We start from the raw sequence: 115,343 nt of genomic DNA, 5'->3' as shown, positions 1-115,343 counted from the left end.
CGAAGATGCCTTCGGCGCGGCACGCGCGGCCATCAAGGCCCGCTCGGTGCTGACAGCCTTCGCCATCACCATGGTGTTTGGCAGCGTTGTCGCCGTCCTGTGGTTCGGCGCGCGCGACGTGCTGGCGGACAATCTCTCGGCCGGAACCCTCAGCCAGTTCCTGCTTTATTCGGTCTTCGCCGCCGGTAGCCTCGGATCGCTATCGGAGGTCTGGGGCGAGCTCTCGCAGGCAGCCGGTGCCGCCGAGCGGTTGAACGAGCTCTTGACCGAAGTCCCGGAAATCGAGGCGCCCGAAACCCCCGTCGCCATGCCGGCGCCGGCGCTCGGCGCCATCAGCTTCGACGAAGTCTATTTCGCCTATCCCGCGCGCCCTGATTACAAGAGCCTGAACGGCCTGAGCTTTGCGATCAAACCGGGTGAAACCGTCGCCATTGTCGGCCCATCCGGCGCGGGCAAGAGCACCGTCTTTTCGATGCTGCTGCGGTTCTACGATCCGGCAAAGGGTGCCATCACGGTCGATGGCGTCGATATCCGCACCGTGGACCCGAAGGATCTGCGCGACCGCCTGGCGATCGTGCCGCAGGACGTCACCATCTTCGCCTCCTCCGTCCACGACAACATTGCCTTCGGCCTGCCGGGTGCAAGCCGTGAGGCGGTGCGCGCCGCTGCCGTCGCCGCCCAGGCCGACGAATTCATCGGCCGGATGGAGAAGGGCTACGACACGCTTGTCGGCGAGCGTGGCATCACGCTCTCGGGCGGCCAGCGCCAGCGCATCGCCATTGCCCGCGCCATCCTGCGCAACGCGCCGATCCTTTTGCTCGACGAGGCGACCTCGGCGCTCGACGCCGAAAGCGAGACACTGGTGCAGAAGGCACTCGAAGGCTTGCTGCATGAACGCACGACTGTTGTCATCGCCCACCGGCTCGCAACCGTCTTGAAGGCCGACCGCATCCTCGTGATGGAACACGGCCGGATCGTCGAAGAGGGAACCCATGCCTCGCTGATCCGGCAGGACGGGCTCTATGCCAAGCTGGCCCGTTTGCAGTTCAACCACGGCGCCGAGGAGCTGTTCCTGAACCCGGGGAAGTAAGACGACCACTACCATAGTCGCATGCCGGCATGTCCGGCATGCCATTGCAGCTGGAAAGCCGGACCCTATTCTATAGGTGCCGGCTTTTTTCGGCCGCCACGACCGATGTGGATTGTTCAGGGAGGAACCTAATGACATTTTCGAAGTTGACCCGCCGGGCGGCGCTTGCCCTCGGCTTCACCGCACTCACCGTTCTCGGCTCCGGCATCCAGGCGAATGCCCAGGACTTTCCGGATCGCGCAATCACCCTTGTCGTTCCCTTTGCCGCCGGCGGCTCGACCGACGTGGTCGCGCGGATCGTGGCGCAGAAGATGTCGGAGGATCTCGGCCAGCAGGTCATCGTCCAGAATGTCGCCGGCGCCGGTGGCAACCTCGGTGCCGACAATGTCGCGCGCGCCGACCCGGACGGCTATACGATCCTCATGGGCACGGTGGCGACGCACGCCCTCAACCCGCTGATCCTCAAGACCAAGCCCTATGACCCGGAAAAGGACTTCGCTCCGATCTCGCTTCTGGTCGTCGTTCCGAACGTGCTGGTGGTCAATCCGGAGCTGCCGGCCAAGACCGTCGAGGAGCTTCTGGCACTGCTCAAGGCCAAGCCCGATGAATATGCCTACGCTTCTTCCGGCAATGGCACGCCGCTGCACCTCTCCGGCGAGCTCTTCAAGAAGATGGCCGGCGTCAACATGCAGCATATCCCCTACAAGGGCGCCGGACCGGCGCTCAACGACGTCATCGGCAACCAGGTGCCGATCATGTTCGACAACCTGCCGTCCTCCTCCAGCCACATCAAGGCCGGCACCTTGCGGGCGCTTGCGGTAACGACCGCCGAACGCGCGCCATCCTTCCCCGACGTTCCGACGGTCGCGGAGGCAGGCATTCCGGGCTACGAAACCTATACCTGGAACGCGCTGTTTGCACCGGCCAACACGCCCGAGCCGGTTGTCGCCCGCCTGAACGAAGCCGCCAACAAAGCGCTTGCGGACCCGGCCGTGGTCGAGCGGATGAAGGAATTCAGCGCAACCATCGTCGGCTCTACGCCGCAGGAGCTTGCCGCGCATGTGAAGGCCGAGCTCGCAAAATGGACGCCTGTCGTTCGCGACGCCAACATCCAGATGGATTGATCAGAGTTACTTGACCCCATCTGCCGGATCGGCCCCTCATCCGGCTGCCGCCGCCTTCTCCCCGCCTGCGGGGAGAAGGGATATGTGGCACGCGCTCGCCGATCTCGAGCGTCTCCGTCTTAGGCGGGGCCATCAAAACGCTCATGTATTTCGCATTCCCTGGCCGAAACCGCTTCGCACTTTTCCGGGAAGCTCTGGCCATAACAAGCGCTGGGCCGACTGCAGCATGCGTCCCCTCTCCCCGCTTGCGGGGAGAGGGCTAGGGTGAGGGGCCCGACACGCGGACAACGATAGCCGATTCAGCCCGCTTAGACCGCACCCGCATGCCTCCCGGCGACACGGCCGGAATAGATGCAGCCGCCGAGAAACGTGCCTTCCAGCGCGTTGTAGCCATGCATGCCGCCGCCGCCGAAGCCTGCGACTTCACCTGCAGCGTAAAGGCCCGGCACCGGTTCGCCCGACTGCTCCAGCACCTGGCCGGCCAGGTTGGTCTGCAGGCCGCCGAGCGTCTTGCGCGTCAGGATATGCAGCCTGACGGCAATCAGCGGCCCGGCCTTGGGGTCGAGCAGGCGGTGCGGTTTGGCGGTACGCAGCAGCCGGTCACCGCGGTAGGACCGTGCCCCGCGGATCGCCGTCACCTGCGCATCCTTCGAGAAGGGATTGGTGATCTCGCGGTCGCGCGCCTCGATCTGCTCGCGCAGGTGATCGACCGACAGCCGGTTCTCAGCCGTCAGCGCATTCATCGCCGGCACGAGATCGTCGAGCCGATCGCGAACGATGAAATCCTCTCCCCTGTCCATGAAAGCCTGCACCGGTCCGGGCGGGTTCTTGCCCAGCCGCTTGAGCAGGAGAGAGATGCTTTTGCCGGTCAGATCAGGGTTCTGTTCGGAACCGGATAGGGCAAATTCCTTCTTGATGATCGCCCGCGTCAGGATGAACCAGCTGTAGTCATGGCCGCTTTCGCGGATGGCCTGCAAGGTGCCGAGCGTATCGAAGCCGGGCATCGCTGGCGCTGAAAAGCGATTGCCGTCAGCATCGCACCAGAAGGACGACGGACCGGGCAGGATGCGGATGCCGTGATCCGGCCAGATCGGATCGAAATTCTTCAGGCCTTCGGTGTAGTGCCACATGCGATCGGAATTGATGACCGAGCCGCGGGCGCGGCCGGCAATCTCCAGCATGCGGCCATCGACATGATGCGGCACGCCGCAGACCATCGTCGCCGGCGGCTGGCCCAGCCGCTTGCGTGGCCAGTTGCGCCGTACCAGCTCATGGTTGCCGCCGATGCCGCCCGATGTCACGATCACCGCGCCCGCCGAAATCTCGAAATCGCCGGCGACATCACGCGAGCTGCGCTGGCCGCGGCCGACCGGATCGGCCTTGAGCACCGAACCGCGCGCGCCGGTGACCGCCCCATCCGTCGTCACCAGTTCGTCGACGCGGTGGCGGAAGCGAAAACGCACGAGGCCGCGGCTTTCCGCCTCGCGCGTCAGCCGCACGAACGGCTCGATAACAGCCGGGCCGGTGCCCCAGGTGACGTGGAAGCGCGGAACAGAATTGCCATGCCCATGCGCAAGGCCGCCACCGCGCTCGGCCCAGCCGACGACGGGGAACCAGCGCATGCCGAGCGAATGCAGCCAGCTGCGCTTCTCGCCGGCAGCGAAATCGAGATAGGCATCGGCCCACAATCGCGGCCAGTGGTCCTCGGGACGATCGAATTGCGACGAGCCCATCCAGTCCTGGCGGGCGAGCTGGCGACTGTCCTTGATACCCATGCGCCGCTGCTCGGGACTGTCGACGAAAAAGAGACCGCCTAGCGACCAGAAGGCCTGACCGCCGAGGTTCTGCTCCCCCTCCTGATCGAGAACGATCACCTTGCGGCCAAGCGCTGCTGCCTCAGACGCGGCCACAAGACCGGCAAGCCCAGCACCGACGACCAGTACATCGCAATCCATTAACGGCGCCCTCCCCTGCATCCGCCAAGATGCAAGCTTCCCCCTGCATGTTGTGGATGCAAGTGTTACGCGCACGTCAAGGTCAATTCAAGGGCGTCGGACCGAGGGCTATCCTTGAGCCTATTTCTCGGTCAGCTTCAGCTCGATACGACGGTTCTGCGACCGCGCTTCGACGCTCTCGCCCTCGGCGATCGGCTGATACTCGCCGAAACCGGCGGCGACCAGCCTGTCGGCCGGCACGCCCTTGGAGATCAGGAACTTGACGACGGATGTGGCACGGGCGGACGAAAGCTCCCAGTTGTCGGCAAAACGGCCGGTGCCTGAAAGCTGTACATTGTCCGTGTGCCCGTCGACGCGCAGCACCCAGTTGATCTCCGCCGGAATTTCCTTGGCAAGGTCGAGCAGCGCCGAGGCGAGCTTGGCCATTTCAGTCTGGCCCTCAGGATTGAGTTCGTTGCCGCCGGAGGGGAAAAGCACTTCCGACTGGAAGACGAAGCGGTCGCCGACGATGCGGATGTTTTCGCGATCGGACAGGATTTCGCGCAGCCGTCCGAAGAAATCGGAACGATAGCGGTTTAGTTCCTGCACCCGCTGCGCCAGCGCGACATTCAGCCGGCGACCGAGATCGGCGATCTTCGTCTGCGAAGACTGGTCCTTGGCTTCCGACGCCTGCAATGCCTCTTCGATCGCCGCGATCTGGCTGCGCAGCGCCGCGATCTGCTGGTTGAGAAGCTCGATCTGGCTCATGGCACGGGCGCTGGTCTGGCGTTCGGCGTCAAGCTCGGCACCGACACGCCCAAGCTTCTCGTTGGCGGCATCCGTGCTGCCGGCGCCCTGGTCGAGCAAGGCTTTCAGGCGAGAACGCTCGCCTTCCGACTGGGAGAGGGAGGCCTGGAGATTGGCGAGTGAATCCTCCAGATCCTGCTTGCCGCTCTTTTCGAGCGCGAGCAGCTGTGTCAGCTCGTTGATCTGGCTGTTCAGCCGGGTCAGAACCTCGTCCTTGCCGCTGATTTCGCGGCTGAGCAGGAACTGCGCCAGCACGAAGACGCTGAGCAGGAACATGATCGACAGGAGCAGGGTCGACAATGCGTCGACGAAACCGGGCCAATAGTCGATCGTGCGCTGTGAACGGCCTTTTCGGGCAAGCGCCATGGATCATTCCCCTCCGGTATCGTCCGCATGGCTGAGCTTGGCCTGCGATCCGGACTTCTCGCTGTTCACTGAAATGCGCTCGGAGTGGCCGATGCGCGTCGTGAGCTTGTCCAGCGTCTTGCGCATCGCCTTCGCCTCTTCCTGCTGCGCCTCGATCCAGTCGCGCAGCATCTGCTGCTCGCCGCGCATGTTCTTGACCAGACCCTGAATACCTTCAGCCAGGCTCGCCATTGCCGCCGTCGTGCGCTGGTTGGAACCGCCTTCATGGTTGAGGCGGACGAGCTGGTCCGTCAGGCGCTTCAGCTCCTCGACCGGCGCGCCGGTCGACAGGTCGCCGGCAATCGAGAGTTCCGATCCGACATCGGTGACGGAGGAGAGCCAGTTTTCAAGCTCGGTATAGAACCGGTTCTGCGCCCGACCCGCCTGCAGATCGAGAAAGCCGAGGATCAGCGAACCGGAAAGGCCGAAGAGCGACGTCGAGAACGCCGTTCCCATGCCGGTCAGCGGCGCCGACAGGCCGTTCTTGAGAGCGCCCAGCACGTCCTCGGTGCTGCCGGAACCGGCATCCAGTGACTGGATGACGGTGTTGATGGAGCCGATCGTGCCGAGCAGACCCCAGAAGGTGCCGAGCAGGCCGAGGAAGACGAGCAGACCGGTCAGATACCGCGTCGTGTCGCGCGATTCATCCAGCCGTGTTGCAATCGAATCCAGGATCGACCGCAGCGCCGTCGTCGAGATCGCCGTCTGGCGGCCACCGATCAGCGCGCGCATCGGCGACAGCAGGACCGGATCCCGCCCGACCTTGTCGGCGCTGCCGGCGGCGCGGAAAGAATTGAACCAGCGCACCTCTGGACGAAGCCCGAGCACATGGTTGAACGCCAGCAGGATGCCGATCAGCAGCACCCCGAGGATCAGGCCGTTCAGGCCGGGATTGGCGAGGAAGGCATTGTGTGCCTGCCGAAAGAGGATCGCGCCGACGAAACCGACGATGATCAGGAAAATCACCATGGTCCAGAAAAAATGCATGGGGCTCGAAAGCTTATGCGGATTGTAGTCTGCTTCCACCCCTTCCCGACCGTCCCACCCGGACAGATGCAGTTTCGTCATGGGTATACCATTCTCCCGGTTGCATTTGGCGGAACGGTGCCGCGACGCGTCGGAGCCTACTGCATAATTCCTCAAATCGGAATCGATTTAAGAGAAAGTTATGCAGCAAGTTAACGCGCTGCAGCATCCATCGCGCGTCCTGTTTAACGTGTGGCGCTGTAGTGGAGCTTTGCGCCGAATTGAAGGAAAAAACAAAAAGCCTCCGACACATGGAGCGCCGGAGGCTTGGCAAGCAGGAAACGGACGGGCCGTCGATTATTTCGACGGGATCGGACGGTGAACGACGTCGCGCAGCGCCTTGGTGATGTATTCGTTGCCGCAAACGATCGAACCCTCGTTGACCGGCTTGGCGCCGCCATCGATATCCGTCGACCAGCCACCGGCTTCGCGGATCAGAAGCACGCCGGCCGCAATGTCCCAGGCGGCCAGGTCGCGCTCCCAGTAGCCGTCGAAACGGCCGGCTGCAACATAGGCGAGATCGAGTGCCGCCGAGCCCATGCGGCGGATGCCGGCGACTTCGCCCATCACGTGGCGCAGTTCGATCAGGTATTTGCCGTGATTGCCACGACCGAGATGCGGCGTGCCGGTGGCGATCACCGCATCCGACAAGGCCTTGCGCGCAGCGACGCGCAGGCGACGGTCATTGAGGAAAGCGCCGCCGCCACGCTCGGCGGTATACAGTTCGTCGGTTGCCGGGTTGAACACGACAGCGCCGACGATCTCGCCCTGGCGCTCAAGCGCGATCGAGACAGCAAAATGTGGAATGCCGTGCAGAAAATTGGTGGTGCCGTCGAGCGGATCGACGATCCAGCGATGGGCGCCATCGGTGCCGATGATCTCCTCGCCTTCCTCGCCGAGGAAGCCATAGGTCGGACGCGCCTTCAGCAGTTCTTCGCGGATGAGCTTTTCGGCCTTGCGGTCGGCCTGGGACACGTAGTCGCCCGGTCCCTTGAGCGAGACCTGCAGGTTCTGGACTTCACCGAAATCGCGCGCCAGCGACTTGCCGGCCTTGAAGGCGGCCTGAACCATGACATTGAGGAGAGCTGAACGGGCCATCTGGCGATCCTTGTGAAGCGAAGGCCGATCGAGCCTTCTCGATCGGACATTGAACCTGTGTGACGGAACACGGGGATAGCACCTGCCGATCGGGCAAGGCCTGTCATCGAGTTCCATCGTCAAAAAACCGAGTGAAGATCACTCCGCCCGGGACGTGCCGGAAAACCATGGCGCCAGGGGCAAAAACCGGGGCTTCAAGACCACAAAAACCCCGGAAGTTCAAGAGAAATAGCGCCTGGCTCGGCCGAACAGCCGAGATTCAGGCGCCTACAGCGCCGCGCGTCTTATTAGACGCGCAAAGGTCGCTGTAGCACTTTGATTTTTGCTGCATGTTTTTATCCTTAAATCGAATAGGATTTAAGGAAACATGCAGTGGAATCCCGGTCAGCTCGAGCGGAACTTGTTGGCTGCGCTGAGTGCCGCCTTCTGCTGCTGCTCGTTGAGACCGAGGTAGAAGTCTTCCAGCGCATCGTCCTTGAGGCCGGCGCGGCGCGACAGCACATACCACTTCGCCGCCTCGACCGGATTGGGCCGGGTGCCGATGGCGTTGACATAGAGATGGGACAGCCGGTTCTGCGCCACGACATTGCCGCCTTCCGCCGCCCGCTTCATCCAGCCGAAACCGTCCTCCAGGTTGCGATCGCCGGCAATGCCTTCGATCATCCAGATGGCGATGTCGAGCTGCGCCGTGTCGTAACCAGCATGGGCCGCCCGAAGCAGCCATTCCCTGGCCCGCGCCCGCTTGCCTTCGTCAATGCCATCGACGTTGAGATAGATCTGCGACAGCGCATATTGCGCGTCGGCGATCCCCTGCTCGGCCGATTTTTCGTAGTAGGGCATAGCGGCCTTCAGACCCTTCGGTCCGGGGCTGTCGGCCACGAGCGTCTGGCCATAGTTGAACTGGGCCGACCCATTGCCGAGATCGGCCGCCTTCTTCATCAGTTCTTCGGACTTCTTGCGGTCGCGCTTGACGTAGCGCCCTTCCATCAGGATCAGCGCGTATTTGAACATGGCGGCCGGGTCGCCGTTTTCAGCCGCCTGTCCGTACCAGAACGCCGCCTGCTTGGCATTGCGCACCACGCCGAGGCCCTGCTGCAGGATTTCGGCAACAAGCGTTTGCGCGGCAGGATCGCCGAGCTGCGCGCGCGGAAGTGCGAGATCCATCGCCGTCAGATAATAGCCGCGCTGGAAAGCGCCGTAGGCGTCGTCGACCTTGCCGGCGAATGGCTTTTCCGCAGGTAGTGCCGGCAGTTCGGCGCCCATGCGGTCAAAGACATTGACGCCCTGCGAAGGCACCGTGCCATCACCAGCCTTCTTCTTGTCCGCCGGGTCAGCCGGCTTGGCCACAGGCTTGCCCGTGCCTTCTTCAGGCATCGCTGCGCCATTGAAGGGGGTGATGCGGCCGCGCTTTGCAGCGCCACTATCATCGGCGTTGACGCCCAGCTCCTGCACTGGAGCCGGCTTTTCCTGCGCACGCACCGGCGTCGCCACGGCGGCGGTGGCGGCAAGGAGGGCAACGCCCCAACTGAGCTTTGAAGACAGGCGGTTCAACATCGACACGTCTTAAGCTTCAAACCGTGGCGCTTTTTCGTCAAGAAGCGCGTTGACGGCGGCGACCACCGACGGCGCCTGCTCGGGCTCGCCGAAGACGGCCAGGCGAAGCGCCACGAATTCGGCGCCGGTCTCGGCCGCCGCCAATGCGGACTGCGGATCCGTGCCGCCCATGACGATGCAGGGGATCTCGATCATCGAGGCCCACCATTCGGCGAGCGCCAGGTTCTTCGGATGCGCATCCGGCTTGATGTCGCCGTCCGTCTTGCCGAAGAACACGTAGTCCGGACGCACTTCGCCGATTTGAAGCGCGTGATGGCGGTCGGCCGCGTTGCCGCCGCCGACGATAAGCTTCGGCGTGTGCTTCTCGACCGCCTCGCCAAGTGCTTCGGCATTGCCGGAAATATGCAGGCCGTCGGCCCTGGCGCGTCCGGCGACCCGGGAATCGCCCTCGATCAGCGCAGCGGCTCCAGCCTCCTGGATGATCGGCACGAGGCGCTCGGCGTGTTTCTGGAACTCGGCGTCATCGAGGCCATATTGCGGCACGATCACCGAAGCGACGTCGCCGCCCTTCAAGGCGTCGGCAAGCACCTTGGCGCGATCCGCCGGATCAGCGATATCCGGCGCAATCAGCACCAGGCGGCAGCGTTCTATTGTCTTGCTCATGACATCCATTTCTAGCTGTGCCCGCATGTCGACGGAAACCAGCGCTCGATTTCGTTTGGGAAAACCGATAGACGGAGACGTCAAAAGGATCAACCGCCACCGATGCTTCCCGACCTGGACTTCTATCTCGTCGCCATCCCGGCGGTTCTTCTCGTTGGCCTCAGCAAGGGCGGTATGGGCGAGGCCCTTTCGTTGATGGGCGTGCCGATCCTGTCGATGGCCGTCTCGCCGGTTCAGGCGGCCGCGCTGCTCTTACCGATCCTGATCGCGATGGACCTCGTCTCGCTCTGGATGTGGCGCAAGCACGGCGATCGCAAAACCCTGTTCATGCTCCTGCCCGGCGCCATCGCCGGCATTCTCATCGGCTGGGCGACGTCGGCCTATGTCTCGCGCGACTATCTGCGCCTGATCATCGGCCTCATCACCGTGCTGTTCGTCCTGCGTTATGTCTACAATGTCTGGCGCATGCGCAACGGAATAACGATCACGCCCAAGCAGCAACGGGCTGGCCCCGCAACGCTCTGGGGCTCGTTTGCCGGCTATGGCAGCTTTGTCGCCCACGCCGGCGGCCCGCCTTTTCAGATCTACGCCCTGCCGCTTCAGCTCGATCCGCGCGAATACACCGGCACGATCGTGCGCTTCTTCGCCATCCTCAATGCCGTCAAGCTCATCCCCTATTTCGCGCTCGGCCAGCTCGACATGAGCAATCTCAAGATCTCTGCGACACTGTTTCCGCTGGCGATCGTTGCCACCGTCTGCGGCGCCTTCATCGTTCGCCGCATGAAGCCGCAGATCTTCTATCCCTTCATGTATAGCATGGCTTTCATCGCCGGGCTGAAGCTGCTGTGGGACAGCCTCAACAGCCTGCTGGCCGGCGCCTGACTGCATCCAAGCGATCGATCATATTGCAAAGCAAAACGAAAATGCCGCAGCGCACAAATTTCTTGCCGCCCGCGGTGATTTCGCTTAACGTCCGGTCATGACCATTGCGGACCCTTTCGATGCCATCGCGGATCCCAACCGGCGTTACCTGCTGGAGGAACTGCGGCGCGCGCCGAAAACGGTCAACGAACTGGCCGAAGGATTGCCGATCAGCCGGCCCGCGGTATCACAGCACCTGAAGGCCCTGCTCGACTGCAATCTGGTTTCGGTTTCGGCCAACGGTACGCGGCGGATATATGCGATCAACCGCCCTGGCTTCGACAGGCTCAACCTATGGTTGGATCAATTCTGGGCCTGATGACCGGACGGGAGCGTAACCGCGGCCTGACACAAATCGACCGGGTCTCAAACCCGGTCGAGCGATCCGTATCTTCCGTTGAGGGGATTGGTTGTGAACCTTGTTGCGTCGTCTCCGCGGAGAGGACACCTCCCGTTGTTACTGGGAAATACCGTTTATAATCAGTGAGTCGAGGAGCGAAGCCTTTCGATTTCGTCCCTGATGCGCAGCTTCCTTCGCTTGATGTCGCTGATCATTTCGTCCTCGATGGACGGCTGGTTCATTGCTGCATGGAGCTCCTGCTCCAGTGCGCCATGTTTTTTCTCAAGCGTTGCAAGATGAGCCTCAATGGTCATTGGCAGTCCCTTCCTTTTGCTTGCATCCGGCTGGTAAATGCCGGATGTTCCATGGTTGTAACCTTACTACTGTGCCATGCCATTTTTCATTTGTCGAAGGCGAAATGATGACGACGGATAACTTCCCGTTACCGCCCAAGATGTGATAGAGCGGCGCATGAAATTCCGGTTCGAGGAGGACTTCGCAACCGGGCTGATGGGGATCGCTTTGCATGCCGGACCAGGACCAGGCCGAACTCAGATTGACCGCCGCGCGGCTGAGGCAGGAACATGAAGATTATGATGCTGCCATCAACGCCATGATTCAGACCGGCTGCGATGCGCTGAGAATTCAGCGCATGAAGAAGAAGAAGCTGGTCATCAAGGACAAGATCACCAAGCTCGAAGACCAGATCATCCCCGACATCATCGCCTGAAGCGGAACTTTAAAGACGTGCTCGACACCACTACCCCACCCGTCGCCATCATCATGGGAAGCCAGTCCGACTGGGAGACGATGAAGAACGCCGCCGATACGCTCGACGCGCTCGACATTGCCTATGAGGCTCGCATCGTTTCTGCACACCGCACACCTGATCGGCTGGTAAGCTTCGCCAAGGGCGCGCGCGACGAAGGCTTCAAGGTCATCATCGCCGGTGCCGGCGGTGCCGCCCATCTGCCGGGCATGTGCGCCTCGATGACGCCGTTGCCGGTCTTCGGCGTGCCGGTGCAATCGAAGGCACTGTCCGGGCAGGACAGCCTGCTGTCGATCGTCCAGATGCCGGCCGGCATTCCCGTCGGAACGCTGGCGATCGGACGCGCCGGCGCGGTCAACGCGGCACTACTCGCCGCAGCCGTACTGGCGCTCAGCGACAACGACCTTGCCGACCGTCTCGACGACTGGCGCGAGCAGCAGACCGTCGCCGTCGCCGAGTATCCGGTGGACGACGCATGACAACCATTGGCATCATTGGCGGCGGCCAGCTCGGCCGCATGCTGGCCATGTCTGCTGCACGGCTGAACTTCCGCGCCATCATCCTCGAGCCGCAGCCCGACTGTCCGGCAGCGCAGGTGGCAAACGAACAGATCGTTGCCGCCTATGACGATGAACGCGCGCTCGATGCGCTGGCGGCCGCCTGCGACATCGTCACCTACGAATTCGAGAATGTGCCGGTTGCGGCCGCCGAGAGGCTCGCCCGTGCCCGGCCTGTCTTCCCGCCGCCGAAGGCACTGGAAGCCGCCCAGGACCGCCTGGTCGAAAAACGCTTCCTCAACGACAGCGGCATCGTCACCGCCCGCTTCCATGCGGTCGACAGCCAGGCCGATCTTGAGGCGGCACTTGCCGATTTCGGCGGTTCCGGCGTCCTGAAGACCCGCCGCCTCGGCTATGATGGCAAGGGACAACGCGTGTTCCGCTCCGGGCAGGACAGCCCGCAAGGCGCCTTCGCGGCGCTCGGCTCCGTGCCGCTGATCCTCGAAAGCTTCGTGCCGTTCGAGCGCGAAATCTCCATCATCGCTGCCCGCTCGGTAGATGGCGCCGTCGCCTGTTACGATCCGGCGGAGAACGTTCACCGCAACGGCATCCTGCATACATCCACCGTACCCGCGGCCATTGGCCCTGCCACCGCCGAGACCGCGCGCACTGCGGCCAAGGCGATCCTCGATGCGCTCGGCTATGTCGGCGTCATCGGTGTGGAGTTCTTCGTGCTTGCCGACGGTAGCCTCGTCGCCAATGAAATGGCGCCGCGCGTGCATAATTCCGGCCACTGGACGGAGGCGGCCTGCATCGTCTCGCAATTCGAGCAGCACATTCGCGCCGTGGCCGGCCTGCCGCTCGGCAATCCCGTTCGCCACTCCGACTGCGTGATGCAGAACCTGATCGGCGACGACATCGACGATGTGCCGGCCTGGCTTGCCAAGGACAACGTTTTCGTCCATCTCTACGGCAAGACGCAAGCCCGACCGGGCCGCAAGATGGGTCACATCACCCGCTTGACGTGAGCCTCAAAGCCACAGAAATGCGGGGCAAGGCGCCAAAATCCGGTGTCTTGCGGTTGACACAACAGGGGTGACACGGTATTTGCCATCCCACCTTATGGAGCGCGCTGAATGGCGCGCTTTTGATTGTTAGAAATACCGGGCGAATTTTGTTTCCCCGAAACCTGCGGATCAGGAAAATGAAGATCAAGAATTCGCTCAAGTCGCTGAAGACCCGCCATCGCGAAAACCGTCTGGTTCGTCGCAAGGGCCGTATCTACATCATCAATAAGCAGAACCCGCGCTTCAAGGCACGTCAGGGCTGAGGCCCAGACTGGTTTCTGTTTGGCGTCTCGCTTCGGCGATGTCCCAAAATTGATTTTGATCTTATTCCGTGGCGAGCTAACATGCTCGCCATGCGAGTTTTTGTACCCTTGATTCTGGCGTGTTCCGCCCTTCTCGCCGCCTCAGTTGGAGCCGGCACCCTGACTTTCGCCGCAGAGACGGCGCCGGAAACCGAGGCCGCCAGCCTCACCACCCCAAAGCAACGCCTCGACGCCCTGTTCTCCGACCTCAAGAAGGAACGGGACGCCGACAAGGCGCGCGAACTCGCCAACCAGATCCGCCTGGAATGGCAGGATTCCGGCAGCGCGACGGTCAACCTGCTGATGCAGTGGGCCGACAAGTCCATCACCGACAATAAGCCGGCGGCAGCCCTCGATATCCTCGACCAGGTGATCACGCTGGCCCCGAGCTACGTCGAAGGCTGGAACCGCCGCGCGACCCTGCACTACACGATGGGTAACTATCGCAAGTCGATGTCGGACATCAATCATGTCCTGTCGCTCGAGCCTCGGCATTTCGGCGCGCTCGCCGGCATGGCCGCAATCCTCGGCTCCGCCGGCAAGGACGAGCTGGCGCTCAGGGCCTGGGAGCAGTTCCTGGCAATCTATCCAGCCGATCGCAAGGCACAGGAGCAACTGGGCGAGCTGACCGAAAAGCTCGCGGGCAGCAAGACGTAAACCGGACGGATGCCGAAGCAAGCGCAGGCCCCGCGATGACGCCTCCCACGGAACTGGCCGCTATCCGCAACCTTGCCACGGCAGCGCACCTGTTCGTGGAGCCGATCTGGCTGGAATGGAATAGCGCCTGGAACGGCGATGCGCCGGTCACGCCCTCTCAATGGACATGCGGGCGCACAAGTCTGTTTCTGTCGCGTGCCCTGGCGGCTGAAGGTTTCGAGGCTTCATGGGCAAGCGGCACGCCCCGCCTGTCATCTTCCGGGCCGGAATTGGGCGATTTCGGCTTCCTCAGTGACGCCGGCTGGCAAAGCCACGCCTGGGTCGAGTGCGGCAACGTTATCGTCGATATTACGGCCGACCAGTTCGGCGCTCCTCCCGTGCACATCGTCGATCGCTACGATCGCCGCTATAGCAAGGGCGACCGCGACACGGCATTGCCGGAGTTCATTCGGGCCCGTCAGCGCGCGGTGGACGAAATCTGGCCACGATGGCGCTGCAATAGCAGAAAACCATCGACCCTTATCCCTGAGATGTTTGCGTACACTGCAGAGTAAGAGGAGCCGCCGAGACAATGGTTCTAGCCGCCCTGTTCATCGTTGCCCTCACCCTCGCAGGCATCGCCTACAGCCTGCGTAGCGCACGAAACATCAGCGCGCGGTTCCCGAATACGGGCGAGCTGATCGACATCGGCGGCTTCCGCATGAACAGCGTCCACCTGCCGGCGACTTCGGAGGCTGACCTGGTCCCGCTCGTCTTCATCCACGGTGCGAGCGGCAACCTGCTCGATCAGATGCATGCCTTTGCTCCGGCCTTCGAGGGCCGCGCGGAGATGCTTTTCGTCGACCGGCCGGGCCACGGCTACTCCGAGCGCGGCGGGCGGGCGAATGATCGCCCCGATGGCCAGGCGGATGCGATCGCAAAGCTGATGGACATGCGAGGCATGCCTCGGGCGATCATCGTCGGCCACTCCTTCGGCGGGGCGATCGCCGCGAGCTTTGCCCTTCGCCATCCGGAAAGGACGACAGGCCTTATCCTGCTGGCGCCCGCGACCCATCCCTGGCCGGGCGGCATCGACTGGTACTACCGGCTGACGGCACTGCCCTATGTCGGCTGGCTGTTTGCCCATACGCTGGCTGCGCCGATCGGCCTCCGGCGGATCGATAGTGGCACGCGGTCGGTCTTTTCGCCCAATCCGCGACCCGCCGACTACATCGACAAGACGGCGCCGCACCTCGTGCTGCGGCCGCTGGCCTTCCGCAACAACGCCGTCGATGTCGCCAATCTGCACGCCTACGTCACCGAGGTCGCCCCACGATATCAGGAGATCGCCGCACCCACGATCATCGTCAGCGGCGACAGCGACGACATCGTGCTGGCCGATATTCACTCGCGCAGCCTGGCGCGCGACATTGCCGGATCGGAACTGCTGTGGATCGGCAACCTCGGCCACAAGCCCGATTATGTCGTCACCGACGTGGTTGTCGCCGCAGTGGAGAAACTGGTGGGCAAACCCGGCGATCTCCGCGCAGCGGTGAAGCTCGCCGAAGAGAGGCTCACCGACGGCAAGGCGCATTGATAGGAGCGGAAGTTTTATCTCAACCGATCCGAGGCCTGAGCCGTCGACCTTCCCAGCGTCTCGACGAGATAATCGATGAACACGCGAACCTCGGGCGAAAGGTGACGTCGGCTGAGGTAGACGGCATAGAGGTTGAGCGCGCTCATATGCCAGCTTTCCAGCAAGGGGACCAACCGACCGGAGGCGATATCGTCTCCGACGATGAAGTCCGGCTGTACGATGACCCCGCCGCCGGCGAGTGCCAGCGCGCGCAGCAGATCGCCATTGGTGGCATGCACGACCGGATCAATCCGAACCTGCGTCTCGCGCCCCTCGACATCGGAAAACATCCAGCTATCCCCGAGCGAGAGATAGGAATAGCTAAACGTTTCATGGCCGCCGAGATCGGACGGTTGCTGCGGCGTGCCGCTGCGAGCGAGGTAATCTGGCGAAGCACAAACGATCATCCGCACCGGTGCGATTTCACGCGCGATAAGGCTGGCGCTGGGCGCGCGGGCAATGCGCAAGGCGACATCGACACCGGAATGGGCGAGATCGACGAGCATGTCGGTCAAATCGATGTCGAGACGCAAGCCGGACCAGCGCCTCGGCCTCTTGATATCGGCGAGTATCTGCCGGGCACGTTCGTAGAAGAGCTGTCCCGGCTCTGTGAACAGGTCACTGGACCAAGGAAGGCGTGATGGATGAGGAATACCTCTTTTGGGACACTCAGGGCTTCATGAAGCAGATCGGCCTGGCCCAATAGAAAGACAGAGGCCACGGGAGCAGGTTCACTGCTCCCATGGCCTCCTGGCATTCTGAAACGAGCGGCGAGCCTCAGATACCGCTCAGGCCGTCCGAGCCGATATAGGCGATGCGCAGCATGTTGGTGGCGCCGGGGGTGCCGAGCGGCACACCGGCCGAGATGATGACCCGTTCGCCGGGCTTGCCGAAACCCTCATGAGCAACGATGCGGCAGGCACGGTTGACCATGTCGTCGAGATCGGTCGCATCCTCGGTGACGACGCAATGCAGGCCCCAGACGACCGAAAGCCGGCGAGCCGTCTGGACGATCGGCGACAGCGCGATGATCGGAACCTGCGGGCGCTCGCGCGCGGCGCGAAGGCCCGTTGTGCCGGACGAGGTGTAGCAGACGATTGCAGACAACCGCAGCGTCTCGGCGATCTGGTGGGCGGCCAGCGAAATCGCGTCGGCACCGGTCGCCTCGGGCGGCGTGCGCTGCGCGTAGATGATGCTGGAATAGTGCGGGTCGCGCTCGACGCTGCTGGCGATCGACGCCATGGTCGAGACGGCTTCCACCGGATACTCGCCGGAGGCGGATTCAGCCGACAGCATGATGGCGTCGGCGCCTTCGAAGACGGCAGTCGCCACGTCGGAGACTTCAGCGCGCGTCGGCACCGGCGCGGAGATCATCGATTCCAGCATCTGCGTGGCCACGACCACCGGTTTGCCGGCGCGGCGACAGGCGCGCGTCAGCTGCTTCTGCAGGCCAGGCACAGATTCGAGCGGCATTTCGACGCCAAGGTCGCCGCGTGCAACCATCAGCGCGTCGGAGAGCTCGATGATCTCGTCGATGCGCTCGAGCGCCTGCGGCTTCTCGATCTTGGACATCAGACCGACGCGGCCGCGGGCGATCTTGCGAACCTCGGCCAGGTCCTCGGGACGCTGGACGAAGGACAGCGCCACCCAGTCGAACTCTCCGGTTGCCAGAATCGCATCGAGGTCCGAGCGGTCCTTGTCGGTCAGGACGCCGACGGCCAGCAGCGTGTCGGGCAGGCTGACGCCCTTGCGGTCGGAAATCTTCGTGCCGGCAACAACCGTTGTGACGATGCTCTTGCCGTCGGTCTTTTCGGCGCGCAGGTGCAATTTGCCGTCATCGATCAGCAGGCGATGGCCAGGCTTGACCGCTTCGAGGATTTCCGGATGGGGCAGAAACACACGGGTGCTGTCGCCAGGCTCGTCCTTGTTGTCGAGGGTAAAGGTCTGACCGACCTTGAGGTCGACCTTGCCTTCGGCAAACTTGCCGACGCGCAGCTTCGGACCCTGCAGGTCGCCGAGAATGCCGATCGGGCGGCCACAGCGCGCTTCGACCGCGCGGATGCGCTGCACCAGCGTGCGCATCACGTCGTGGCTTGCGTGGCTCATGTTGATACGGAACAGATCAGCCCCCGCCTCGTGCAGCTTCTGGATCATCTGCTCGTCGGCCGACGCCGGTCCGAGCGTGGCGAGGATTTTGACTTTTCTGTTCCGCTTCATCAATTCTGGCTTTCCTGCGTGCCGGGCGTATCGGAGAGCTGAACCATCCAGCTTCCCTGCCGCCCCGTGTCATATTCCTTGAATCCCATCCGCTGGAAGCCGCGGGCAAAGCAGTCCTGCACGCCCGAAACCTTGAATTCGTTTTCGGCGACGCACATGTTGACGTCGCCGGTCCAACGGCCACCCCGGGCCGCGTCTTCAGCGTAGAGATAATAGTATCGCGATTCGAGCTCGCCCTCGATCAGGGTCGCACATGTGGTCGCGGGAACCTGCCACCACCCCTCGGTTACCCAGCCTTCCTTGGCGCGGTAACCGATCGCCACGCCGACCAGATTTTGCGTGCCATTGCAGACGCGAAAATCGGCGCGAGCCTCACCGGCAAATAGAAATGAGCCTGAAATAGCCAGGGAAAACAGGAGGATCCCCCCCAATGTCGACAGCCCCGGCTTCGCTTTGGAAAATGGATATCTGGACACGGTTTCCGATGGAACTCCGTTTTGATTTGCGTGGCCTTTCTTGCGACGACCAGCCCGGAAAGTCAACGTAACTCTAATCGATTACATCGGGCTAATTAGGTGTCGATTGCGCAAAACAGTTGCGTTTTTCTTGTGAATGTCTCCGACGCGTGCAATCAAAAGCATACCCCCCCAAAAGCAGACTGGAACGGCATGCAGCACTATTCGCCCTATGAGATTATCGAAGCCAACCCCACAACCGGCCTCGTACTACTCGCCGACCACGCCATGAACCGCCTGCCGGAAGAATATGGCAGCCTCGGCCTGCCGGCAGCCGCGTTTCAACGTCACATCGCCTATGACATCGGCGTCGAACATCTCGTCCGCCGGCTCTCGGCCGCACTCGACGCACCGGCAGTTCTAGGGTGCTTCTCGCGACTTTTGATCGACCCCAATCGCGGCGAGGACGATCCGACCCTGATCATGAAGATTTCCGACGGCGCGATCATTCCGGGAAACCACCCGATCAGCGAGGAGGAATGGGACAACCGGCTGAACCGTTTCCATCGGCCCTATCACCGCGCAGTCGCCGAGACACTGGAGCGCAGTGCCGTGGCCACGGGCAGCGCCCCGCTGGTCATCTCCATCCATTCCTTTACGCCCGCCTGGAAGGGTGCCGTCCGTCCGTGGCACGCGGCCGTGCTCTGGGACAACGACCCGCGCGCGGTGCTGCCGCTGATCGAAAAGCTCGAAGCATCGGGCGATATCGTCGTCGGCAACAACGAGCCCTATGACGGGGCGCTGCGCGGGGATACGATGTTCCGGCACTGCATGGCACCGGGCATTCCCCATGCCCTGATCGAGGTTCGACAGGATCTGATCGCAGACGAGGCGGGCGTCGCCGCATGGGCCGATCGGCTCGCCCCGATCCTTGCTGATCTCAATACCCGGCCCGACCTGCATCGCTATGAGCAGCACCCGTCGCGCACCGGCGCCTACGACATTTGAGACCAGGAAAGACAAGATCATGACCGAGCTCACCCCGGACCAGCAGACCGCCTTCGAGGCCGCCGCCTTCCGGCGTCTGGTCGCGCACTTGCGCGAGCGCAGCGACGTGCAGAACATCGACCTGATGAACCTTGCCGGCTTCTGCCGCAACTGCCTGTCCAACTGGTATCGGGACGCGGCCAACGAGGCCGGCGTGACACTCGACAAGGAGCAATCCCGCGAGATCGTCTACGGCATGCCCTATGAGGAATGGCGGGCGCTGCATCAGAGGGAAGCCTCGAGCGAGCAGAAAGCCGCCTTCGAAACCAACCGCCCCAAGGAATAAACCTCTGCGCCGGGCCACCGCCACGGAAATGCCAGCGTTGTTGCGCAATGGCCCTTGACCTTGGCCGCCGTTCGCGGCACGTCACGGCACCCAAGAATTTCATTCCCCGCAAAAGGAGAAGACCATGTCAGATGCACACGGCGTCGCACGCGACCAACTCCGCGCTTTCATCGAACGGATCGAGCGCCTGGAAGAAGAAAAGAAGACCATCGCCGACGACATCAAGGACGTCTACGGCGAAGCCAAGTCCACCGGCTTCGATGCCAAGATCCTGCGGAAGGTCATCTCCATTCGCAAGCAGGACGCCGATGAGCGCATGGAACAGGAAGCGATCCTCGACACCTACCTGCAGGCGCTCGGCATGATCCCGGCCGCGGCTGAAGAAGAATAATTTCTCCTGCCATAGACAGCAAAAAGCCCGCCGGTATCACCGGCGGGCTTTTTTTGTGTTGAGTCTTATTTGCTCGAAACTCAGTTGGTGCTGAACTTCTTCACTTCCATGAAGTTGACGGCGTTGCCGCTGAAGCGGGCCGTATCGACCGTTGTTCCGGCCGTGCTGTTGAAGCCCGCAGCATAAACAGTCGTCGGGGCCGTGCGCAGCGTCTTGCTGACGAAGCGCGGTGCCTTCACGGGCTTGGAAAGCGTCGCGACGCGGCCGGCAGAAAGCGCCCATTCGGAGATGATCTTCTGCGTCAGCTTCGGCTCGGTGCGAACCGACGAACGGGTCGCGGCGTCGGCATCATGCTTCTTCGGACGACCACCTTTTGCCGGGGCTTCGGCCTGGGTGTCGAAGGCGCCATCAAAGGCATTGGCGCGGCCATTCGTCGAGGCCTGCGGCGCATAGGCGGCCATTTCGACTGGCTGGGCGACTGGCTCGCGCTCTGCCTGTGTCGGCGCGGCAAGCGCGACGCGTGTCGATGCCTGAGCCGTGGTGTCACGCGGCGGCTCGGCCGAAGCCAGAACCGGGCGCTCTGCAAAGGCAGGCACGGCAACCTTGGCATCCGCGACAGCGGCAAGAGCCGCATCACCCGCCGGGCGCATGGCCGGAACCGGCACGAAGCCAAGCGCCTGCATGTCCGTTGCCAGCGGATCGACCGATGCCACAAGCGTCTCGCCGGCAGCAGCGTTCACGCCACCCCGATCGAGCATCTGCGGGACCGGCACCTTGACCGAGGTCAGATCCGCAAATTCGCTCGGCATTTCCGGCGTCTGCGGCAGGGCGGCAGCAAGCGCGTCCTGGGCCGCGTTCTTCTGCGGCGCGACCAGGGCCACGGCTACGCCGCCATTTTCAGGCGCATCCTTGAAGGCCGGACGAACGGCCGGAACCGGAGCATTGATGTTCTGATCGGCTGTGGTGGTCTCGGCTGTGGTGGTCTCGGCTGCGACCGAACCGGCAACACCCGGAAGTGCTTCCTGGGCGGCAGGAGCCGACGCCGTCTGGACCTTTGCCGGAGCGGCTTCTTCATCGCCGGGGCCGGCCGCGATTGCCGAGGGTTCTTCATCCTCGTCGCCGCCACCGCCAAAGAGCATGGCGAACAGGTTACCGCGGCGCTTGCCGCCCTCGGCATCGCCCGCACCCTTGGCACCACCACCGGCAACTTCGATCGCCGAGGCGCCGACGCGACGCTTGTAGTCGGCAACAGCCTGGTTATAGCCCGGTAGCGGCTTGCCGTCGGACGGAACGTGCATGGTCTTGCCGTCGGGGAAGAGACGGGCCAGTTCGTTGCGGGTCATGCGCGGCCAGGCGCGAACGCCGCCGACATCCATGTGAACGAACGGAGAGCCTGAGGTCGGGTAGTAGCCGACGCCACCGACCTGGAATTTCATGCCGATTTCGCGCACCGTCTTCAGCTTCACGTCGGGAATGTAGAAGTCCATCGCCTTGCCGAGCATGTGCTGGCTCTTCTTGGCAACGCCCTTGGAACGCGAACGCAGCATGCCGTTGGTGGCCGGCGAACGATAGGCCGAAACGACGTGGATATAATCGCGCGAGCCACTCTTGGTGTAGACTTCCCACACGAGGTCGAGCAGGCGCGGATCCATCTTGGTCGGCTCGTTGCGACGCCAGTCGCGCAGGAACCGGTTGATCTGCTGCAGGCCCTTCGGGTCATAGCGGCCGTTGCGCTTGAAGGTGATCTGCGCCTTTTCCTGCGTGTGGATGAAATAGAGCTTCAGCGTACGCGTCTGGCCGGCGGCCTCGACGGGAGGTGCCATGCCAGGCGTAACCAGAGACACCGCAAGGGCGATGGATGTCAGAACCTGCGGCACCTTACGGGTCATCGCCGAGCAGAGTCTGCTAGCTAAGGAGCCGAGAGGCTTCTTAAAACTGAACAAATTTGGCATTCAATCCCCGTCCGACGGACAACCGTGCTTCGCTGTCTCAGATGACTGTCAAATAAGGTGACAGGATGGCATATATGCCACAGTCGTCACCGCCCCTTATAATATAGTGAACACTTCACTAACAAGGTCTAAACGGCGGTGACGGAATCGCACGGCTAGTGAGGCGTGAATGCGTCGATTTTATGCCGCCTCACGCAAGGGATTGTCGGGATCGATGCCGTAATCCTTGAGTTTGCGGTAGAGCGTCGACCGGCCGATACCGAGTTTGCGCGCCACCTGGCTCATCTGGCCCCGATAGAATTTCAGCGCAAAACGAATCAGTTCCTCCTCGACTTCGGCGAGTTTGCGCACGTCTCCGCCCTCATCGACGCTGGCAATTGCGTTCTCCATACGGCCATCATGCGTGGCATCGGCCTCCATCGATTTCGCCGTGCTGGCAAAATCGGGATAGACGCTTACGGCCGGATCGGCAGCGGCGGTGCGCTCGGGGCCGGCATCGCCCCAGGAGAAACCGCTGCGGTCGGAAACGACGTAGCCGGGGATCTGCGTGGCGATCTGCGGGAAGTCCTTGACCGTCAGCTCGTTGCCGTCGGCCAGAACGACCGCACGGAAGATCGCGTTCTCCAGCTGGCGGATGTTGCCCGGCCAGTCATAGGCGGTGAGCAGCGCCATCGCACCGCTCGAAACGGTGAGCGGCGTGCTGAGCCTCTGCTCGGACGCAAACCGGTCGACGAACGAGCGCACCAGGACCGGGACGTCCTCCTTGCGCCGGCGCAGCGCCGGAATGGTGATCGGGAAGACGTTGAGACGATAGTAGAGATCCTCGCGGAACCGGCCTTCGCGCACCTCGTTGATGAGGTCCTTGTTGGTGGCCGAGATCAGTCGCACGTTGACCCGGTGCGGATGGCGCGCGCCGATCGTCTCGATCTCGCCCTGCTGGACCGCACGCAGCAGCTTCACCTGCACTTCGAGCGGCAGGTCGCCGATCTCGTCGAGGAACAGGGTGCCGCCGTCGGCGTCGACGAACTTGCCGCTGTGCTTTTCGGTGGCACCGGTAAAGGCGCCCTTCTCGTGGCCGAAGAGAATGCTCTCGACCAGATTGTGCGGGATGGCGCCACAGTTGACGGTGATGAACGGCTTGCCCGAACGGTCGCTGGCCGACTGGATCGCCCGCGCCACCATTTCCTTGCCGACGCCGGATTCACCCTCGAGCACGATCGGAATGTTAGACTGCGCAGCCCGGCGAGCGAGATCGATCACCCGGATCATCGCCGGGCTGGCCGAAACGACGTCATCGAAACCGACGGCACCGCCGCGCGGGCGGCGCGAGGTTTTGACCTTGCCGTCGCGGCTCGCCATCTTCAGCGCGTTGCCGAGCGCCACCGACAGCCGCTCCGGAGAAACCGGCTTGACCAGGAAGTCGAAGGCACCGGCCTGCATCGCTTGCACGACGGTTTCGATACCGCCCTGCCCCGTCTGCACGATGACGGGCGTATCGACGCCCCGTTCCGCCAGCGCATCGAGAAAGCCGTGGCCGTTCATTTCGGGCATCAGCAGATCGAGAAGGATGACGTTGATGATGCCGCCCTTGCGCTCGAGCAGCTCCAGGCCACTGCGGCCATTGTCGGCGAGATGCGCGACATGACCGAGACGCTCGATCATGTTCGTCAGCAACCGGCGCTGCACCGGATCGTCATCGATGACAAGAATGTGTGATGTCACGGAAGCCTCCTGCTTTGGACACGCGGTACTTTTTGGCCAACGTCATGTGCCAAATCACGTCAGGCATCTGTGCCATAAAGGGCTGAACATCATCTTTTGAGAAATGCTTGCATTTTATCCATTGGCGGCGATAGCAATGGAACCCATATCGCTTGCCTCTTCCTGCCACGAACGAGAGAAATCCGACGATGACCTTCCGCACCTTCGCCCACGAGAAAACCATCGTCCGTGCCGCCACCGGCCCCGCCCAAGGAGCTGTGGCCGAGCTCGGCGATCTGCCCTCCTGGCGGCTGGAGGATCTCTATCCGTCCGCAACCTCTGATGCATTCCGTTCCGACATGAAGAAGGCCGAGGCGGACTCGATTGCGTTTGAGGCCAAGTGGAAAGGCAAGCTTGCCACCGCTGCGACGAAAGCCGGCGACGAAGGCATCGGTGCTGCCGTGAAAGAATTCGAAGCGCTGGAAGACATCATGGGGCGCATCGCGTCCTTTGCCGGCCTGACCTATTTCTCCGACACCTCCAAGCCGGAAAACGGCAAGCTCTACGGCGACGTGCAGTCGAAGCTGACCGATATGTCGGCGCATCTCCTGTTCTTCTCGCTCGAACTCAACCGCATCGACGATGCGGTGATCGACGCAGCGCTTACCAACGACAGCCTGGCGGCGCACTACAAGCCCTGGCTACTCGACCTGCGCAAGGACAAGCCCTACCAGCTTGATGACAAGCTCGAGCAGCTGTTCCTCGAGAAATCGATGACCGGGCCAGCCGCCTTCAACCGCCTGTTCGACGAGACCATGACGTCGCTGACCTTCACCGTCGACGGCGAGACGATGCCGCTCGAAATGGCCCTGAACCTGCTGCAGGATCCCTCGACCGAGGTGCGCAAGAAGGCGGCGATGGCGCTTGCCGAAACCTTCAGGGCCAATATCCGCACCTTCACGCTGATCACCAATACGCTCGCCAAGGACAAGGAAATCTCGGATCGCTGGCGCGGTTTCGAGGATATCGCCGACAGCCGGCACCTCGCCAACCGCGTCGAGCGCGAGGTCGTCGATGCGCTCGCGGAAGCGGTGAAGTCAGCTTATCCGCGCCTTTCGCACCGCTACTATGCCATGAAGGCGAAGTGGCTCGGCATGGAACAGATGGAGTTCTGGGATCGCAACGCGCCGCTGCCGGAAACGCCGAATGCGCTGATCTCGTGGAACCAGGCGAAGGATACGGTGCTTTCGGCCTACCATGCCTTCGCCCCAGAGATGGCCGCAATTGCCCGCCGCTTCTTCGATGACCGCTGGATCGATGCGCCGGTGCGCCCCGGCAAGGCCCCCGGCGCCTTCGCCCACCCGACCGTTCCCTCCGCGCACCCCTACGTGCTCGTCAATTATATGGGCAAGCCGCGCGACGTAATGACGCTTGCCCACGAACTCGGTCACGGCGTGCACCAGGTGCTCGCCGGCGAGCAGGGCGCGCTGATGGCCTCGACGCCGCTGACCCTCGCCGAGACGGCATCGGTGTTCGGCGAAATGCTGACCTTCCGTGCGCTTCTCGACCAGACCAAGGACAAGCGCGAGCGCAAGGCCATGCTCGCCCAGAAGGTCGAGGACATGATCAATACGGTCGTGCGCCAGATCGCCTTCTACGAATTCGAGCGCAAGCTGCACACGGCCCGCAAGGAAGGCGAACTGACCGCCGAGGATATCGGCAATCTGTGGCTTTCGGTGCAGGCGGAAAGCCTCGGGCCGGCGATCCGGATTTCCGAGGGCTACGAGACCTACTGGGCCTATATCCCGCACTTCATCCACTCGCCGTTCTATGTCTATGCCTATGCTTTCGGCGATTGCCTGGTGAACTCGCTCTATGCCGTCTACCAGAACGCCGAAAAGGGCTTCCAGGCAAAGTATTTCGAGCTGCTGAAAGCCGGCGGCACCAAGCACCATTCGGAATTGCTCGCTCCCTTCGGCCTCGATGCCACCGATCCGTCGTTCTGGGCACAGGGTCTGTCGATGATCGAGGGGCTGATCGACGAACTCGAGGCGCTTGATAAGGCGTGATCCGGCGCGGGCCGAGCCCGCGCTCCAGAGACTTTCAAGGAAAAGTGCGAAGCGGCATCGATGAACGAAAACGCACCTTTTGTGCTTTTCCGGGACGACAGCGAAAATCGGACCACGGTTTTCACTGATCCGGAGCGCGTCGTCACGGCGCGGACCAAAGCCGAATTCCGCCGCGGCCTCGCCGAGCTTGAGCGTGCACATGCGGCCGGCAAATGGATTGCCGGCTTCATGGCATATGAGGCGGGCCATATCTTCGAAGAGAAGCTGAGCCCCTTTGCCGAGGAGGGGGGGCGCGAAACGCCGCTGATGTCCTTCGGCATCTTCGACGCACCGAGCGACGACCATCCGCTTGGCGAGCCGCAACGTCGGATGGAGAACGAGCCTTTCCTTGCCGAGCCGCGTGCCGCCTGGGATTTTCCCACCTATCGCGAGCGGTTCGACCGCCTGCATCAGCATCTGCGCCAGGGCGATTGTTATCAGGCGAACCTGACGATGCCGATCCGCGCCCGCTGGACGGGCGATCCGCGCGCCGCCTTCTGGTCACTGATCGAACGGCAACCGGTAAAATACGGCGCGCTCGTCGTGCTGGATGGTCCGATCCTCGTCTCGCGCTCGCCCGAGCTCTTCTTCCGGGTCGACGCTGACCGATGGATTGAGACGCATCCGATGAAGGGCACCGCAAAGCGCGGCGCGTCGGCTGAGGAGGACGCCGAGATCATTGCTGCCATGCGCACTGACGAGAAGACCCAGGCCGAAAACCGCATGATCGTCGACCTCTTGCGCAACGACATCTCGCGCATCACCGAGGTCGGAACGCTCGACGTCCCGAAACTGTTCGACATCGAGACCTATCCGACCGTTCACCAGATGGTCAGCCATGTCAGGGCCAAGCTGCGGCCGGATGTCGGCATCACCGATATTTTCGCCGCACTCTTTCCCTGCGGCTCGATCACCGGCGCGCCGAAGATGCGGGCGATGGAAATCCTGCACGATCTCGAAGACGGTCCGCGCGACGCCTATTGCGGCGCAATCGGCTTTATCGCGCCGAACGGCATCATGCGCTTCAGCGTGGCGATCCGCACCATCTCGCTGTTTGCCAATGGCGAGGCCGTCTTCAATGTCGGCGGCGGCATCGTCTTTGATTCCGGCGCCCAGTCCGAATATGACGAATGCCTGCTCAAGGCGCGGTTTGCCATCGGCGATGCCGAGATCGCCCGATGACGGATTTTTCCCTGATCGAGACCCTGCGCTACGAACCCGATGTTGAATTCGTTCGCTTGAGGTTACATCTCGCCCGGTTGAAACGATCGGCACGAAGATTGGGATTTGCCGGCGCCGAGCGGGCGCAGGCGGAGCTGCAAGCCGCCGTCCAGGGTGCAACAGGCCCGCTACGGGTCCGCCTGACGCTTGACCGCAACGGCACCGTCGCCGTGACCACGGCAACTTTCACGCCCCTTGCAGAAGACACTGTCTGGCGCGTGCGTTTTGCTCAAACGCGGCTCTCTTCCGAAGACAAGCTGGTGCGGGTGAAGACCACCCGGCGCGACATCTACGAGACGGCACGCGCTGAATACCCGGCAACCGAGGTCGACGAAGTTCTTCTCCTCAACGAAAAGGGCGAGGTCTGCGAGGGAACGATCACCTCAATCTTCCTCGACGATGGCAGCGGCACGCTGAAAACGCCGCCGATCGCCTGCGGGCTTCTGGCCGGCGTGCTCCGGACGGAACTCATCTGCCAGCGACGGGCGCGCGTCGCCCGCCTGTCGCTCGACGATCTGGCAAAAGCCGAGCTCTATGTCGGGAATTCGCTACGGGGCCTGATCCGGGCGAAGCTCTGGGTCTGAACCCGGCAAGGTGTACCGCTTTACCCGGTCGCGCCCGTCGCGCTTGGCGAGATAGAGCGCCTCGTCGGCGCGGGCATAAATGTCCTTGACGCCGTCGCCTTCCCGATACTCGGCCAGCCCCACCGAACAGGTGTAGTAGAACTCCGGGATACTCGCGAGCGGCCTGGCGCTGCGCACCTTGTCGAGCAAGCGGTCGAGGATCATGTTGCCTTCGCTGATCGTGGTGTCGGGCAGGATCAGCATGAACTCCTCGCCGCCGATGCGGCCGAAGCAATCGGAGCGGCGCACGAACTCCTGCATCTGGCGGGCGAAGTCGAGCAGAACCTCATCGCCCTGATGGTGGCCGTAGCGATCGTTGATCGCCTTGAAATAGTCGATGTCTATGATGGCGACGCAGCCCCACATATGCGGGTTCTGGGCGCAATTGGCGATGAATTCACCGAGCCGCCCCATGGTATAGCGCCGGTTGGGCACATTGGTGAGTTCATCGACCTGCGAGGCGCGCAGCGCGAAATCGCGATCCTGCCTTAGCGCGCGCTCCTCGACGCGAATGGTAGTGATGTCGACGGCGACGCACAGCATCCACCCCCTGGCATCGACCGTTTCCGTCATCCACAGCCAGCGGCCGTCATGCAGGTCGGTCTCCATCGCCCGAAACGGGATCTTGCCGCGCCGATTGATCGTTGAGGCTATCCAGGCATTGATGTCGCTGGTCGAGAGCACGGTTCCGCGACCGGCGGCATGGTTGCGCCGCATGATTTCCGCCCAGGTCGGCGCCTCGTCGGCCTCGATGAAATAGGCAGCGCGAAAGGCATCATTGGCAAATTGCAGCCGGTCGTGCTGATCGTAGAGCGCCATCAGCACGGGTGTTTGGGCCTGCAGGCCCATCAAGGTCTTTATATGGTCGCCGGTCACGTTCAGTCTGCGACGCCTCCAGGTCGGGGAAGGAAACAACAATCATGGCGCGTAGCGGATGATTGTATCAAAGCTATAGCACGAAGTCCTTGTGACAAGCTTCGGCCCATGCGAAACGAAAGGGAATATGGTTAAATCGCGAGAATGATCCGGTCATCCCGCATGAAACACACGCCCTACGACGGCTCCTCCAAGCCCTTTACGATCGGCCTCACGCAGCTCGATCCCGATCGCTGGATCGAGCCGGACGTCCAGCTGCAGCACTATCTCGACCAGAAAGCCCAGTTGCTCGCACAGTCCCGCGACGTGGTTTTTGCCGCCGACGACCGGACGCAGGACGCGCAGAGCGAACTGCTGCAGATCCTGTCCGACTATCTGCCGACACGGTATCCCGACATCTACTGTCGGCAGGACGAAACAATGATGGTCGGCGGGCGACGGGTGCCCTTGTCCGGCGACGACGCGCTTGTGCTAGCGGGCTCGCTCGTTCAGGACGACCTGGCGATCATGCAGCGCGACGACCGCGGCTGGCGCCTTGGCGCCGCCTACATCGCCTTCCCCTCGTCCTGGTCGCTCGCCGAAAAGTTCGGGCGCACCATGGACGAGATCCACGCCCCGGTCCCCGGCTTCGGAGACGGCACGCGCAACGCCGAACTCATCAGCCGCATGTTCGATAACCTGCCGCCTGGCCGCTTCGTCGAACGCTTCAACTGGGCCGTCAATGTCGACGGCTCCCTGCATCTGCCGAAGCCCAAATCGGAAGGGGTGTCGGCCGGCGCGATCGAGCTGACCGAAGAGCGCACCTTCATCCGCGTCGAGCGCCAGACGTTGCGCAAGTTGCCGCGAAGCGGCGCGATCGTCTTCACAATCCGGATCTATTCCGATCCCCTGGCGCTGTTGCGACAGCGGGCGGATGCGGGAACTTTGGCCCTTTCCTTCATCGAGCAATTGCGCTCTCTCGACCTGCCGCAGGCGGCCTACAAGGGCCTCGTCAGCAAGCGGGACGCTCTCATTTCGGCCCTCATTTCCATCGCCGGTTAAACAATATCGCAGATCAGCGTTGACCCGGCGGCCCTTTATTGTGACAGCAAACTATGCTCTAGGGCCTATCACACGGCGCGAGCCTCATTTTCAGACACTTTCAACACCGTCACTGGGAAAGTTTCCTCAGGAGTAAGACCAAAATGGCAGACACCACCTATCCGGTTTACGGCGAGATCACCGGCCCGATCGTCATGATCGGCTTCGGTTCGATCGGCCGCGGCACCTTGCCGTTGATCGAGCGCCACTTCAAATACGACAAGAACCGGTTGATCGTGGTCGAGCCGCGCGAGGATGCTGCCGACAACGAGATCTTCGAGCGTCATGGCGTCCGCCACGTTCGCGCCCATGTGACGAAGGACAACTATAAGGAGCTGCTGAAGCCGCTCCTGACCGAAGGCGAAGGCCAAGGCTTCTGCGTCAACCTGTCGGTCGATACCGGCTCGCTCGACCTGATCAAGATGTGCCGCAAGCTCGACGTTCTCTACATCGACACCGTCGTCGAACCGTGGCTCGGCTTCTACTTCGATGCCGAAATGGACAACGCCTCGCGCACCAACTATGCCCTGCGCGAAACCATGCGCAAGGAAAAGGAAAAGAACCCGGGCGGCACCACGGCCGTTTCGACCTGCGGCGCCAACCCGGGCATGGTCTCCTGGTTCGTCAAGCAGGGGCTCCTCAACCTCGCCAACGACCTTGGCGTGAAATACGACGAACCGCATCAGGACGACCGCGAAGGCTGGGCGAAGCTGATGAAGAAGGTCGGCGTCAAGGGCGTGCACATCGCCGAGCGCGACACCCAGCTGACCAAGAAGCCGAAGCCGCTCAACGTCTTCTGGAACACCTGGTCGGTCGAAGGCTTCATCTCCGAAGGTCTGCAGCCGGCTGAACTCGGCTGGGGCACCCACGAAAACTGGATGCCGAAGAACGCCAAGAAGCACAAGAAGGGCTGCAAGGCGGCCATCTATCTGGAGCAGCCGGGTGCCAACACCCGCGTGCGCACCTGGTGCCCGACGCCTGGCCCGCAATACGGCTTCCTCGTCACCCACAACGAGTCGATCTCGATCGCCGACTTCTTCACCGTCCGCGACAAGGACGGCGAAGTTACCTATCGCCCGACCTGCCACTACGCCTACCATCCGGCCAATGACGCCGTCCTTTCGCTGCACGAAATGTTCGGCAACGGCGGCAATTCGCAGCCAGTCCATCATGTTCTTGACGAGAAGGAACTCGTTGAAGGCGTCGACGAACTGGGCGTCCTGCTCTACGGCCATGACAAGAATGCCTACTGGTTCGGTTCGCGCCTGTCGCTGGAAGAGACCCGCCGCATCGCCCCCTACCAGAACGCCACCGGCATGCAGGTCACCTCTGCGGTGCTCGCGGGCATGGTCTGGGCGCTCGAAAACCCGAAGGCCGGCATCGTCGAAGCCGACGAGATGGACTACAAGCGCTGCCTCGAAGTGCAGCTGCCCTATCTCGGCCCGGTCGAAGGACACTACACCGACTGGACCCCGCTCGACGGTCGCCCGGGCCTGTTCCCGGAAGACATCGACACCAAGGATCCCTGGCAGTTCAAGAACATCCTCGTTCGCTAAACCGCTGACATTGCGAAGCATCCGGCCCGGGGCATTTCTGCCCCGGGCTTTTTTTGTTCATATGGGAAAAGCCCGGCGCGCCGGCCCGACCACTCTTGCTTTCAACTCTTGATCGCGGCATGGTTCGGCGAAATGAAACGGACGCTCGGCACAAAGCGAGGGAAATCGCCAATGAAGCCATTCGCAATTCTGACCCTTCTCGCGACCGCCGCGACCCTGGCCTCCTGCCAGTCGTCGCCCCGGGAAGCCGGAGGGGCACCGCCCGCTCGCCAGGCAACGGGTGTCGAAGGCTCATGGACGGATCCGAACGGCATCGTTTCGACCTTTGCAGGCGGAACCTTCTCGACCCGCACCACCGACAGCAACCAGCTGCTGGCTTCCGGCAACTACGTGAAGCTCAGCCCGACACTCGTCGAGATCAACATGACCTCGCTGGTGCGCAACACCCAGTCCAAGGTCAATTGCGCGCTGGTCACACAGAGCCAGCTCAATTGCACCACCGATGCCGGCGCCCAGTTCTCGCTGGCGCGACGCGGCTGAGACAAGCTTCGAGCACGGATCAAAGCTCCCGCTAGGGGGCTTTTTTTGTGCATTCGTATGACTTAACCCTACTGCATGTTTCCCTAAATCGAAGCCGATTTAGGGGGAAAAACATGCAGCAATTCAAAGCGCTACAGCGACCTTTGCGCGCCTGAAAAGGCGCGCGGCGCTGTAGTTGCAGATCCGGCAACCGGAGGATGGTTTTAGTGCTTGAAGTCGCCCTGAAGTGATGAAAACATTCGCACCGGCAAAGCCACCCCGGCCGCGGGGACCGGACCCGCTTCGGCGGGTCTGAAAGCGGCCGGCAGACAACAGGCAAAACAGGAGAACATCATGATCAGACACATACGGACCGGCCTGATGACCGCGTCCATTCTTGCCCTCTCCTCGGGCGCAGCCTTCGCCGATTATGAACTGAACATCCTGCACATCAACGATCTCCACTCCCGTATCGAATCGATCAACAAGTTCGATTCGACCTGCTCGGCCGAAGAGGAAGGCAAGAACGAGTGCTTCGGTGGCGTCGCCCGCCTGAAGTCTCTGATCGACCAGAAACGCCAGGATCTGTCCGGCAAGAACGTCTTGCTGTTGAATGCCGGCGACAACTTCCAGGGTTCGCTGTTCTTCACCACCTACAAGGGTCTGGCCGAAGCCGAATTCCTCAACCTGATGAAGTTCGACGCGATGACGGTCGGCAACCATGAATTCGACGAGAGCGAAGATGGCCTTGTCGGCTTCCTCGATAAGATCGAGTTCCCCGTCGTCACCGCCAACGTATTGCCCAGTCACAAGTCGAAGATCGGTGACCGCATCAAGCCGTCGATCGTTCTCGAAGCCGGCGGCCAGAAGATCGGCATCGTCGGCGCCGTCGCCAACGATACGCCCGAACTCTCCTCCCCCGGCCCGGACATCCTGATCGGTGACGACGTCGCCACCACGACTGCCGCGGTTGAAGAGCTGAAGAAGCAGGGCGTCGACAAGATCATCGCGCTCACCCATGTCGGCTACCCGCGTGACCTCGCCGCGATCGCAAAGATCCCCGATGTCGACGTCGTCGTCGGCGGCCACTCCCACAGCCTGCTGTCGAACACCGACGCAAAGGCCGAAGGCCCCTACCCGACGATGGTCGACAACCCCGGTGGCTACAAGGTTCCGGTCGTCCAGGCCGCCTCCTATAGCAAGTACCTCGGCGATCTCGTCGTCACCTTCGACGACAACGGCGTGGTGAAGGCTGCCAAGGGCGATCCGATCCTGGTCGATTCTTCCGTCAAGCCGGATCAGTCCGTTTTGACCCGCGTGGCCGAACTCGCCAAGCCGATCGAGGAGCTGCGCTCCAAGATCATCGGCAAGACCGAGGCCCCGATCGACGGTTCGCGTGACAATTGCCGGGCCAGGGAATGCGAAATGGGCAGCCTCGTTGCCGACGCCATGCTCGACCGCGTCAAGGGCCAGGGCGTGACGATCGCCATCACCAATGGCGGTGGCCTGCGCGCCTCCATCGATGCCGGCGACGTTTCGATGGGCGAAGCCATCACCGTGCTGCCGTTCCAGAACACGGTTGCGACCTTCCAGCTCAAGGGTGACGGCATCCGTGCCGCGCTTGAGAACGGCCTCAGCAAGCTTGAAGAACCCGGCGGCCGTTTCCCGCAGGTGGCCGGCATGAAATATTCCTTCGACAAGTCGAAGGAAGTGGGCAGCCGCGTCGTCTCGGTCGAGGTAAAGGAAGGCGAAGGCTTCGTGCCGCTCGATCCGGCAAAGACCTATTCGATCGTCACCAACAACTACATGCGCAATGGCGGCGACGGCTACGCAATCTTCAAGGACAAGGGTGAGAACGCCTACGACTACGGTCCGGGCCTCGAAACCGTTCTGGCCGACTATCTCGCCGCGCACCAGCCGTTCAAGCCCTACACGGATGGCCGCATCACCGAAGTCGCTGCAGCCGCCGGCGCCACGACTGCCGAACCGGCAACGGCAACGCAGCCTGCAGCCGACGCCGCCGCGAGCGCGACGGCCTCCGGTCCGCAGAAGCATGTCATCGCCAAGGGCGACACGCTTTGGGATCTCGCCAAGGCGTTCTACGGCGATGGTGCGCTCTGGGCAAAGATCTCCGCGGCCAACGGCAAGCCCGCTCCGCGCCACCTGCATGTCGGAACCGAACTGGAGATTCCGGCAAAGTAAGACAATTTGCCTCTCCTTCGAGAGCCGGCGCGGGCTTCCCCGCACCGGCTTTTCTTCTTAGAAGGACGTGACGAAAAGTGCATGCACCTGCTTATACGTGACCACGAGGACCGAGATGACCAACGCGCCCGCCGCGACCGCCCAAAGCGATCACCCGACCGTTAAATCCGGAAAGGTCGGCGTTCTGCTGGTCAATCTCGGCACGCCCGATGGCACCGACTACACCTCGATGCGCCGCTATCTCAAGGAGTTCCTCAGCGATCGCCGCGTCATCGAATGGTCGCGGTTGTTCTGGTATCCGATCCTCTACGGCATCGTGCTCAACACCCGCCCCGGCAAGGTCGGCAAGGCCTATGAAATGATCTGGAACAAGGATCTGAACGAAAGCTACCTGCGCACCTATACCCGCAACCAGGCGACCTTGATGGCGGAAGCCTTCGCCAATCAGCCGCACATCGTCGTCGATTGGGGCATGCGCTACGGCCAGCCGTCGATCGCCTCGCGCATGGAAGCCCTGCAGAAGGCCGGATGCGAACGCATCCTCTTGTTCCCGCTCTATCCGCAATACGCCGCGGCAACGACAGCCACCGTCAACGACAAGGCATTCGAAGCCCTGCTCAAGATGCGCTGGCAGCCGGCGCTGCGCACCGTTCCGCCCTATCATGACGATCCCGTCTATATCGACGCGCTGGCAACTTCGATCACGCGGCATCTGGCGACACTCGACTGGGAGCCGGAAGTGGTGCTCACCTCCTTCCACGGCATCCCGAAGAGTTACTTCGAAAAGGGCGATCCCTACTATTGCCAGTGCCAGAAGACCGCGCGTCTGCTGCGCGAAAAGCTCGGGTGGTCCAAGGACAAGCTGCAGGTAACCTTCCAGTCCCGCTTCGGGCCGGAAGAATGGCTGCAGCCCTATACCGACAAGACGGTCGAGAAGCTGGCGCAGGACGGCGTCAAGCGCATCGCCGTGATCAACCCAGGCTTCGTTTCCGACTGTCTGGAAACGCTCGAGGAGATCGCCGAGCAGGCGGCCGAGAGCTTCCATCACAATGGCGGCGAAAAGTTTGCACATATCCCCTGTCTCAACGACAGTGCCGAGGGCATGATGGTTCTCGAGCATGTCGTGCGCCGGGAGCTAAGCGGCTGGCTTTGAAGCCGAAATCTGCGACGACCGCTTGAAATAGACTGACCGATGCCCACGTCTGGGTTAGAGTGTCACTTCAAACTGGGGTTGTGATCATGGGGGACGTGTCTTTGGGCGGATTTGATATTGCGGTCATCGCATTGGTGGTCTTGGTGATCTTTGTGATCATCACCATGGTCAAGACGGTGCCGCAGGGCTATCGCTATACGGTGGAGCGCTTCGGCCGCTACACCAAGACGATGGAACCGGGTCTCAACATCATCATTCCGTTCATCGACCGGATCGGCGCCAGGATGAACGTGATGGAGCAGGTCCTCGACGTTCCGACCCAGGAAGTCATCACCAAGGACAACGCCAGCGTGTCGGCCGATGCCGTCGCGTTCTACCAGGTGCTCAACGCCGCCCAGGCTGCCTACCAGGTGTCCGATCTTCAAAACGCCATTCTCAACCTGACCATGACCAACATCCGCTCGGTCATGGGGTCGATGGACCTCGACGAACTTTTGTCGAACCGCGACACCATCAACGACAAGCTGTTGCGCGTGGTCGATGACGCCGCCAACCCCTGGGGCATCAAGATCACCCGCGTCGAACTCAAGGACATCGCACCGCCGAAGGATCTCGTCGACGCCATGGCTCGGCAGATGAAGGCCGAGCGCGAGAAGCGCGCCCAGGTGCTGGAAGCGGAAGGGTCGAGAAACGCGCAGATCCTGCGTGCCGAAGGTGCCAAGCAGTCGGCCATCCTGCAGGCCGAAGGCCAGCGCGAGGCCGCCTTCCGCGACGCCGAGGCGCGCGAACGTCTGGCCGAGGCCGAGGCCAAAGCGACACAGATGGTGTCGGCGGCGATCGCTGCCGGTGACGTCCAGGCGATCAACTACTTCGTCGCCCAGAAATACACCGAAGCGCTTGCTGCGATCGGCACTGCCAACAACCAGAAGATCATACTGATGCCTATGGAAGCGTCCGCGCTGATCGGCTCGCTCGGCGGCATTGGCGCAATTGCCAGGGAAGTGTTCGGCGACAACCAGGCGCCAGCCCCCCGGCAGCGCCAATCGACGACACCGCGCACCGGCCCGGCGTCCGATCCGTTTGAACCTCAGGGACAATAGGCGATGGTCCAGCGCATCATCCTTGAACTCGGCCCCTGGAGCTGGTGGGTTCTCGGTCTTGCACTGCTGGCGGCCGAAGTCGTCGCACCCGGCGTTTTCCTCGTCTGGATCGCCATTGCCGCGCTCATCACCGGCGTTCTGTCGCTTTTGCTGTGGGACACTGTCGTCTGGGGCTGGCAGGTTCAGTTCGTCGTCTTCGCGCTTCTGTCCATCGTCGCCGTTCTCCTTGGGCGGCACTTCATCTCCTCGTCTTCCAGGGAGACGGACGAACCGCTGCTCAACCAACGGGCCCAAAGCCTCGTCGGCCGAACCGCCGTGCTTGAAAAGCCGATTGCCGAGGGCCACGGCCGCGTGCGTCTGGACGATACGATCTGGATCGTCGAGGGGCCCGATCTGCCCGCCGGTACGCGCGTTCGCATCGTTGCCAGCCACGGGCGCAACCTGACGGTCGAGAGCGCCTAAAGCGCCGCGACCGTTCAGATGCGCGTGCTGCGCTTTAAGCTCTTGTTTTTGCGCATGTCGTTAACGCGTTTTTGCCGTTTGGAAACGATTGGTTAACCACGCGGCTTTACGATTGCGAAAGGATTGCAATCAGGTTCGCGGACAAACGGCAGATGGTGCCAGACAACACTCGCTCGATCGGAAGAGACGCGCGGCGTTTGACGCTGGTGGCGTTGCTGCTGGCCGGCACCGCGATGGCCGCTCCGCTTTCGGCGCATGCCCAAACGGTGACGAACGCCGCCGTGCCGACGACCCCTGGCATCGTTGCCCCCGGCACAGCAACCGCAGCACCGGCGATCGCCGATCCGCAAACGACGGGCGCCGTCAGCACCGACGATCTGTCTCCGGCCTCGGACGAAGACCTCATCCGTCTCAACCGCCGCGAACCAACGATCGATGGATTGCGGACGCGAATAGAGCCGGAAGACGACCGCGCACCCGGCGTTCGCATCGGCACATTCACGCTGCGGCCGGAAATCGGCGAGACGATCAACCATGAATGGCGCAACAACGGCAACAACAACAAGCAGAACCGCGGTTATCTGGAAACCGGCATCCGCGGCACCCTGACGTCGGATTGGTCCCGCCACGAACTGACGGTTATCGGCGCTGGCGTGTTGCAGAACAACATCTCCGGCGAGGGCGAGGAAGAGCCTCGCGCTGACATCGACGCGGAACTGCGCCTCGATCTCTCAGATGAAACCGTTGCGCGTCTTCGGGCAGGCTACAGCTTCGACCGTGAGGACGCCGACGATCCGAACGCGATCTCGAATGCCAAGACACAATCGGGCGTCAACACCTATCGGCTCGGCGCTGCCATCGAGCGCGACTTCGGCCTCATCCGCGGATCGGTCGGGCTCGAATTCGAACGGCAGACCTATGGCGACGTCGAGCTGGAAAACGGCACGACGATGTCGGTCGAAGACCGAAACCGCAACAACGGAACCCTGACGGCGCGCGTCGGCTATGAAATGTCACCGGCACTGATCCCGTTCATCGAGGCCGCGGTCGGCGGGTCGATCTACGATCTTCGCCAGGACACGCTCGGCTTCGAGCGCTCCTACCAGAGCTACGCGACACGTGGCGGTCTGGAGGTCGACCTTGGCGAGAAGCTCTACGGCGAGATCGCCCTTGGCTACGAGACCTATCGTTTCGAAGATGACCGGCTCAGCGACGTCAGCGGCCTGTCCGTCGACGGCCGCCTCAACTGGTCGCCGCAACGCGGTACGGATGTGCTCTTCGGGCTATCGACCGGTCTCGACCCGTCGACGACAGCGGGCGTTTCCGGATCGATGGACTATGCCTTGACCAACATCATCACCCACGAGATGCGCTCCGATCTGGTTGCACGACTGTCCAACACCCTGATCATCCGCAAATATCCGTCAGACTCCAGTTCCCTCGACGAGACAACCTGGCGCACCGGCGCAGGCCTCACCTGGGATATGAACCGTTACCTCGCACTAATCGGCGATGTCAGCTATGAGCGCACCACGCCCGACGTCGGCGATACGACCGACATCACCCGCGTCGGCGTCGGTCTTGTGCTGCGGCGTTGAGTAAAAGCAGAGAGGCCGCCATGCATAAAGGCCGGGCGGCAATGCGCATTTCCACACAAAGAAAAAGGCCGCGCCCGTGGGGGACGCGGCCTTTTCGTTTCGGTTGAACCGGGATTACTTCAAGCTGCTCAAAAGCGCCTTCAGCGGGCCCTCCACGATCGGGCGGATATCGGCGCGCTCCAGCGCGAAGGCGACGTTGGCGAGGATGAAGCCATCCTTGGCGCCACAGTCGTAGGTCTCGCCGCGGAAATGATAGGCGGCGAACTGCTGGACCTCCGAAAGCTTCAGCATCCCGTCGGTCAACTGGATCTCGTTGCCGGCGCCACGCTCCTGTTTCTCCAGGATCGGGAAGATTTCCGGCTGCAGGATGTAGCGGCCGTTGATGAAGAAGTTCGACGGCGCCGTTCCCGGTGCGGGCTTCTCGACCATCTTGGTGATCTTGAAGCCGTCGCCGACCTTGTCGCCGACACCGACGATCCCGTATTTGTGGGCCTGGTCCGGTGCGCATTCCTCGACTGCTATGACGTTGCCGCCGCTCTGTTCGTAGAGCTCGACCATGCCCTTCAGGCAGCCCTTCTCGCCCTTCATGATCATGTCGGGCAGCAACAGCGCGAAAGGCTCGTTGCCGACCAGCTCGCGGGCGCACCACACGGCATGGCCAAGGCCGAGCGGCGCCTGCTGGCGGGTGAAGCTCGTCGTGCCGGCCTTCGGCAGAATGGTGTCGAGAAGCTCGATCTCGATCTTCTTGTTGCGCTCGCGCAGGGTCTGGTCGAGTTCGACCTGGATATCGAAATAGTCCTCGATCACGGCCTTGCTGCGGCCGGTGACAAAGATCAGGTGCTCGATACCAGCTTCCATCGCCTCGTCGACCACATATTGAATGACCGGCTTGTCCACCACCGTCAGCATTTCCTTCGGCACGGCCTTGGTGGCCGGCAGGAAACGCGTGCCCAGACCAGCGACCGGGAACACGGCTTTGCGGACTTTACGCTTGTCGGTCATCGGTACCTCCTTCATTCGGATTTCAATCCTGAGTGTTGCTGTTAAAATCCTTAAATCAAAATCAATTTAAGGAATCGTGCAGCGCTTTGCAGTGCGGCGGCAATCTCTACGCAACGATGTGAACGCACGCTGAACCGGGACGAAAAAAATGCAGATACGGACGGTACTCGCATTTTCTTCCACGGAAGACGCAATGGCCTTTTCATGGTAAAGGGTTTGTTGACCACGTTTCTGTAGATTCGCCTTAATCCGGCGCTGCATCGACTGCGGCCGGATCCGAGAACAGGAACCGCCGGCGGTCGCCGAACCGCAAGGCTGGCTCCAGACTGCCACCATGCGGAAATGTCCCGGCTATGACGGCTGAGGCTCCGCAGAGAAACGGAACCGACAGCTGATGATCAGAAACCGCAGGACGTTTTTCCGTCATATCGCAGCCGCCTTCGTCCTATCCGCCGTCGCGCTTGGCACCTCCCCCGCGCGCGCCGATGCCGGATTCCAGAATTGGATCAACAACTTCTATGCCACGGCTGCAAAGAGCGGCATCACCCAGGCGACCTATCGCAAGGCCTTTGCCGGCGTGAAGACACCCGACGCCACCGTGATCGAAAAGGCCAATTACCAGCCTGAGTTCAAGCACAAGATCTGGGAATACATCGATTCCCGCGTCAACCCCTACACCAAGCGCGTCGGCCAGGAGATGGCCGCCAAGCACGCCCGCACGCTGAATTCGATCGAAAAGCACTTCGGCGTCGACAAGACGATCCTGCTGGCGATCTGGTCGATGGAATCGAACTACGGCGCCGTTCTCGAAAAGGACGACCGCCTGCACTACGTGCCGCGGGCGCTCGCAACCCTTGCCTATGCCGATCCCAAGCGCGCGAAATTCGCCAAGACCCAGCTGATTGCCGCACTCAAGATCCTGCAGAGCGGCGACATCACCCCGCGCGAACTGACCGGCTCCTGGGCCGGCGCCATGGGACACACGCAATTCATCCCGACCAGCTATCTGCTCTACGCGGTCGACGCTGATGGTAACGGCCATCGTGACATCTGGAATTCGGTGCCCGACGCGCTTGCGACCGCCGCCAACCTTTTGAAGAAGAACGGCTGGCAAGCGGGCGAGACCTGGGGCTACGAAGTCGCACCACCGGCCAACGCCGCGAAATATTCCGGACAGACGAAGACGCTTGCCCAGTGGGCAGCACTCGGTTTCCTCCGCCCGAACGGCAAGGGCTTCCGCAACGGCAATTCGCGGGCCGAACTGAAGCTGCCGAGCGGCGGTAACGGTCCAGGCTTCCTGATGACCAAGAACTTCTTCGTCATCAAGCGCTACAACGCGTCGGACAGTTACGCGCTCGGCGTCGGTCTTCTTGCCGACCAGATCGCCGGTTATGCCGGAATGCAGCAGCGCTGGCCGCGACCGGACGGTTCGCTCGATATCAGCGAGAAGTTCGAATTGCAGAACCGCCTGAAGGAACTGGGTTATTACAGCGGCGAAGTCGACGGCAATTTCGGATCCGGCTCCAAGGCTGCGATCCAGGAGTTCCAATCGAAGAACGGCCTGGCGCCGGACGGCGAGCCGACACAACATCTGCTGCGCGCCCTGCGCAACTGACGCGCACGCCCGAAACGCGACGGCGGCCTTGCGGCCGCCGTCCGTTCGATGGATGATCAGATATGCATGCGAAAACCAAGGCCCGGATGACAGGGGGCGCAATGCCCTGGAGGACGGCGACGATGATCATCGCCGCAGCCGCGATGCTGTTCGTCGGCTTTGCCGCAAGTTATGCGGAAGCCCAGCAGAGGGTGCAGCGACGCAATCTCTTCCAGTTGCTGTTCGGCGGCCTCACGCGCGAACGCCGCGTAATCGACGAGCGGTACGAGTTTCCGCAACAGCCGCGCCCGAGGCGCGCCCGCCAAAGCCAAACCCCGCAACGACAGAAGGCTCCGGGCCAGCAAAAGGCAAAGCCCGCCATTGCCGATGCGGCGCCGGTGCCGCAGCCGGTTGAAAAGGCGCCGGACTCCAAGAAGGTTCTGGTCGTCGGCGACTTCATGGCCGGCAGCCTCGGCGATGGCCTGAAGACCGCATTCGAGATGACGCCCGGCATCACCATCGAGACGCGCGCAAGCGGCTCGTCCGGGCTGGTGCGCGAGGACTATTTCAACTGGCCGGTGACGCTGCCGAGCTATGTGGGCGAGATCAAGCCTTCCGTCATCATCATCAGCCTCGGCGCCAACGATCGTCAGCAGATGCAGATCGGCAGCACCAAGGAAAAGTACCGCACCGATCTTTGGACCGAGGAATACCGCAAACGTGTCCATGCGCTAGCAGAGTTGGCACACAAGGAAAAACTGCCGGTCCTGTGGGTCGGCATGCCGCCGTTCCAGTCCGCCGCGATGACCGCCGACATGGTGACGTTCAACGGCATCTACCGCGAGGAAGTCGAAAAGGTCGGTGGCCAGTTCGTCGACATTTGGGACGGTTTCGTCGACGAAGGCGGCAAGTTCGTGCTGACCGGCTCCGACATCAACGGCCAGCAGGTTCGATTGCGCGGCGCCGACGGGATCAACCTGACCAAAGCCGGTAAACGCAAGCTCGCCTTCTACGTGGAAAAGGACATTCGCCGCCTGCTCGGGGATGCCGCGGCGACCGACAAGGACGTGCCGGGCGCCGATGGGCTGAAGGACCTTGTGGTTACCGCGCCGCTTGCCAACGAGGACATCGTCAAGACGCAGCCGATCGGCCTCACCGATCCGGATCTCGACGGCGCTGCAGCACTGCTCGGCGATGCCGCACCCAACAAGGGCACAGGCAAGAGCCCGCGCGACCGACTGGTCGACAAGGGGGATGTTGCCGCGGCACCTGCCGGCCGTGTCGACGATTTCCGCCTCGCCAAGCCTAGTACGGTCATCAGCAATCCGGTGATCCGGAACTAACACTTTTTCGAGCGGCTGCGTGCGACAACCATCGTCACGGCGATCGCTTCGCCTAGAGCGTTTCCGATTTGGACGGAAGCGCACAGATGCTCTATCTCTTTGTTTTTACGCATTTCCTGACGGAAAGCCGCTTCGCACTTTTCCTGGAAATTCCCTAAAGCAAAAGGGGCCCCACGATGAACCGGCGGAGCCCTTTTTGCACTTGGGAGCAATGATGTCAGCGCGGCAGGATCGACGATCCCATCAGCGCCTCGTCGATCGCGCGGGCCGCCTGGCGGCCTTCGCGGATCGCCCAGACGACGAGCGACTGGCCGCGGCGAACGTCGCCGGCCGTCCAGAACTTGTCGACCGAAGTCTTGTAGTCGCGGTCGTTGGCAACGACGTTGGTCGAGCCACGACGATCGGTGTTGAGCGTCAGCTTGTCGCCGAGATCCTTCAGTACGCTATCGGTGAACGGGCCGCTGAAGCCGATGGCGATGAAGGCGAGATCGGCCTTGATGATGAACTCCGTGCCGGCAATCGGCTTGCGGCGATCGTCCACCTGGCAGCACTTGACGCCGATGAGGTTGCCGTCCTCGTCGCCGACAAACTCCAACGTCGCGACCTGGAACTCGCGGATCGCGCCTTCGGCCTGGCTGGACGAGGTGCGCATCTTGGTCGCCCAGAACGGCCAGACGGCAAGCTTGTCTTCCTTTTCCGGCGGCTGCGGGCGGATGTCGAGCTGGGTGACCTTGACGGCACCCTGGCGGAAGGCCGTGCCGACGCAGTCGGAGGCGGTGTCGCCACCGCCGACGACGACGATGTGCTTGCCGCCGGCAAGGATAGGCGCTGACGGCCAGCCGGTGCTGTCGATGTTCTCACGCCCGACCCGGCGGTTCTGCTGCACGAGATAGGGCATGGCGTCATGCACGCCGGCGAATTCGACACCGGGGATGCCGGCATTGCGCGGCGTTTCGGAGCCGCCGCAATAGAGCACGGCATCGTGGCGATCGATCAGTTGCTCGGCCGGCAGGTCGACGCCGACATTGACGCCGCAATGGAAGGTGACGCCTTCGCCCTTCATCTGCTCGACGCGGCGATCAATGAAGTTCTTCTCCATCTTGAAGTCGGGGATGCCGTAGCGCAGCAGGCCGCCGGGCTTGCTCTCGCGCTCGTAGACGTGAACCTCGTGACCGGCGCGCGCCATCTGCTGGGCGGCGGCCATGCCGGCCGGACCCGAACCAATGACGGCGACCTTCTTGCCGGTCTTGGTAACAGCCGGCTGCGGCACGATGTAACCCATTTCATAGGCCTTGTCGGCGATCGCCTGCTCGACGGTCTTGATCGCGACCGGCGCATCCTCGAGGTTCAGCGTGCACGCTTCCTCGCACGGCGCGGGGCAGACGCGGCCGGTGAATTCCGGGAAGTTGTTGGTCGAATGCAGGTTGCGGATCGCCTCTTCCCAGTTGCCGTTGTAGACCAGATCGTTCCAGTCGGGGATCTGGTTGTGCACCGGACACCCGGTCGGCCCATGGCAGTAGGGGATGCCGCAATCCATGCAGCGTGCCGCCTGCTTCTGCACCTCCGGTTCCGACATCGGAATGGTGAATTCACGGAAATGGCGGATGCGGTCGGACGCCGGCTGGTACTTTGCCACTTGCCGGTCGATCTCGAGAAAACCAGTTACCTTACCCATCGTATCATCCTGATAGCTATGCGTCTGAACAGGCGCTTGAGACAAGCGCGCGTGATGAACCCCCGAACCCTTTTCGGAACCGGGAGCCCTTTTCACCGGGGCCTCTATTCGGCCGCCTCTGCCATTTTCATGCGTTCCATGTCTTCGAGCGCACGACGATATTCGACCGGCATGACCTTGCGGAATTTCGGCCGGTAGTCTGCCCAATGGTCGAGGATCGCCTTTGCCCGGGGCGAGCCCGTGTGGTGCAGGTGGCTGGAGATCAGCTGATAGAGCCGCTCCTCGTCGTGGCGCGTCATATCGCCGGACACGTCGACCATGCCCTTGTGCATGATGTCGCCGCCGTGATGATGCAGCTTCTCGAGCATGTCGTCTTCTTCGGGCACCGGCTGCAGTTCGACCATCGCCATGTTGCAGCGGCGGGCGAAATCGCCTTCCTCGTCCAGCACATAGGCAACACCGCCGGACATGCCGGCCGCGAAGTTGCGGCCCGTCGCGCCGAGAACGACGACGACACCGCCGGTCATGTATTCGCAGCCGTGGTCGCCCACGCCTTCGACGACCGCAATGGCACCGGAATTGCGCACGGCGAAGCGTTCGCCGGCAACACCGTTGAAGTAGCATTCGCCGGAGATCGCGCCGTAAAGCACGGTGTTGCCGACGATGATCGAGTTTTCGGGCACGATTTTGGTGTTTTCAGGCGGCCGGACGATGATACGGCCACCGGAAAGCCCCTTGCCGACATAGTCGTTGCCGTCGCCCACCAGGTCGAAGGTGATGCCGCGCGCCAGGAAGGCGGCGAAGGATTGGCCCGCCGTACCCTTGAGGGTGACGTGGATCGTATCGTCCTTCAGGCCCTTGTGGCCCCAGCGCTTGGCAAGCACACCCGAAAGCATGGCGCCGGCCGACCGGTCGACGTTCTTGATCTTGGCTTCGAAGGCGACGGGCGCCTTGGTTTCCAAGGCGATCTTGGCCTTCTCGATCAGCGTTCGGTCGAGCACGTCGTCGATCGGGTGCTTCTGGCGGCTGGTCCAGTAGGTCTCCGCCTTCGGAGCGTCGACCTTGTGGAAGATCTTCGAGAAATCGAGACCGTTGGCCTTCCAGTGGGCGAGCGCGCCGTCCTTCTCCAAGAGTTCGGAAGCACCGATGATTTCATCGAGCCTGCGCACGCCGAGCGAGGCGAGGATCTCGCGCACTTCCTCTGCAACGAAGAAGAAGTAGTTGATGACGTGCTCGGCCGTGCCCTTGAAGCGCTTGCGCAGCACCGGATCCTGGGTCGCGACACCGACAGGACAGGTGTTGAGGTGGCACTTGCGCATCATGATGCAGCCGGCCGCAATCAGCGGCGCGGTGGCAAAACCGAACTCGTCGGCGCCGAGAAGCGCGCCGATGATCACGTCGCGGCCGGTCTTCAGGCCACCATCGACCTGAAGGGCAACGCGCGACCGAAGGCCGTTCAGCACCAGCGTCTGCTGAGTTTCGGCAAGGCCGATTTCCCAGGGGCTGCCGGCGTGTTTCAACGACGTCAGCGGCGATGCGCCGGTGCCGCCGTCGAAACCGGAAACGGTGATGTGGTCGGCGCGCGCCTTGGCGACACCGGCAGCAACCGTGCCGACGCCCACTTCCGAGACCAGCTTGACCGAAACATCGGCTTCAGGGTTGACGTTCTTCAGGTCGTAGATCAGCTGCGCCAGATCTTCGATCGAGTAGATGTCGTGGTGCGGCGGCGGCGAAATCAGGCCGACGCCCGGCGTCGAATGCCGGGTCTTGGCGACGGTCGCATCCACCTTATGGCCGGGCAGCTGCCCGCCCTCGCCGGGCTTGGCGCCCTGGGCCACCTTGATCTGCAGCATGTCGGCATTAACAAGATACTCGGTGGTCACGCCGAAGCGGCCGGAGGCGATCTGCTTGATCGCCGACCGTTCCGGGTTGGTCGAGCCATCGGGCAGCGGCAGGTAGCGGTCGCTTTCCTCGCCGCCTTCGCCGGTGTTCGACTTGCCGCCGATCCGGTTCATGGCGATTGCCAGCGTCGTATGCGCCTCGCGGCTGATCGAGCCGAAGGACATGGCGCCCGTCGAGAAGCGCTTGACGATGTCGGTGGCCGGCTCGACCTCGTCGACGGAGATCGGCTTGCGGCCGGCAGCCTCCGCACTCTTGACGGTGAACAGGCCACGGATCGTGTTCATCCTGAGCGCCGAGTTGTTCACCATCTCGGCAAATTCGCGATAGCGATCCTCTGCATTGCCGCGCACGGCATGCTGCAGCGAGGCGATCGCATCCGGCGTCCAGGCGTGGCTTTCGCCGCGCATGCGGTAGGCATATTCGCCACCGATATCGAGCGTGTTGGCAAGCACCGGATCGGCACCGAAGGCTGCCTTGTGGCGGGCGACGGTTTCGGCCGCGATCTCTTCAAGGCCGATGCCTTCGATCGTCGTCGCAGTCCCGAAGAAGAACTGGTCGACCAGCTTCGACGACAGGCCGACAGCATCGAAGATCTGCGCGCCGCAATAGGACTGGTAGGTCGAGATGCCCATCTTGGACATCACCTTGAGGATGCCCTTACCCACCGCCTTGATATAGCGGTAGACCACTTCGCTGCCGTCGACTTCCTTGGGGAAATCGCCGCGCTTGTGCATGTCGGTCAGCGTATCGAAGGCAAGATACGGGTTGATCGCTTCGGCGCCGTAGCCGGCGAGCAGGCAGAAGTGATGCACTTCACGCGGTTCGCCGGATTCCAGCACGATGCCGACCGAGGTGCGCAGGCCCTTGCGGATCAGGTGGTGGTGCACGGCGGCCGTTGCCAGCAGCGCCGGGATCGCGACGCGGTCCGGACCGACCTGGCGGTCGGAAAGCACGATGATGTTGTAGCCACCCTTGACCGCCGCTTCCGCACGTTCGCAGAGGCGATCGAGCATTTCCGGCATGCCTTCGGCATCGCGCGAAATGTCGTAGGTGAAGTCGAGCGTCTTGGTGTCGAACCGGTCCTCGGTATGGCCGATCGAGCGGATCTTTTCCAGATCGCCGTTGGTCAGGATCGGCTGGCGCACTTCCAGCCGCTTGGCATGCGCCATGCCGGCATGATCGAGCAGGTTCGGGCGCGGGCCGATGAACGAGACGAGGCTCATCACCAGCTCTTCGCGGATCGGGTCGATCGGCGGGTTGGTGACCTGCGCGAAGTTCTGCTTGAAGTAGGTATAGAGCAGCTTGCGCTTGTCGGACATTGCCGAGATCGGCGTGTCGGTGCCCATCGAGCCGATGGCTTCCTGGCCGGTGGTGGCCATTGGCGACATCAGGATCTTGGTGTCTTCGAGCGTGTAGCCGAAGGCCTGCTGGCGGTCGATCAGGGAAACGTCGCGGCGCAGCGCACGCGGCTCGACCGGCTTCAACTCTTCGAGGATGAGCTGGGTATCGTCGAGCCACTTGCGGTAAGGATGCTTGTCGGCGAGCGAAGACTTCACCTCCTCGTCGGAGATGATGCGACCCTGCTCCATGTCGATGAGCAGCATCTTGCCCGGCTGCAGGCGCCACTTCTTGACGATCTTTTCTTCGTCGACCGGAAGCACGCCGGCTTCAGACGCGAGGATGACGCGATCATCAGATGTGACGATATAGCGGGCCGGACGCAGACCGTTGCGGTCGAGCGTCGCGCCGATCTGGCGGCCGTCGGTGAAGGCCACGGCTGCCGGTCCGTCCCACGGCTCCATCAGCGCTGCGTGGTATTCGTAGAACGCCTTGCGCTCGGGCGACATCAGCTGGTTGCCGGCCCAGGCTTCGGGGATCAGCATCATCACCGCATGCGAAAGCGAGTAACCGCCCTGCACCAGGAATTCGAGCGCGTTGTCGAAACAGGCGGTGTCCGACTGACCCTCGTAGGAGATCGGCCAGAGCTTGGAGATGTCGTCGCCGAAGAGCGGCGAGGACACGGAAGCCTGGCGCGCCGCCATCCAGTTGACGTTGCCGCGCAGCGTGTTGATTTCGCCGTTGTGGGCGACCATGCGATAGGGGTGCGCGAGCTTCCAGGACGGAAACGTGTTGGTCGAGAAGCGCTGGTGAACCAGGGCGACGGCCGACTGGAAGCGCTCGTCCTCCAGGTCCTTGTAGTAGGCGCCGACCTGATAGGCCAGGAACATGCCCTTGTAGACGATCGTCTGCGTCGACAGCGACACGACGTAGAAGCCGAGATCGCCGCCTTCCGCTTCCGCATAGATGCGGTTGGAGATCACCTTGCGCAGCGTGAACAGGCGACGCTCGAATTCGGCGTTGGTCGCGGCATCGCGGCCGGCACCGATGAACACCTGCACATGGTGCGGTTCGGTCGCAGCGATATCAGGAGCCTTGGAAAGCGACGAATTGTCGACCGGCACGTCGCGGAAGCCAAGCACGTGCTGGCCTTCCTCGGCGACCACTTCGCTGATCACGTCCTTGAAATGGGCAATCAGCTTTTCGTCGCGCGGCATGAAGAGGTAGCCGACGCCATATTCGCCGGCCTTCGGCAGGGTAACGCCCTGCTTGGCCATTTCCTCGCGGAAGAAGCGGTCGGGGATCTGCACGAGGATGCCAGCGCCGTCACCCATCAGCGGGTCGGCGCCGACGGCACCGCGGTGCGTCAGGTTTTCGAGCATGAAGAGGCCGTCGCGCACGATCTGGTGCGACTTCTCACCCTTCAGATGCGCGACGAAGCCGACGCCGCAGGCATCGTGTTCGTTGCGCGGATCATAGAGACCCTGTTTTCGCGGCAGGCCGGACGGGAATGTGGGCGTTTTTTCAGCCGTCGCAACAGTGTGTGCGAGGTTGAGCCCAGATTGCTGTGATGGCGTGTGATCCGTCATCGTCTTCCCTCCTGTTGAACCCGGCATGTCCGGGCATACCTGCGCCCGCGCATGGCTTCTCGTCGCACGCATTCACGTGCCGCAAAGCCGGGGCATTCATCGTCTCATGATCCTGATCAGGTCGCAAATAATGCACGGCATCATCAGGCATTGATGTCAGTGACCATCCTGATGGCAGGCGTTAACAACCGGATGAAATCCGGCGGATCCCCCTGCGCCACACGCCGATTGCCGATTTTTTGGGCACTTGCGGCGATTGTTCCGGTCCCTAGACCGAAATAGGACAGCAAGACTGTCCTATTTCATGCGCTCTATGCCAGAAACCGCCCCCCTCCGCAAGGGGCATATGAGCAAATAATAGAAGGGATTTTGCCGAACATTGCCGAAAATTTCCCGGTTTTATAATTTAATTACGACAAACGGACGTTTTCTTCATTTTGGTTTCAAACTGGTATCCTGTTGGCCTCCATAGCAGCGACCGTGATTGATCCGGCCGGCAGGTGGGTTATGGTCGCCCGAACGACGTCGATATGACCGTGAAACAGGACGATATGTGATGATTTTTTCCTCTGACAACTGGGCTGGCGCCCACCCTGCCATCGCCCAGAGCCTCGTGACCCATGCCGACGGCTACGCCTCCGCCTACGGCACCAGTGAGCTCGACCGGAAGGTGGAGAGGAAACTGTCGGAGGTTTTCGAGCGCGATGTCGCAGTCTTCTTCGTCGGCACGGGAACGGCCGCCAATTCGCTGGCGCTCGCCAGCACCAGCCGCGCCGGCGGCGTCGCGTTCTGCCACCGCGAAGCGCACGTGACGGCCGACGAGTGCGGCGCTCCGGAATTCTTCACCCATGGATCGAGGTTGAAGCCCGTCGACGGCAAACATGGCAAGATGGACGCATCGCGCCTTGAGGCGGAAATTCGCCGCTACCCGCTCGACAATGTCCATGGCGGTCAGCCGATGGCGGTCACGCTGACGCAAGCGACCGAAAGCGGCACCGTCTACGCACTCGATGAGATCGAGGCGATTGCCGCGGTCGCCAATGCACACAAGCTGCCGCTGCACATGGACGGCGCCCGCTTTGCCAATGCGCTGGTCAGCCTCGATGCCACACCGGCCGAGATGACCTGGAAGCGTGGCGTCGATCTCGTTTCCTTCGGCGGCACGAAGAACGGCTGCTGGTGCGCCGAGGCCCTTGTCCTCTTTGATCTTTCGAAGGCGCACGAGATGCATTTCCTGCGCAAGCGCTCGGCTCAGTTGTTCTCGAAATCGCGCTTCGTCTCGGCCCAGTTCGACGCCTACCTCGAAGGCGGTCTCTGGCTCGACCTCGCCCGGCATTCCAACGCCATGGCCCGGCGTCTTGCCAACGGCATCGCCGCTTCGCGCAACAGCCGGCTCGGTTGGCCGGTCGAAGCCAACGAGGTCTTCGTCATCCTGAAAAAGGACGTGGCGACGAAACTGCAGGAGCAAGGCGCCGTTTTCTACGACTGGCCTGTTCCGCACGAACTCGCCGGAAGCCTCGCGGCCGACGAGGGCCTCTATCGCCTGGTGACGAGCTTTGCGACCAAGATGGACGACGTCGATCGCTTCGTCGCAGCCTGCTGAGGCGACTGCATAATTCCTTGGATCAGGATAGATCCGAGGAGAAAATTATGCAGCAAATTCAAAGAGCCACAATACCGCGTGCCACGCGCGGTGTTGTGGCTCACGCCTGGCCCTGTAACGTCCTCACCTTCGACAAAATCTCGGTCGAGAGCGCCGCGATCAGCTTCTGGTCGGCGCCCTTGCTGGGAACCAGTACGAACTCGACATCCTCCAGCGGCGGCAAGGTGCCGGTGGGTATTTCCCGCAGGCCCTGCGGCGCCATACTGCGCGGCTGGGCGAGCACGCCCATGCCCGCTTGGGCGGCGGCCGTCAGCCCGCTGAGGCTGCCGCAGGTGCAGACGATCCGCCATGGCAGCCGATGCCGGTCGAGCACCTCGAGCGCCACGCTGCGCGTGATGCTCGGCGGCGGAAAGGCGATCAACGGCAGCACCCTGTCACGCTTCACACGCTCGGGATCACGCGCCAACCAGACCAGCGGCTCGCGATAGACCAGTTCGCCGCGCGGATCGCCCAGCCGCCGCTTTGCCAGCACCAGATCGATCTCGCCACCATCCTGCATATGGTAGAGCACGCCGCTGAGTGCTACCGTCAATTCGAGCTCCACCGACGGATGGGCGCGAACGAAATCTTCGAGCACGCCCGGCAACCGGCTGGTGACGAAATCCTCCGACATGCCCAGCCGTAATCGTCCGCGCAGACTGCTTTCGGCAAACAGCGCCTTGACCTCGTCGTCGATCGCCAGCATCGAACGCGCATGGGCAAGCAGGGCCTGACCATCCGTCGTCAACGAGACCCGGTGCGTGTCGCGGGCAACGAGCTTGCGCCCGAGCGACGCCTCAAGCCTTTGAATATGTTGACTGACCGTCGACTGGCCAAGCGCCAGTCTCTCGGCCGCGAGGGTGAAGCTGCCCATCTGTTCGAGCGCAACGAAGCTGCGCAGTTGCACGAGGTCGAGCATGCATTATCCAATTTCGCGATAACTGTTATTCCTTGCATCCTGCTTCATAATGACATTTCTCGGCAAGACGTTTCTCAATCGAGCCAGTGACAGACATGGGCCGCTATCTTCCCGACACCTTCACCCTGCTCCTGCTTCTCACCGTGCTTCTGGCATCGATGCTGCCGATCCATGGCGAGGCGACGGCCTGGTTCGCCATGGCAACGAAGGTGGCGGTCGGCCTGGTCTTCTTCCTGCATGGCGCAAGATTGTCGCGCGATGTCGTCGTCGCCGGCTTCCTGCATTGGCGGCTGCATCTGGCGATCCTGGCATCGACCTTCGTGCTGTTCCCGCTGATCGGCCTCGTCGTCGGCTTCGTACCGTCATCGGTCCTGCCGCCGGCGCTCTATACCGGCATCCTCTTCCTCTGCGTCCTGCCCTCGACCGTGCAATCGTCGATCGCCTTCACGTCGGTTGCCGGCGGCAATGTCCCGGCAGCAATCTCCTCAGCGTCCGCCTCCAACATCTTCGGCATGTTCCTGACGCCGCTTCTCGTCGGTCTCCTATTTTCCGCCGGCGGCCATGGCGGTGTGTCGCTGGATGCCCTTGAGCAGATCCTGCTGCAGCTGCTGGCACCGTTCATCGCCGGTCAATTGTTGCAGCCGTGGATCGGCGGCTGGATCCGGGCGCGCAAGGGCCTGCTTGCGCCCGTCGACCGCGGTTCGATCCTCATGGTCGTCTATCTGGCCTTCAGCCAGGCCGTCACATCGGGGCTATGGCAGACCTTTTCGCTTGCCGATCTCGGGGTGCTGGTCGCGATCGAGATCGTCATGCTGGCGCTGGTACTCGCCGTCACCATGTTCGGCAGCCGCCTCTTCGGTTTCAACCGCGCCGACGAGATCGCCATTACCTTCTGCGGCTCGAAGAAGAGCCTTGCGAGCGGCATCCCGATGGCAAGCGCCATCTTCGCCGGCCAGAACATCGGTGCGATCGTGCTGCCGGTCATGCTCTTCCACCAGATCCAGCTGATGGCCTGCGCGGTGATTGCCCAGCGTTACGCCGCCCGCAAAGAGCTGGACGCCATCGCCGAACCCGTCCGCCCCTAAAGCAATTCCAGGAAAAGTGTGAAACGGTTTTCCGTCCGGCATTGCGTTATTTCAATGATCTAGAACCTGTCCGGGAAGACGCGAAAACAACGATCCCAAAAAAAGGCGGCGTCCTTTCGGGCGCCGCCTCTTCAAGCTTGGGAGGGAGGGATTAGAGGTTCTGGGCCTCGATCTGCTTCGGCTGCGATGCGACCGACGTAATGTCGATCCGGCGCGGCTTGGCTGCTTCCGGGATCTCGCGGGTGAGGTCGATGTGCAGCAGGCCATTCTTCAGCGAAGCGGACTTGATCTCCACATGGTCGGCAAGCTGGAAGCGACGCTCGAAGGCGCGCTTGGCAATACCGCGATGCAGGAACTGGTTTTCTTCGGCCTTGTCCTCGCTCTTTTCGCCCTTGATTGTCAGCGTATGTTCGCGCGCTTCGATCGACAGTTCGGTTTCGTCGAAGCCGGCAACCGCCATGGTGATGCGGTAGGCGTTTTCGCCGGTGCGCTCGATGTTATAGGGCGGATAGGTCTGAGCCTGGTCAGGCTGGCCGAGGCTGTCGAGCATCGTGAAGAGGCGGTCGAAGCCGACGGTGGAGCGATAGAGGGGGGAAAAATCAACGTGACGCATGGTGTCCTCCTGGGAGCAACTGTTTGCGATGTCTGGTCTGCCACCCCATCCAGGCAGCGGCGCGACCGGTGAACGGACCCGTTATCGGCGTCCGTGAGCAAGAGATGGGAATGCGATTTCGTCAGTTCAAGGCATGCCGCCTCAAGATTCCCAAGAGGTGAATGGCGGATGAATGACAGGTTCGGCCGTGGTTCAGATCAGGGGCGTTACAAAGGCCACACTGGGAGGAAATCTCCTGGGGCTGAAGTGACATGTCCCTTCCCCTTCAGCGGCCGGAAACGGTGATCGTCCGGATTTCACCCACCGTTTCCGGCTTTTTTCTTTGACGGCGCCAAGCCCGCCGCCTATCCCTGATGATACCGATCAACGCGTCTTCAGCCTGGTTTCGTCCGTCATGACCACGATCCTCCGCTCCACACCGGATAATCCGATACCGGACAATCACGTGGCGGGCTTCTTCGATGGAGCCGGTGGCCGCAAGATCCGCTACGCCATCTTCAAGACCAGGACGCCGGTTGCGCGCGGCACCGTGGTGCTGCTGCAGGGCCGCAACGAATCGATCGAGAAATACTTCGAGACCATCGCCGAACTCAACGCCGCCGGCCTCTGGGTCGCAACCTTCGACTGGCGCGGCCAGGCGGGCTCGGAGCGGCTCTTGCCCGAGGCCGGGCGCGGCCATGTCGAGCGCTTCTCCTATTACGAGCGCGATCTGACCACCTTCCTCGAACAGATCGTGCTGCCGGATACCCGGCTGCCGTTTTCGATTGTCGCCCACTCCATGGGCGCGCTGGTCGCGCTGTCGCTCGCGCCCATGCTTTCGAGCCGCATTGATCGCCTGGTGGTGCTTGCCCCCTTTGTCGGCCTCGGTGGCCAGATAATTGGCGAACGCAGCATCGCCAGCATGGCAACGGTGATGCGCTGGGTCGGTCTCGGGCGGCTGCCATTGCATGCCGACAAAGGCAATCGCCCCTTTGAAAACAACGTGCTGACCGCCGACCGCCGGCGCTTTGCGCGCAACCTGGCCTTGACCGAAGCCTATCCGGAATTGCGACTTGGGCCGCCGTCGGCGCGCTGGTTGACCGAAGCGTTTCGTGCAATGCGCCGCGTCGCCCGACGGGAACATCTGACCCGCATCACCCTGCCGACGATCATCCTGGCGCCGACAGCCGACCGGCTGGTGCCGCATGTCGCCGTCGAGTGGCTGGCGCGCAATTTCCGCGCCGCCCACATGATCCCGATCGACGGTGCGCGCCACGAACTGCTGCACGAGGCCGATCGTTATCGCGCCCAGGCCATGGCGGCCATTCTTGCTTTCGTCATTCCCGATAAGGACGACAAGGACGAAGGCGAAGCGGCCTGAGACAATTCAGTCTTTTGAGAAAATTCAGCCTTTGAGAATTTCCAGCGCCTGCGCATGCAGTTCGGCGCTGCCGGCAGCGATGACTTCGCCACCCATTTCCGCCGGGCCGCCCTGCCAGTTGGTGACGATGCCGCCAGCCTGCTCGATCAACGGGATAAGGCCGCCGACGTCATAGGGCTTGAGCCCGCACTCGATGACCAGGTCGACATGACCGGCCGCAAGCAGCGCGAAGGCATAGCAATCACAACCGTAGCGGAACAGCCGCACCTTGTCCTGCAGCGCCTCGAAGCGGGTCTTGTTGTCGCCGGTGTAGAGATGCGGCGAGGTCGTAAACAGCACGGCATCTGAAAGCGCGTCGCAAGTGCGGGTCGACAGCACCTTGTCGCCGTCGGGTCCACGGTAGAGCGCCTGCTTGCCGTCGGCAAAGAAGCGTTCGCCGGTAAATGGCTGATCCATCAGGCCCATCACCGCATCGCCGTTGCGATAAAGACCGATCAGCGTGCCCCAGACCGGCAGGCCGGAGATGAAGGCGCGCGTGCCATCGATCGGATCGATCACCCAGACATATTCGCGATCGAGCCCGACATTGCCATGCTCCTCGCCGAGGATACCGTGACCGGGGAAATTCTCCTCGATCAGAGCGCGGATCGCGGCCTCAGCCGACTGATCGGCCTCGGTCACCGGATCGAAACCGCCCTCGAGCTTGTTGACGACGCTCGTGCCGATGCGAAAGCGCGGCAAGGTTTCCGCCTTGGCGGCATCGGCGAGACGATCGAAAAAGGAGCGGTCGGGCAGCATGTCACTCTCTTTAGGGAAAGAAGCAGGAAGGTCCAATCTGCATAGACGAAATCTGCAGAAAGGCAAACGGCCAAGCGACCGGCTGTCAGCGATCCAAGACGGTGGGCCGTTCCGATCGTTTCAGCGCCGTCGATCCGGTGAAATTCCTTTGCCGCACTGCAAAAGTTTTCACTCTCTCAACTTGACAATTGTGCAGTGCAATATTAGGGTTTTTGTGCAGTCACTTGTGACTGTAAATACCCTCCTTGGGTGTTTCCTCCCTAGACTTAACCGCGCCACCGGCGCGGTTCTTTTTGAGGTCTACTACAGCGCCGCGCGGCTTATTGGACGCGCAAAGGTCGCTGTAGCGCTTTGAATTGCTGCATGTTTTTATCCTTAAATCGAATAGGATTTAAGGAACATGCCATAGGGAACCGACGCTACTCCGCAGCAAGCGGCAGATAGGCGCCATAATCCTCGACATGACGCGCGAGCGACGCGATGAAGCTGGTGAGATCGGCGACCAGCGCGCCGAAACCGGGCTTGCGGACCAGCGTCGTCTCATCGACATAGAGCCCGCGATTGATCTCGATCTGCAGCGCATGCAGGCCGCGGCTCGGTCGGCCGTAATGTTCGGTGATGAAACCGCCGGCATAGGGCTTGTTGCGCGCGACGGTATAGCCGAGCTCAGCCAACAGATCGACGGCCATCCTCGACAGTTCCGCCGCGGCACTGGTGCCGTAACGATCGCCGATGATGAAGTCCGGCCGCTGGGCGCTGCCCGGCAGATGCACATTGCCGGGCATCGAGTGGCAATCGATCAAGACCGACAGGCCGAACTGGACATGCGTGCGGGCGATGAGCTTGCGCAAGGTGGCGTGGTAGGGCTTGTAGATCGTCTCGATGCGCGCCAGCGCGTCTTCGACGGGGAAGCGGCCGCGATAGATTTCCATGTTCTCGGCGACAAGCCGCGGCACGGTTCCAAGGCCGCCTGCCACCCGCATCGAACTGATATTGGCATGCGGCGGCACCGGCCCGTCGAACATGCGCGGGTCGAGTTCGTAAGGCTCGCGGTTGACGTCGAGGAAGGCCCGCGGGAAATGCGCCAGCAGCATCGGCGCGCCGAGGAACGTCGCGTTCTGGAACAGCTCGTCGACATAGTGATCTTCGGAACGACGGATCGCCAGCGCATCGAGGCGGGACTGATCGAGAAAGGCCTGTGGATAAGAGCGGCCGCTATGCGGCGAGTTGAATACGAAGGGAATCCGCTGACTTGCAGGTTCCAGAACCTCAAACAGCTCCCTCTCCGTCATCTCCCCCATCGGAACCCTTTTTACCATGTGCGGTTCTTGCTGTTGCCATCATGTTGCCAGTTGGTCGGCTCTGTGTCCATAGTGCGCCCACTCCGGTTTCTGGGGAGTTGACGCGTCGCGTTCACGAGATATTTACCCCGTTGCGGTTTGGATAGAACGCCGCAATCCATACGCAATGAATAAAGAGAAGCAACGGCCGAGTTCATGACTGTGAAAATCCTTCTTGCCGAAGACGACAACGATATGCGCCGCTTCCTTGTGAAGGCGCTCGAAAAGGCTGGCTACAAGGTCATGTCCTATGACAACGGCGCCAGCGCCTACGACCGCCTTCGCGAAGAGCCCTTCTCGCTTCTCCTGACCGATATCGTCATGCCCGAGATGGACGGCATCGAGCTTGCCCGTCGGGCGACCGAACTCGATCCGGATCTCAAGGTGATGTTTATCACCGGCTTTGCCGCGGTCGCGCTGAACCCGGATTCGAAAGCTCCGAAGGACGCCAAGGTCCTGTCGAAGCCCTTCCACCTTCGCGACCTGGTCGACGAGGTCAACAAGATGCTGGCCGCCTGAGGCCAGACATTTTTTCCACAGCTGCCGCCGCCGTCCGTGACACTTGGACCGGATCGGCGCAGACTTCAGATCGACCGCCGCGATCCACAGGGATCTCCGGCGGTCTTTTTATTTCAGTGACTTACGCGCAAAGCCCGGAAATCCGGACTTCCGGCAAGCCGCCACAGGCGGCAGACGATGACGGAAAACCGCCAGCAAAATTTCAGTCAAAAAACCTTCGAAAACCCTATTGACGCGAGAGCGGGTTCTATGGTCTATGCGCCTCATCGGATGGGCGTGTAGCTCAGCGGGAGAGCACTACGTTGACATCGTAGGGGTCACAGGTTCAATCCCTGTCACGCCCACCATCCAAGTTTCTGATAAAAAGGGCTTTCGGGAAACCGGAAGCCCTTTTTACGTTTTGCTTCCAAGGTTCATCGAACCTGCGGCCGATGACGCCTAAGCGCGATATTGGAGAGGATCAGAACAGCATGGGACGATCCGTGCCGGATCATCGGCACACTGCGGATTGCGCTAAATGGAAAGCGGCATGAATCGCTACTCGTTTACCTTGACGCAAAATCGCAAAGATTGCAGTATTCAATAGGATACAACTTAATTTCAAGCAGCGTTACGTTGTTGCACACACACTACAGCGGCAGGATATACACCAACATTTTCAAATCCTTCCGACGCAGCCACGCGCAAAATCGGCCTCGCCCTTCGTGATCAGGACTATGGGCAGTCTGATCGAAAACAGTGCTCGACAAGACCTTCGGGTCTTGCCTTGCGCCTGTTTCCTTCCATCCGATCCCATGGTCCTGAACAGAGTGGATGAATTTAACAGGCCCTGACCCTTGCCATCGAATTTGTGAAACCAACGGCACGCACAGTTCTCACGGGTTGTCCAACGCCACACGAGGAGACGGTACAATGAACAGATTTTTCGTTTTCGGTCTTGGTCTTTTCTCAATGTCGACTGCACCATCTCTGGTCCAGGCGCAGGAGGAGCCGAGCTTTGATTGTTCAAAGGCCAAGAGCCAGGTCGAAAAAGTTCTTTGCTCCGGCGGAGATTCCGGAATGGGGTGGATCGATCAGACCATGGCCGACCTGTACAAGGCCGTCCGCGCTGCGCCAGGCGCGGATGCCGCCACACTGGAATCGAGCCAGCGCGCCTGGCTTGCAAAGCGAGACCATTGCAAGGGTTCGGACGAGAAGGTGATGAATTGCCTGATCGACAGCTATCGTGGCCGCTATGCCGAACTCAGCTCCGCCTATGACCAAAAACATCTCACAGGCACGTACGGGAACGCGCGCGGCGTGCTCGACAGCGTGTTGTTTCCCGATGGCAACCTCTTGGTCAACATCTCGACCGATGTCGGCGCTCCCTCCTACGACTCCTGCTCGGTAACCTTCCGTGCCCCGCTTGAAGGGGAGGCGGTGCAGCACGTTTTCACGCCTGAGGAAATCGGCGCCGACGGTCAGTGCACGGTCGACTTGAAGATCACAGGTTCCCAGATCGATGTCACTCCCAAGGATTGCCGCGTTTTCTGCGGCAACTCTGCCTCGTTCGACGGCGCCTACAAGAAACAGTAAGGCACGATCGAGAACTTGATCGATAGATGAGAGGAACGGCGATCGTGCTTCGATGAAGCCGATCGTCTGCCTACCTGTGATCTGATCAACCGGCCCACCGTGACGGCATTGCCGTGCAAGCCACCGAGTGACGGCATCGACCGCAGCGGCCGCCACTGCGCGGAATATTCGGGGTAGCTCATGGATCGGCCAGCCTCGCCGCCCTACTTTGCTCTCGCGACCTGAACGCATCCGCCCGGCAGGAGGCACGCGCCATGTCGACGGCAAAGTGCCGAGGATTCGAGAGCCCTACCGCATGTTTCGTTAGACTGTATTCGATCTAAGGATAAAACATACAGCAATTCAAAGTGTTACAGCGACCTTTGCGCGTCTAATAAGACGCGCGGCGCTGAAGTGGGAAGGAAAGGAACGGACAATGCCAGCCATCAAGAACATCGTCCTGGTCCATGGCGCCTGGGGTGACGCCTCGCATTGGCGCCACGTGATACCGCCGCTGCACGCCAAGGGCTACAATGTCGCAGCGGTCCAGAACCCGCTGACGTCACTTGCCGACGACATCGACCGGACATCGAAACTTGTGGCCGCACAGGACGGGCCGACATTGCTGGTCGGCCATTCCTATGGCGGTGCCGTGATCACCGGCGCCGGCCACGCGCCGAACGTTGCCGGCTTGGTCTATATCGCCGCTTTCGCGCCCGACGAAGGTGACAGTCTCGGCAGCATCTTCGCCCGCCGCGACGCCCCTTCCGGTGCCGGCAGTATCCGGCCTGATAAGGATGGTTTCCTCTGGCTCGACCAGGCGACGTTCCGCCAGAGCTTCGGCCAGGATCTCGGCGAGACCGAAGCGCTGGTCATGGCCGTCGCGCAGAAGCCGATTGCAGGACGCTGCTTTGAAGACAAGTCCGGCCCGCCGGCCTGGAAGGTGAAGCCCAGTTGGTATCAGGTGTCGAGCCGCGACAACATGATTCCGCCGGAAACCGAACAGTGGATGGCGGAGCGCATCAAGGCGAAGAAGACGATCACGCTTGACGCGAGCCACGCGTCGCTGGCCTCGCGTGCCCCGGAGGTCGTCGCGCTGATCGAAGAAGCGGTCGCCTCGCTCGCCTGACGTCGGGCGTCGCGCCACCGGCTGCCCCGAACGACATTTTCATTTCGGGGCAGCATCGTCTTCGCGGGACGAACACCGGCGCCGGCCAAACGTGCCGCCGTCTATCGTCCACGGGCGGCGGTCAATGGGCGACGTTCGACGCGGCCGACATCAGCTCCTCTCGGCGAGGCACGCCGAACATGTTGTGTCCGTCAGCCGTGGCCTCGGTAAAGCTCCATCGCACGATGCCATCCCGATCGAGCAGGAACTCGCCGACGAGTTGCCCTTCGCCCGTCGCGATCATGCGTTCGTCGTCATGTGTGATTTCATAGCCGTCCGCCTTGTCGAGAAACGACGAGGCCGCCCAAGGATCCATAGCGGCCGGCAGCTCGCCCGGCATGTCAACCAGCATTGCCATGACGGTTTTCTTGGCAAGTTTGTGAGGCCAATCGTCCTCATCCTCGGTGAACTGAAGATTGGGTAAGCCGAACGCGCGGTGAGAAACCCGTTCCGGATCGGACGCCGCCAGCAGATGTGGCAGCGGATGGTAGCGGAAATAAAGGCGCGCCCGGTCGATCGGCGTGTTGACGACCGTCAGGCTCTCGACACCTTTTTCGCGCAGTGCCTCGTCGAGCTGCGCCATCGCCGCGATCTGGCGTCGGCAGAAGGGGCAGTGCAGACCGCGGAACAGGCCGACCAGCACCGGCTTGCGACCGCGAAAATCGTCGATGGAAATCTGACCGTCCTGGGTGATGGCGTCGAGAACCACGTTCGGTGCCCGGTCACCGGGTTGCAACGGTCCATTGTGCTGTTCAACCATAATCTTTTCTCCTTATGCCGATCGTGGGTCACGGAGATGTGGGGAGCGCGTCTCGCGCGGTGCGCTAAACGCGACCATCGCGTCGAACGCAGAGCCGGTTTGGCGACACAAGCCTACATTTCGGGCGCCCTTTCGCGGCCAATCCTACAGCGCCGCGCGTCTTGTTAGACGCGCAAAGGTCGCTGTAGCACTTTGAATGGCTGCATGTTTTTATCCTTAAATCGAATAGGATCTAAGGAAACATGCAGTAGAACCCGAATCGTCGTGTTTACCTTCGACGGACCTGCCCTGCAGCGCCCCTAGTCGAGGAATGGCAGTATCATCAACGCTTCGGGATCAAGACCGTGCCGTGTGCATATGTCGCGAGCCGAAGCGAAGTGCCTTTCCGCACCATCGAGGTCACCAGCATCAAGGCAGAGCGTCGCCAAGCCATCATAGCACGGAAACAACAGCTGTGCCTCTCGCGTTTCGAAAGCGAGTTCGAGAGCCTCCTCATACAGACGGCGCGCGACATCCGGGCGACCGTGGCACTGATCGATCTGTCCCAGCACCAGCAACGACACCGGCAGATGATCGCGCTGATCGAGCTCGCGGTCGATCGCGATCGCCCGTTCGGCAGCCGGAATGCCGTCGGCAGCACAGCGGTCGGTGAAGGTGCAGTAGGCCACCGCCAGATTGGAAAGCAGCCGCGCCTGGAAGCTGAGGTCGCCGATACGGTGGGCCATGCCGAAGCCGAACTTGCAGACCTCGATGGCCCGCCGTGGCTCGATGATCGTGTAGAGGACGGCAAGATTGGTGTACCCCCGGCAGGCCGCATTGAGCAGGTCGGCAGCCTCCGCGACCGAGACGCTGCGCTCGATCGTTGCGATCGCCTCAGTGCCGCGGTTGAGGCGCGCCAGCGCCACCCCTTTGGTATTGAGGGCTTCCGCCGTCACCCGATCCATTTCGCGCCGAGCGTCCGGTGCTTGCGGCACCAGCGCCCCGACACGCTTCAGGGCATCGTCGGCCCAGACGATAGCGTCGGCATAGTTGCCCATGCGAAAGGCAAGGTGGCCCCGTTCCTGGGAGAGATGGGCGCTTTCGATCGGCGCATCCGCGTCTTCCAGAAGCTGGGCCGCGTTCGCGAATGCCACCAGCGCCTCGTCGCGCCGGGCCGCCTCCCACAGGAGATGTCCGTACTTGCGCTGGATGCGGGCCGCTGAGACCCGGTCGTCAGTGGCATGATAGACGTCGAGCAGGGAAGCGTAGTGCCCAGCAGCCGCGTCGCGCCGCCCGGAAGGGCCGAGCAGATCGGCAACGCGCTCGCGGGCAGCAAGCCATTCGGTCCCCTCCTCGCCAGCGGCCGCCCAGGCGGCCATGGCCTGCTTGTAGAACCGTATGGCATCATCATTCGCATAGATCGCCTGCGCGCGTTCTCCTGCCGCCATGAGATAGCGCGCGCCCTTCGACCTATCCTCCGACTGGCTGAAATGGTGGCCAAGCAACGCCATCTCCTCCAGCCTTGTCGTCTGTGCTCCATAGCGGCGCTCAAGCTGGTCGGCGACAACGGCATGTATCTCCGCACGCCGACGCAGGAGCAGGTTGTTGTAGACCACCTCCTGCAGCAGCGTCTGGGTGAAGCGGTAGGTCTGCGCGCCCTGTAAGCGTCCCTCCCGCGTCTCCTCGATAATTTCGGCATCACACAGATTGTCCAGCGCCGCATCGATCGTGGCTTCATCGCCGGCAACGACACGCAGCAAGTCGACATCAAACCGCGGGCCGATGACTGCCGCATGGTGAAGCAGTCTGCGCGACCGCGGTTGCAGTCGGTCGATCCTGCCCAAAAGCATGGCTTCGATGGTTACGGGAATATCGACGGTGGCCTCGCGCTCGACCACGCGCCAGGCGGCCCCGAAATGCTTCAGCGCATCGACTTCGATCAGGCCACGTACGATTTCCTCGATGAACAGCGGATTTCCGCTGGCGCGCGCCAGTATTCGGCCCGCCAGCCCCCGATGCAGGCCATCGGTACCGAAGAAGGCCGAAAGCAGCCTGCGCCCTTCGGTCTCGGTGAGCGGCGCGAGCCGCAACGCCGTGAGGCTCGTTCGGCCAGGCTTCAGCCGATCGACCGCCGCGTCCGGGCGCTGCGTCGTCAGCATCATCAATGGACTGCCCTCCATCCGGTCGAGGATAAAGGCGATGGCATCGAGGGACGCGGCATCGGCCCAATGCAGATCCTCGATCACCAGCAGCAGCGGCGTTCGCGACAGGCGCCGCTCGAAGATGGCTCGCACGGCCGCAAAGAGCTGGCGACGCATCTGTTCCGGCTCGACATGGCGCAAGGTTTCGTCGTGCGTTCCCATCCCCAGGATGCGAAGGAAAAGCGGCACGAGCTGTTCAAGCTTTTCGGGCGCAAAGCCGATCTCGGCAAGCCCCGCTGTGAGCAACTCTGTCGTCCGCTCCAATGTATCGAAGGTCGAGATGCCATAGGCGCCGCGCAAAACAGATGCCAGAACACCGTAGGAAGGTTCTCCGAGCGGAGAAGAGCTAGCGCGACGAACGACAACGTGCCCGAAGCGCGGATCGACGGCGACCAGCGCAAGAAATGTATCGACGAGGCGCGATTTTCCCATCCCCGCCTCCCCGGACAGACGCACCAGTTGCGCCGCCCCGTTACAGGCGAGTTCCAGGCAATCGAGCAGTCGCTTCATTTCCGCATCGCGCCCGACCAATGGTGAAGTCAGACCCAACGCCTCCAGACCTCGTGCGGCACTAGGAGCGTCAAGAACCTTGATCAGACGGTAAACCTCGATGATGCCGGCCTTGCCGCGCAATGCGGTTGCACCCAGCGCCTCGTAGGCGAAGGCATGCCGGGTCACGCGGTGTGTCACCGGTCCAACGAGAATTTCGCCGGGTCCTGCCATGGACTGCAGGCGCTGCGCGGTGTTCACGGCATCGCCAGTGACCGAATAGGATCTGCTGTCTCCAGCGCCCAGGGCGCCGGCAACCACGGTTCCGGTATTCAAGCCGATATGCAGGCTGACCGGCGCACCGATGCGATCCTGCCAGCGCTCACCGACAAGGCTGCCGCGCGCGATCATGTCGATCGCTGCACGCAGGGCCCGCTCGGCATCATCCTCATGCGCCACCGGGGCGCCAAACAGCGCGAGCAGCGCATCGCCGATGAATTTGTCGACGAAGCCGCCATAGGTTTCGACCGCCGCGGTGAGCTCTGCAAAAAGTTCGTTCTGAAACGTTTGCAGGATCTCCGGATCCATATGTTCGCCAAGGCTGGTAAACCCGCACAGATCGGCAAAAAGAATGGTTGCCGTACGGCGGTCGGCATTTTCGTTGTCGCTCGATACCGTCAGGGATGAGTCCCGCACCGCTCTAGGCTGGGGCATCACGGCAGCCTGCCCGGACGCCAGGACCTTTGCCGCCGTCGGCTTTTCCACCGGCGTCCCACAATTCGGGCAGAAGGCGAAACCTGGCAGACAGTCCGCGCCACAGCCCGGACACAGGCTCTGCTGTTTGGCTCCGCAGCTCGGGCAAAACGAAAAACGCCCCTCGATCTCGCAACCGCACTCACGACAATTCATCAATGGCGAACCTTCGAAGAGGCTCCGTGCTCCGCATGCTATCCAGAGCCGTTTGGACAAAATATGCACAAAACAATGAACCCGCCGGCAAGGCTTTGCAAGCAATCGCTAATTAAGATTTCAAAGACTGACAGGCTACGAACAGGACGCGCCATGGCGCCCTTGGGAGGCATTCTGCATTCCTCTCCGTCGACCAAGCGAGCCCTTGGCCGACGGAAACAAAGACCTCGAAATCAGGGGTGGGCGCGGCGGCGGGACGGCCTGCGCACGCTCGACCTGCCTGCAAAGGTACCGAGATCGATGGCGGCGCCGTCCGGCGCCCGGCAAACCTCTTCGGGGTGGCGATCACTTGCTTCGATGGCGAAGTGGATCGCCGCCGCCTCATTGGTGAAGAGCCCTCCGACCAGTCCCTTGCGGTCGGAGACAACCCACCATCCATGACTATCGCGCCCGACGACGAAACGCGCGCGCGCCAGGAAGCCACGCCGTACCTGCTGCATACTGCCCATGATCGAATGGTCCTCGTTGATGAAGAGTGCGGCTACTCAGCCGACAAACCAGGGGATGACCATCTGGATGGCATAGGCGAGCCCAAGCACGATACCGAGGCGGATGCCGATGCCGAGAAAGGCGTCGCGAACCACACTGTTGGAGGTGGCATAGTTATCGCTGCCCTCCGACCGGCGTCTTTGTTCCGCCTGCGCGGCAAGATGGGGAAAGCGTGACATGGTCTGTCTCCTTTGATGTCGACGCGGCCTCAGCTCGCAAGCGCCAGTGGCAAGCTCGGGCTGGCATGGGAGGCGCTGCGAACCTCGGCCAGCGGTTCGAGCGCTGAACGGATCTCGGCTGCCGTCTCCGGCGACACCGTCGTCAGCGGCAGCCGCACGTCGGGGCTTAAGCCTCGTGCCAGATGCAAGGCGTATTTGATCGGCCCCGGGTTGGTTTCGCGCTCGAGCGCGATAAACAGAGGTTGGAGCCGCTGATGGATGGCGACAGCCGCTTGGGCGTTGCCCGTTGTGATCGCATGATGCAGCGACACCATCAGCCTCGGCACGACATTTGCGGCGACCGAAATCGTGCCATGCCCGCCACAAAGGTTGAACGGCAGCGCCGTCTGGTCGTTGCCCGAGAAGTGGCAGAGCTGCGCCTTGATCGATGGCGACGATGCGAGAAAGCGGCCGACGTCTCCCGTCGCGTCCTTGATGCCGACGACCCCAGGCAGCTGCGCCAATCTCTCGAGCGTGCGCGGCGCAATATCGACGCCGCTGCGTGAGGGCACATTGTAAACGATGACAGGCAGATCGACCGCCCGGACCACTGCCTCGTAGTGGCGATAGATCCCCTCCTGGGAGGGCTTGTTGTAATAGGGTGCAACGATGAGCGCGGCATCGGAGCCGAGCGTCTTGGCCTCCGTGGTCAGTTCGACCGTCGTTTCGGTGCAGTTCGTGCCCGTGCCGGCGATGACAGGGACGTTCTTCTCGGCGACCTCGACGCACCGTTCGATGACCATCCTACGCTCGGCGCGGGAAAGCGTCGCGGATTCGCCCGTCGTTCCGCAGGCGACGATGGCGGAAATGCCGTGGCGGATCTGGCATTCGACGAGCGACATCAGGCCGACGGTATCGACCTTGCCGTCCTTGAATGGCGTGACCAACGCCGTGATCGCCCCTTCGAGGCGAAGCCAATGATCGCTCATGGAAATGTCCTTCAGGTTGGAAGATGGCCGCGGCGAATTCTGTCGCCTTCGATGGAAAGCCGGTGGACGCGGCAGCATTGCAGGAAGGCCGTCAGCAGGGCCGTCGCCAGATCGGCGTGGCGCGCCTTGAATGTCACGCGGCCGGCACCCGCCGGAGCGTAACGAAGCGTACAGGTCCACACGCTGCATTCGTGGCTGAGCGTGCGCAGGCAGAGCTTGGCTTTGGTCGAAGTCGTCAGCTGGATCACGGCATCGACCAGCGCGTCGGCGGCCATGAGCTCGCGGAAGCGGCGCGACGGCCAGTCTTCGGCAACCAGATCAGGCATGTCTTGGACCAGTCGTACGGCCTCCCAGACGTGATGTTCACGTAGGCGGCGCACCGCCGCGATGCGCAGGAGCAGGAGCTTCAAGGCATCCGGCCCGCCGTCGGCGCGATCCGCTCCCTCAAAGGGGCTGATGCCGGGCTGGCGATCCGGCGTATCGGAACGATGGCGAAGGCTGAAATCGTAAAGGGTCATGATGCTCACCCGTTGTCGATGAGTGGAGGCTACCCCTGCCCCGCGTCCGGTTTCGATTGCGACTTGCATCGGCCGGCATAAGATTTTCATAAGGGGATCACGTGGCGGGTGTCCAAGCCGCGGACACGACGCTAGATTGGCGCAAGGGGTCGATATCCGGCCGAAATGCGGGCAGTGTCGCGTCGAAATAATCTGACGCAAAAGATGACGTGCACGCAATTTTGCGCTAGGTAGCCCCTGCACTGGCGGTCGGTGATCGCCACATCAGCCAATGACATTTCGTCCTTGAAGGAAAACGTCCATGCCTGCCTATCGCTCCCGCACCACCACCCACGGCCGCAACATGGCCGGCGCCCGCGGCCTTTGGCGCGCGACGGGCATGAAGGATGGCGACTTCGGCAAGCCGATTATCGCGGTGGTCAACTCCTTCACGCAGTTCGTGCCGGGCCACGTCCACCTCAAGGACCTCGGCCAGCTCGTCGCCCGCGAAATCGAAGCGGCCGGCGGCGTCGCCAAGGAATTCAACACCATCGCCGTCGATGACGGCATCGCCATGGGCCATGACGGCATGCTCTATTCGCTGCCGTCGCGCGAGATCATCGCCGACAGCGTCGAATACATGGTCAACGCCCACTGTGCCGACGCCATGGTCTGCATCTCCAACTGCGACAAGATCACGCCCGGCATGCTGATGGCGGCACTGCGCCTCAACATCCCGGCCGTCTTCGTGTCCGGCGGCCCGATGGAGGCCGGCAAGGTCGTCCTGCACGGCAAGACGCATGCGCTCGACCTGGTCGACGCCATGGTCGCTGCCGCCGACGACAACATCTCCGACGAGGACGTCAAGGTCATCGAGCGCTCGGCCTGCCCGACCTGCGGTTCCTGTTCCGGCATGTTCACCGCCAATTCGATGAACTGTCTGACGGAAGCGCTCGGCCTGTCGTTGCCGGGCAACGGCTCGACGCTCGCAACGCATGCCGACCGCAAGCGCCTGTTCGTCGAGGCTGGCCACCTGATCGTCGACATCGCCCGCCGCCATTACGAGCAGGATGACGACAGTGTGCTGCCGCGCAACGTCGCCTCGAAGCAGGCCTTTGAAAACGCCATGGCGCTCGATATCGCCATGGGTGGCTCGACCAACACCGTTCTGCACATTCTCGCCGCCGCCCATGAAGGCGAGGTCGATTTCACCATGGCCGACATCGACCGGCTGTCGCGCAAGGTTCCCTGCCTGTCCAAGGTGGCTCCGGCCAAGAGCGACGTGCACATGGAAGACGTGCACCGTGCCGGCGGCATCATGTCGATCCTCGGCGAACTAGAAAAAGGCGGGCTGATCAACCGCGATTGCCCGACGGTGCACAGCGAGACCCTCGGCCACGCCATCGACCGCTGGGACATCACGCGCACGACGAGCGAAACCGTGCGCAACTTCTTCCGCGCGGCCCCCGGTGGCATTCCGACCCAGGTCGCCTTCAGCCAGGAAGCCCGCTGGGATGAGCTCGACACCGACCGCGAAAAGGGCGTCATCCGCTCGGTCGAACATCCCTTCTCCAAGGACGGCGGCCTTGCCGTGCTCAAGGGCAACATTGCGCTCGACGGCTGCATCGTGAAGACCGCCGGCGTCGATGAGAGCATCCTGAAGTTCTCCGGTCCGGCACGGGTGTTCGAAAGCCAGGACGCATCGGTCAAGGCCATTCTCGCCAACGAGATCAAGGCCGGCGACGTCGTCGTCATCCGCTACGAAGGTCCGAAGGGCGGCCCGGGCATGCAGGAAATGCTCTATCCGACGAGCTATCTGAAGTCGAAGGGCCTTGGCAAAGCCTGCGCGCTGATCACCGACGGCCGCTTCTCCGGCGGCACCTCGGGCCTTTCGATCGGCCACGTCTCGCCGGAAGCGGCGAACGGCGGCATGATCGGCCTGGTGCGCGAAGGCGACATGATCGACATCGACATCCCCAACCGCACGATCAGCCTGCGCGTCGACGAGGCGGAACTCGCCAGCCGCCGCGCCGAACAGGACGCCAAGGGCTGGAAGCCGACCGAGGTGCGCAAGCGCAAGGTGACGACGGCCCTCAAGGCCTACGCCGCCTTTGCCACCTCCGCAGACCGCGGTGCTGTTCGCGACCTCGGCGATCTCTGAGCCGACGACGGTTAACGAGACGGAAGGCTCCCGCTCGCGGGGGCCTTTTTCATGCGCGTCGCGACCTTGCGACCACACGCGCCGCTACCAGGCTCAGCCGGCCTGTTACGCACACAATTCACCTGCTATTTTAGATTGATCTAATTTTTGTAGGGGTGGACGATGACAAACGCGGCGAACCTGCTCGGCACCTGGAAAATGCTCTCCTGGACCCGCAAGGCGGTGGTATCGGGCGAAATCAGCGATGCCATGGGTCCGGACCCCATCGGCTATCTCTCCTACCAGCCGGATGGCCGCATGACCGCGGTCGTGGTCAAGCGCAATCGACCCGTGCCGAACGGCGCAACCCCCACCGACGAGGAAAAGGTCGCACTGTTCGATTCGATGCTTGCCTATGCCGGCTCCTATACGCTCGAGGACGGCAAGGTCATCCATCATGCCGAGGCGAGCTGGAACCCGGCCTGGGGCGTTTCGGACCTGATCCGGCCGTTCATGCTGGACGGCGACCGGCTAGTGATCCACAGCGCGCCGGGCGTCGACCCAACAACCGGCGAAGAGGTCACCTATCACCTTGAGTTCCGCAAGGTTTGAAGACCGTTCCACCAGGGCCCATCGATGCAGGAGCATTGCATGACGCCCGATGCAGCAGCCTAGAGGTGGCGTGTCTCGGCCGGCGGGTGGAACCAGTTGTTGTTGCGGCCGTCCATGTACTTCACCGGCGCTTCGGCAAGCACGGCGGGATCGAGATCATCGAGCGTTGCAACATTGACGGAATAGTAGGCGCCGCCGATTTCCTCGATATAGCCATGCCCGTAGGCAGCAATGCCGCAGGTCTTGCAGAAGCGGTGATGCACGCTGTCGCTGCCGAACTGGTAGTCGGCGATATCGACTTCTTCGGCCTGCAGCCGGAACGCATCCGGCTTCACGATCGCGCCCCAGTAACGCTTCTTCCAGCAGATCGAGCAGTTGCACTTGCCCGTACCGGCGTCGAGATCGATGTCGGCCTCATAGCGGATCTTTCCGCAATGGCAGCTTCCCCGATAGGTCATTTTCATTGACTATACTCCCAGACCAAAACAGCGCCTTCTCAAGGCGCCAACATGACAACTTACTGTCATTTACCCCTCCCACAATGACAACATATTGTCAATTGCGCTCTACGATGGAATGCTGAAAGTAGAGAAAGCAGACGGACCGAGCACGATACTCAAACGATGCACCGAATTTAGAGACGCCGGATCCCCGAAGGGGCACTGGCCCAGTTGTCGTTGCGTCCGTCCGTATAGACGACGGGAGCCCCCGCCGGCGCCGAAGGGTCGAGGTCGTCAGGGCAGGCAAGATTCCCTTCATACTATCAAAACGCTTGCGACGAGGACGCCTCCATGACAACATGCTGTCATTATTCACCATCGCGCAATGGTAGTCTCTTCCAACATGAATGACCCTGTTCGCACCCCTGCCGGCGACGCCTTCGCCCAGTTCGCCATCTCGGTGCTTCGCCTGGCCGGTCCGTTGACGGCGGCGGGCGACACGCTCGCCAAACCCTCGGGCCAGACCAGTGCGCGTTGGCAGGTGTTGGCGGCTGCAAGCCACGCACCGATGTCAGTTGCCGATGCCGCCCGCGCGCTTGGCCTTGCGCGACAGGGCGTACAGCGCATCGCCGACCTGCTCGAAGAAGAGGGCTTGATCGCCTATGGCGACAATCCGGCACACCAGCGGGCAAAGCTGATGGTACCGACGCCGCGCGGCGAGGAGGTGTTGGATGAAATCAAGGCCAGGCAGGCCGTCTGGGCGAATGCCGTTGGCGCGGAACTCGGAGAGGAGCAGTTGCAGCGAGCAACCGCATTGATCGGTGAAGCCATCGGCCTGCTGCGGGATCGCCAGGCGACGGGCTAGAAGCAGGATCGATCAGGCAAACTGCAGGAGATCGGAGCGCAGACGCTCCGGCCCGCCCTCACCGAGCCTCACGCCCACGATCGCGTGGGTCGCCTTCCAGATCGGGACAGCCCGTGCCAGCAGGCGCTCGCCCTCCGGCGTCAACCGCAGCCGACGCGACCGTCGGTCCTCTTCGTCAGCGAAAATCTCGACGAGCCTGCGCCGCTCCAGCGGCTTCAGCGCTGCCGTCAGCGTCGTGCGATCCATGGCAAGCAGCGACGCTACCGCGCCCATGTTCGGCGGCGCCGGACGATTGAGCGACATCAGCAGGGAAAACTGGCCGTTGGTAATGTCGAGCGGCCGCAAGGCATCGTCGAACTGGCGGGCGATCGCACGGGCCGCGCGCTGGACATGCAGGCACAGGCAGGTGTCCTTCACGAACAATGTGGTCTCGAACGGAATGACCGGTACTTTTGACATGACTGATTAATGTTGATATCAACGTAATTAGTCAAGTGCAACGTTGGAAGGAGGAGCGGGCATGAGACAGGATCATGCAGTCGTATCGTCGCAGGAATGGCTGAAAGCGCGAAAAGCGCTTCTGGATCTGGAAAAAGAACACACCCACCTCAGAGACAAGGTCAACGCGGCACGCCTCGCCTTGCCCTGGGTGAAGATGGAAAAATCCTACGTCTTCGACACGCCTGATGGCCAGAAGGCCCTGGCCGAACTCTTCGACGGGCGCAGCCAGCTCGTCGTCTATCACTTCATGTTCGGCCCGACCTGGGAGGCCGGCTGCCCCGGCTGCTCGTTCCTCGTCGACCATTTCGACGGCATGCTGCCGCACCTCAATCACCACGACGTGACGTTGACCGCCGTCTCCAACGCGCCCCTCTCGAAGCTCGAAGCCTACAAGAAACGCATGGGCTGGCGTTTCCCCTGGGCTTCGGCCGAGGGCAACGGCTTCAACAGCGACTTTCACGTCGCCTTCACGCCGGCCGAACTCGCTCAGGGCAAGGTCGTCTACAACTTCACCGAGACGGAAAGTGCCAACGCACACGAGGAACTGCCCGGCCTCAGCGCCTTTCAGAAGACCGACGACGGCACCGTCTACCACACCTATTCCACCTATGCCCGCGGGCTTGAGGAAATGGTCGGCACGCTGATGCTTCTCGACCGCGCGCCGAAGGGACGAAACGAGGAGGGCACACAGGGTTTCGTGCGCCGCCATGACGAATATGGCGATATGCCCAGACGCAAAGCCGGCTAAGCCTCCCGGCAACTGCGCCCGGAACGGAACCTTTCGGCACCGGGCGCGTTTCTTTTCGCTTGTATCTCTGATCCACTCGTATCTCTGATCGATTTTCACGCGTCCCGGGGAGAGGAAGCTTCGGTGAAGGCAGAACCGGAAGAAGCGCATCGCTGGCTCGAGCAACTGCTCGGCGATTGGCAGGTGCGCACATCCGGCGCGCCGGAAACAGGCACCCCATGGACAGAGCATGTTCGCAGCCTTCAGGGGCTCTGGGCGGTCTGCGAAGGCCAGGGCACGATGCCAGACGGCAGCTTCGGCCAGACCTTGATGACACTTGGCTACAGCCCCGAAACCGGACGCTTCGCTGGAACCTGGGTCGGCTCGATGATGACCCACATGTGGATCTATGACGGCGAACTCGAACCTGACGGGCTGACGCTGTCGCTCTATTGCGATGGCCCGGACTTCGACGCTCCAGGAAGGAAGGCCAGGTATCGCGACGCCATAACCATGGCCAATCCCGGCGCCTGTTGACGGCCCATGTCAGGACGGTTGAGGGGGCCTGGAAGGAACTGATGACGGCGGAGTACAGCCGCCTCTGACGGGGATTTAAAACACATCGCTTGGCCTCGCCGGCCTCGTTCGGCGCCGGCTTCCAACATCGCAACCGGAGGACATAAGATGGCAGGCCATCACGGCAAATTCGTCTGGTACGAACTGATGACGACGGACACCAAGGCGGCAGAAACCTTCTACAAGGACGTCGTGGGGTGGGACGCCCGCGACGCCGGCATGCCCGGCGTCAGCTATACCCTGTTTACGAAAGGTGAGCGGCAAGTCGCGGGCCTGATGACCATGCCCGAAGGCGCGCTCGAGATGAACGTGCCCCCCGCATGGCTCGGCTATATCGGTGTCGAAGATGTCGATGCGGCGGCGGCAACGGTTGCTGCCAAGGGCGGCAAGATCCACCGTGCGCCCGACGACATCCCCGGCATCGGCCGCTTCGCCATCGCCACCGACCCGCATGGCGCGGTTTTCGCCCTGTTTACCGGCATCGGCGACCCGCCGCCCGCCGTTGACCCAATGATGCCGGGCCAGATCGGCTGGCATGAACTGATGTCCGGCGACCTCGACACGGCCTTCCCCTTCTATGCCGAGGTCTTCGGCTGGACCAAGGATCACGCCATGGATATGGGGGAAATGGGCACCTATCAGATCTTTGCAATCGACGGCGTGCAGGCCGGGGGCATGATGACCAAGCCGAATGACATCCCGTCCCCCTATTGGCTCTATTACATCAACGTCGCAGCGCTCGACACGGCCATAGAGCGTATCAAATCCGGTGGTGGCAAGATCGTCCTTGAGCCCTTGGAAGTACCGGGCGGAGCCTGGATCATCCAGGCGCTCGACCCGCAAGGCGCACTCTTCGCTCTTGCCGGCCAGAGAGGCTGAACGCAATCGCGATCGAAACGGACCTGCCTGACGTCCATCGATGGGCTCCAGGCAGGCCGATGATCACCGCTCATCTGGCAGGCGCCCTGCAATCGGCGCCCGGCGTGCGCCGCACGCATCCCTCAGTTGCGGTTTAACCCATGGTATTTTAGGGTATTTCAGGGATATTTAACACCTTATGCGATAGTACATGCGGCATGTATCACTGATCGCGGAAAGCATTCCTTCTCCGCGACAAGAAATTGTCGCGACTCCGGCACGATAGCCGGTAGCATTGGTGGACCAACTTCGCGCAAATGACCAATCACACCAACAATGAGCTCCAGCGCGGCGAGAACGGTCGCAACCTTCGCTCAGCGAAGATGCTGCGCCGCAAACTGCAGTGGCTGATCGCCATCGTGGTCGCCTGTACGGGTGTGCTTGCCACCGAAATCATCGCCGCGTCCTATTCCGACTTCGTTGTTGCTCGACGCAACCTTGCGGAAGTCATCGCGTTCTGTCGTGTTCTGAACACGGCAACCTATCTCTCGGCCGAGCGTGGGCCGTCGAATGGGGTGATGGGCATCGGCGTCGGCCCGGGTTCTCCGGTTCAGGCGCGCCTTGTCGAGTTTCGGGCGCGCAGCGACGCAGCCCTTGCCGAGATCGTCGCCGGCGCGACCGATGGCAGCCGGTCGGAGCCGGCGACGGCACTTTCTCCCATTCTTGCCGAAGTCCAGCGTCGCCTTCAGCTCGGCCGTGCCGAGATCGATCGCATCGCCGCCCTGCCGCCGGAACGCCGCGACCTCAAGGAAATCCAGATGGCGATCGAAGGCATGTTTGCGGTGATCGACGCAATGCGCCCCGCCTTCGACTGGAACATCCAGCGCTTGACCAACACCGATCCTGATCTGGCGGGCATCGCCATCGCCGCCCATATGCTCGCCAATCTGCGCGAGGATGGCGGTCGGCTCGCGTCCCAGGTCATGGCTCCGGTCGCGGTCGGAAGACCGCTGGAAGCCAAGAACATCGCCGACAGCGAGCGAACCCGCGGTCGCCTGCAGGAAATCTGGTCCGTCGTCGGCAAGCCGGGCGCATTGCCCGGGCTGAAGCCGAAGAACATCGCCGATATCGCTGCGATCGAGCACCAGTTCTTCGGCGAAGGTTTTGCCATCGTCGACAGCGTCGTTTCGGTCGGCAGGCATACCGGGCATTACCCGATGACAGCGGAGCAATTCACCGACCGCTACGTTCCGAAGATGAAGCCACTCGAGATCCTTCGCCGCGATTTCATGGATGCCACGGTCGAGAGGCTCGCCAGCAGCAAGACGCAGGCTTCGGTCAAGCTGGCGATCGCCACCACCGCAACCTTCGCCCTGTTCATCGTTCTTCTCGTTCTCATGCGCCGCGCGCGATCGCTGGTCTTCGAGCCGCTGCTGCTTGCGCGCCACAGCATCATCGAGCTTGCCCATGACCGCCCGATCGCCCGATTGAGCGGCAAGGGCGGCGAAGGCGAAATGGGACGGCTGTTCGATGCGATCGACGTGCTGCGTCAGAGGCTCGACGAGCGCACGCTCCTGATGAAGCACCTCGAACGCCAGGCCGAGACCGACGAACTGACCGGTCTGCTCAACCGTCGCGCGCTGGAACTCATCGGCGGCGCCGAGGATGCGGCGGGTAACGACAAGAACGCCTGCCTGATCCTCATGGACATCGATCACTTCAAGCAGATCAACGACACCCACGGCCATCTTGTCGGCGACATCGTGCTGAAGGAAACCGCCCGCATCATCCGCTATTCCGTGCGCTCGTCCGATCTCGTCGCGCGTTTCGGCGGCGAGGAATTCGCCGTCATTACCCCAGGCGACGATCTCGAGGCAGCGCGCGCCCTTGCCGAACGCATCAGGTCCAATCTTGCGCGCGCGCCAATCACCTTTGCCGACGGCAAGGAGCTGAACGTCACCGCAAGCTTCGGCGTCGCCGGGGCCGACGCCAATCCGGGCTGGAAAGGCCTGATCGAAAGCGCCGACACCGAGCTCTACCGCGCGAAATCCGAAGGACGCAATCGCGTCTGCGGCTGACCCGACAGCCGGACACCCCGTCTCCTCGTCACCCGGACAACCGTGCTCGCGCTGCCAGAAAATCGAGCATCACCCTGACGCGGGACGGAAGCGCCCCGCCCTGGCCCTGAAACACGGCGTGAAAGGTCTCGCGGTCCCCCGGATTGAGATGCTCGACCAGCGGCACCAGCCGGCCGGCATCGATGTCATCCCTAACGGTAAAGGTCGCCATCCGTGCCAGTCCAACGCCGGCAAGCACCAGCCGGCGCAACCCCTCCCCGTCGCTCACGCGCAGCTTCTCGCTCGGCGGCAGCAATATCGCTTCGCCATTGGACAATAGCGGCCAGCCGTCGACGGACCTGATATAGCTGAGGCTTAGGCGATTGTGCGCCATCAGCGCGTCAAGGCTCTCGGGCCTGCCGCAGCGCTCGAGATAGGACGGCGCCCCAACGATGGTCATCGACGTGCTGCCGAGCTTGCGTGCAATCAGCCTCGAGGCTTTGAGCGGACCGGCGCGGATTGCGATGTCGACGCGCTCCGCCATGAGGTCGACGACGGCATCGGTCTGGATGATGTCAACCGAAAGCTCCGGATAGGCGCTCAGAAATTCCGGCAGCAGCGGCATCAGCACATGCGTGGCAAACGATGCGCTGGCGTTGAGACGAACGCGGCCCGCCGGTGCATCGCCAGCAGCCGCCTGTCTCTCCGCGTCATCGATATCGGCGAGAATGCGGGCCGCTCGCTCGTGGAAGGCGCAGCCCTCCGGCGTCAATTGCAGTTGCCGCGTCGACCGGTTGATCAGCCGAACGCCGAGCCTTTCTTCCAGCCGCTGCACCAGCTTGCTCACCGCCGATGGCGTCATGCAGCATTCGCGTGCCGCCGCCGAGAAGCCGCCGAGCTCGACAGCCCTGACGAAGACGGCCATTTCGCCGGATCGGTTGATCGAATTTCGCGACATGTGACTTCAACTCACAAATGATGTTCCTGCAGACGGTCTACCTCTCAAATGCCAGAGACACCACCTTCCTCCTGCCAATGCAGGCACGAACGCAACGAGGAGTTAGAATGATGGAATACAGACGGCTTGGCTCATCAGGATTGAAGGTTCCAGCGCTCAGTTTCGGCGCCGGCACCTTCGGCGGCAAGGGCCCGCTTTTCAGCGCCTGGGGCAACAGCGACAATGCCGAGGCACGCCGTCTTGTCGACATCTGCATCGAGGCCGGCGTCAATCTTTTCGACACGGCAGACGTCTATTCCGACGGTGCCTCCGAAGAAGTGCTCGGCGCAGCCATCAAGGGACGGCGCAACGACGTGCTGATCTCCACCAAGATGTCACTGCCGATGGGCGACGGTCCGAACGATGCCGGTTCGTCGCGCTCGCGGTTGATCAAGGGGATCGACGATGCCCTGCGCCGCCTCGGTACCGACACCATCGACCTGATGCAATTGCACGCCTTCGATGCCGGCACGCCGGTCGAAGAGGTGCTTTCGACGCTCGATACCTTGGTGCGCGCCGGCAAGCTGCGCTACGTCGGCGTTTCCAATTTCGCCGGGTGGCAGCTTATGAAGTCGCTCGCCGCGGCGGAAAAACAAGGATATCCGCGCTACGTCGCCCATCAGGTCTATTACTCGCTGGTCGGACGCGACTATGAATGGGAACTGATGCCGCTTGGGCTCGACCAGGGCGTCGGCGCACTCGTCTGGAGCCCGCTCGGTTGGGGCCGCCTGACCGGCAAGATCAGACGTGGCCAGCCCTGGCCGGAAGGAAGCCGCCTGCACGATACCGCCTCCTTCGGCCCGCCGGTCGATGACGACAAGCTCTACGATATCGTCGACGTGCTCGACGAGCTGGCGGCTGAGACCGGCAAGACCATCCCGCAGATCGCCATCAACTGGCTGCTGCAGCGCCCGACGGTGTCGAGCGTCATCATCGGCGCCCGCAATGAAGAGCAGTTGCGCCAGAACCTGGGTGCCGTCGGCTGGTCGCTGACACCTGACCAGATTGCACGGCTCGACAAGGCCAGTCAGAAGACGCCCACCTACCCGCACTTCCCCTATCACCTCCAGGAAGGCTTCGCCCGCCTGAACCCGCCGGCAGTGTGAACGCCTCCGCCCGCCGATCGACGCGCCGGAGAAATCCGGCGCTGTCTTTCGCGCTTGCTTTCTCCCTTCGCATTGCACAAACTTCCTTTGAATGGCGGCGCTAGACTTGCCATCAAGGGGACAAAATCCGGTATGTCGATCAAGGCAAGTATCTACCACCTGACCCACTATACCTATGACCGCCCGATCAGGCTTTCACCGCAGATCATCCGGTTGAAACCGGCGGCCCACTCCAAGACCAAGGTCATCAGCCACTCGCTGAAAGTCTCGCCTGCCAACCACTTCGTCAATCTGCAGCAGGACCCCTACGGCAACTACCTCGCCCGTTACGTCTTCCCGGATCCGGTGACCGAACTGAAGGTCGAAGTCGATCTCGTCGCCGACATGACCGTCTACAACCCCTTCGACTTCTTCATCGAGGAAGAGTCCGAGCATTGGCCCTTCGCCTATCCTGAGGACCTAATCGACGACCTGAAGATCTACATGACGCCGGAACCGATGGGGCCGGCGCTGTCTTCGTTCATGGCGACCGTCGATCGCTCCCAGCAACGGACCATCGACATGGTCGTCGGCCTCAATGCCCGGCTCCAGCAGGACGTCGGCTACGTCATCCGCATGGAGCCGGGTGTCCAGCCGCCGGAGGAAACGCTGACGTCGGCCAGAGGGTCGTGCCGCGATTCGAGCTGGCTGTTCGTCCAGATCCTGCGCAATCTGGGTTATGCCGCCCGCTTCGTCTCGGGCTACCTCATCCAGCTGGCGCCCGATCTCAAGGCGCTCGACGGCCCGTCCGGCACCGAACACGATTTTACCGACCTGCATGCCTGGGCCGAGGTTTATCTGCCCGGCGCCGGCTGGGTCGGGCTTGACCCGACCTCCGGCCTTCTGACCGGCGAAAGCCATATTCCGCTCGCCGCCACGCCGCATTACCGCAACGCCGCCCCGATTTCCGGCGGCTTCTTCGGCGATCTTGAAACTCGTACCGACTTTGCCTTCGACATGAAGGTCTCGCGCGTCGCCGAGCATCCGCGCATCACCAAGCCGTTCTCCGATGAAAGCTGGCAGGCCCTCAACGCGCTCGGCGAGCAAGTCGACCAGGTGCTGTCCGAAAACGACGTGCGCCTGACGATGGGCGGCGAGCCGACCTTCGTATCGATCGACGATTTCGAAGCAGAGGAATGGAACACCGAAGCTGTCGGGCCGACCAAGCGCGAGAAGGCGGATATCCTCATCCGTCGGCTGCGCGAACGCTTCGCGCCCGGCGGTTTTCTGCATTACGGCCAGGGCAAGTGGTATCCGGGCGAAAGCCTGCCGCGCTGGACCTTCTCGCTCTACTGGCGAAAGGACGGCGTGCCGATCTGGCGTCAGGCCGATCTCATTGCCGAGGAGAACGGCCAGCATGACGTGACGGCAGAAGATGCCGAACGCCTGCTGCATGTGGTGGCAGCCGAATTGAGCGTGCCGACTGAGATGGTCGTGCCGGCTTTCGAAGACCCGGCCGATTGGCTGCTCAAGGAAGCAAACCTTCCCGACAACGTCGATCCGGCCAATTCCAAGCTGAAGGATCCAGAGGAACGCAGCCGCATGGCCCGCGTGTTCGAGCGCGGCCTGACGGCACCGACCGGCTACGTGCTGCCGGTGCAGGCCTGGAATGCGCGTGCCACCGGCGTGCGGTGGATGAGCGAGAAGTGGCAGACCCGCCGCGGCCGCATCTTCCTCGTTCCAGGCGACAGCCCCGTCGGCTATCGCCTGCCGCTCGGCGCCCTGCCCTATGTCGCTCCGTCCGCCTATCCCTATATCCATCCGGTCGACCCGACCGTTCCGCGCGACGATCTGCCCGATTTCGCCGAAACCAGCGCCCGCCCGCAGCATTCGCGCTTCCAGGCCTCGGAAGCGCCTGAAACCCCGCAACCCCAGCCACGCGACGAGATCGCCGGGCTGGTGCGCACGGCGATCAGTGTCGAGCCGCGCGACGGCAGGCTCTGCGTCTTCATGCCGCCGACGACGAGCATCGAGGAATATCTCGACCTGATCGCTTCGACCGAACGGGCCGCCGCCGCACTCGGCCTGCCGCTTCACATAGAAGGTTACGCGCCGCCACACGACGAGCGCATCAATGTCATCCGCGTGGCACCCGATCCCGGTGTCATCGAGGTCAACATCCATCCGGCCGCCAGCTGGCAGGAGTGCGTCGATATCACCACCGCGATCTACGAAGAGGCACGTCAAAGCCGGCTCGGCGCCGACAAGTTCATGATCGACGGCCGCCACACCGGCACTGGCGGCGGCAATCACGTCGTCGTCGGCGGCGCCAATCCCAATGACAGCCCGTTCCTGCGCCGGCCCGACCTGTTGAAGAGCATTGTCCTCTATTGGCAGCGCCATCCGTCGCTCTCCTACCTGTTCTCCGGCATGTTCATTGGGCCGACCAGTCAGGCCCCGCGCATCGACGAGGCTCGGCACGATCAGCTCTACGAGCTGGAGATTGCGCTCGCGCAGGTCCCGCTGCCGGGTTCCGCAACACCGCCGCCCCTGCCCTGGCTGGTCGACCGGCTGTTCCGCAACCTGCTCGTAGACGTCACCGGCAACACCCACCGTGCCGAAATCTGCATCGACAAATTGTTTTCGCCCGACGGGCCGACCGGCCGCCTCGGCCTCGTCGAATTCCGCGGCTTCGAGATGCCGCCCAATGCCCGCATGTCGCTTGCGCAGCAGCTGTTGGTGCGCGCGCTCATCGCCCGTTTCTGGAAACACCCGCTCGACGGCCGCTTCGTGCGCTGGGGAACCGCCCTTCATGACCGCTTCATGCTGCCGCATCACGTCTGGCAGGATTTCCTCGAAGTGCTCGCCGATCTGCGCGCCCATGGGTTCGATCTTCGGCCGGAATGGTTCGAGGCCCAGCTCGAATTCCGCTTCCCCTTCTGCGGAGAGGTCGAATACGAAGGCGGCAGGCTGGAAATTCGTCAGGCACTGGAGCCTTGGCATGTCATGGGCGAACAGGGCGCAATCGGTGGCACCGTGCGCTATGTCGACAGCTCCGTCGAGCGGCTGCAGGTCAGGCTCGACACGCCAAATCCCGAGCGCTACACCGTCACCTGCAACGGCCGTCCCGTGCCTCTCGCCAAGACGGGTGTCAATGGCAGCGCCGTTGCCGGCGTTCGCTACAAGGCCTGGCAACCGGCCGCCGGCCTTCACCCGGTTTTGCCCGTGAACACTCCCCTTACATTCGATATCTATGATACATGGTCGAATCGGGCGATTGGCGGATGCGTCTACCACGTCGCCCATCCGGGCGGGCGCAGTTACGAGACATTTCCGATCAACGGCAACGAGGCAGAAGCGCGGCGACTGGCGCGGTTCGAGCCCTGGGGCCACACTCCGGGAGGCTACCTGCTTCATCCGGAAAGCCCGTCGATGGAATTTCCGATGACGCTTGATCTCAGGCGTCCGCCAGGAGCGTAAATGGCGAAGAAGCAGACAGCAGCGGCAGGCCGGCTGGGCATCGATGACGATCCGGTTTTCGGCTACCGTGCACTTCCAGGCATTGCCGACGAGATGCTCGACGCGCACGGCAATGTCCGGCCCGTCTGGCAGCGGCTGCTTTCGACGCTCGGCCGCCTCGACGAAACGGACCTTGTCAATCGCTTCGCACGCGCCGACCGCTATCTGCGCGACGCCGGCGTCTTCTATCGGGTCTATGGCGGCAAGGACAGCTCGGAGAGAAGCTGGCCGCTGTCGCATATCCCGGTCCTGATCGACGAGCACGAATGGGCGACGGTCTCGCAAGGCCTCATCCAGCGCGCCGAACTTCTGGAGAAGGTCGTCGCCGACGTCTACGGCGAAAACCGCCTGGTGCGCGAAGGCCTGCTGCCGCCGGCATTGATCGCCTCCAACCCCGATTTTCTCCGACCGCTCGTCAGCGTCAAACCGGCCGATGGCCATTTCCTGCAATTCATCTCCTTCGAGATCGGCCGTGGGCCTGATGGTAACTGGTGGGTCCTCTCGGATCGCACAGAGGCGCCGTCCGGTGCCGGCTTCGCGCTGGAAAACCGGGTCGCCACCACGCGTGCCTTCTCCAATCTCTATGCCGAAACGCATGTGCATCGCCTCGCCGGCTTCTTCGGCGCCTTCCGCGACACGCTGCAGGCGCGCAAGCTGCATCCGGACGATCGCATCGCCGTGCTCTCGCCCGGGATCGCCAACGAGACCTATTTCGAGCACGCCTATATCGCCCGCTATCTCGGCTTCATGCTTCTGGAAGGCGAAGACCTGACTGTTGTCGGCGGACGGGTGATGGTGCGCACGGTCGCCGGGCTGAAGCCGGTCGGCGTGCTCTGGCGCCGCCTCGACGCCGCCTTCGCCGATCCGCTGGAATTGAACCAGTCGTCGCACATCGGCACCCCCGGCATCGTCGAGGCTCTGCGGGCCGGTTCCGTCGCGATCGTCAACGCGCTCGGCTCCGGCATCGTCGAAACGCGCGCCTTCCTCGCCTTCCTGCCGGCCATCTGCCGGCATCTACTCGGCGAGGAACAGAAGCTGCCATCGATCGCCACCTGGTGGTGCGGCCAGACATCCGAGCGTGCGCAGGTCGCCGCCAATATCGAGCGCATGGTCATCGGCCCGGCCTATGCGACGCGCCCGTTCTTCGACGACAACGGCCAGTCGGTGCTCGGAGCGTCACTGGGCGAAAAGGACAAGGCGTCGATCTCCGATTGGCTCGATGCCGAGGCCGGAAAACTTGTCGGCCAGGAGGCGGTCACGCTGTCGACCACGCCGGCCTGGGTGCGCGGCCGCCTGACGCCGCGCCCGATGAGCCTGCGCGTTTTTGCCGCCCGCACCCGCGATGGCTGGCAGATCATGCCCGGCGGCTTTGCCCGCATCGGATCCGGCGACGATGTTGCCGCGATCGCCATGCAGGCCGGCGGCACGGCGGCCGACGTCTGGATCGTCAGCGACCGGCCGGTCGAACGCACCACCTTGCTGCCGGCCGAGGAAAGCTTCACCCGCAACATGCCGGGAAGCCTGCCGAGCCGGGCGGCCGACAACCTGTTCTGGCTTGGCCGCTATATCGAGCGCGCGGAAGGGGCGTTGCGCATCCTGCGCGCCTGGCACGGCCGGTTTGCCGAGACTGCCGACCCGAGCCTGCCGCTGCTTCAGGACGTCACCGATTATCTTGCCGCCCTCGATATCGATACCCGCCAGGCGGTGCCCGACAGCCTGCTGGCCAATATCGCAAGCGCGCTCTTCAGCGCCGGCAACATCCGCGACCGCTTCTCGCCGGACGGCTGGCTGGCGCTCAACGATCTGTCGCAGACGGCACGAAAGTTTCATGCGACCGTGCAGTCGGGCGACGATGCCACCCGCGCCATGACCGTGCTTTTGCGCAAGCTCGCTGGGTTTGCCGGTCTCGTGCACGAAAACATGTATCGCTTTACCGGCTGGCGCTTTCTGTCGATCGGCCGCTACATCGAACGTGGGCTGCACATGACGCGGCTGCTTGGTCATATGTCCGGCCCCGACGCCCCCGATGGCGCCTACGACATGCTGCTTGAGATCGGCGACAGCGTCATGACCCACCGCCGGCGCTACAACGTCAACACCGCGGCACTCACCGTGACCGACCTGCTGGCGCTCGACCCGCTCAACCCACGCTCGGTGCTCTACCAGCTGAACGAGATCAAGACCGAGGTGGAGCTTCTGCCGAACGCCTATGTCAACGGCCAGATGTCGCCCTTCTACCGCGAGGCGATGCGCCTGCATTCCGGCCTTGCGGTCATGACGCCGGAGGCGATGAACCTCGGCGTCTACAACAGGCTGGAGCGGGACCTGGAAGCGCTCTCCAATATTCTCGCCAACACCTATCTCGGCTGACCGGCAGGATACACCCATGCTCTATGATATCAGCCTGAAGATCACCTACGGCTACGAAGTGCCGGTGTCCGGCGGGCGCCACCTCGTGCGCGTCATGCCGGCGACGCTGCCCGGCCGGCAGCGGCTCGTCGTCGGCTCGCTCAGTTGTCACCCGATGCCGGCGGAACGCTCCGAAAGCGTCGATTTCTTCGCCAATCCCTTCACCGCGATCCTGTTTCGCTCCGCCCATGACGACCTCGTGATCCGCATGCAGGCGCGGGTGCAGGTGGAGCCGTTGCCGCTGACGGCCGACTTTTCGGCCGATCTGTCGCGCCTGCCGACGGAGCTCGCCGCCTCGTGGTCCGTCGACCCGGAAGCGCCGCATCATTTCATCGGCCCCAGTCCGCTTCTGACGGAGGTCCCGGAGATTGCGGCCTACGCACAAGCCGTGGTCACTCCCGGGATGACGATCCGCCAGATCGCAACGGCAATCTGCGCCCGCATCCACCGGGACTTCGTCTACGACGCCGAGGCGACGACGGTAAGCACCACACCGGCGGAAGCATTCGAACTCAAACGCGGTGTCTGCCAGGATTTCACCCATGTGATGATCGTGGCGCTCAGGAGCCTCGGCATTCCCGCTGGGTATGTTAGCGGATTCTTGAGAACGATTCCTCCCGCCGGCAAGGAGCGCCTGGAAGGGGCTGACGCCATGCACGCATGGGTTCGTATCTGGTGTGGCACCACCGCTGGTTGGCTTGAACTCGATCCGACCAACAATATCCCTGCTGGAACCGACCATATCGTCGTCGGTCATGGTCGCGACTACGGCGACGTTGCACCCGTCATCGGCGTGCTGAAGAGCTATGGCGGGCAGAAGACCGAACAGGCCGTTGACGTCATTCCGGTCACCTGACCCGATTTGAGACACGACGTTCCCGTTTTCGCACGCCTCCGTGTCGCGTGAACCCGCTGTAACCACTGGTTTTCCTGCATTCCGCTAAAATTGAATCGATCGCCTGAACGATATCGTAAGTCACCCCCGCTAATGTCCCCCTCAAGCTTGCAACGCGTTCCTTGGGGTGTGCAGAGATGGGAAAACGATCCACGATCAACCGGTCCTTCATGGCTATGCTGAAGGACCGCGGCGGCAATTTCGGCATGATGGCGGCTTTGGCAACGCCATTGATACTTGCGGCCGGTGGCGTCGCCATCGACCTGGCGAACATGGTGACGATGAAGAACCAGATGCAAGATGCGGCCGACGCCGCAGCGTTGGCCGCAGCGTCTGCACTGGTGTCGAAAACTCCGCCTACGCCGGAAGAGGCCAAGGAAATCGCATTGAACTTCCTGAAGGCTCAGTCCACGGCCGCAGGCAGTGCCACTGACGGCTGGGGCGAGAATGGCGGAACTGCGGCATCGTTCAAATCCGCCGCCGATCCGGCCGCAGAAGACAAGCCGCCCGTCGATGAGGCAACCGTCGACATCATCGAGGGCAGCAACGGCGCGACGGGCAAGACCTTCAAAGTCTCGATCGTCAACAAGCACACGATCGAATTCAACGCGATGACCCGCCTGCTCGGGCGGAAATGGACCCAGCTCGAAACCCGGGCCACCGCGGACAGCGCAACCGAAACCAAGAACGCGCTGTCGATGTATCTCGTGCTCGATCGCTCCGGCTCGATGGCCTGGAAGACCAACGCGTTGGACACGACGAAAACGTCGTGCGCCAACTACACCGAGGACAACTGGAGCAAGTATCCGAACCTGAAGGCGACCAAGCCCTGCTACGTCACCAAGGTCGATGCGCTCAAGACCGCGGTCAAGGATCTGCTCGCGCAGTTGAAGATTGCCGACCCGAAGGATCTCTATGTCCGCACGGCAGCCGTTTCCTACAATTCGGCGCAGGATACGGCCGGTAATCTCGATTGGGGCACGACGGGAACGGCAACCTATGTCAACGCCCTCGTTGCAACCGGCGGCACAGCATCGGGCAATGCCTTTAAGACCGCATACAACAAGGTCACTGCCGCGACGGAAAATACCGCGCACAAGGCCAAGAACGGTCAGGTACCGACAAAATACATCGTGTTCATGACCGACGGCGACAACAACAACACGAGCGACGACACGACGACACTGACGTGGTGCGATACGGCACGCAAGAACAACATCCAGGTCTATACCGTCGCCTTCATGGCACCGGACCGCGGCAAAGCACTGCTCAAGTCCTGCGCCACCACCACCGCCAACTACTTCCAGGCGGAAGAAGCCGCCGACCTGATCGCGGCCTTCAAGGCGATCGGCGAGAAGGCTTCGGCCATGGCGACCCGCCTGACCAAGTAAACAACAAAAGCGCGCACCACTGTGCCGCCCGGTCCCGCCGGGCGGCATTTTTCGTTCGCGCAATCGTCAAGCCCATGGCTCTTCGTCGCGTATCCCTTCTATTCAGGCAATTCTAATCCTTTTAAAAACAGCTGTTGCAAGCGCTTCGGATCGATGCATAAATTGCCCATCCCCGGTCGGTTCCGGCCTGCGACCTCCCAACGCAAAAGGGTAAGACAGTTCTGATGATGAACAAGATTTCCGCCAACGAACTGCCGCAGCCCGCACTTCGTTCTTCCGAACCCGATCAGCTTGCCGTCGAAATTCTCGAACGCCTGAAGTATCGTATCGGTAAGGATCCGAAGGTCGCCAAGCCGCATGACTGGCTGACCGCGGCTATCCTCGTGGTGCGCGACCGCATCACCGACAAGTGGATGGATTCGACCCGCCAGACCTACGCGACCGGTGCCAAGCGCGTCTATTATCTGTCGCTGGAGTTCCTTATCGGCCGCCTGATGCGCGATGCCATGACCAATATCGGCCTGATGGAGGAGATGCGCGATGCGCTCGCCTCGCTCGGTGTCGATATCGATGTCATCGCCCTGCTCGAGCCCGACGCAGCACTCGGCAATGGTGGTCTCGGCCGTCTTGCAGCCTGTTTCATGGAATCGATGGCGACGGTGGACGTTCCAGCCTATGGCTACGGCATCCGCTACATGCACGGCCTGTTCCGCCAGCAGATGGCCGATGGCTGGCAGGTAGAGCTGCCGGAGACCTGGCTTGCCCATGGCAATCCCTGGGAGTTCGAGCGGCGCGAAAGCTCCTATGAGATCGGCTTCGGCGGCGTTGTCGAAACCGCCAATGTCGACGAGGAGATCCAGCGCTTCGTGTGGAAGCCGGCCGAGCGTGTGATCGCCACCGCTTTCGACACGCCTGCCGTCGGCTGGCGCGCCAAGCGCGTCAATACGCTCAGGCTCTGGACGGCGCAGCCGATCGACCCGATCCTGCTCGATGCCTTCAATGCCGGCGACCACATCGGCGCGCTGCGCGAAAGCAACAAGGCCGAAAGCCTGACCCGCGTGCTCTACCCCGCCGACGCGACGCCCGCCGGCCAGGAGCTTCGCCTGCGCCAGGAATATTTCTTCTCGTCCGCGTCTCTGCAGGACATCCTGCGCCGCCACCTGCAGCAGTATCCCGACTTCACCTCGCTGCCCGATGCCGTCGCGATCCAGCTCAACGATACGCATCCGGCGGTCTCGATTGCCGAACTGATCCGGCTGCTGACGGATCTGCACGGCCTAGATTTCGAACAGGCCTGGGAGATCACCCGCCGGACCATTTCCTACACTAACCACACGCTTTTGCCCGAAGCGCTCGAAAGCTGGCCCGTGCCGCTCTTCGAACGTCTGCTACCGCGCCACATGCAGATCGTCTATGCGATCAACGCCAAGATCCTGATCGAGGCGCGCAAGCAGAAGGGCGCCACCGACCAGGAAATCCGCAACATCTCGCTGATCGACGAAAGCGGCGACCGCCGGGTGCGCATGGGCAACCTTGCGTTTGTCGGCTCCCATTCGATCAACGGCGTGTCGGCGCTGCACACCGAGCTGATGAAGGAAACGGTCTTTGCCGACCTGCACAGGCTCTATCCAGATCGCATCAACAACAAGACCAACGGCATCACCCCCCGCCGCTGGCTGATGCAGTGCAATCCCGGCCTGTTCAGCCTGATCCGCGAGGCGATCGGCGACGAATTCATGGACAATACCGAGGCGCTGCAGGCACTCGATGCCTTCGCCGACAAACCGGATTTCCAGGAGCGTTTTGCCGCGGTCAAGCGCGCCAACAAGGTGAAGCTGGCGCAGCTTGTGCAAAGCCGCCTCGGCCTCAGGCTCGACCCGTCGGCGATGTTCGACATCCAGATCAAGCGCATCCATGAGTACAAGCGCCAGCTCCTCAATATCATCGAGGCGGTGGCGCTCTACGACCAGATCCGCTCGCATCCCGAGCTCGACTGGGTGCCGCGCGTCAAGCTGTTCGCGGGCAAGGCGGCGCCGAGCTACCACAACGCCAAGCTGATCATCAAACTGGCCAACGACGTCGCCCGCGTGGTCAACAACGACCCGGCGGTGCGCGGTCTTCTGAAGATCGTCTTCGTACCGAACTACAACGTCTCGCTGGCCGAGATCATGGTCCCCGCAGCCGACCTGTCCGAGCAGATCTCGACGGCCGGCATGGAGGCCTCCGGCACCGGCAACATGAAGTTTGCGCTGAACGGTGCGCTGACGATCGGCACGCTCGACGGCGCCAATGTCGAAATGCGCGACTGGGTCGGCGAGGAAAACATCAAGATCTTCGGCCTGACGGCCGAGGAAGTCACCAACGCCCGCGCCGAAGGCCACAATCCGCGCGCCATCATCGAAGGGTCGCGCGAGCTGTCGCAGGCGTTGCAGGCGATCGCTTCGGGTGTGTTTTCGCCCGATGACCGCAACCGCTTCACCAGCCTCGTCGATGGCCTCTACAATCACGACTGGTTCATGGTCGCGGCCGACTTCGAAGCCTATGCCCGGGCGCAGCGTGAAATCGACCAGCTGTGGACGACGCCGTCGGCGTGGTATTCGCAGGCCGTACGCAACACCGCGCGCATGGGCTGGTTCTCGTCCGATCGGACCATCCGGCAATATGCCGGGGAAATTTGGAGAGCCGGATGACCCCTTCGGCCGGCAAGGACCCGGAACCCGCAGCCGCAGCCCTGCTGTCAATGCCGGCCATTGCGGCCATTCTTTCGGGCACGCACGACGATCCCTTTGCCGTTCTTGGCGTGCATCCGGCGGGAAAAAACTACGTCGCCCGCTGCTTCATCCCGGATGCCGCTAGCGTCGTTGCGGAAACGCTGGCGGGCAAGGAACTCGGAACCCTCGAGCGGCGCGACGACGCCGGCTTCTTCGAGGGACCGGTCTCGCTGCGCAAGATCCAGCCGGTGCGTTATCGCGCCCGCAACGATGGCGGCGAGTGGATCGTCGTCGATCCCTACAGCTTCGGCCCCGTACTCGGACCGATGGACGACTACTACATCCGCGAGGGCTCGCATCTCCGGCTGTTCGACAAGATGGGCGCCCATCCGACCGACCATGAAGGCGCTCAAGGCTACCATTTCGCCGTCTGGGCCCCGAACGCCAAGCGCGTGTCGGTGGTCGGCCAGTTCAACGGCTGGGACGGGCGGCGCCATGTCATGCGGCTGCGGACCGACACCGGCATCTGGGAAATCTTCATCCCCGGTGTCGAGGCGGGCCTTGCCTACAAATACGAAATCCTTGACCGCCAAGGTACGCTGCTGCCGCTGAAGGCGGATCCCTTCGCACGCCGTTCGGAGCTTCGGCCCAACACCGCCTCGGTGACGACGCCTGAGATCGCACAGGTGTGGGAAGACGAGGCGCACCGCGCCCATTGGGCATCGACTGACGCCCGCCGCCAGCCGATCTCGATCTACGAGGTCCACGCCGGCTCGTGGCAGCGCCGCGACAATGGCGACATGCTGTCCTGGGATGAGCTCGCCGACCGGCTGATCCCCTACTGCGTCGACATGGGTTTCACCCATATCGAATTCCTGCCGATCTCCGAATTCCCCTACGATCCCTCCTGGGGCTACCAGACGACAGGCCTCTATGCGCCGACGGCACGCTTCGGCGAGCCGGAAGGGTTTGCGCGTTTCGTCAACGGCTGCCACAAAGTCGGCCTCGGCGTCATCCTCGACTGGGTGCCCGCGCATTTCCCGACCGACGAGCACGGGCTGCGCTGGTTCGACGGCACCGCGCTCTACGAGCATGAGGATCCGCGCCAGGGTTTCCACCCCGACTGGAATACGGCGATCTACAATTTCGGTCGGCAGGAAGTGCTGTCGTTCCTCGTCAACAACGCGCTCTATTGGGCGGAGAAATTCCACGTCGACGGGCTGCGCGTCGATGCCGTCGCCTCGATGCTTTACCTCGACTATTCGCGCAAACACGGCGAATGGGTGCCGAACGAATACGGCGGCAACGAGAACCTGGAGGCGGTCCGCTTCCTTCAGACGATGAACACCGAAATCTACGGCGTCCACAAAGGCATCCTGACGATCGCCGAGGAATCGACGTCCTGGCCCAAGGTGTCCCATCCGGTCCATGCCGGCGGTCTCGGCTTCGGCTTCAAGTGGAACATGGGCTTCATGCACGACACGCTGCAATACATGTCGCGCGAGCCGATCCACCGTCGCCACCACCACAACGACCTGACGTTCGGGCTGCTCTACGCCTTCAGCGAAAACTTCGTGCTGCCGCTGTCCCATGACGAGGTCGTGCACGGCAAAGGTTCGCTCATTGCCAAGATGACCGGCGACGATTGGCAGAAGTTCGCCAACCTGCGCGCCTACTACGGCTTCATGTGGGGCTACCCCGGCAAGAAGCTCCTGTTCATGGGGCAGGAGTTTGCGCAGTGGCGCGAATGGTCGGAGGAGCGCGCGCTCGACTGGAACCTGCTGGAATATCACCTGCATGAGGGCATGCGCCGACTGGTGCGCGATCTCAACGGCACCTATCGCTCGAAGCCGGCGCTGCATGCGCGCGACTGCGAAGGCGACGGATTCGAATGGCTGCTCGCAGACGACCGGGACAACTCGGTCTTTGCGTGGCTGCGCAAGGCGCCGGGTGAAAAGCTCGTCGCCGTCATCACCAATTTCACGCCCGTCTATCGGGAAAACTACACGATCCCGCTTCCGGTCGCGGGTCGCTGGAAGGAAATATTGAACACCGATGCGGAAATCTATGGGGGGAGTGGCAAGGGCAACGGCGGCGCCGTTCAGGCACAAAAGGATCAGACAGGAGCAATAGCAGCCACCATCACCTTGCCGCCTTTGGCAACGCTGATGCCCGCTTTCAAGTGGAATCACTGAAAGCGGATAAGATGCTCTAGAATCAAAGTGCTAGAGCGTCCTTTGTGCGTTCATCTGAACGCACGGCGCTCTAGAGCATTTCCAGGAAGTGCGAAGCGGTTTTCCGTCAGGAAATGCGCAAAAACAAAGGGATAGAGCGTTTCTTCGACTTGGTTCAAATCGGAAATGCTGCTGCATGTTTCCTTAAATCCTATTCGATTTAAGGATAAAAACATGCAGCAATTCAAAGTGCTACAGCGACCTTTGCGCGTCTAAGTCTAATAAGACGCGCGGCGCTGCAGAGTGTTCCAGCCCGACGGGGTGAACCGGACGGCGGGAGTGCAAGAAGAAATTTCGAGGGCCGCAAGGCGTCGCCAAAGGTCGCCGTGACGATCCCGAAGAACAATGATTTTGGGGAGGACAAATGGTGGAAAAGCGTACGCAACCCTTGGCCCGTGATGCCATGGCCTATGTTCTCGCTGGCGGCCGCGGCAGCCGCCTGAAGGAATTGACCGACCGACGGGCAAAGCCGGCCGTCTATTTCGGCGGCAAGGCCCGCATCATCGACTTCGCACTCTCGAACGCCCTCAACTCCGGCATCCGTCGCATCGGCGTCGCCACGCAGTACAAGGCCCATTCGCTGATCCGCCACCTGCAGCGCGGCTGGAACTTCTTCCGCCCCGAGCGAAACGAAAGTTTCGATATCCTGCCGGCAAGCCAGCGCGTTTCCGAAACGCAGTGGTACGAAGGCACCGCCGACGCGGTCTACCAGAACATCGACATCATCGAGGATCACGGCGTCGAATACATGGTCATCCTGGCGGGCGACCACATCTACAAGATGGACTACGAACTGATGCTGCAGCAGCACGTCGATTCCGGCGCCGACGTCACCATCGGCTGCCTCGAAGTGCCGCGCATGGAAGCGACCGGCTTCGGTGTGATGCATGTCGACGACAAGGATCGCATTATCGCCTTTGTCGAGAAGCCGGCCGATCCGCCGGGCATTCCCGGCAATCCCGAGATGGCGCTCGCCTCGATGGGCATCTACGTGTTCCACACCAAGTTCCTGATGGATCTGTTGCGCCGCGACGCGGCCGATCCGAAGTCGAGCCGCGACTTCGGCAAGGACATCATCCCGTATATCGTCGACAACGGTAAGGCGGTCGCCCACCGCTTCAACCAGTCCTGTGTGCGCTCGGACTTCGAACGCGAAGCCTACTGGCGCGACGTCGGCACGATCGATGCCTATTGGCAGGCCAATATCGACCTGACGCATGTAACGCCCGAACTCGACATCTACGACAGCACCTGGCCGATCTGGACCTTCGCCGAGATCAAGCCGCCGGCAAAGTTCGTGCATGACGACGAGAACCGCCGCGGCTCCGCGACCTCGTCGCTGGTGTCGGGCGACTGCATCATCTCGGGCGCTGCCCTCAATCGCAGCCTGCTTTTCACCGGCGTCAGAGTAAATTCATATTCGCGACTGGAAAATGCCGTCATACTGCCCGATGTGAAGATCGGTCGCCGCGCGCTGCTCAGCAACGTGGTGATCGACAGCCGCGTGGTCATTCCGGAGGGCCTCGTCGTCGGTGAAGACCCGGAACTGGATGCGAAGCGCTTCCGCCGTTCGGAAAACGGCGTTTGCCTGATCACCCAGACAATGATCGACAAACTGGGAATGTAGGTCCGCCGCTGATGAACATCCTCTCCGTTGCGTCCGAAGTGTATCCGCTGGTCAAGACCGGGGGGCTCGCCGATGTCGTCGGCGCCCTGCCGGCCGCACTGTCGCCGCACGGCATCCGCACCCGCACCCTGGTGCCCGGCTATCCCGCGGTGCTGCAGAAACTGAAGAAGAAAAAGAAGGTCGGCAGTTTTGCCAATCTGTTCGGCAGCCCGGCCTCGGTTCTCGCGGCCGATCTTGACGGCCTCGACCTGCTGGTGCTCGATCTGCCTGCCCTCTACGAGCGCGACGGCGGCCCCTATGTCGACGCCACCGGCCGCGATTATGTCGACAACTTTCGCCGCTTCGCCGCCCTGTCGCTGGCTGCGGCCGAAATCGCCGCCGGCGATGTCGTGTCCGGCTGGAAGCCCGATATCGTCCATGTGCACGACTGGCAGACGGCACTGACGCCGGTCTATATGCGCTTTGGCCGCGCCGCCTCGACGCCGACAGTGTTGACGATCCACAACATCGCCTTCCAGGGGCAATTTGGGCCGGAAATCTTCGCCGAGTTGGCACTTCCGCCCGAAGCCTTCTCGACGCAGTTCGTCGAATATTACGGCGATGTCGGCTTCCTCAAAGGTGGCCTGCAGACCGCAAATGCGATCACCACCGTCAGCCCATCCTATGCGCAGGAGATCCTGACTCCGGACTTCGGCATGGGTTTTGAAGGCCTGCTCAAGAGCAGGGTTTCCGACCTCTCCGGCATCGTCAACGGCATCGACGCCGACGACTGGGATCCGGCCAGCGACCCCTTTATCGCCCAGCATTTCAGCGCGACGACATTGAAGCAGCGCGCCGCCAACCGCCGGGCGCTGGAGGAACGCTTCGGGCTCGAACAGGGTAACGGCCCGATCTTCTGCGTCATCAGCCGGCTGACCTGGCAAAAGGGTATGGACCTTCTCGCCGAAGTCACCGACGAGATCGTCGCGATGGGCGGCAAGCTCATCGTTCTCGGCTCCGGTGACACGGCGCTCGAAGGCGCGCTTCTCGCCGCCGCCTCGCGCCATCGCGGCCATGTCGGCATGGTTACCGGCTATAACGAACCGCTGTCGCACCTGATGCAGGCGGGATCCGACGCAATCCTCATTCCGTCGCGCTTCGAGCCCTGCGGGCTGACCCAACTCTACGGCCTGCGCTACGGTTGCGTGCCGGTGGTTGCCCGTACCGGCGGCCTCGCCGACACCATCATCGACGCGAACGAAGCCGGGTTGTCAGCCAAGGTGGCGACCGGATTCCAGTTCACGCCGGTCACCGCCGACGGGTTGCGTCTTGCGATCCGGCGCGTCTTCCGTGCATACAACGAACCGAAAGTCTGGGCGCGTCTGCAGACCCAGGGCATGAAATCGGACGTTTCCTGGGCCAGAAGTGCCGAGCGTTACGTCTCACTATATTCCGGTCTTCTCGGGAAAGGCTAAGTCAGAATGATAAGAACAGTCACCACCACACCCTATGGCGATCAGAAACCCGGCACGTCGGGCCTGCGCAAGAAGGTTCCGGTGTTCCAGCAGAAGAACTATGCCGAGAACTTCATCCAGTCGATCTTCGACGCGCTCGAAGGCTTTGCCGGTCAGACCCTGGTGATCGGCGGCGACGGCCGCTTCTACAACCGCGAAGTCATTCAGATCGCCATCAAGATGGCGGCCGCCAACGGCTTCGGCCGCGTACTCGTCGGCCGCGGCGGCATTCTGTCGACGCCGGCCGCCTCCAACGTCATCCGCAAATACGAAGCCTTCGGCGGCATCGTGCTCTCCGCCAGCCACAACCCCGGCGGCCCGACCGAAGACTTCGGCATCAAGTACAATATCGGCAATGGCGGTCCGGCACCGGAGAAGGTCACCGACGCGATCTATGCCTGCAGCCAGGTGATCGACACCTACAAGATCTCGGATGTCGCCGACGTCAACCTCGATGCCGAGAGCTCGCAGGAGATCGACGGCATGACTGTGACCGTCATCGACCCGGTGGCCGACTACGCCGCGCTGATGGAAAGCCTGTTCGACTTCGGCGCTATCCGCAAGCTGATCTCGGGCGGCTTCCGCGTCGTCTTCGATGCAATGAGCGCGGTCACCGGGCCTTACGCCAAGGAGATCATCGAGAAGCGTCTGGGCGCGCCGAAGGGCTCGGTCATGAACTTCATTCCGCTGCCGGACTTCGGCGGCCATCACCCGGACCCGAACCTCGTACACGCCCGCGCGCTCTACGAGACAATGATGGCGCCCAACGCCCCCGATTTCGGCGCAGCCTCCGACGGCGACGGCGACCGCAACCTCGTCATCGGCCGCGGCATCTTCATCACCCCGTCCGACAGTCTGGCGATGCTGGCCGCCAACGCCCATCTGGCGCCGGGCTATGCCAAGGGACTTGCCGGTATCGCCCGTTCGATGCCGACAAGCGGCGCCGCCGACCGTGTCGCCGAAAAACTCGGCATCGGCCTCTACGAAACGCCGACCGGCTGGAAGTTCTTCGGCAACCTTCTCGATGAAGGCATGGCAACGATCTGCGGCGAGGAAAGTGCCGGCACCGGCTCCAACCACGTCCGCGAAAAAGACGGCCTCTGGGCGGTCCTCCTGTGGCTCAACATCCTTGCCGTGCGCAAGGAAAGCGCGCTCGACATCGCCCGCAAGCACTGGGCGACCTACGGCCGCAACTACTACTCGCGCCACGACTACGAAGAAGTGGACAGCGATGCCGCCAACGGCCTAGTGGCAGCGCTCCGCGACCAGCTCGCGACCCTGCCCGGGAAATCCTTCGGCGCGCTCAAGGTCGCGACATCAGACGACTTTTCCTATCACGATCCGGTCGACCATTCCGTCAGCAAGAACCAGGGTATCCGCATCCTGTTCGAGGGCGGATCGCGCGTCGTCTTCCGCCTGTCGGGCACCGGCACATCAGGCGCAACGCTGCGTGTCTACATCGAGCGTTTCGAGCCGGATCCGGCCCGCCATGATATCGACACCCAGGAGGCGCTCGCCGACCTGATCCTCGTTGCCGATGAGATCGCCGGCATCAAGACCCGCACCGGCCGCACCGAGCCGAGCGTGATCACCTGACGGAGCGCCCATCAGGGGCGCGCAAGAGACTGATATAGCAAGAAAACCCGAGGGGTGACTGATTAATGCCGACCGATGCATTGTTACCCCTCGGCGCCACGCTTACCCCTGACGGTACACGGTTTGCCGTCTGGTCGCGCAATGCTGCGTGCATCGACCTCTGCCTGTTCGACAAGGCGGGCGCCAAGGCATTGCGTCAGCTGCCGATGTTGCGCGACGGCGATGTGCATAGCCTGATGGTTGCCGATGCGCCGAAGGGAACCCGCTACGGTTTTCGCGCTGATGGGGTCTATTCGCCCGACCACGGCCTCTGGTTCGATCCAGCGAAGCTGCTCGTCGACCCCTACGCCATCGAACTCGACCGGCCTTTCCGGCACGATCCGAGGCTCACCATCTTCGGCGAGGACACCGCCGATCTGGTGCCTAAGGCAATCGTCAGGGACGTCAAGACAGCCAAGCCGAAGCCGCCGATCTTCAGGGCGGGCGGGTTGATCTACGAGATCGCCGTCAAACCCTTCACAGCGCTGCATCAAGGCATTCCCGAGGCGAAACGCGGCACTGTCGCAGCGCTCGCCGAGCCCGTCATCATCGACCATTTGAAGCGGCTCGGCGTTTCCGCCGTCGAACTGATGCCGATCGTCGCCTGGATCGACGAACGTCACCTGCCGCTACTGGGGCTCAGCAATGGCTGGGGCTACAATCCGATCGCGCCGATGGCGCTCGATCCACGGCTGGTGCCGGGCGGGTTGAAGGAACTTCGCCAGACTGTCGAGGCACTGCGCAAGGCCGGCATCGGCGTCATCCTCGATCTGGTCTTCAACCATTCCGGGGAAAGCGATCGGCTCGGCACGACGCTGTCGATGCGAGGGCTCGACAACCTCGCCTATTATCGCCACGTCACCGACAGGCCGGGCGATCTCATCAACGACACCGGCTGCGGCAACACGATCGCCTGCGACCACCCTGTCGTCCAGGCGCTGATCCTCGACAGCCTGCGCCACTTCGTGCTGGCCGCCGGCGTCGATGGCTTCCGTTTCGATCTCGCCTCTGTCCTCGGCCGCGACATGACCGGTTTCCATCGGAACGCTCCCCTGTTTGAGGCAATCCAAGCCGATCCGGTGCTTGCCGACCGCGTGCTGATCGCCGAGCCCTGGGATGTCGGCCCCGGCGGTTACCAGCTCGGCAATTTTCCCGCTCCGTTTCTGGAATGGAACGACCGGGCGCGCGACGACGTCAGGCTCTACTGGCGCGGCGACCGGCACGTGATCGGTGCGCTTGCGACAGCGCTTGCGGGCTCTTCGGATACGTTTTCCCGCTGGGGCGACACCGGCACCCGAACGGTCAACTTCATCGCCGCCCATGACGGTTTTGCGCTTGCCGACATCGTTGCCTATGCCGGCAAGCATAACGAGGCCAACGGCGAAGAGAACCGTGACGGCCACAACGAGAACCATTCCTGGAACAACGGCGCCGAGGGCGCGACAACCGACCCCGAGATCACGGTTGCGCGCCGGCATGACGTGGCGGCGCTTCTCGGCACCCTGTTTGCGTCCCGCGGCACGATCATGCTGACCGCCGGCGACGAAGGCGGACGCAGCCAACGTGGCAACAACAATGCCTATTGCCAGGACAACGCCATCACCTGGATCGACTGGAGCGCGATGGATGAGACGCTGGTCGCCCATACGGCAGCGCTTTCGTCGCTGAGGAAGCGCTTCGGTGTGTTCGGCGAGACGACATTCTTTACCGGCAAGGACGATGTCGAATGGCTGCGCCTCGATGGTCGCCCGATGGCGGTGACCGATTGGGAGCACCCGGCAACGGACAACCTGACGATGGTGCTTGCCACACGCGACGGCAAGAAGACGCGATCGACGCGGCTTGCCGTCGTCGTCAATCGCAGCCACGCGCCGCACCCGATCCATCTGCCCGAAAGCCTCGACGGCCAGTGGCAAGATGCGCTTTCTGCAGAACTCCCACCCACCTTTGTCCCTCCTCGCTCCGTTTCCTTCTTCGTCGAAAATTTCTGAACTATTCCCACCACTTGCTAGAACTCACCCGACCGTCCTATAGATTCGTTGGGGGGCCACTTTCAGGACAGCCATATGCTGAAGGATATTTCACTTTCCGAAATCAGACCGCTGGTCGGCACCGAGATCGGCGTCTCCGACTGGATCACGGTCACGCAGGACACGATCGACAAGTTCGCCGAGGCAACCGGCGATTATCAGTATATCCATGTCGACCCGGTGCGCGCCGCCGCCGAGACGCCGTTCGGCGGCACGATCGCCCACGGCTTCCTGTCGCTGTCGCTGTTGTCGGCGATGAATTACAGCTGCCTGCCCAAAATCCGCGAACAGACGATGGGCATCAACTACGGCTTCGAGAAGGTGCGCTTCATCGCACCGGTGAAGAGCGGCACCCGCGTGCGCGGGCACTTCACCATCGCAGACGCGCGCTTCCGTGGCAGCAGCATGTTGATGATCACCTATGAGGTCACGGTCGAAATCGAGGGTGAACGCAAACCGGCACTGACGGCCACCTGGCAGACGATCATCCAGTTCGATCCGAAGGACCGCCCTGCCGATGCCTAAATCCTGCGATGGCAGCCCAAGCTCACCCTCTACGGCGCGGCTCTGATCAAAACGCAATCACGTGCCGGATGACCTTGCCCTGGTCGAGCAGGTCGAAGGCCTCGTTGATCTCCTCGAGCGGACCGGTGCTCGATAGCAGCCTGTCGACCGGCAGCTTGCCACGCCGATAAAGCCCGATGAAGCGCGGAATATCGCGGCTCGGCACGCAGCTTCCCATGTAGCTGCCGCGAAGCGTGCGTTCTTCGGCGACCAGGCTGACGGCTGGGATGGCAATCTGGCTTGAGGGATGGGCAAGGCCGGCCGACGCGGTCGCTCCGCCGCGGCGGGTGATGCGATAGGCAAGCTCGAACGCCTTGACCGAACCGGCCGCCTCCAGCGCATGATCGACACCGCCTGACGTCGCCTCGCGGATCGCATCCCCCACATCCGGATCGGTGGCGACAAAAGTGTCGGTCGCGCCAAGCGAGCGTGCCAGCGCCAGCTTGTCCTTTGAGAGATCGATCGCGACGACCCGCTCCGCGCCCGACGCGACCGCTCCGAGCACCGCGGCAAGCCCGACGCCACCGAGACCGACGACGGCGGCCGACTGGCCCGCCTGGACGCGGCAGGTATTGACGATCGCACCGACGCCGGTCAGCACCGCGCAGCCGAAGAGTGCCGCCTCGACCAGCGGCAGGTCCGCCTCGATCTTCACTGCCGAATGGCGCGAGACGACCGCATAGTCGGCAAAGCCGGAAACGCCGAGGTGATGATGGACTGGAACAGCGTCGCAACGAATCCGGCGCTCGCCGGAAAGCAGCGTTCCCCTGCCATTCGCCTCGGCACCTGGAATGCAGAGCGCCGGACGCCCTTCCGCACAAGGCTGGCAGTCGCCGCAGCTCGGCATGAAGCTCATCACCACCCGATCGCCGGGCTTGAGATCGCGCACTGCGCTGCCGACGGCCTCCACCGTGCCTGCCGCCTCATGCCCGAGCGCCATCGGCACGGGCCGTGGCCTGTCGCCGTTGATCACCGAAAGATCGGAGTGGCAGAGACCGGCAGCGCCGATGCGAACCAGCAGTTCGTCGGGTCCCGGTGTGTCGAGGTCGACGGTCTCGATCGAGAGCGGTCGCGACCTGGCATAGGGCCGCTCGACCGGTGCGTGCCTGAGCACTGCTGCCCTGCTGCCCGTGTCTTCAAGATGTCCTCCCGCTTGCAAACGGGGGCAGCTTAGCCGCCGGAGAAGGCCGGCGGCAAGGTCGGATTGCGGACCCGGCCACAGGGCGTTGCGCATCCCGAAGATCGCGCAGCAATTTGCCGGCCCGAGAGCGTTTCCAGCTTAACGCCTGAAAACGCTATATTTCTTTGTTGTACGCATTTCCTGACGAAAGAGCGCTTCGCAGTTTTCCTGGAAAAGCTTTAGTGGCCAGCGTCCGCCGCTCCTTCGGACAGCATGCCGAAGACATAGGGGGAAAACGACCGCCAGCATTCGACGCGGAACGTGTCCTCGGCGAGGCGCAGCAATACGATCTCGACCTTTCCGAGGATGGTGCGCGAGCAGGCGCCTACCGGGAAGATCGGCAGCGACAGGTCCTGCGGGCAGCCGCTGTTGATCGCGACTTCGGCGCCCGGACCGCTGACGATGACGGCGACGTTGCGATGGGAGACATCGACCGCCGAGTGCAGCGTGCCGCTCGATGCGGCCGCGGCCATCAGGTCACCTTCGCTCTCGTCGATCACCAGCCACTCGTCCGGCCCGAGCCAGAGCGCATGGCGTTTGCCGCTCAAAGCCGAGGTCTTCGGCCGTGCCGGCAAGGTCACGCCGAGTGCCGCCGAAAGACCGGAGAGCGCATCGGCACCGGCGCGCAGCGACAGGCGCGAAGCGGCGGGTGCCGGCGTCAGGACCACCTCGGCGAAACCGCCGCGGGCAGTAAGAGCAGCCTTGCGGGTTGCAGTTGCCAGATCAGCCATGGAGGCGACCCCCTTCCTTGTCAAAGAACACCATGTCGCTCACCTCGACGGCGATCGTCCTGTCGGCCATCGGCACGTACAGCGTCTGACCGAGGCGTGCGCGGCCACCAGCAACGACGGCGAGCGCGATCGAACGGCCGCAATTTTCCGACCAGTAGGACGACGTCACATGGCCAAGCATCGTCATCGGCTTCGGCTGGTTCGGATCGGCGACGATCTGTGCGCCCTCCTCCAGCACCACCTTCGGATCCTTGGTCAGGAGCCCGACCAGCTGCTTACGACCATCCTTGACGAGGTCAGGGCGCTTGAGACCGCGGATGCCGACAAAATCGGCCTTCTTCTTCGAGACTGCCCAGGACAGGGCAGCATCGTCGGGCGTCAGCGTCCCGTCGGTATCCTGGCCGACGATGATGTAGCCTTTCTCGGCGCGCAGCACGTGCATGGTCTCGGTGCCGTAGGCGCAGGCGCCCATGGGTTCGGCCCGCTCCCAGATCGCTTCCCAGACCGCCTGGCCATAATCGGCCGGCACGTTGACTTCGAAGCCGAGCTCGCCGGTAAACGACATGCGGAACAGCCGGGTCGGCACGCCGCAGATCTTGCCCTCGGTCACGCTCATATGCGGGAAAGCCTCGTTGGAAAGATCGATGCCTTCGACGAGCGGAGCGATGATCTCGCGCGCCTTCGGACCCTGCACGGCGATAACGGCCCATTGTTCCGTCGTCGACGTCAGCCAGACCTTCAAGTGCGGGAACTCCGTCTGCAGGTAGTCTTCCATATGGTGCATCACCCGCGGCGCACCGCCGGTGGTGGTCGTCACGTGGAAGCGGTCCTCGGCAAGCCTGCCGACCACGCCGTCGTCATAAACGAAGCCGTCGTCGCGCAGCATGATGCCGTAGCGGCAGCGGCCGGGCTTCAGCGTGTCCCAGGCGTTGGTGTACATCAGGTTGAGGAACTGGGCCGCATCCGGGCCGACCACCTCGATCTTGCCGAGCGTCGAGGCGTCGAACAGGCCGGCGACCTCGCGTACTGTCTTGCATTCGCGCGCGACCGCCTCATGCATGCTCTCGCCCGCCTTCGGGTAGAACCAGGCACGTTTCCAGTTGCCGACATCCTCGAACTCGGCGCCATGCGCCTCTTCCCAGGCATGAACAGGCGTCTTGCGGGCAGGATCGAACAGGCTTCCACGCGAATGGTTGACGATCGTGCCGAAGGTTACCGGCGTGTAGGGCTGGCGGAAGGTCGTCAGACCCACCTGCGGAATGTCCTTGCCAAGCGCTTCGGCGGCAATGGCAAGGCCATGCATGTTGGACAGCTTGCCCTGGTCTGACGCCATGCCGTTGGTGGTGAAGCGCTTGATATGCTCGATCGAATGCATGCCTTCGCGCACCGCAAGCCGGATATCCTTGGCGCAGACATCATGCTGGAAGTCGATGAAGGCCTTGACGGTGGTGTCGGGTCCGGCCCCTTCGGCAGCGCCGATCATGCCGCCGGTCCAGCTGAAGGCATTGTCGCCGTGGAGCGTCACCTGGGCGCCACCTTCGGCGCCTGCCGCGCGTGCGGTCAGTTCGCCGGCTGCCAACGCCTCGTCGATCGTTGCCTGCAGGTCGTCGGTGCCGTTGCAGGCGCCGATCGACAGGCAATCCTGCAGATAGGTGCCCGGCAGGAAGCGCTGCGTTGCCGCATCGAACTTCACCTTGCCGCGTGACTGCGAGAACAGGTGCACCGACGGCGTCCAGCCGGATGAAACCAGCAGCGCATCGACCGCGATCTTGCGCGCCGACCCGCCGCCATTGCGGGCAACGCTGATCGAGGAGACGCGCAGCTTGCCGCCGGCATTGACGACGAAGTGGCCGGTCAGCACCTCGATACCGAGGCGACGGGCTTCCGCAAGCACCGCTTCGCCGGGATTGTCGCGGCAGTCGACGATGGCAGGAACGGCAACGCCGGCGCGCTTGAGATCGAAGGCCGCCTCATAGGCGGAATCATGCGCGGTGTAGACGCCGACCTTGGAGCCGACGGCAACGCCGTAATGGTTGAGATAGGTACGTCCGGCCGAAGCGAGCATGATGCCCGGGCGGTCGTTGTTGGCAAACACCATGTGGCGTTCGATCGAGCCGTTGGCGAGGATCACCTTCTTCGCCCGCACCTGCCAGAGGCGCTCGCGCGGCAATGCCTTGTCGAGCACGGACAGATGGTCCGTCACCCTTTCGACGAGGCCGACGAAATTGTGGTTGTAGTAGCCAAAGCCGGTGGTGCGCGTGAGCACCGTGACGTTGTCCATCGCGGCAAGCGCCCTGGCTGTCGCCTGCGCCCAGTCCCAGCCGTCCTTGCCGTCGATCGTCGTGCCGCCTTCATAGCGCAGCGCGCCACCGACTTCCGGCTGCTCGTCGCAGACGATCACCTTGGCACCGGCCTTGGCTGCTGCAAGCGCTGCGGAGAGGCCGGCAGCACCGGCGCCGATCACCAGCACGTCGCAATGGGCATAGCGACTGGCATAATGGTCCGGGTCGGCTTCCGTCGGCGCGACGCCGAGACCGGCCGCACGGCGGATGAAGGGTTCGTAGATCGCGTGCCAGGCAGCCTTCGGCCACATGAAGGTCTTATAGTAGAAGCCGGCGGCAAAGAACGGCGACAGCAGGTCGTTGAACCCGCCGACGTCGAAGGCGAGCGACGGCCAGCGGTTCTGCGATTCCACCTTCATGCCATCGAAGACTTCCTGCACCGTCGCGCGCACGTTCGGCTGGCGGCGGGCCGCATCGCGCGAAATATCGAGCAGCGCGTTCGGCTCCTCGGCTCCGGCGGAAAGAATGCCGCGCGGACGGTGATACTTGAACGAGCGGCCGACGAGATGGATGCCGTTGGCAAGCAATGCCGAGGCGACGGTATCGCCTTCGAGCGCCGTCAGCGTGCGTCCGTCGAAGGTGAAGCGGGCGGTACGCGCCGGCGTCAGACGGCCGGCACCTGCAATACGGTTGGTGCCGCTCATCGTGCCGCTCCCTTGTCCTGCTCGCTGTTCAGAATGGCGGCAACATCGGGCTTTGGTTCGCCCGCCTTGTAGGTGGTGTAGAACCGGTCGCTGACCGTATCGCGCGCGGCATTGAAGAAGCGGCCGCAGCCGTGGATATGGCGCCAGCGTTCGAAGATCAGGCCCTTGGGGTTCTGCCGGAGGAAGAAGAATTCCTCGAACTCCTCGTCGCTGATCTCGGCAATGTTGGCAGGGCGGACGATGTGGGCGTCACCGGCATTGCGGAATTCGAGCTCGGAGCGCTCTTCTTCGCAATAGGGGCAATAGATCAAAAGCATCTCGAAATCCTTGGCAATCAGTGCGCAACGGCGGCAGCTGCCGCCTCGTCGATCAGTCGGCCGGTGCGGAAACGGTCGAGCGTCAGCCCGGCAGCCAGCCGATGCGGCTCGCCCCTCGCAATGAGGTGCGCAAAGAGGTTGGCCGAACCCGGCGTCGCCTTGAAGCCACCCGTACCCCAGCCGGCATTGAGGAACAGGCCCGGAACCGGGGTGACACCCTGGATCGGCGAACGGTCCTGTGTCACGTCGACGATGCCGCCCCACTGCCGCATCATCTTGACGCGGCGGAACATCGGGAAGAGTTCACAGATCGCATCCAGCGTATGGGTGATGATCTGCAGGCCGCCCGTCTGGGAGTAGGAATTGTACTGGTCGGTGCCGGCGCCGATGACGAGCTCGCCCTTGTCGGACTGCGAGATATAGGCATGCACCGAGTTCGACATGACGACGCAGGGGAACATCGGCTTCAGCGGCTCGGAGACCAGCGCCTGCAGCGGCTGGCTCTGCAGCGGCACGCGCACGTCGGCCATTTCCATCAGCACCGACGAGTGGCCGGCGGCAGAAACGCCGATCTTCTTGGCGCCGATGAAACCGCGACTGGTGTCGACGCCGGTCACCCGGCCGTTCTCGTCACGGCGGATGCCGGTCACTTCGCAATTCTGGATGATGTGCACGCCACGGTCGGACGCGCCGCGGGCATAGCCCCAGGCAACCGCGTCATGCCGAGCCGTACCGCCGCGACGCTGCAGCGCTGCGCCGTTGATCGGGTAGCGGGCGTTCTTGGCGATATCGAGCGGCGGGCAGTAGGCCTTGGCCTGTTCCGGCGTCAGCCACTCATTGTCGATGCCATAGAGGCGGTTGGCGTTGATATGGCGCTTGAACGACTGCTGGTCGTGGATGTTGTGCGAGAGCATCATGACGCCGCGCGGCGAATACATGACGTTGTAGTTGAGGTCCTGCGACAGGTTTTCCCAGAGCTTCAGCGAATGCTCGTAGATGTCCATGCTCTCTTCATAGAGATAGTTGGACCGGATGATCGTCGTGTTGCGGCCGGTGTTGCCGCCGCCGATCCAACCCTTTTCGAGCACCGCGACATTGGTGATGCCATGCTCCTTGGCAAGATAGTAGGCAGCGCCCAGCCCATGGCCACCACCGCCAATGATGATCACATCATAGTCCTTGCGGGGCTCGGGCGAGGCCCATTGCGGACCCCATCCCTTGTGGCCGCGCAAAGCCTCGCGCGCCACGGCAAAAACTGAATATTTGCGCATCCGCCTGTTACTCCATGAACCCCGGTGATCATTCTCGTTGGCGTTAGAAATCGCAAATCCGACGCCTGCGCAACGTTTCTTTTGCGACGCAAACGGGCGGACTTGCGCGGAGTTGCGACATCGCTGCATCACACCATCTGCGGCGCGATGATACACATAGCGTGGCGTCATTGCGGATTTTTCAGCACAGCCTCATGTCCTCGCTGGACTTTCCGCTGACGATCTGGTATCCGCACCTTCAATCGTCGAGCTTTCGGCTCAGCGAACGTAGCTTTTTTTGCCTCCGACACCTGACGTGAGGCAACAACTCGAAACAACCAAAGGAACGGGATTTCACGTGCAGGTACTTGTCCGCGATAACAATGTTGACCAGGCGCTCCGCGCTCTCAAGAAGAAGATGCAGCGCGAAGGCATTTTCCGCGAAATGAAGATGCGTGATTTCTACGAAAAGCCGTCCCAGAAGCGCGCCCGCGAAAAGGCTGAAGCCGTTCGCCGCGTTCGCAAGCTGGCGCGCAAGCGTGCACAGCGCGAAGGCCTCGTGGCCCGTTAATTTGTCGATTTTTCGACACTTTTCGATCTAAGTCGTGGCGGGGGCGAAATATCGCCGCCGCCTTTCTTTTGGTATGGACATCTTTTCCGTCGTCGGGCTAGCGTGACAATGCAGCCGGCAACGGTAGCCGGTCGCGGCGCTTGACGCCGGACGGTTTGCCGCAGGCCCTGGTAGCCTCGGCTGTGGGGCCCCGCGAAATTCGCCGGCCTCCTTGAACGGGAAGCCGTTGGCTTTCGGACCTAGTCGCATTGAGGGATCGACCTTTGACACTTGCTGCCATGACTGCGGACGTCGCCGGTTTCACCACCCAAGAGGCGCGCCGCCGCCACCAGCGCAAGCCGAAGCTTGCGGCCCTGTTCCTCCTCGGATCGGCTCTGCTTCTGTCGGCATGCCAGACCGAAGGGCCGGAATCGATGGCCAAGGTCGAGCGCGAACAGGGCTCCCAGGGAAATATCGCATCGCTGTCGAGCGTGATCGCCTCCAACCCGAGCGACCCCGAGGGCTATAACGTCCGCGGCTCCGCCTATGGCCGTGCAGGCGAATACCGCCGCGCCCTGGCCGATTTCGATCAGGCGATCCAGCTCAACCCGCGCTTCTACCAGGCATATGCCAACCGCGCGCTCGTTCACCGCAACATGGGCAACACCCAGGCCGCACTTGCCGACTACAACATGGCGCTGCAGCTGAACCCCAACTACGACGTCGCCTATATCGGCCGCGGCAATCTCTATCGCCAGGCCGGCCAGCTCGATTCCGCCTTCAACGATTTCAACAAGGCGATCCAGCTCGACACCACCGACCCGCGCGCCTACCACAATCGCGGCCTGATCTACCAGGCCCGCAACCAGCACGGCCAGGCGATCGAAGACTTCTCGACGGCGATCTCGCTGTCGCCGAGCTCGCCGGAGCCCTATAACGGCCGCGGCATCTCCTACGTCGCCCAGGGCGATGACGACAATGCCTTCTCCGACTTCAACACCGCGATCACGCTCGACGGCAAGGTTGCCGAATCCTGGGCAAACCAGGCGCTGGTCTACGAGCGCAAGGGCGACAAGGCCAAGGCAGCGAAGTCCTACTCGCACGCACTGCAGCTCGACCCGAAATACGAGCCGGCGCGCGCAGGTCTCGCCCGCGTGAAAGCCGCTTAGCCTCTTAGGAGAGAAAAGCACTTCTCCCGTTTCAACGCCCGCGACCGGTTCGCGGCCGTTTTCGTTTTTTCGTCACGTCGTTGCGCCGCGCGTCCGGCATGACGCGTAAAGGACGCCGTAACGCCCTGAACCTGCTGCGTAATTTTGTCCATAAATCGATGTCGATTTAAGGAATTAGCCATTTGCTCCTCCAATGACGAACGGAACCTTCCCGGCCACCATCCGTTTGCCCAGGAACGAAAAACGGAGACTGAGCCAATGATCAAGAAAACCTTCATCGCGACACTGGCCCTGGCAGCCCTTTGCGCCGGCCCGTCCGCAGCGCAGAATTATGTCGCGCTCGGCCGCCTTGTCTGCGGCTCCGACGGCGGCACGGGGCAGATTCTGACCTCGACAAAGAACCTGCTGTGCACCTTCAGGCCCGCCAACGGCGCGCCGGCCGCAAGCTATGCCGGCACCATTCGCAAGATCGGCATCGACATCGGCAAGACCGGCAAGAGCACGATGGTCTGGGATGTCCTGGCCAAGACAGGTACTCCGATCACCAAATACGCGCTTGCCGGTGAATATTACGGCATCGGCGCCGACGCGAGCCTTGCCGTTGGCGGCGGCGCCAAGGTGATCGGCGGCGGTACCAACAAGGCCTTCATGCTGCAGCCAGTTAACGTGCAGGTCCAGGAAGGACTGAACATCGCGATCGGCGTCGACGAACTGACGCTCGCCCCGGCTAGCTGATAAGGCGAGATGACGAAAAGTCGGCAAGACGACCTTCGCCGGCAGTTCGACGCATCAAACGAAAACGCCCGCCATGTGGCGGGCGTTTTCTTTTCCAACATTTGACCCAACGGATAGACGCCTTTGTGTCGCTCACCCGAATGGCAAGGAACCTCAGTGGTTCATGGCCTTGACGATGTCTTCCGTCACCTTCTTGGCGTCGCCGAGCAGCATCATGGTGCCGTCCTTGTAGAACAGCGTGTTGTCGATGCCGGCGTAACCGGAGCCGAGCGAGCGCTTGACGAACAGGCAGGTCTTGGCCTTGTCGACGTCGAGGATCGGCATGCCGTAGATCGGCGACGACGGGTCGTCGCGGGCTGCCGGGTTGGTCACGTCGTTGGCGCCGATGACATAGGCGACATCCGCCTGGGCGAATTCCGAGTTGATGTCTTCGAGCTCGAACACCTCGTCATAGGGCACGTTTGCTTCCGCGAGCAGCACGTTCATATGACCGGGCATGCGGCCGGCAACCGGATGGATGGCGTATTTCACGTCGACGCCCGCCGCCTTCAGCTGATCACCGAGTTCACGCAGCGCATGCTGCGCCTGGGCGACGGCCATGCCGTAGCCCGGGACGATGATCACCTTGGAGGCATTGGCCATCAGGAATGCCGCGTCGTCGGCCGCGCCCTGCTTGACGGTGCGCTGGACGCCATCGTCAACAGCGGCTGCCGCCGCCTCGCCGCCGAAGCCGCCGAGGATGACCGAGATGAACGAGCGGTTCATTCCCTTGCACATGATATAGGACAGGATCGCACCCGACGAGCCGACGAGCGCGCCGGTGATGATCAGCGCCAGGTTGCCGAGCGTGAAGCCGATGCCGGCCGCGGCCCAACCCGAATAGGAGTTGAGCATCGAGACGACCACCGGCATGTCGGCGCCGCCGATCGGGATGATGATCAGCACGCCGAGCGCCAGCGACAGGGCGACGATCAGCCAGAACACGGTCGTGCTCTGGGTGAAGACCAGCATGATCACCAGGACGACGAGCGCGATCGCCAGGCCAGCGTTGACGAAGTGACGGCCGGTCAACAGGATCGGCTTGCCGGACATGCGTCCGTCGAGCTTGAGGAAGGCGATGACCGAACCGGTAAAGGTGACCGCGCCGATGGCGACACCGAGCGACATTTCGACCAGCGCCTGGGCGTGGATGTCACCGAGCGTGCCGATGCCGAAGCTCTCGGGCGCATACATCGCCGCGGCCGCGACCATCACCGCCGCCAGACCGACGAGCGAATGGAAGGCGGCGACAAGCTGCGGCATCGACGTCATGGCGATGCGGCGGGCGATGACCGCGCCGGCACCGCCGCCGATGGCAAGGCCGAGCACGATCAAGAGGAAGCCGCCGAAGGTGGGCTTGGCCAGCAGCAGCGTGGTGACGATGGCAATGCCCATGCCGACCATGCCGTAGGTGTTGCCCTTGCGGCTGGTGGCCGGGTGCGACAGGCCGCGGAGCGCCGTGATGAAGAGCACGCCCGAGACGAGATAGAGGAAGGCTGCGAAGTTAGCGTTCATCGGCCGGCCTCACTTGTCTTTTTTCTTGTACATGGCGAGCATGCGCTGGGTGACCAGGAAGCCGCCAAAGATGTTGACCGAGGCGAGCACGAGCGCGATGAAACCGAAACCGGTCGCAAGCCCGGAGGCCGAGATGCCGACGGCGAGCAGTGCACCAACGACGATGACCGAAGAGATCGCGTTGGTGACCGCCATCAACGGCGTGTGCAGGGCCGGCGTCACCGACCAGACGACATAGTAGCCGACGAAAATCGACAGGACGAAGATCGCCAGTCGGAAGACGAACGGATCAATTGCGCCGCCGGTGGCGCCGTGCGCGAGCGCGCCGGCAGCTTCCGCGGCATCGGGAAGGTTCAGCGCTGCCTGCTGGACAGCGGCAACCGCCTTGTCGAGCGCATCGAGCGCTTTTTCCAATGCTTCGTTCGCCATCAAAGATCCCCCTTCTTCTTCGGCTCGAAATTCGCATTGACGATGGCGCCGCCATGGGTGAGCGCCGTCGCCTTGACGAGCTCGTCCTCCATGTTGAGCGCCAGCGCCTTCGTTTCCTTGGAGACCATGGTCTCGAGGAAGGTCACGAGGTTCTTGGCGTAGAGACCGGAAGCCGATGCGGCGATCCGACCGGGCACGTTGAGGTGGCCAATGACCTTGACGCCCTCGACATCGGCGACCCTGCCGGCCTCGGCGCCTTCGACGTTGCCGCCGCGCTCGACAGCGAGGTCGACCGCAATGGAACCAGGCTTCATCGCCTTCAACATTTCGCGCGTGACGAGGCGCGGCGCCGGCCGGCCCGGGATCAGCGCCGTGGTGATGACGATGTCCTGCTTGGCGATGTGCTCGGCGACGAGTGCCGCCTGTTTCGCCTGATACTCTTTGGACATTTCCTTGGCGTAGCCGCCGGCGGTTTCGGCCGCCTTGAATTCCTCGTCCTCGACGGCGATGAACTTGGCGCCGAGCGAGGCCACCTGCTCCTTGGCGGCGGGACGCACGTCGGTCGCCGAAACCATGGCGCCGAGACGGCGGGCCGTCGCGATTGCCTGCAAGCCGGCAACGCCGGCACCCATGACGAAGACCTTCGCCGCGGGAACCGTGCCGGCCGCCGTCATCATCATCGGCAGCGCCCGGTCATATTCGCAGGCCGCATCGATCACCGCCTGGTAGCCGGCAAGGTTTGCCTGGCTCGACAGCACGTCCATCGACTGCGCGCGGGTGATGCGCGGCATCAGCTCCATCGCAAAGGCGCTAAGGCCGGCCTTGGCCATTTCGGCGACCGCATCCTCGTTGCCGTAGGGATCCATGATGGCGATGACGATGGCGCCGGACTTATAGCCGGCGATTTCGGCGCTGTTCGGCCGGCGAACCCGAAGGACGACATCCGCCGTCTTCGCATCGGCAACAGCACCGATCCTGGCACCAGCCTTCTCATATTCTGTATCCGGAATACGCGACAGAAACCCGGCGCCGGTCTCGACGACGACGTCGAAGCCCAGCCCTTTCAGTTTCTTCACGCTATCCGGCGATGCCGCAACGCGACCCTCGTTCGGATCCGTTTCCTTGGCAATAAAGACAATTTCGCTCACAAGTCCCCTCCCTGGCCGCAATCGAGCCAAGGCTGGAATGCGGGCATCCTGTCCGACTGCAAAGCGGCCGCTCATGCGAGCAGGCGCCCTCCCATGTGCAAAGCACACATTCCCCTGGAGACAGGCTCAGCCTGTCCTCCACTCTCCCCCTCACGCAGTGAGGATAAGCGCCGCGCGTTCTCCAACGAACGCTTCAAGGCGCTGCGAACTTTCATCAGCCGAAGCAAGACCATCGACGCTCCCGGTCGATGTCATGCGGCTTCAATCCGGACCTTGAGTCCGGCAGCCAAGGGCAAGCCTCCACCCGGCCTGTCCCTGGCAAGTCGTGTCAGTAGTGCCGATTAACGAAGGAAGAAGAAACCAGCGACGTTGATAAGGATGAACAGCACCAGCGAGCTGAAGAAGCCCATCGTGGTGAAGAAGGCGGCAGCCATGGCGATCAGCAGAGCCACGCAGAACAGCGTGAGGTATTTCGTTGCACTGAGGAAGAAATTGTAGGTCTTCTCGTGTTCCGCATAATCCATCGGAGCGCCCATTTCGACCGGTCCAGAATGATGCTCAGCCATCGTCCAATTCTCCCAGAATGCTGCGGCCCGACCCTTGGCCCTCGCCGCCCTTCAACCTTGATCCACGAAACGGCTTTGGCGGAAAACCGCACGGAAGCCCTTTAGCTGCCCATACACAATGCCAGGCCCGGGCGCAACGAAAACCCGCCGCTGCGCCCGGTCACCTGGGGCGATATGCCGCGTGCGTCTCTAGCGGAATACGGATGTGGGATAGGAACGGCCGGAACCGTTCTGTGCGATCCGCGCCGTCGGCAGAATCGTCAAAGGCGCGAACGGCACTTCCTGTCGGCCCGCGAACATCAGGCGACGCTCGAACGGCTCCGAATCGAAGATCGGATAGCGATCGAGGATCGAGGGCCGCTGCCCCCTCACCTGCGCAACCAGCAGCGCACCGTCGGCATTGTAGACGCCGAGGTTCTCGCGCTTGGCGACAACGGTCTCCGACGCAAAAATGCGCTTGTAGAACGCCGCATGCCGCGGCCGGCAGGCGGTCAGGCACCGGTCGGCGGTGAAGTATTCGCATGCCATCGCCACCGGGCGCAGCGTCAGGTAGGGAAGCGCGCGCATCTCGTCGCCGGTGACATCGGGGTCGACAGCCAACCGGCCGGGGTCGACCAGCACCATGCCCGCGTCGAGAAAGACGTCGATCTCGGGCCCGAAGATCAGCCCAGACGTGCTCGCCCTGTGCTCAGGCGTCACGTGATGAACACGCACCGTGCTGACCAGGTTCTCGTCGAGATAGATACCGAAGACATAGGCGTGACTGTCGAAATCGAGATCGTCGATCAAGGTCGAGCCGGTGAGTTCCATCAGATTGACGGCCTTGTAGGCCTTGTAGCGGAGCCGGGCGATATCCTCCATGTCCTCGCCCGTCTCGACCCGCCGGTATTCGACGCGATCGAGAAGAAGCATCAGCTTCTCAGAAAAACTCCCAGGCTCCGCCCGGTGAAGACCTTCACCCATTTCCTGACCCTCATGGTTAACAGATCGTTAACCTATTGACGGTCGGCACAGCAGCAACAACAAAATGGCACACATTACGATTAACCTATTGTTAACCTTAATATTTCGTAAAGTTTTATGGTTAACGATTGGTTAAGCCCGCCACCTCACCATCTTGGACAAGCGGCGGAGCAAGGAAGAGGATGGAGGACGCGGATCGCGGAGGAAATGACGGGCGACGTGGCGAGTTGTCAGGCGATACGCTTGCTTGACGGCGTGGTGACCGGTTTCTGGACACCATTCTTGCAGAAGGCCGCGATGGCGGACGCCGGCATCGGGGCCGCGAACACAAAACCCTGTATCAGATCGGCGCAGTGGTAGTCGTTGATCAGCTGCAATTGATCCGCCGTCTCCACACCCTCGACGACGATCTTCAGGCCGAGAGCACGACCGAGGTTGGCTGTGCCGCGCAGCAGCTTGAAGCGGCGCGAGTCCTCGCGGATGTTGCGCACGAAAGAGCGATCGATCTTGATGATGTTGACCGGCAGCGCATCCAGGTAGCTGAGGCTGGAATAGCCTGTGCCGAAATCGTCGATGGCGATCGTTATGCCGCTGTCACGCAGCTCGCCGAGAATGGCCTGCACCTTGGCCGGCTCATCCATCAGGCAGCTCTCTGTGACTTCGAGATGCAGCCGCGAAGCATCGAGCCCGGTGGCCCGCAGCGTATCCGCCACCACCGTGACGATGTCGTTGCTGCGCAGGTCGAGCACCGACAGATTGACCGAAACGGAAACCTCGCCGGGCCAGCCCATGCAATCCTTGCACGCCTGCTCCAGCACGAAGCGGGTGATCTCGGTGACGAGCCCCAGTTCCTCGGCAAGCTGGATGAAGACATTCGGCGGTACCGGGCCGCGCTCGGGATGCGTCCAGCGCGCCAAAGCCTCGCAGCATTCGAGACGCGCGCCGTTCGGCGTGAACATCGGCTGGTAGGAAAGCGTCAGGGCACCAGCATTGATCGCATCGCGCAGATCGCTCTTCAGTTTCTGGCGGTCGAGATAGCGGGCATCCATCTCTTCTTCGAATACGGTGCAGCCGCCCTTGTTGCGTGCCTTGGTTTCCGACAGCGCAAGATCGGCCTTGATCTGGAGTTCTTCCAGCCGGAAGGCGCTGCTCGGCACGAGAACGACGCCGGCGCTCATGGTCACGTTGAAGGTAAAGCCATTCGCCATATAGGCACCGCGCAACCCGGCGTGAACCGCGCGCATCTGCTCTTCGAGATCCGGCCGATGCATCCTGTTGGGGAAGAAGACGACGAATTCGTCGCCCATCAGGCGCGCGGCGATCGCCGTATTGCCGACCAGTGTCTTCAGCCGCCCGGCAATCGCCTGCAATAGCCTGTCGCCGACGATGTGGCCGCGCATGTCGTTGACATGCTTGAACTCGGCAACGTCGAGCACCATCAGCCCGACCTCGACGTCCTCCTTGCCTTCGAGCGCCACAGCGCTGTGGGCAAGTTCGGCGAAGTAATCGCGGCTCGGCAAGCCGGTCAGCGTGTCGAAGCGCACCATCTGAAGGATCTGTCTGTCGGCCTGGACGCGTGCGGTCACGTCCTCGAATATCAGCACGACCTCACCGTTCTCGTGTCGCCCAGCGGAAAACTCGAGAAAGAGGTTGTCGGTGACCGGCACCAGAACCTGAGTCTTCTTGCCCTTGATCAGAAGGTCGAGCTGCCGCGAGATCGCGCGCGTCTCTTCGACACTGAGCGACATGCGCCGGACGCCGCGGCGCACGACGTCATCCAGCAGCCGATCCCTCAGGTCGGCCTTGTCGCCCAGCATCAGCAGCGCGCAGGCGCGCTCGTTGGCAACGACGATCCGGTTGTCGCGGTCGAGCATCAGCAGCCCGTGCGTCATGTTGTTGAGTGCTGCGTCGAACTGGCCGGCGATCGTTGCGATTTCTCGGGCGGCCAGCACGTTCTCGTAGAGAAACGCGCGCACATTGTTGGCCATCATCCAGGTCGAAAAGATGAATGGCAGGATCAGAACCGCCAGGATGAGCATGAAACCATCCTGAAGCGTGATCAGCCCGATCACGATCGGCAGGCAGGCGGACGAGGACAGAAGCAGCACCGCCCGTTCGGAGCCGTAGTTTCGCCCGACCAGCGAGATCATCGACGCGAGCGTGACGGAGATGCAGGCCAGTTCCGAGAAGGAATCCCGGCTGACGGCGATCGCGTAGCCGCAGGCAATACCACAGGTGAGCGTCACGCTGACGCCGCCGAGAATGTAGCGATTCTCCCATTTCCGGACCATCGCTCGGTCGGCGTTGGAGAAATCCTGGCGATCAAAGCGCGCCATGTCGAGGTTGCGCAGCCCCCAGAGCACAACGATGGCGGCCGTGCAGAAGAGATAGAGCGGGTCGGTGGTCTTGAAATAGACGAGCACGAAAGTCACGACATGCGAAAGCATGCCGATCAGCAGAGTCCTGCGATGTTCGTAGAGCGAGCTCACGGACGACAGATAGACATCCGTCGGGAGAGCGCCCCGTTCATTGCGCGTCATGAACCCATAGCTCCGGTTTTCCGGATTTTTAGAGGCGATGATTTAACGAAAGATTTCGTGAAAACACCGCCTCCAAGCCTTGTATTGCAACATTCAAACGGTGCCCCATGGGAGTTTTTCCCAAACTCAACCTAGTATTGCGAAACCAACGGCCGGCGGATGCCTTCTACAACCATGCATAGACAAAATCACGTTTTGCTTTCTGACATTGTATTTAAGGCAATTCTGCTTGGCAAACATCATATCCACCGATTCACTCAGGATGTGGTTACCCAAAGCTGAAGAAAACGCATCAATTCCTGCCATGCACATACGAGCCTAGTGGTTTGATCGAGACAAAAGAGTCCGATTTAGGATTCCAATTTTTGCGCGCATATGCGACGATCTGGCATGCGCACGGGTATCACATTTGAGGTTTCCGCTGACGACCGGGTTCGTCTCAACGCAATCGTTTCGGCGGGCAGTTCGCCGCAAAAGCATGTGTGGCGGGCGAAGATCATCTTGATGAGCGACGCGGGTCTCGGAACCGTCGCGATCATGGAGGCCACGGGCAAGTCGAAGACCTGCGTCTGGCGTTGGCAGGAACGCTTCATGACCGAAGGCGTGGATGGCCTTTTGCGCGACAAGAGCCGCCCGCCCGGCACTGCGCCGCTTGAGCTTGATCTTGTCGACCGGGTTGTGGCCCTGACGCAGGAGCCGCCCACGCAGGAAGCCACACATTGGACTGTTCGTGCGATGGCAAAGGCTGTGGGGATTGCGGCATCCTCAGTCGTCAAGATTTGGCATGAGCATGGTCTCGCACCCCATCGGTGGCGCAGCTTCAAACTATCGAACGACAAGGCTTTCGCCGAGAAGCTTCATGATGTGGTCGGTCTCTACGTCTCGCCGCCGGCCCATGCGATTGTCCTTTCCGTCGATGAGAAAAGTCAGATCCAGGCGCTGGATAGGACGCAGCCGGGTCTTCCCATGAAGAAGGGTCGTGCCGGCACGATGACCCATGATTACAAGCGCCACGGCACCACGACACTTTTCGCTGCCCTGAATGTTCTCGACGGCTCTGTCATCGGCCGCAACATGCAGCGCCACCGGCATCAGGAGTTCATCCGCTTCCTCAACACGATTGAGGCTCAGTTGCCGAAGGACAAGGCGGTTCACGTCATCCTGGACAACTACGCCACACACAAACAGCCCAAAGTCCGGGCCTGGTTGGCGCGGCACCCACGCTGGACCTTCCACTTCGTTCCGACATCCTGTTCCTGGCTGAACGCCGTCGAGGGGTTCTTCGCTAAGCTCACCCGGCGACGACTGARAAATGGCGTCTTCCATTCCGTTGTTGATCTTCAGGCAGCCATCAACCGCTTTATCAAAGAGCACAACGAACAGCCCAAGCCATTCATCTGGAAAGCAGACCCTGACGACATCATCGCAGCCGTCAGACGAGGGCACCAAGTGTTGGAATCAATCGACTAGC

The 115,343-nt window shown here is 62.4% G+C and carries 94 protein-coding genes, 1 tRNA gene and 2 pseudogenes (1 of these 97 running past the window's edge); 57 read left to right on the top strand and 40 right to left on the bottom strand.

Translation table 11 applies throughout. The annotated features are described in order from the left end of the window. Positions 1 to 1,090 carry the 3' portion of an ABC transporter transmembrane domain-containing protein gene (locus tag ASD00_RS06690; protein ID WP_082523471.1) on the top strand. Its footprint begins 713 nt before the window's first position, so the window shows 1,090 of its 1,803 coding nt (coding positions 714-1,803); its start codon lies beyond the left edge, outside the window; its stop codon occupies positions 1,088 to 1,090. Positions 1,091 to 1,221: 131 nt separating this feature from the next. Then, positions 1,222 to 2,214 carry a tripartite tricarboxylate transporter substrate binding protein gene (locus tag ASD00_RS06685; RefSeq protein ID WP_025424775.1) on the top strand — a complete coding sequence of 331 codons (993 nt, stop codon included), beginning with the start codon at positions 1,222 to 1,224 and terminating at the stop codon, positions 2,212 to 2,214. Positions 2,215 to 2,522: 308 nt separating this feature from the next. Here ASD00_RS06685 and ASD00_RS06680 read toward each other — a convergent pair whose 3' ends face one another. From ASD00_RS06680 to ASD00_RS06655, 6 genes are all read right to left on the bottom strand, one after another. Further along, positions 2,523 to 4,169 (bottom strand): FAD-binding dehydrogenase, encoded by a 1,647-nt coding sequence (locus tag ASD00_RS06680; protein WP_057205666.1) that lies wholly within the window; start codon positions 4,167 to 4,169, stop codon positions 2,523 to 2,525. A gap of 120 nt (positions 4,170 to 4,289) precedes the next feature. Then, positions 4,290 to 5,321, bottom strand: coding sequence for a peptidoglycan -binding protein (locus ASD00_RS06675; protein WP_057205664.1), 1,032 nt, complete (start codon positions 5,319 to 5,321; stop codon positions 4,290 to 4,292). Between the two features lie 3 nt (positions 5,322 to 5,324). After that, positions 5,325 to 6,428, bottom strand: coding sequence for a MotA/TolQ/ExbB proton channel family protein (locus ASD00_RS06670; protein WP_025424778.1), 1,104 nt, complete (start codon positions 6,426 to 6,428; stop codon positions 5,325 to 5,327). Positions 6,429 to 6,683: 255 nt separating this feature from the next. Then, positions 6,684 to 7,484: an inositol monophosphatase family protein gene (locus ASD00_RS06665; protein WP_025424779.1), complete on the bottom strand. Its 801-nt coding sequence runs from the start codon at positions 7,482 to 7,484 to the stop codon at positions 6,684 to 6,686. 384 nt (positions 7,485 to 7,868) lie between these two features. After that, positions 7,869 to 9,038: a tetratricopeptide repeat protein gene (locus tag ASD00_RS06660; RefSeq protein WP_025424780.1), complete on the bottom strand. Its 1,170-nt coding sequence runs from the start codon at positions 9,036 to 9,038 to the stop codon at positions 7,869 to 7,871. Between the two features lie 9 nt (positions 9,039 to 9,047). Beyond that, entirely contained in the window at positions 9,048 to 9,701 is a 654-nt protein-coding gene (locus ASD00_RS06655) for a thiamine phosphate synthase (RefSeq protein WP_025424781.1), read from the bottom strand. A 102-nt stretch (positions 9,702 to 9,803) separates the two neighbouring features. Here ASD00_RS06655 and ASD00_RS06650 point away from each other — a divergent pair, with 102 nt between their 5' ends. Together ASD00_RS06650 and ASD00_RS06645 are read left to right on the top strand one after the other, a co-directional pair. Then, entirely contained in the window at positions 9,804 to 10,583 is a 780-nt protein-coding gene (locus ASD00_RS06650; protein WP_025424782.1) for a sulfite exporter TauE/SafE family protein, read from the top strand. Between the two features lie 97 nt (positions 10,584 to 10,680). Beyond that, positions 10,681 to 10,941: a metalloregulator ArsR/SmtB family transcription factor gene (locus ASD00_RS06645; RefSeq protein ID WP_025424783.1), complete on the top strand. Its 261-nt coding sequence runs from the start codon at positions 10,681 to 10,683 to the stop codon at positions 10,939 to 10,941. Between the two features lie 161 nt (positions 10,942 to 11,102). Here ASD00_RS06645 and ASD00_RS38465 read toward each other — a convergent pair whose 3' ends face one another. After that, entirely contained in the window at positions 11,103 to 11,276 is a 174-nt protein-coding gene (locus ASD00_RS38465) for a DUF465 domain-containing protein (RefSeq protein ID WP_038575691.1), read from the bottom strand. A gap of 212 nt (positions 11,277 to 11,488) precedes the next feature. On the opposite strand from ASD00_RS38465, the gene ASD00_RS06640 reads away from it, so the two are divergent. From ASD00_RS06640 to ASD00_RS06610, 7 genes are all read left to right on the top strand, one after another. After that, entirely contained in the window at positions 11,489 to 11,692 is a 204-nt protein-coding gene (locus tag ASD00_RS06640; RefSeq protein ID WP_025424784.1) for a YdcH family protein, read from the top strand. Between the two features lie 53 nt (positions 11,693 to 11,745). Continuing rightward, positions 11,746 to 12,210 carry a 5-(carboxyamino)imidazole ribonucleotide mutase gene (gene purE, locus ASD00_RS06635; protein WP_038576471.1) on the top strand — a complete coding sequence of 155 codons (465 nt, stop codon included), beginning with the start codon at positions 11,746 to 11,748 and terminating at the stop codon, positions 12,208 to 12,210. Next, positions 12,207 to 13,256 (top strand): 5-(carboxyamino)imidazole ribonucleotide synthase, encoded by a 1,050-nt coding sequence (locus ASD00_RS06630; RefSeq protein ID WP_025424786.1) that lies wholly within the window; start codon positions 12,207 to 12,209, stop codon positions 13,254 to 13,256. The genes purE and ASD00_RS06630 overlap by 4 nt, the downstream gene beginning before the upstream one ends. Positions 13,257 to 13,432: 176 nt before the next feature. Beyond that, positions 13,433 to 13,558 (top strand): type B 50S ribosomal protein L36, encoded by a 126-nt coding sequence (ykgO, locus tag ASD00_RS06625; RefSeq protein ID WP_025424787.1) that lies wholly within the window; start codon positions 13,433 to 13,435, stop codon positions 13,556 to 13,558. A gap of 81 nt (positions 13,559 to 13,639) precedes the next feature. After that, on the top strand, positions 13,640 to 14,254 hold the full coding sequence (locus ASD00_RS06620; protein WP_025424788.1) for a hypothetical protein: 615 nt from the start codon (positions 13,640 to 13,642) through the stop codon (positions 14,252 to 14,254). A gap of 35 nt (positions 14,255 to 14,289) precedes the next feature. Beyond that, positions 14,290 to 14,808: a hypothetical protein gene (locus ASD00_RS06615; RefSeq protein WP_025424789.1), complete on the top strand. Its 519-nt coding sequence runs from the start codon at positions 14,290 to 14,292 to the stop codon at positions 14,806 to 14,808. A 17-nt stretch (positions 14,809 to 14,825) separates the two neighbouring features. Then, positions 14,826 to 15,830, top strand: a complete 1,005-nt coding sequence (locus ASD00_RS06610) for an alpha/beta hydrolase (protein ID WP_057205662.1) — start codon at positions 14,826 to 14,828, stop codon at positions 15,828 to 15,830. 14 nt (positions 15,831 to 15,844) lie between these two features. Here the strand turns inward: ASD00_RS06610 and ASD00_RS06605 are convergent, their stop codons facing one another. From ASD00_RS06605 to ASD00_RS06595, 3 genes and pseudogenes are all read right to left on the bottom strand, one after another. Continuing rightward, complete coding sequence (locus ASD00_RS06605; protein ID WP_025424791.1) at positions 15,845 to 16,402, bottom strand: substrate binding domain-containing protein; 558 nt, start codon at positions 16,400 to 16,402, stop codon at positions 15,845 to 15,847. Positions 16,403 to 16,646: 244 nt separating this feature from the next. Continuing rightward, positions 16,647 to 18,086, bottom strand: coding sequence for a pyruvate kinase (gene pyk, locus ASD00_RS06600; RefSeq protein WP_025424792.1), 1,440 nt, complete (start codon positions 18,084 to 18,086; stop codon positions 16,647 to 16,649). Beyond that, positions 18,086 to 18,457, bottom strand: a pseudogene (locus ASD00_RS06595) (DUF1036 domain-containing protein); the annotation flags it as partial. The gene pyk and the pseudogene ASD00_RS06595, both read right to left, overlap by 1 nt. A gap of 297 nt (positions 18,458 to 18,754) precedes the next feature. Between ASD00_RS06595 and ASD00_RS06590 the strand changes: the two are divergent. From ASD00_RS06590 to ASD00_RS06580, 3 genes are all read left to right on the top strand, one after another. After that, positions 18,755 to 19,549 carry an N-formylglutamate amidohydrolase gene (locus ASD00_RS06590; RefSeq protein ID WP_057205660.1) on the top strand — a complete coding sequence of 265 codons (795 nt, stop codon included), beginning with the start codon at positions 18,755 to 18,757 and terminating at the stop codon, positions 19,547 to 19,549. Between the two features lie 19 nt (positions 19,550 to 19,568). Next, positions 19,569 to 19,874, top strand: a complete 306-nt coding sequence (locus ASD00_RS06585; protein ID WP_025424795.1) for a DUF1244 domain-containing protein — start codon at positions 19,569 to 19,571, stop codon at positions 19,872 to 19,874. Positions 19,875 to 19,998: 124 nt separating this feature from the next. Next, on the top strand, positions 19,999 to 20,265 hold the full coding sequence (locus tag ASD00_RS06580) for a DUF2312 domain-containing protein (RefSeq protein WP_025424796.1): 267 nt from the start codon (positions 19,999 to 20,001) through the stop codon (positions 20,263 to 20,265). A gap of 80 nt (positions 20,266 to 20,345) precedes the next feature. Here ASD00_RS06580 and ASD00_RS06575 read toward each other — a convergent pair whose 3' ends face one another. After that, positions 20,346 to 22,217: a DUF882 domain-containing protein gene (locus tag ASD00_RS06575; RefSeq protein ID WP_057205658.1), complete on the bottom strand. Its 1,872-nt coding sequence runs from the start codon at positions 22,215 to 22,217 to the stop codon at positions 20,346 to 20,348. Positions 22,218 to 22,397: 180 nt separating this feature from the next. After that, entirely contained in the window at positions 22,398 to 23,939 is a 1,542-nt protein-coding gene (locus ASD00_RS06570) for a sigma-54 dependent transcriptional regulator (RefSeq protein ID WP_057205656.1), read from the bottom strand. 188 nt (positions 23,940 to 24,127) lie between these two features. Between ASD00_RS06570 and ASD00_RS06565 the strand changes: the two genes are divergently transcribed. Genes ASD00_RS06565 through ASD00_RS06555 form a run of 3 tightly spaced genes read left to right on the top strand, consistent with a single transcriptional unit; the run spans position 24,128 to position 27,831 of the window. Then, positions 24,128 to 25,987, top strand: a complete 1,860-nt coding sequence (locus ASD00_RS06565; protein ID WP_057205653.1) for a M3 family oligoendopeptidase — start codon at positions 24,128 to 24,130, stop codon at positions 25,985 to 25,987. Positions 25,988 to 26,047: 60 nt separating this feature from the next. After that, positions 26,048 to 27,208, top strand: coding sequence for an aminodeoxychorismate synthase component I (locus ASD00_RS06560; RefSeq protein ID WP_025424800.1), 1,161 nt, complete (start codon positions 26,048 to 26,050; stop codon positions 27,206 to 27,208). Then, positions 27,205 to 27,831 carry an aminotransferase class IV family protein gene (locus ASD00_RS06555; protein WP_025424801.1) on the top strand — a complete coding sequence of 209 codons (627 nt, stop codon included), beginning with the start codon at positions 27,205 to 27,207 and terminating at the stop codon, positions 27,829 to 27,831. The genes ASD00_RS06560 and ASD00_RS06555 overlap by 4 nt, the downstream gene beginning before the upstream one ends. Here the strand turns inward: ASD00_RS06555 and ASD00_RS06550 are convergent. Further along, positions 27,796 to 28,746: a GGDEF domain-containing protein gene (locus tag ASD00_RS06550; RefSeq protein WP_025424802.1), complete on the bottom strand. Its 951-nt coding sequence runs from the start codon at positions 28,744 to 28,746 to the stop codon at positions 27,796 to 27,798. The genes ASD00_RS06555 and ASD00_RS06550 overlap by 36 nt on opposite strands. Positions 28,747 to 28,890: 144 nt before the next feature. Between ASD00_RS06550 and ASD00_RS06545 the strand changes: the two genes are divergently transcribed. The 8 genes from ASD00_RS06545 to ASD00_RS06510 all read left to right on the top strand — a co-directional run bounded on the left by ASD00_RS06545 (position 28,891) and on the right by ASD00_RS06510 (position 38,416). Next, positions 28,891 to 29,787: a DUF3445 domain-containing protein gene (locus ASD00_RS06545; protein ID WP_025424803.1), complete on the top strand. Its 897-nt coding sequence runs from the start codon at positions 28,891 to 28,893 to the stop codon at positions 29,785 to 29,787. Positions 29,788 to 29,930: 143 nt separating this feature from the next. Next, on the top strand, positions 29,931 to 31,382 hold the full coding sequence (locus tag ASD00_RS06540) for a homospermidine synthase (RefSeq protein ID WP_025424804.1): 1,452 nt from the start codon (positions 29,931 to 29,933) through the stop codon (positions 31,380 to 31,382). A gap of 171 nt (positions 31,383 to 31,553) precedes the next feature. Beyond that, positions 31,554 to 31,922, top strand: coding sequence for an outer membrane lipoprotein Omp10 (gene omp10 / locus ASD00_RS06535; protein ID WP_025424805.1), 369 nt, complete (start codon positions 31,554 to 31,556; stop codon positions 31,920 to 31,922). A gap of 333 nt (positions 31,923 to 32,255) precedes the next feature. Next, positions 32,256 to 34,103, top strand: a complete 1,848-nt coding sequence (locus ASD00_RS06530; RefSeq protein WP_025424806.1) for a bifunctional UDP-sugar hydrolase/5'-nucleotidase — start codon at positions 32,256 to 32,258, stop codon at positions 34,101 to 34,103. Between the two features lie 115 nt (positions 34,104 to 34,218). Then, positions 34,219 to 35,256, top strand: a complete 1,038-nt coding sequence (gene hemH / locus ASD00_RS06525) for a ferrochelatase (RefSeq protein WP_025424807.1) — start codon at positions 34,219 to 34,221, stop codon at positions 35,254 to 35,256. Positions 35,257 to 35,357: 101 nt separating this feature from the next. Beyond that, complete coding sequence (locus ASD00_RS06520; protein WP_025424808.1) at positions 35,358 to 36,356, top strand: SPFH domain-containing protein; 999 nt, start codon at positions 35,358 to 35,360, stop codon at positions 36,354 to 36,356. Positions 36,357 to 36,359: 3 nt separating this feature from the next. Then, positions 36,360 to 36,818, top strand: a complete 459-nt coding sequence (locus ASD00_RS06515) for an NfeD family protein (protein ID WP_025424809.1) — start codon at positions 36,360 to 36,362, stop codon at positions 36,816 to 36,818. A 152-nt stretch (positions 36,819 to 36,970) separates the two neighbouring features. After that, a complete protein-coding gene (locus ASD00_RS06510) occupies positions 36,971 to 38,416 on the top strand; it encodes an outer membrane beta-barrel protein (protein ID WP_025424810.1) in 1,446 nt (481 codons plus the stop codon). 114 nt (positions 38,417 to 38,530) lie between these two features. On the opposite strand, the gene galU is transcribed toward ASD00_RS06510, so the two are convergent. Next, a complete protein-coding gene (gene galU, locus ASD00_RS06505; protein WP_025424811.1) occupies positions 38,531 to 39,418 on the bottom strand; it encodes a UTP--glucose-1-phosphate uridylyltransferase GalU in 888 nt (295 codons plus the stop codon). Between the two features lie 394 nt (positions 39,419 to 39,812). On the opposite strand from galU, the gene ASD00_RS06500 reads away from it, so the two are divergent. Then, complete coding sequence (locus tag ASD00_RS06500) at positions 39,813 to 41,033, top strand: lytic murein transglycosylase (protein ID WP_025424812.1); 1,221 nt, start codon at positions 39,813 to 39,815, stop codon at positions 41,031 to 41,033. 101 nt (positions 41,034 to 41,134) lie between these two features. Next, complete coding sequence (locus tag ASD00_RS06495; protein WP_244496020.1) at positions 41,135 to 42,355, top strand: DUF459 domain-containing protein; 1,221 nt, start codon at positions 41,135 to 41,137, stop codon at positions 42,353 to 42,355. Between the two features lie 217 nt (positions 42,356 to 42,572). On the opposite strand, the gene ASD00_RS06490 is transcribed toward ASD00_RS06495, so the two are convergent. Beyond that, a complete protein-coding gene (locus ASD00_RS06490) occupies positions 42,573 to 44,030 on the bottom strand; it encodes a glutamate synthase subunit beta (RefSeq protein WP_025424814.1) in 1,458 nt (485 codons plus the stop codon). 104 nt (positions 44,031 to 44,134) lie between these two features. Beyond that, complete coding sequence (gltB, locus tag ASD00_RS06485; protein ID WP_025424815.1) at positions 44,135 to 48,859, bottom strand: glutamate synthase large subunit; 4,725 nt, start codon at positions 48,857 to 48,859, stop codon at positions 44,135 to 44,137. 556 nt (positions 48,860 to 49,415) lie between these two features. Between gltB and ASD00_RS06480 the strand changes: the two genes are divergently transcribed. Further along, entirely contained in the window at positions 49,416 to 50,462 is a 1,047-nt protein-coding gene (locus ASD00_RS06480) for a low specificity L-threonine aldolase (protein ID WP_057205649.1), read from the top strand. Between the two features lie 100 nt (positions 50,463 to 50,562). Here the strand turns inward: ASD00_RS06480 and ASD00_RS06475 are convergent, their stop codons facing one another. Beyond that, on the bottom strand, positions 50,563 to 51,420 hold the full coding sequence (locus tag ASD00_RS06475) for a LysR substrate-binding domain-containing protein (RefSeq protein WP_057205645.1): 858 nt from the start codon (positions 51,418 to 51,420) through the stop codon (positions 50,563 to 50,565). A 95-nt stretch (positions 51,421 to 51,515) separates the two neighbouring features. Here ASD00_RS06475 and ASD00_RS06470 point away from each other — a divergent pair, with 95 nt between their 5' ends. After that, positions 51,516 to 52,505 (top strand): bile acid:sodium symporter family protein, encoded by a 990-nt coding sequence (locus ASD00_RS06470; protein ID WP_057205644.1) that lies wholly within the window; start codon positions 51,516 to 51,518, stop codon positions 52,503 to 52,505. Between the two features lie 151 nt (positions 52,506 to 52,656). Here the strand turns inward: ASD00_RS06470 and ASD00_RS06465 are convergent, their stop codons facing one another. Then, positions 52,657 to 53,118, bottom strand: a complete 462-nt coding sequence (locus ASD00_RS06465) for an Hsp20 family protein (RefSeq protein WP_025424819.1) — start codon at positions 53,116 to 53,118, stop codon at positions 52,657 to 52,659. 394 nt (positions 53,119 to 53,512) lie between these two features. Between ASD00_RS06465 and ASD00_RS06460 the strand changes: the two genes are divergently transcribed. After that, complete coding sequence (locus ASD00_RS06460) at positions 53,513 to 54,478, top strand: alpha/beta hydrolase (RefSeq protein ID WP_057205642.1); 966 nt, start codon at positions 53,513 to 53,515, stop codon at positions 54,476 to 54,478. Between the two features lie 24 nt (positions 54,479 to 54,502). Here ASD00_RS06460 and hisN read toward each other — a convergent pair whose 3' ends face one another. Together hisN and ASD00_RS06450 are read right to left on the bottom strand one after the other, a co-directional pair. Continuing rightward, a complete protein-coding gene (gene hisN / locus ASD00_RS06455) occupies positions 54,503 to 55,276 on the bottom strand; it encodes a histidinol-phosphatase (RefSeq protein ID WP_057205640.1) in 774 nt (257 codons plus the stop codon). 419 nt (positions 55,277 to 55,695) lie between these two features. Next, on the bottom strand, positions 55,696 to 56,577 hold the full coding sequence (locus ASD00_RS06450; RefSeq protein WP_025424822.1) for an N-formylglutamate amidohydrolase: 882 nt from the start codon (positions 56,575 to 56,577) through the stop codon (positions 55,696 to 55,698). 195 nt (positions 56,578 to 56,772) lie between these two features. Here ASD00_RS06450 and cpdR1 point away from each other — a divergent pair, with 195 nt between their 5' ends. The 4 genes from cpdR1 (at position 56,773) to ASD00_RS06430 (ending at position 59,818) form a co-directional block, all read left to right on the top strand. Further along, positions 56,773 to 57,135 (top strand): response regulator CpdR1, encoded by a 363-nt coding sequence (gene cpdR1, locus ASD00_RS06445; RefSeq protein ID WP_025424823.1) that lies wholly within the window; start codon positions 56,773 to 56,775, stop codon positions 57,133 to 57,135. Between the two features lie 272 nt (positions 57,136 to 57,407). Then, positions 57,408 to 57,482: transfer RNA gene (locus tag ASD00_RS06440), tRNA-Val, on the top strand. A gap of 565 nt (positions 57,483 to 58,047) precedes the next feature. Further along, positions 58,048 to 58,710 carry a lysozyme inhibitor LprI family protein gene (locus ASD00_RS06435; protein WP_057205638.1) on the top strand — a complete coding sequence of 221 codons (663 nt, stop codon included), beginning with the start codon at positions 58,048 to 58,050 and terminating at the stop codon, positions 58,708 to 58,710. A gap of 415 nt (positions 58,711 to 59,125) precedes the next feature. Continuing rightward, entirely contained in the window at positions 59,126 to 59,818 is a 693-nt protein-coding gene (locus ASD00_RS06430) for an alpha/beta hydrolase (RefSeq protein WP_057205636.1), read from the top strand. A 121-nt stretch (positions 59,819 to 59,939) separates the two neighbouring features. On the opposite strand, the gene ASD00_RS06425 is transcribed toward ASD00_RS06430, so the two are convergent. From ASD00_RS06425 to ASD00_RS06400, 6 genes are all read right to left on the bottom strand, one after another. Continuing rightward, a complete protein-coding gene (locus ASD00_RS06425) occupies positions 59,940 to 60,617 on the bottom strand; it encodes a peroxiredoxin-like family protein (RefSeq protein WP_025424826.1) in 678 nt (225 codons plus the stop codon). 299 nt (positions 60,618 to 60,916) lie between these two features. Next, positions 60,917 to 64,195 (bottom strand): adenylate/guanylate cyclase domain-containing protein, encoded by a 3,279-nt coding sequence (locus ASD00_RS06420; RefSeq protein WP_025424827.1) that lies wholly within the window; start codon positions 64,193 to 64,195, stop codon positions 60,917 to 60,919. Positions 64,196 to 64,428: 233 nt separating this feature from the next. Beyond that, on the bottom strand, positions 64,429 to 64,704 hold the full coding sequence (locus ASD00_RS06415) for a hypothetical protein (RefSeq protein ID WP_025424828.1): 276 nt from the start codon (positions 64,702 to 64,704) through the stop codon (positions 64,429 to 64,431). A gap of 36 nt (positions 64,705 to 64,740) precedes the next feature. Continuing rightward, complete coding sequence (locus tag ASD00_RS06410; RefSeq protein ID WP_025424829.1) at positions 64,741 to 64,923, bottom strand: hypothetical protein; 183 nt, start codon at positions 64,921 to 64,923, stop codon at positions 64,741 to 64,743. A 29-nt stretch (positions 64,924 to 64,952) separates the two neighbouring features. Then, positions 64,953 to 65,891: a 4-hydroxy-tetrahydrodipicolinate synthase gene (gene dapA / locus ASD00_RS06405; RefSeq protein WP_025424830.1), complete on the bottom strand. Its 939-nt coding sequence runs from the start codon at positions 65,889 to 65,891 to the stop codon at positions 64,953 to 64,955. Between the two features lie 11 nt (positions 65,892 to 65,902). Continuing rightward, a complete protein-coding gene (locus ASD00_RS06400) occupies positions 65,903 to 66,409 on the bottom strand; it encodes a hypothetical protein (protein ID WP_057205634.1) in 507 nt (168 codons plus the stop codon). Positions 66,410 to 66,710: 301 nt separating this feature from the next. Here ASD00_RS06400 and ilvD point away from each other — a divergent pair, with 301 nt between their 5' ends. Further along, positions 66,711 to 68,549, top strand: coding sequence for a dihydroxy-acid dehydratase (gene ilvD, locus ASD00_RS06395; protein WP_025424832.1), 1,839 nt, complete (start codon positions 66,711 to 66,713; stop codon positions 68,547 to 68,549). 162 nt (positions 68,550 to 68,711) lie between these two features. Then, positions 68,712 to 69,140: a lipocalin-like domain-containing protein gene (locus ASD00_RS06390; protein WP_057205630.1), complete on the top strand. Its 429-nt coding sequence runs from the start codon at positions 68,712 to 68,714 to the stop codon at positions 69,138 to 69,140. Positions 69,141 to 69,199: 59 nt separating this feature from the next. Here ASD00_RS06390 and ASD00_RS06385 read toward each other — a convergent pair whose 3' ends face one another. Then, entirely contained in the window at positions 69,200 to 69,604 is a 405-nt protein-coding gene (locus ASD00_RS06385; RefSeq protein ID WP_025424834.1) for a GFA family protein, read from the bottom strand. Positions 69,605 to 69,983: 379 nt separating this feature from the next. Here ASD00_RS06385 and ASD00_RS06380 point away from each other — a divergent pair, with 379 nt between their 5' ends. Continuing rightward, positions 69,984 to 70,445 (top strand): MarR family winged helix-turn-helix transcriptional regulator, encoded by a 462-nt coding sequence (locus ASD00_RS06380; protein ID WP_025424835.1) that lies wholly within the window; start codon positions 69,984 to 69,986, stop codon positions 70,443 to 70,445. Positions 70,446 to 70,457: 12 nt separating this feature from the next. Here ASD00_RS06380 and ASD00_RS06375 read toward each other — a convergent pair whose 3' ends face one another. After that, positions 70,458 to 70,904 carry a MarR family transcriptional regulator gene (locus tag ASD00_RS06375; RefSeq protein WP_025424836.1) on the bottom strand — a complete coding sequence of 149 codons (447 nt, stop codon included), beginning with the start codon at positions 70,902 to 70,904 and terminating at the stop codon, positions 70,458 to 70,460. 61 nt (positions 70,905 to 70,965) lie between these two features. Here ASD00_RS06375 and ASD00_RS06370 point away from each other — a divergent pair, with 61 nt between their 5' ends. From ASD00_RS06370 to ASD00_RS06355, 4 genes and pseudogenes are all read left to right on the top strand, one after another. Beyond that, complete coding sequence (locus tag ASD00_RS06370) at positions 70,966 to 71,694, top strand: thioredoxin family protein (RefSeq protein ID WP_057205628.1); 729 nt, start codon at positions 70,966 to 70,968, stop codon at positions 71,692 to 71,694. A 123-nt stretch (positions 71,695 to 71,817) separates the two neighbouring features. Next, positions 71,818 to 72,278, top strand: a pseudogene (locus tag ASD00_RS06365) (DUF1579 domain-containing protein). Positions 72,279 to 72,357: 79 nt separating this feature from the next. Then, complete coding sequence (locus ASD00_RS06360) at positions 72,358 to 73,128, top strand: VOC family protein (protein ID WP_057205626.1); 771 nt, start codon at positions 72,358 to 72,360, stop codon at positions 73,126 to 73,128. 296 nt (positions 73,129 to 73,424) lie between these two features. After that, entirely contained in the window at positions 73,425 to 75,185 is a 1,761-nt protein-coding gene (locus ASD00_RS06355; RefSeq protein ID WP_025424839.1) for a GGDEF domain-containing protein, read from the top strand. A gap of 28 nt (positions 75,186 to 75,213) precedes the next feature. Here ASD00_RS06355 and ASD00_RS06350 read toward each other — a convergent pair whose 3' ends face one another. Continuing rightward, entirely contained in the window at positions 75,214 to 76,122 is a 909-nt protein-coding gene (locus ASD00_RS06350) for a LysR family transcriptional regulator (RefSeq protein ID WP_025424840.1), read from the bottom strand. Positions 76,123 to 76,232: 110 nt separating this feature from the next. Here ASD00_RS06350 and ASD00_RS06345 point away from each other — a divergent pair, with 110 nt between their 5' ends. The 12 genes from ASD00_RS06345 (at position 76,233) to ASD00_RS06290 (ending at position 97,715) form a co-directional block, all read left to right on the top strand. Next, positions 76,233 to 77,267, top strand: a complete 1,035-nt coding sequence (locus ASD00_RS06345) for an aldo/keto reductase (protein ID WP_025424841.1) — start codon at positions 76,233 to 76,235, stop codon at positions 77,265 to 77,267. Between the two features lie 132 nt (positions 77,268 to 77,399). Then, positions 77,400 to 80,726 (top strand): transglutaminase family protein, encoded by a 3,327-nt coding sequence (locus ASD00_RS06340; protein WP_057205624.1) that lies wholly within the window; start codon positions 77,400 to 77,402, stop codon positions 80,724 to 80,726. Continuing rightward, a complete protein-coding gene (locus tag ASD00_RS06335; protein WP_025424843.1) occupies positions 80,727 to 83,135 on the top strand; it encodes a circularly permuted type 2 ATP-grasp protein in 2,409 nt (802 codons plus the stop codon). A gap of 16 nt (positions 83,136 to 83,151) precedes the next feature. Continuing rightward, positions 83,152 to 84,030, top strand: a complete 879-nt coding sequence (locus ASD00_RS06330; RefSeq protein ID WP_025424844.1) for a transglutaminase family protein — start codon at positions 83,152 to 83,154, stop codon at positions 84,028 to 84,030. A gap of 176 nt (positions 84,031 to 84,206) precedes the next feature. Then, positions 84,207 to 85,460, top strand: coding sequence for a TadE/TadG family type IV pilus assembly protein (locus ASD00_RS06325; RefSeq protein ID WP_081788819.1), 1,254 nt, complete (start codon positions 84,207 to 84,209; stop codon positions 85,458 to 85,460). Between the two features lie 227 nt (positions 85,461 to 85,687). Then, entirely contained in the window at positions 85,688 to 88,150 is a 2,463-nt protein-coding gene (locus tag ASD00_RS06320; RefSeq protein ID WP_025424846.1) for a glycogen/starch/alpha-glucan phosphorylase, read from the top strand. Then, positions 88,147 to 90,366 carry a 1,4-alpha-glucan branching protein GlgB gene (gene glgB / locus ASD00_RS06315; RefSeq protein WP_057205622.1) on the top strand — a complete coding sequence of 740 codons (2,220 nt, stop codon included), beginning with the start codon at positions 88,147 to 88,149 and terminating at the stop codon, positions 90,364 to 90,366. The genes ASD00_RS06320 and glgB overlap by 4 nt, the downstream gene beginning before the upstream one ends. Before the next feature lie 403 nt (positions 90,367 to 90,769). Continuing rightward, positions 90,770 to 92,032: a glucose-1-phosphate adenylyltransferase gene (gene glgC, locus ASD00_RS06310; protein ID WP_025424848.1), complete on the top strand. Its 1,263-nt coding sequence runs from the start codon at positions 90,770 to 90,772 to the stop codon at positions 92,030 to 92,032. Positions 92,033 to 92,043: 11 nt separating this feature from the next. Continuing rightward, a complete protein-coding gene (gene glgA, locus ASD00_RS06305; RefSeq protein ID WP_057205620.1) occupies positions 92,044 to 93,486 on the top strand; it encodes a glycogen synthase GlgA in 1,443 nt (480 codons plus the stop codon). Between the two features lie 6 nt (positions 93,487 to 93,492). Beyond that, entirely contained in the window at positions 93,493 to 95,121 is a 1,629-nt protein-coding gene (locus tag ASD00_RS06300; RefSeq protein ID WP_057205618.1) for an alpha-D-glucose phosphate-specific phosphoglucomutase, read from the top strand. A 65-nt stretch (positions 95,122 to 95,186) separates the two neighbouring features. Beyond that, the gene (gene glgX, locus ASD00_RS06295; RefSeq protein WP_025424851.1) at positions 95,187 to 97,151 is read left to right on the top strand and encodes a glycogen debranching protein GlgX; all 1,965 of its coding nucleotides are present in this window, start codon (positions 95,187 to 95,189) and stop codon (positions 97,149 to 97,151) included. A gap of 75 nt (positions 97,152 to 97,226) precedes the next feature. Beyond that, positions 97,227 to 97,715, top strand: a complete 489-nt coding sequence (locus ASD00_RS06290; RefSeq protein WP_025424852.1) for a MaoC family dehydratase — start codon at positions 97,227 to 97,229, stop codon at positions 97,713 to 97,715. A gap of 46 nt (positions 97,716 to 97,761) precedes the next feature. On the opposite strand, the gene ASD00_RS06285 is transcribed toward ASD00_RS06290, so the two are convergent. From ASD00_RS06285 to ASD00_RS06265, 5 genes are all read right to left on the bottom strand, one after another. After that, a complete protein-coding gene (locus tag ASD00_RS06285; RefSeq protein WP_051509185.1) occupies positions 97,762 to 98,913 on the bottom strand; it encodes a zinc-dependent alcohol dehydrogenase family protein in 1,152 nt (383 codons plus the stop codon). 200 nt (positions 98,914 to 99,113) lie between these two features. After that, a complete protein-coding gene (locus ASD00_RS06280) occupies positions 99,114 to 99,665 on the bottom strand; it encodes a sarcosine oxidase subunit gamma (RefSeq protein ID WP_025424854.1) in 552 nt (183 codons plus the stop codon). Continuing rightward, a complete protein-coding gene (locus tag ASD00_RS06275; RefSeq protein WP_025424855.1) occupies positions 99,658 to 102,651 on the bottom strand; it encodes a sarcosine oxidase subunit alpha in 2,994 nt (997 codons plus the stop codon). Before ASD00_RS06275 ends, ASD00_RS06280 begins: the two co-directional genes overlap by 8 nt. Then, a complete protein-coding gene (locus tag ASD00_RS06270) occupies positions 102,648 to 102,968 on the bottom strand; it encodes a sarcosine oxidase subunit delta (protein WP_025424856.1) in 321 nt (106 codons plus the stop codon). Before ASD00_RS06270 ends, ASD00_RS06275 begins: the two co-directional genes overlap by 4 nt. 17 nt (positions 102,969 to 102,985) lie before the next feature. Next, the gene (locus tag ASD00_RS06265) at positions 102,986 to 104,239 is read right to left on the bottom strand and encodes a sarcosine oxidase subunit beta family protein (protein ID WP_025424857.1); all 1,254 of its coding nucleotides are present in this window, start codon (positions 104,237 to 104,239) and stop codon (positions 102,986 to 102,988) included. A 337-nt stretch (positions 104,240 to 104,576) separates the two neighbouring features. On the opposite strand from ASD00_RS06265, the gene rpsU reads away from it, so the two are divergent. The 3 genes from rpsU (at position 104,577) to ASD00_RS06250 (ending at position 106,672) form a co-directional block, all read left to right on the top strand. Then, positions 104,577 to 104,789, top strand: a complete 213-nt coding sequence (gene rpsU, locus ASD00_RS06260) for a 30S ribosomal protein S21 (protein ID WP_025424858.1) — start codon at positions 104,577 to 104,579, stop codon at positions 104,787 to 104,789. A 263-nt stretch (positions 104,790 to 105,052) separates the two neighbouring features. Beyond that, positions 105,053 to 105,937, top strand: a complete 885-nt coding sequence (locus ASD00_RS06255; protein ID WP_038575705.1) for a tetratricopeptide repeat protein — start codon at positions 105,053 to 105,055, stop codon at positions 105,935 to 105,937. A gap of 258 nt (positions 105,938 to 106,195) precedes the next feature. Beyond that, on the top strand, positions 106,196 to 106,672 hold the full coding sequence (locus ASD00_RS06250; RefSeq protein ID WP_025424859.1) for a DUF992 domain-containing protein: 477 nt from the start codon (positions 106,196 to 106,198) through the stop codon (positions 106,670 to 106,672). A gap of 153 nt (positions 106,673 to 106,825) precedes the next feature. Here ASD00_RS06250 and ASD00_RS06245 read toward each other — a convergent pair whose 3' ends face one another. The 6 genes from ASD00_RS06245 to ASD00_RS06220 form a co-directional block, all read right to left on the bottom strand. Further along, positions 106,826 to 108,226 (bottom strand): NAD(P)(+) transhydrogenase (Re/Si-specific) subunit beta, encoded by a 1,401-nt coding sequence (locus tag ASD00_RS06245; protein ID WP_025424860.1) that lies wholly within the window; start codon positions 108,224 to 108,226, stop codon positions 106,826 to 106,828. A 9-nt stretch (positions 108,227 to 108,235) separates the two neighbouring features. Further along, positions 108,236 to 108,655, bottom strand: a complete 420-nt coding sequence (locus ASD00_RS06240; RefSeq protein WP_025424861.1) for a proton-translocating transhydrogenase family protein — start codon at positions 108,653 to 108,655, stop codon at positions 108,236 to 108,238. Next, the gene (locus ASD00_RS06235; protein WP_025424862.1) at positions 108,655 to 109,803 is read right to left on the bottom strand and encodes a Re/Si-specific NAD(P)(+) transhydrogenase subunit alpha; all 1,149 of its coding nucleotides are present in this window, start codon (positions 109,801 to 109,803) and stop codon (positions 108,655 to 108,657) included. The genes ASD00_RS06240 and ASD00_RS06235 overlap by 1 nt, the downstream gene beginning before the upstream one ends. A gap of 341 nt (positions 109,804 to 110,144) precedes the next feature. Continuing rightward, complete coding sequence (locus ASD00_RS06230; protein WP_025424863.1) at positions 110,145 to 110,369, bottom strand: aa3-type cytochrome c oxidase subunit IV; 225 nt, start codon at positions 110,367 to 110,369, stop codon at positions 110,145 to 110,147. Between the two features lie 189 nt (positions 110,370 to 110,558). After that, positions 110,559 to 111,281, bottom strand: a complete 723-nt coding sequence (locus ASD00_RS06225) for a hypothetical protein (protein ID WP_244496019.1) — start codon at positions 111,279 to 111,281, stop codon at positions 110,559 to 110,561. A gap of 281 nt (positions 111,282 to 111,562) precedes the next feature. Then, a complete protein-coding gene (locus ASD00_RS06220) occupies positions 111,563 to 113,872 on the bottom strand; it encodes an EAL domain-containing protein (protein WP_025424865.1) in 2,310 nt (769 codons plus the stop codon). Between the two features lie 390 nt (positions 113,873 to 114,262). Between ASD00_RS06220 and ASD00_RS06215 the strand changes: the two genes are divergently transcribed. After that, entirely contained in the window at positions 114,263 to 115,342 is a 1,080-nt protein-coding gene (locus tag ASD00_RS06215) for an IS630 family transposase (protein ID WP_057205614.1), read from the top strand. Position 115,343: the final 1 nt, after the last annotated feature.

It is taken from the genome of Ensifer sp. Root31, from assembly GCF_001424825.1.
Lineage (GTDB): Bacteria > Pseudomonadota > Alphaproteobacteria > Rhizobiales > Rhizobiaceae > Ensifer > Ensifer canadensis.
Note: the sequence above shows the minus strand (reverse complement) of the source record. Positions and strands in the feature narration are given on the sequence as shown.

What these genes read in the sequence shown, in the direction of transcription:
- ASD00_RS06680 (WP_057205666.1), bottom strand. Translation starts at nt 4,169, where the DNA reads ATGGATTGCGATGTACTGGTCGTCGGTGCTGGGCTTGCCGGTCTTGTG.
- ASD00_RS38465 (WP_038575691.1), bottom strand. Translation starts at nt 11,276, where the DNA reads ATGACCATTGAGGCTCATCTTGCAACGCTTGAGAAAAAACATGGCGCA.
- ASD00_RS06560 (WP_025424800.1), top strand. Translation starts at nt 26,048, where the DNA reads ATGAACGAAAACGCACCTTTTGTGCTTTTCCGGGACGACAGCGAAAAT.
- ASD00_RS06370 (WP_057205628.1), top strand. Translation starts at nt 70,966, where the DNA reads ATGAGACAGGATCATGCAGTCGTATCGTCGCAGGAATGGCTGAAAGCG.
- ASD00_RS06490 (WP_025424814.1), bottom strand. Translation starts at nt 44,030, where the DNA reads ATGGGTAAGGTAACTGGTTTTCTCGAGATCGACCGGCAAGTGGCAAAG.
- ASD00_RS06565 (WP_057205653.1), top strand. Translation starts at nt 24,128, where the DNA reads ATGACCTTCCGCACCTTCGCCCACGAGAAAACCATCGTCCGTGCCGCC.
- ASD00_RS06340 (WP_057205624.1), top strand. Translation starts at nt 77,400, where the DNA reads ATGTCGATCAAGGCAAGTATCTACCACCTGACCCACTATACCTATGAC.
- ASD00_RS06675 (WP_057205664.1), bottom strand. Translation starts at nt 5,321, where the DNA reads ATGGCGCTTGCCCGAAAAGGCCGTTCACAGCGCACGATCGACTATTGG.
- ASD00_RS06640 (WP_025424784.1), top strand. Translation starts at nt 11,489, where the DNA reads ATGCCGGACCAGGACCAGGCCGAACTCAGATTGACCGCCGCGCGGCTG.
- ASD00_RS06450 (WP_025424822.1), bottom strand. Translation starts at nt 56,577, where the DNA reads ATGGGGGAGATGACGGAGAGGGAGCTGTTTGAGGTTCTGGAACCTGCA.
- ASD00_RS06530 (WP_025424806.1), top strand. Translation starts at nt 32,256, where the DNA reads ATGATCAGACACATACGGACCGGCCTGATGACCGCGTCCATTCTTGCC.
- glgB (WP_057205622.1), top strand. Translation starts at nt 88,147, where the DNA reads ATGACCCCTTCGGCCGGCAAGGACCCGGAACCCGCAGCCGCAGCCCTG.
- ASD00_RS06240 (WP_025424861.1), bottom strand. Translation starts at nt 108,655, where the DNA reads ATGGCGAACGAAGCATTGGAAAAAGCGCTCGATGCGCTCGACAAGGCG.
- ASD00_RS06375 (WP_025424836.1), bottom strand. Translation starts at nt 70,904, where the DNA reads ATGTCAAAAGTACCGGTCATTCCGTTCGAGACCACATTGTTCGTGAAG.
- ASD00_RS06265 (WP_025424857.1), bottom strand. Translation starts at nt 104,239, where the DNA reads ATGCGCAAATATTCAGTTTTTGCCGTGGCGCGCGAGGCTTTGCGCGGC.
- ASD00_RS06495 (WP_244496020.1), top strand. Translation starts at nt 41,135, where the DNA reads ATGCCCTGGAGGACGGCGACGATGATCATCGCCGCAGCCGCGATGCTG.
- ASD00_RS06460 (WP_057205642.1), top strand. Translation starts at nt 53,513, where the DNA reads ATGACCACGATCCTCCGCTCCACACCGGATAATCCGATACCGGACAAT.
- ASD00_RS06280 (WP_025424854.1), bottom strand. Translation starts at nt 99,665, where the DNA reads ATGGCTGATCTGGCAACTGCAACCCGCAAGGCTGCTCTTACTGCCCGC.
- ASD00_RS06585 (WP_025424795.1), top strand. Translation starts at nt 19,569, where the DNA reads ATGACCGAGCTCACCCCGGACCAGCAGACCGCCTTCGAGGCCGCCGCC.
- ASD00_RS06385 (WP_025424834.1), bottom strand. Translation starts at nt 69,604, where the DNA reads ATGAAAATGACCTATCGGGGAAGCTGCCATTGCGGAAAGATCCGCTAT.
- ASD00_RS06250 (WP_025424859.1), top strand. Translation starts at nt 106,196, where the DNA reads ATGATCAAGAAAACCTTCATCGCGACACTGGCCCTGGCAGCCCTTTGC.
- ASD00_RS06320 (WP_025424846.1), top strand. Translation starts at nt 85,688, where the DNA reads ATGAACAAGATTTCCGCCAACGAACTGCCGCAGCCCGCACTTCGTTCT.
- ASD00_RS06430 (WP_057205636.1), top strand. Translation starts at nt 59,126, where the DNA reads ATGCCAGCCATCAAGAACATCGTCCTGGTCCATGGCGCCTGGGGTGAC.
- ASD00_RS06670 (WP_025424778.1), bottom strand. Translation starts at nt 6,428, where the DNA reads ATGACGAAACTGCATCTGTCCGGGTGGGACGGTCGGGAAGGGGTGGAA.
- cpdR1 (WP_025424823.1), top strand. Translation starts at nt 56,773, where the DNA reads ATGACTGTGAAAATCCTTCTTGCCGAAGACGACAACGATATGCGCCGC.
- ASD00_RS06275 (WP_025424855.1), bottom strand. Translation starts at nt 102,651, where the DNA reads ATGAGCGGCACCAACCGTATTGCAGGTGCCGGCCGTCTGACGCCGGCG.
- ASD00_RS06270 (WP_025424856.1), bottom strand. Translation starts at nt 102,968, where the DNA reads ATGCTTTTGATCTATTGCCCCTATTGCGAAGAAGAGCGCTCCGAGCTC.
- ASD00_RS06345 (WP_025424841.1), top strand. Translation starts at nt 76,233, where the DNA reads ATGGAATACAGACGGCTTGGCTCATCAGGATTGAAGGTTCCAGCGCTC.
- ASD00_RS06350 (WP_025424840.1), bottom strand. Translation starts at nt 76,122, where the DNA reads ATGTCGCGAAATTCGATCAACCGATCCGGCGAAATGGCCGTCTTCGTC.
- ASD00_RS06325 (WP_081788819.1), top strand. Translation starts at nt 84,207, where the DNA reads ATGGGAAAACGATCCACGATCAACCGGTCCTTCATGGCTATGCTGAAG.
- ASD00_RS06540 (WP_025424804.1), top strand. Translation starts at nt 29,931, where the DNA reads ATGGCAGACACCACCTATCCGGTTTACGGCGAGATCACCGGCCCGATC.
- ASD00_RS06575 (WP_057205658.1), bottom strand. Translation starts at nt 22,217, where the DNA reads ATGCCAAATTTGTTCAGTTTTAAGAAGCCTCTCGGCTCCTTAGCTAGC.
- ASD00_RS06665 (WP_025424779.1), bottom strand. Translation starts at nt 7,484, where the DNA reads ATGGCCCGTTCAGCTCTCCTCAATGTCATGGTTCAGGCCGCCTTCAAG.
- ASD00_RS06420 (WP_025424827.1), bottom strand. Translation starts at nt 64,195, where the DNA reads ATGAATTGTCGTGAGTGCGGTTGCGAGATCGAGGGGCGTTTTTCGTTT.
- ASD00_RS06480 (WP_057205649.1), top strand. Translation starts at nt 49,416, where the DNA reads ATGATTTTTTCCTCTGACAACTGGGCTGGCGCCCACCCTGCCATCGCC.
- ASD00_RS06410 (WP_025424829.1), bottom strand. Translation starts at nt 64,923, where the DNA reads ATGTCACGCTTTCCCCATCTTGCCGCGCAGGCGGAACAAAGACGCCGG.
- ASD00_RS06630 (WP_025424786.1), top strand. Translation starts at nt 12,207, where the DNA reads ATGACAACCATTGGCATCATTGGCGGCGGCCAGCTCGGCCGCATGCTG.
- ASD00_RS06620 (WP_025424788.1), top strand. Translation starts at nt 13,640, where the DNA reads ATGCTCGCCATGCGAGTTTTTGTACCCTTGATTCTGGCGTGTTCCGCC.
- galU (WP_025424811.1), bottom strand. Translation starts at nt 39,418, where the DNA reads ATGACCGACAAGCGTAAAGTCCGCAAAGCCGTGTTCCCGGTCGCTGGT.
- ASD00_RS06645 (WP_025424783.1), top strand. Translation starts at nt 10,681, where the DNA reads ATGACCATTGCGGACCCTTTCGATGCCATCGCGGATCCCAACCGGCGT.
- hemH (WP_025424807.1), top strand. Translation starts at nt 34,219, where the DNA reads ATGACCAACGCGCCCGCCGCGACCGCCCAAAGCGATCACCCGACCGTT.
- ASD00_RS06380 (WP_025424835.1), top strand. Translation starts at nt 69,984, where the DNA reads ATGAATGACCCTGTTCGCACCCCTGCCGGCGACGCCTTCGCCCAGTTC.
- ASD00_RS06470 (WP_057205644.1), top strand. Translation starts at nt 51,516, where the DNA reads ATGGGCCGCTATCTTCCCGACACCTTCACCCTGCTCCTGCTTCTCACC.
- ykgO (WP_025424787.1), top strand. Translation starts at nt 13,433, where the DNA reads ATGAAGATCAAGAATTCGCTCAAGTCGCTGAAGACCCGCCATCGCGAA.
- ASD00_RS06500 (WP_025424812.1), top strand. Translation starts at nt 39,813, where the DNA reads ATGATCAGAAACCGCAGGACGTTTTTCCGTCATATCGCAGCCGCCTTC.
- ilvD (WP_025424832.1), top strand. Translation starts at nt 66,711, where the DNA reads ATGCCTGCCTATCGCTCCCGCACCACCACCCACGGCCGCAACATGGCC.
- ASD00_RS06225 (WP_244496019.1), bottom strand. Translation starts at nt 111,281, where the DNA reads ATGCTTCTTCTCGATCGCGTCGAATACCGGCGGGTCGAGACGGGCGAG.
- ASD00_RS06590 (WP_057205660.1), top strand. Translation starts at nt 18,755, where the DNA reads ATGCAGCACTATTCGCCCTATGAGATTATCGAAGCCAACCCCACAACC.
- ASD00_RS06615 (WP_025424789.1), top strand. Translation starts at nt 14,290, where the DNA reads ATGACGCCTCCCACGGAACTGGCCGCTATCCGCAACCTTGCCACGGCA.
- ASD00_RS06330 (WP_025424844.1), top strand. Translation starts at nt 83,152, where the DNA reads ATGCTCTATGATATCAGCCTGAAGATCACCTACGGCTACGAAGTGCCG.
- ASD00_RS06290 (WP_025424852.1), top strand. Translation starts at nt 97,227, where the DNA reads ATGCTGAAGGATATTTCACTTTCCGAAATCAGACCGCTGGTCGGCACC.
- glgA (WP_057205620.1), top strand. Translation starts at nt 92,044, where the DNA reads ATGAACATCCTCTCCGTTGCGTCCGAAGTGTATCCGCTGGTCAAGACC.
- ASD00_RS06390 (WP_057205630.1), top strand. Translation starts at nt 68,712, where the DNA reads ATGACAAACGCGGCGAACCTGCTCGGCACCTGGAAAATGCTCTCCTGG.
- glgX (WP_025424851.1), top strand. Translation starts at nt 95,187, where the DNA reads ATGCCGACCGATGCATTGTTACCCCTCGGCGCCACGCTTACCCCTGAC.
- ASD00_RS06545 (WP_025424803.1), top strand. Translation starts at nt 28,891, where the DNA reads ATGATCCGGTCATCCCGCATGAAACACACGCCCTACGACGGCTCCTCC.
- ASD00_RS06415 (WP_025424828.1), bottom strand. Translation starts at nt 64,704, where the DNA reads ATGGGCAGTATGCAGCAGGTACGGCGTGGCTTCCTGGCGCGCGCGCGT.
- ASD00_RS06425 (WP_025424826.1), bottom strand. Translation starts at nt 60,617, where the DNA reads ATGGTTGAACAGCACAATGGACCGTTGCAACCCGGTGACCGGGCACCG.
- ASD00_RS06220 (WP_025424865.1), bottom strand. Translation starts at nt 113,872, where the DNA reads ATGACGCGCAATGAACGGGGCGCTCTCCCGACGGATGTCTATCTGTCG.
- ASD00_RS06685 (WP_025424775.1), top strand. Translation starts at nt 1,222, where the DNA reads ATGACATTTTCGAAGTTGACCCGCCGGGCGGCGCTTGCCCTCGGCTTC.
- ASD00_RS06360 (WP_057205626.1), top strand. Translation starts at nt 72,358, where the DNA reads ATGGCAGGCCATCACGGCAAATTCGTCTGGTACGAACTGATGACGACG.
- ASD00_RS06465 (WP_025424819.1), bottom strand. Translation starts at nt 53,118, where the DNA reads ATGCGTCACGTTGATTTTTCCCCCCTCTATCGCTCCACCGTCGGCTTC.
- ASD00_RS06655 (WP_025424781.1), bottom strand. Translation starts at nt 9,701, where the DNA reads ATGAGCAAGACAATAGAACGCTGCCGCCTGGTGCTGATTGCGCCGGAT.
- dapA (WP_025424830.1), bottom strand. Translation starts at nt 65,891, where the DNA reads ATGAGCGATCATTGGCTTCGCCTCGAAGGGGCGATCACGGCGTTGGTC.
- ASD00_RS06400 (WP_057205634.1), bottom strand. Translation starts at nt 66,409, where the DNA reads ATGACCCTTTACGATTTCAGCCTTCGCCATCGTTCCGATACGCCGGAT.
- ASD00_RS06555 (WP_025424801.1), top strand. Translation starts at nt 27,205, where the DNA reads ATGACGGATTTTTCCCTGATCGAGACCCTGCGCTACGAACCCGATGTT.
- pyk (WP_025424792.1), bottom strand. Translation starts at nt 18,086, where the DNA reads ATGAAGCGGAACAGAAAAGTCAAAATCCTCGCCACGCTCGGACCGGCG.
- ASD00_RS06580 (WP_025424796.1), top strand. Translation starts at nt 19,999, where the DNA reads ATGTCAGATGCACACGGCGTCGCACGCGACCAACTCCGCGCTTTCATC.
- omp10 (WP_025424805.1), top strand. Translation starts at nt 31,554, where the DNA reads ATGAAGCCATTCGCAATTCTGACCCTTCTCGCGACCGCCGCGACCCTG.
- glgC (WP_025424848.1), top strand. Translation starts at nt 90,770, where the DNA reads ATGGTGGAAAAGCGTACGCAACCCTTGGCCCGTGATGCCATGGCCTAT.
- ASD00_RS06650 (WP_025424782.1), top strand. Translation starts at nt 9,804, where the DNA reads ATGCTTCCCGACCTGGACTTCTATCTCGTCGCCATCCCGGCGGTTCTT.
- ASD00_RS06610 (WP_057205662.1), top strand. Translation starts at nt 14,826, where the DNA reads ATGGTTCTAGCCGCCCTGTTCATCGTTGCCCTCACCCTCGCAGGCATC.
- ASD00_RS06335 (WP_025424843.1), top strand. Translation starts at nt 80,727, where the DNA reads ATGGCGAAGAAGCAGACAGCAGCGGCAGGCCGGCTGGGCATCGATGAC.
- ASD00_RS06510 (WP_025424810.1), top strand. Translation starts at nt 36,971, where the DNA reads ATGGTGCCAGACAACACTCGCTCGATCGGAAGAGACGCGCGGCGTTTG.
- ASD00_RS06355 (WP_025424839.1), top strand. Translation starts at nt 73,425, where the DNA reads ATGACCAATCACACCAACAATGAGCTCCAGCGCGGCGAGAACGGTCGC.
- hisN (WP_057205640.1), bottom strand. Translation starts at nt 55,276, where the DNA reads ATGCTGCCCGACCGCTCCTTTTTCGATCGTCTCGCCGATGCCGCCAAG.
- ASD00_RS06300 (WP_057205618.1), top strand. Translation starts at nt 93,493, where the DNA reads ATGATAAGAACAGTCACCACCACACCCTATGGCGATCAGAAACCCGGC.
- gltB (WP_025424815.1), bottom strand. Translation starts at nt 48,859, where the DNA reads ATGACGGATCACACGCCATCACAGCAATCTGGGCTCAACCTCGCACAC.
- ASD00_RS06515 (WP_025424809.1), top strand. Translation starts at nt 36,360, where the DNA reads ATGGTCCAGCGCATCATCCTTGAACTCGGCCCCTGGAGCTGGTGGGTT.
- ASD00_RS06475 (WP_057205645.1), bottom strand. Translation starts at nt 51,420, where the DNA reads ATGCTCGACCTCGTGCAACTGCGCAGCTTCGTTGCGCTCGAACAGATG.
- ASD00_RS06230 (WP_025424863.1), bottom strand. Translation starts at nt 110,369, where the DNA reads ATGGCTGAGCATCATTCTGGACCGGTCGAAATGGGCGCTCCGATGGAT.
- purE (WP_038576471.1), top strand. Translation starts at nt 11,746, where the DNA reads ATGGGAAGCCAGTCCGACTGGGAGACGATGAAGAACGCCGCCGATACG.
- ASD00_RS06245 (WP_025424860.1), bottom strand. Translation starts at nt 108,226, where the DNA reads ATGAACGCTAACTTCGCAGCCTTCCTCTATCTCGTCTCGGGCGTGCTC.
- ASD00_RS06435 (WP_057205638.1), top strand. Translation starts at nt 58,048, where the DNA reads ATGAACAGATTTTTCGTTTTCGGTCTTGGTCTTTTCTCAATGTCGACT.
- ASD00_RS06660 (WP_025424780.1), bottom strand. Translation starts at nt 9,038, where the DNA reads ATGTTGAACCGCCTGTCTTCAAAGCTCAGTTGGGGCGTTGCCCTCCTT.